This is a genomic window from Actinomadura atramentaria DSM 43919 (genome assembly GCF_000381885.1).
GTDB classification, from domain to species: domain Bacteria; phylum Actinomycetota; class Actinomycetes; order Streptosporangiales; family Streptosporangiaceae; genus Spirillospora; species Spirillospora atramentaria.
Genome location: NZ_KB907225.1, coordinates 56,249 through 145,836, shown reverse-complemented (window position 1 = coordinate 145,836; position 89,588 = coordinate 56,249). Strand labels below are relative to the sequence as shown.

The window sequence follows — 89,588 nt, the reverse complement described above, 5'->3', positions numbered from 1 at the left end:
CGTCGACCGCGAACTCCTTCGCCGGCGGAGCCGGCGGCGGCGGGCTGAAGGGACTGGTGGGCAGGTGGCGGCGCGCGGCGCCTCGTGAGGGTCTCATCACCTCCAGTATGCGCCCTTTTGCTTGTGGGGGGGCGACCCCCCACGCCCCCCGCGGCGCGAAGCGCCGCATCCTCGCTCCGCTGGCGCTCCGCTGCGGTGCGGCCCTTCGCGCTGCGCGCGCCCGGCCGCTCGCCTGGCGGCTCGCGGCCGTGCGCCCGCCGGTGACCCCCTTCGGTTGCTGCTCGTTCGCGGGGGCGCCCTCGCTCGCTTCGCTTCGCTTCGGGGCTCCCCCGCGACGGGTTTGGTCGTCCCCGAGGGTTCTTCGTTCCTCGTCTACGAGGGTTTTTCGGTCTTCGTCTACGAGGGATTTTCGTTCTTGTCTACGAGGGTTCTTCGTCCGCTGCGCCGCGCGGCTCGCCGCGTGTTCTCGTGCTGGTCTCGTCCGCCAGGGCTCTGGCTAACCCCGTCGCCGCATGGGTCAGGGCCGTGTCGAGCAGTTCCTCCAGCGTGGGGCCCTCTTCGTGGGAGAGCCACTGCTCGTACGACGTCAGGGCGGCGGACAGGAGGACGTTGGCCACCAGGCGGGGGAGCAGGGCGTCCCGCGGGTGGCCGGTCCGGTGGGACGTGAATTCCGCCACCACCGCCCGCCACGCCTCGTAGCGGAGGGTCGCGTCCGCCCGCAGGGTCGGGGCGGCGAGGATGAGCTGCATGCGGCGGCGGTACTCGGCGGTCGTCCGCGGGTCGAAGCGGTTGAGTTCCAGGACGGCGCGGTGGAGCACGGCCATCAGGGGCTCGGCCGGGTCGGCCTCGGCCAGGAGGCGGCGCAGGCCGGCCAACTGCTTCTCGAAATCGCCCCAGACCAGGTCGTTCTTGGACGGCACGTAGCGGAAGAACGTCCGGCGGCCGATGCCCGCCGCGGCGGCGATGTCGTCCACGGTCGTCTCGTCGAAGCCGCGCGCGGCGAACAGCTCGAACGCGAGCCGTTCCAGCTCGGGCCGCGACGTCGCGCGCGGCCTGCCCATCGCGCGCCGGGGCGTGGTTTCGGCGTCCGGACTCACGGGGCCAGCGTTTCACGCCCGCGCTCCGCCCGCCCGGCCCGGCGGACGGGCGGATCGGGGCGTCGTTTGACGCGGCCGCGGACGTCGGCTAAGCTACGGAGAGTTGCGGTTCCCATAAACATTGTGTGCGCCTGCCGTCAGTACGTCAGGCGTTTTTTTGTTGTCCTGGTTCATTCCGGGTGGGCCATCGCGGCGTCCTCGGTCCCGCACGGTGCGGGACGAGACCCGACCCACAGGGGGAATGAAACATGGCTACTGGCACCGTGAAGTGGTTCAACTCCGAAAAGGGCTTCGGCTTCATCGCCCAGGACGACGGCGGCGCCGACGTCTTCGCCCACTTCTCCAACATCGCCGCCCAGGGCTTCCGCGAGCTGCAGGAGGGCCAGAAGGTCTCCTTCGACGTGACCCAGGGCCAGAAGGGCCTCCAGGCCGAGAACATCGTCCCGGCCTGACCAGGACCCTCCCGCGCGGCGGCACGAGCGTTCGTGCCGCCGCGCGCGGTTTCCCGGCCCCGGGCCGCGGAACCGCCCGCCGCACCGCGGACCCTCGCTCCGCGCGGCTTCCCCGGCCGACCACGGCCGCTCCCCGGCACGGCACGCGGCGTCCCGCCGCCCGCCGGCCACCGGGCTCGTTCCTTGCGGATGTTCCGCCCTCCACGGGCGATCTTCCTGGCGACGCGCCCCTCTCAGGAAGGTCGACCATGACCCGTGACCCCCGTTCCACCCGACGCTCCACCGCGCGCGGCCGCGGCGGCCGGCCCCGCTCCGGCGGCACCGGACCGCGCCGCCCCGACACCGAGTTCACCGCGCCGACCGGCACGACGCCGGGCCTGCCCCCGGCCGCGTCCTTCGCGGAGCTGCCGCTGCCGAAGGCGCTGCTGACGGTCCTCGCCGAGCAGGGCGTGACCGAGCCGTTCCCGATCCAGTCCTCGACGCTGCCCGACGCCCTCGCGGGCCGGGACGTCCTCGCGCGGGGCCGCACCGGCTCCGGCAAGACGCTCGCGTTCGGGCTGGCCGTCCTCGCCCGCACGGCGGGCCGCCGCGCCGAGCCGCGCCGCCCGCTCGCGCTGGTGCTCGTCCCGACGCGCGAGCTGGCGCAGCAGGTGACGGACTCGCTCGCCCCGTACGCGGCGGGCGTCCGGCTGCGGCTGGCGACGGCCGTGGGCGGGCTGTCGCTGACCAAGCAGGCCGCCGCGCTGCGGCGCGGCGCCGAGGTCCTGGTCGCGACGCCGGGCCGCCTCGCGGACCTGGTCGACCGGGGCGACTGCGACCTGCGCGGCGTCGAGATCGCGGTGCTGGACGAGGCCGACCAGATGACCGACATGGGCTTCCTGCCGCAGGTCACCCGGCTGCTCGACCAGGTCGCGCCCGGCGGCCAGCGGATGCTGTTCTCCGCGACGCTCGACCGCAACATCGACAAGCTGGTGCGCCGGTTCCTCAGCGACCCGGTGAGCCACTCCGTCGACCCGTCGGCGGGCGCGGTGGTCACGATGGACCACCACCTCCTGCTGGTGGACGAGGCCGACAAGCAGGACACCCTCGCGCACATCGCCGCCCGCGACGGGCAGGTGATCATGTTCGTCGGGATGAAGCACGCCGCCGACCGGCTCGTCCGCCGGTTCGCGGCGCGCGGCGTCCAGGCGGTCGCGCTGCACGGCGGCAAGTCGCAGTCGCAGCGCAACCGGGCGCTGGACGGGTTCAAGTCCGGGACCGTTCCGGTGCTCGTCGCCACGAACGTCGCCGCGCGCGGCATCCACATCGACGACCTCGACCTCGTCGTGAACGTGGACCCGCCCGCCGACCACAAGGACTACCTGCACCGGGGCGGCCGGACGGCCCGCGCCGGGCGGACGGGCACGGTCGTCACGCTGGTGCTCCCCGAGCAGCGGCGCGAGACGACGCGGCTGATGGAGACGGCCGGCATCGCGCCGAGCGTCACCGCGGTGGTGCCGGGCGGCGACGACCTGGCCCGGATCACGGGCGCGCGCGTCCCGTCCGGCACGCCGGTCGCGGCCGTCGCCGCGCCCGCGGCCGCCCCCGCGCGCGAGCGCCGCGCGGCGGCCCCGCGCGGCGGCGCGGATCGCAGCACGGATCTGAACACGGGCCGCAGCACGGATCGCAACACGGGTCGCGGCGCGAGTCGCAGCACGGGCCGGAGCCGGGGCACGCGCGGCGGCGCGGGCCGGGCGCGCTCCGCCCGCCGCGGCGCGTCCCCGCTCAACAGCTGACGTCTGTTTCGACGGACCTCAGCCGCGGCGCGAGTGCGTTGACCGGCCGGTGAAGCGAGCCGAAGGCGAGCTTCCCGGCCGGATCGCCCTGTGTTGCGGCGCGCGGAGCGACCGGTTTCGGGAACGGCTCAGCGCACGCGTTCGACGTTCAGGCGGCCCGCGCGCAGGTCGTCCACCGCGACGGCGAAGTCGCCGTTCGGGAGCGGTGCGGTGAATTCCGTGCCGAGCACCGCGCGGGGCAGGAATTCGCGCAGCTCGTGCCGGAGCGCGCCGGGGTACTCGACCGGCTCGCCCCAGTCGTCGCCCGCGTCGTCCAGCCCGAACAGGATCCAGTGGTCGGTGGGGACGGGCCGGTCGAGGTCGGGCGGCGCACCGGTGTGGCAGTCGAGCGCGGGCAGGACGATGCGGTCCGGGTCGGTCGGCTCGTACCAGAGCAGCAGCGGCTTGGCGCGGCGCGCGTCGGCGTTGTCGAAGCAGCACACGGCCATGACGTGGCCCGGATACGCGTCGGCGTAGAACTCCAGCAGATCCGTGCGCAGCGGCGGGCGGCGGCGCGGCGGGACGCGGTGCAGCGCGGCGGGGATCAGCGTCGGGTCGTCGGCGAGCAGGACGGTGTAGACGTCGTGCTCGAAGACCTGGACGCGCGACGGCTCGTCGGAGCCCATCCAGTCGATGCCGCCCGCCGGGACCGGGCGCACCGCGTCCACCATGCGGGTCAGCACGTCGCCGTGCCGCCCCACGGGGACGAACTGCCCGGGCGTCAGCGCGCGGGCGGGCAGGTGCAGCAGCATCGCGTTCGGGCCGGTGTGCAGGTTGACGGCCGTGTTCTGGTAGCCGACGACCTCGATCAATCCGTGTACGGGGTGCCGCCGGCGTCCGCCGTACAGGATCGTCCCGCTGAACTCGGCCGCCGCCGTCGAAACGCACATGGCGGCGAATCTACGGGAATGTCACCGTCACCGTGACGGTGATCTGCACGGCCGCGGTGAACGGGTGCGCGCTCCCAGACGCGCGTCACCCTGCGGTCAGGTCGCGGACGACGTCGGCGAAGCCGCGCACCAGCGGGCCGTCCGCGCCGTCCGGCCACGCCAGCGCGACGCGCAGCGGCTCGGCGTCCACCAGCGGCGCCCAGACGAGGTCGGGACGGGTGTAGTACCGCGCCATGCTCGCGGGCGCGAAGCAGATCGCGACACCGTCCGCGACCTGCTCCAGCATCTCCTCGACGTTGTCGTTCGTCGGCCCCCAGCGGGGTTCGCGGCCGTCCGGCCGGGGGTTGACGGCCCACCAGTCCACCCACGCCCGGGGCGCGCGCTCGGTCCACAGCAGCGGCTCGTCGCCGACGTCGGCGAGCGCCACGCCCTCGCGGCCCGCGAGCCGGTGCCCGACGGGCAGGCCCACGACGCGCGGCTCGGTGTGGACGACCTCGGCGCGCAGGCCGGTGAGGTCGGCGGGCAGCCACACGAACGCGACGTCGATGCGCCCCTCGCGCAGCGCGTCCGCCTCGCCGCCCCAGTCGAACCGCTTGGGCCGCACCCGCACCGCCGGATGGCGCCGCGCGAACTCCGCGCGGGCGCGGGCCGTCAGCTCGCCCGCCCCGGTCGCCTCGAAGCCGAGCCGCAGGACGCCCGCCGCGCCGTGCCGGTGCCGGTCGGCGACCGCCGCGACCAGGTCGGCCTGGCGGACGGCGCGGCGCGCGGCGGCGACCACGTCGCGGCCCGCCGCCGTCGCGGTGACGCCGCCGGAGTGCCGGTCGAACAGGCGGACGCCGAGTTCGCCCTCCAGGTTCCTGAGCGCGTACGACAGGGCGGGCTGGCTGACGAACAGGCGCTCGGCGGCGCGGCCCAGGTTGCCGTCCTCGTCGATCGCGATGAGGTAGCGAAGCTGACGTAGCTCCATGCAGGGATGATAAGCGGCATTGATCGACATGACGGATCTCTGTCTTGGACGCCGCCCCCGCCGACCCGCGATAACCGAGGGCATGAACGAACGAGTCTGGTTGATCACGGGGGCTTCGTCGGGCTTCGGGCGCGCGCTGGCGCAGGCCGTGCTGGACCGGGGCGACACGGTCGTCGCGGCGGTCCGCGATCCGGCGGCGCTGGACGACATGCCGGGCGTGTCCACCGTCCGCCTCGACGTCACCGAACAGGCGCGGATCACCTCCGCCGTCGCCGAGACCCTGGACCGGCACGGCCGGATCGACGTGCTCGTGAACAACGCGGGTCGCGCCCTGTTCGGCGCGGTCGAGGAGACCACCGACGCCGAGCTGCGCGCGCTGATGGACCTGCACTTCTTCGGCCCGGCCGCGCTCGTCCGCGCGGTCCTGCCGCACATGCGCGAGCGCGGCTCGGGGACGATCGTGCAGATGAGCAGCATGGGCGGGCAGCTCTCCTTCGCGGGCGTCGGCCCGTACTCCGCGACGAAGGCCGCGCTGGAGGGCCTGTCGGAGGCGCTGGCCGAGGAGGTCGCCCCGCACGGGATCGGCGTGCTGATCGTCGAGCCGGGCGCGTTCCGCACCGGCCTGTTCGGCGACCGCCTCGCGCAGGCCGCCGAGACCGACCCGTACGCCGGCACCGTCGGGAAGGCGCGCGCGACCGCGCTGGCGGCCGACGGGCGCCAGCCCGGCGACCCCGCCAAGGCCGCCGCCGCGATCCTCGCGGCCCTCGACGGCGACACGCCGCTGCGGCTCCCGCTCGGCAACGACGCCGTGGACGCCCTGACCGCGCACGCCGACTCCGTCCGCCGCGAGCTGCTGGCCTGGGAGGACGTGGCGCGCGGGACGGACTTCGACTGACGCGTCCGGCTCAGCGCGCCTCGCTGGACCGCGCCCAGATGTTGACGCCCGCCTCGACGGCGTGCCGGTCGATCGCGGCCAGCTCGTCGCCGGTGAGCGGGGGCGCGGTCGCGGCGGCCAGGCTCTCCTCCAGCTGCGCGACGCTGCTCGCGCCGATCAGCACCGACGTGACCCGGCGGTCGCGCAGCGCCCACGCGATGGCGAGCTGCGCGAGGCTCTGGCCGCGCTCGCGGGCGATGCCGTCGAGGGCGCGGACGTGCGCCAGCGTCTCGTCCGTCAGCCAGTCGGGCGACAGCGACTTGCCCTGCGCGGCGCGCGATCCGGCGGGGACGCCGTCCAGGTACTTGTCGGTGAGCATCCCCTGCGCGAGCGGGGAGAAGGGGATGCAGCCGACGCCCGCGCGGTCCAGGACGTCCAGCAGGTCCTGCTCGATCCAGCGGTTCAGCATCGAGTACGACGGCTGGTGGATGAGCAGCGGCGTGCCCATCTCCCGCAGGATCGCGGCGGCGCGGACGGTGTTCTCCGGCGAGTACGACGAGATGCCCGCGTACAGCGCCTTGCCGGAGCGGACGGCGTGGTCGAGCGCGCCCATCGTCTCTTCGAGCGGGGTGTCGGGGTCGAAGCGGTGGCTGTAGAAGATGTCGACGTACTCGACGCCCATCCGCTGAAGGGAACGATCCAAACCGGAGAGCAGGTGCTTGCGCGAGCCCCACTCGCCGTACGGGCCGGGCCACATGTCGTACCCGGCCTTCGTGGACAGGACGATCTCGTCCCGGTACGCGGCGAAGTCCTCCCGGAAGATCCGGCCGAAGTTCTTCTCCGCCGAACCCGGCGGCGGCCCGTAGTTGTCGGCCAGGTCGAAGTGCGTGACGCCGAGGTCGAACGCGCGCCGCAGGATCGCCCGCTGCGTCTCCAGCGGCCGGTCGTCGCCGAAGTTGTGCCACAGCCCGAGCGAGATCGCGGGCAGCCGCAGCCCGCTGCGCCCGCACCGGTGGTAGGGCAGCCGGTCGTACCGGTCGTCGGCGGCGACGTGAACCATGATCGTCCCTTTCTTCGCGAAACCGCCTTTCACCGTACGCAACGCGCGCGGGTGCCGCGCCCCGTCAGCGGACGACGAGCGCGGGCGTGAACACCTCGCTCGGCGCGCGGACGCCCGTCCGCAGCTCGCTGATCAGCATCCGGACCGCCGCGACGGCCTGCTCCTCGCGGCGCGTGTCGATCGCGGTCAGCGGCGGGTCGGCGTGCCGGGCCACCGGCCCGTCCGCGGTGACGACGCGCAGGGCGCCGGGGACCGCGACGCCCCGCTCGCGCGCCGCCGCGAGGACGCCCGCCGCGAGCGAGTCCAGCGGGGCGTACACCCCGTCCACGTCGGGCCGCGCCGCGAGCAGGTCCCCGAACGCGCGCTGCCCGGCGCGGGTCCGCCCGCCCGGCGCGGCGAGGTCGGCGGTCGCGACGAGCGGTTCCAGCCCGGCGTCGCGGCACCAGTCCAGGTACGCGTCGCGGGTTCCGGCGGCGGTCTGCCGCCCGCTGCCGTCCACGAGCAGCGCGGGGACGCGCGCGCCCGCCGCGAGAAGGTGCGACATCGCCAGCGCGACGGCCGCGCGCCGGTCCAGCGACGCGGACGCGACGCCGGGGTCGGCCCCGCCGAGCACCACCGTCGGCAGGCCGCGCGCCCGCAGGTCGTCCAGCAGCCCGTCGCCGGGGTCGGGGTCGATGAGCAGCGCGCCGTCCACGGCCAGCGACCGCGCCCGGCCGCGCTGGTCGTCGGGCGGGACGAGCACGAGCGCGTACCCCTCGCGCAGCGACGCGCCCGCCGCCGCGAACGCCGTCCGGGTGTACCAGTCGAGGCGGCTGTCGAGGTCCCCGGCCTGGTCGGCGGGGAGCGAGGTGATGAGGCCGAGGCTCATCGTCCGGCCGGTGCGCAGCGCCCGCGCCTCCCGGTGGACCTGGTAGCCGAGGCGTTCGGCGGCGGCGATGATGCGGTCGCGGGTGGCCGCGTCGAGCCGCCCCTTGTTGTTGAGCGCGAGCGACACGCTCGCGGCGGAGACCCCGGCGGCGCGGGCGACGTCCCGCATCGTCGGCTTGCCGGTCATGGCTCCCTCACTGGCCGAGGCGGTCGGCGACGAGGCGTTCCAGCGCCCCGACGAGCGCGTACACCAGGATCGACGCGGCGGTCACCGCGACGATCGAGGCCCAGAGCCGATCGTAGTCGTACAGCGGGATCGCCCTGATCATGGCGGAGCCGAGCCCCTTCCCGGTGCCGAGCCACTCGGCGATGAGCGCGCCGACGAGCGCGCCCGGCACCGAGATCCGCGCCGCCGCGAACAGCGCGGGCACGGCCCACGGCAGCGCGACCCTGCGCAGCGCGGTCCCGCGCCCGCCGCCGTAGGCGCGGACCAGGTCGAGCGCCTGCGCGGGCGCGTCCCGCAGCGCGGCGGTGACGACGACGAACGCCGGGAAGAACACCACGAGCCCGCCCATGACGGCGACGGCCGCGGTGCCGCGCCCGACGACGAGCACGACCAGCGGCGTCATCGTGACGAGCGGGATCGACCGCAGCAGCGTCGCGACGGGCACGGCGGTGTGCGCGAACCCGCGCCACAGCAGCGACAGCGCGGCGGCGGCGAGCGCGGCGCACATCCCGGCGGCGAAGCCGGTCGCGGCGTCGGCGAGCGTCGTCCCGAGCCCGGACAGGACGGGGCCGCGATTCTCGGCGACCGACAGGTACGTCCACACGTCGAGCGGCGTCTTGCCGACGCGCGGCCCGATCTGCGGGAACGCCAGCAGGAACGCCGTCCACAGCACGACGACGAGCACCGCGGCGAGCAGCGTGGACCCGAGGAAGCGCAGCACGGCGGTCACGCGGCGGCCTCCCGCCGGCGCGGCCCGTACAGCAGGCGGTCGGTGGCGCGGCCGAGCAGCGCGGCCAGCAGGTACCCGGCGCCCGCCAGCGCGCCCGCCGCGAGCGCCATCCCCCAGGTGCGCGGGACGTCGTAGGCGGCCTGCGCGGCGGTGAGCGCGACGCCGACGCCGCTGTCCACGCCGCCCAGGTACTCGCCGAGGATCGCGCCGAGCACCGCCGCCGGGGCGGCGATCTTCAGCGCGCCGACGACGCCGGGCAGCGCCGCGATCGCCTGGACGCGGACGAGCCGCTGCCAGCGCCCGCCGCCGCACGCGGTGACGAGGTCGAGCCCGGCCCGGTCGGCGGACCGCAGCCCGGCGAGCGTCCCGACCATCGAGGTGAAGAACACCGACACGGCGGCCAGGAACACCGTCGGGGTGCGCCCGCCGAACACCACGAGCACGATCGGGCCGAGCGCCAGCAGCGGTGTGCAGTAGCTGAGCACGGCGAGCTGCGTGGCGAGCGGTTCGAGCCGGGGCAGCAGCGCGACGAGCAGCGCGAGCGCGACGGCCGTGCCGTTGCCCCACAGGAACCCCTTCGCCGCGCCCGCCGCCGTGACGCCGAGGTTCGGGCCGTACAGCGCCCAGCCGTCGTGCCGGACGGACGCCAGGACCGTCCAGGGGCTCGGCACCGTCCCGGTCGAGCGGAACACGGTCACGGCGGCGATCCACCACGCGGCGACGAGCGCGAGGACCCCGGCGGCGCCGCCGACGCGCCGGGCCGTCACGACTTCAACGCGGCGTCGGCCGCGTAGATCTCGCGGAGCGGGGACGGGTCGAACAGCTCCTCGACGCCGATGTCGGTGCCGCTGCGCCGCAGCGCCGCGACGGTGTCGTTCATCAGCGCGTCCGACAGGGTGAACAGGCCGTTCCGCTTGGTCTCGGCGGTCGCGACGAGCGGGACGGTCGCCTTGAGCAGCGCGGTCTGCTGCGCCTGGTCGAGGTGCTGGTCCGCGCCGTACTTGGCGACGGCGAGCCGCGCGCCGCCCGCCGGGTCCGCGAGGGCGTCCTTCCAGCCCTTGATCTCGGCGGTGAGGTACGCCTTGACGGCGTCGCGCTCCTTCTTCAGCGTGTCGCGGGCGACGACGAACGTCTGCGCGCACATCCGCAGCCCGTGGTCGGCGTACATGAACGAGTGCGTCTCGAAGCCCTTCATCCGCAGCGAGACCGGTTCGTTGGTGATGAACCCCGACCACGCGTCCACCTGCCCGGACGCCAGCGGCGTCGGGTCGAACTGCACCGGCACGATCGTCACCGACCCCGGGTCGACGCCGTTGGCCTTGAGCAGCGCCGTGACCACCGGCACGTTGTGGTCGGCGACGCCGACCTTCTTCCCGACGAGGTCCTTCGGCGCGTCCAGCGGCTCGGCGGCGGGCGAGACGATGCACATCGGGCTCGTCGCGAGCACCGCGCCGACGATCACCACCGGCACGCCCTTCCTGATCGCGGGCGCGGCGTTCTGCGGGGTGCTCGTCCCCACCCACGCCTTCCCGGTGTCCAGGGCGGCCTCGGCGCTGGTGCCCGCCGCGCCGCCCGCGACGAGCGTGACGCCGAGATCGCCGTAGTAGCCCTTCTCCAGCGCGAAGTACTCGCCGGCGAACTGGGCGTTCTTGATCCAGCCGAGCTGCATGGCCCGGCCGCGGCCGGAGCCGCCGGACCCGCCGCCGCAGGCGGACAGGAGCCCGGCCCCGGCGACGGCCGCGCCGCCGAGTCCGGCGAGACGGAGGAAGTCGCGGCGTGAGTGCATGACGATGGGTCCTTTCGGGGGGTCTAGCGGCTGAGGCGGTAGGACCAGCCGGAGTTCGGCAGGGCCGTGGACTCGGACACGTCCGCGGGCGCCGACGCGTCGGCCTTGCCCTGGGCGAGCAGGCCGTACGGGTCGAACTCGCGCTTGAACGCGGCCTCCTTCCCGCCCCACGGCTTCATCCCGCTCGCGCTGAGGACGGGGGTGTGGGTGTTGGCGATGGCGAGGCCCGCGTCCTGCAGGCGCGCGGTGGTCTCGGCGAGGTGCGCGCGCCCCTGGTAGGAGAAGACGGGGGAGCCCTGCGCGGACAGGCCGCCGTCGATCCGCTTCATCTCCAGGTGCAGCGGCCCGAGGTCGGCGAAGTCGTGGTGGACGCGCATGATCGACTCGTGGAGGCCGTCGTGCGGGTACAGCGCGAGCAGCCCGATGAGGGAACGGTCCACGCGCTGGTAGTGCATCATCGAGTGGCCCCACGTGAACTCGTACAGCGGAGCCCCGTACACGCCCTCGCCCTCGCGGCACCGGTAGCGGATCTCGCCGCCGTTCTCGTGGACCAGGTCCTCGACGTTCGGCAGCGACTGCGCCGCCGCCAGCAGCAGCACCATCGCGTGCCCGTCCGGGACGAACGGCGCGAGGTCGGGGAAGTACCTCGGCAGCGGGTGCGCGTGCGGCGACACGACCTTCTTCAGCACGCCGTCGCTGGTGCAGACGTCCACCGAGAACCGCGCGGCCCGCGCGAAGTCGGGGAACGACACGACCAGCTCCGTCCACTCCCACGCGGGCGCGACCGGCAGCTCGACCTCGGTGATGATCCCGTTCGCGCCGTAGGCGTGGTGGACGGTGTTGACGTCGCGGCCCGTCAGCTCGACCAGGCGCGGCTCCTCCTCGACCGTCATCACCTCCAGCGCGGTGATGTTGCCGGTGTCGCGCAGGATGCCCCACTGGCAGCTCCCGATCCCGGCGTGGCCGCCCGCGATGTAGCCGCCGACCGTCGCCTGCCGCGCCGTGGACGGGTGCATGCGCAGCTCCCAGCCGTCCGGGCGCGTCGCGGCGTCGATGTCGGCGACGACCGTGCCTGCGAGCGCGCGGACGCCCGTCGGGACGCCCGCGCCCGTCCAGCCGACGACCCCGGCCACCCCGGTGACGTCCACGACCGCGCCGCCGCTCAGCGGCACGCCCTGCCCGAACTGGCCGCTGCCCGCGCCGCGCACCGTGATCGGCACGCGGTGCCGCGCGCACGCCGCGACGGCGGCGCGCAGCTCGTCCTTGGTGCGCGGCGCGATGATCACGTCGGCGGTGCGGCCGTGCAGCAGGTCCCGCAGGACGGGGCTCTGCGCGAACCGGTCGCGGCTGCCCGCGCGCAGCCGCCGGGGGTCGCGCGAGTGCTCGATCCCGCCGAGGCGGTCGCAGAGGGCGTCGATGGCGTGCATGCTTCTCCCTGGTCAGGAACCGAGCGGCCCGGTCGCGACGCGGACGCCGCCGACGTGGACCGCGCTGATGTTGGCGGCGGACAGCGCGAGGACGGTGTGCGCGTACACGTCCTCGCCGACGGGGCCGGTGCTCGGCCGCTCCGGGTCGAGCACCGCGAAGTCGGCGTACTTGCCGGGTTCGAGGCTGCCGACGTCGGCCTGGACGCCCAGCACCTCGGCCGCCCCGAGTGTGTGGGCGCGCAGGACCTCCCGGGCGCTCATCGCCGCCGCGTCCCGGGCGGCGGCGCGCAGCAGGTACAGGCCGGTGCGCATGTTCTGGAAGGGGTCGGCGACGTCCGCGCTGGCCTGCCCGTCCAGGCCGAGGCCGACGCGCATCCCGGCCGCGCGGCACGCGGCGACGTCCGGCACGCCCGACCCGAGCCGCCCGTTGGACAGCGGGTTCCACGCCATCGCCGCGCCGAGCCGCCCGGCCGTCCGCACGATCTCGTCGGTCGTGTGGACGAAGTGCGCGAACACCGCGTCCGGGCCGACGCGGTCGCCGTCGAGCAGCAGCGGCCACTCGGCGCGCTGCCGGTCCGCGGCCGACGGGTCCTCCAGGTAGTGGGCGTGCTGCGCGAACCCGTACTCGCGCAGCAGCGCCGACTCCTTGCGCATCTCGGCCGGGTCCAGCACGCCCGTCGTGTTGACGGCGTACCCGAGGACGCGCGGGTCGTCGACGCCCTCGGTCAGCTCGCGGAAGCGCCGTATCCCCTCGGTCCGCTCGGCGGCGGTCGCCCAGCGGGTCGAGCTGAACGCGTACACGGTGCGCTGCGGCAGGTCGAACACCGCGCGCCACTGCCCGTCCGCGCCGCGCCCGAAGTCGTGCGTGTGGTTGCAGACGGTCGTGACGCCGTGCCGCAGCAGGTCCGCGCCGCCGTGCAGCGTCGCGGCGTACATGGTCTCCTCGGTCATCGCGGGGCCGCGCCGCTTGTGGAGGCGGTCGATCCACGCGTACGTCCCGCACCCGTCCGCGACCCCGCGATGCACCGACTGCCACAGATGCGAGTGCGCGGACACGAACCCGGGGACGACGATCCGCCCGCCGAGGTCGACGACCTCGCCGCCGCCGGGCGGTGGCGCGCCCGGCCCCGCCGCGACGACCCGCCCGTCGTCCCCGACCACGAGATGACCGTCGAACGGCTCGGCGCCGTCCTGGACGGGAACGAACAGCCCGCCCGCGAACACCACGGTCATGGGCAACCTCCTGAGCTGTGCTTAATCGATTAAGCAACCTGCTCGGAATCCTGCCCCTGCGACATTTCCGCGACGTAAAAACCATGTTGCTTCCCCGCCCGCGGGGGAAGCGCGCTAGCTCTCCAGGTGGGTCTTGAGGCGGTCCAGCGTCGTCGCGATGTTGCGTTTGTTCGCGCCGGGGCGGTTGACGACGCCCGTGATGAGCATCGCGAGCGGGATGAACCAGAGGGGGACGCGGAGCCAGACCCGTTCGGTGACGACGCAGCCGTCGCCGGCGGGTTCCACGTCGTAGCGCCAGTGGGAGATCGGCAGGCCGAACGCGGTGTCGACGTCGTAGCCGAAGCGGCGGCCGGGCTCGGCGTGGGTGACGGTGCAGACCGTCGACCAGCGGCGGCGGCCGTTGCGGTTGTGGCCGCGGAAACGCGCGCCGACGGCGGGTCCGGGAATGCCGCCGAGCCATTCGGCGCGGAACGCCTCCTCGGCGAAGGACGCCATGAGCGGCGGGTCGCTGACGACCGCGTAGGCGGCGGACGGGGCCGCGTCGATGGCGACGCGGCCCGTGGCGAGGGGTCGGCTCGGACGCATGGGCACCTCATCCCGGCTTGATGTGAGCACTGATTACATCAAGGCGGCGCGGAGCCGGTCAACGGCGCGTCAGCCGATTCGCACCGGTAGCGTCCGCGGGCCCCGCACCTGGCCGCCCGACCACGTCACCGCCGCCGGATCGGCCAGCTCGAACGACGGGACGCGCTCCAGCCAGACCTCCAGCGCGACGCGCATCTCCATCCGCGCCAGATGCGACCCCACGCAGCGGTGGATGCCCAGGCCGAACGCGGCGTGCCGGTTGACCTCGCGGTCGATGACGACCTCGTCCGCCCGGTCGAACTGCGCCGGGTCGCGGTTGGCGGCGGGGAACGACAGCAGCACCCAGTCGTCGGCGCGCAGGTCCACGCCGCGCCAGCGCGTGTCCTCGCGGACGAGCCGCGCCATCGTCACCGGCGCGTACGCCCGCAGGAACTCCTCGACGGCGGTGGGGATCAGGCTCGGTTCGGCGACGAGGCGTTCGCGGTCGCGCGGCGTCCCGGCCAAATGCCAGAGGGACGCGCCGATCGCGCTCCACGTCGTGTCGATGCCCGCGATCAGCAGCAGCGCCATCGTTCCGGAGACGTGCGCCGGGGCGAGTTTGCTGCCGTACAGTTCCGCGTTCAGCAGGTACGTCGTGAGGTCGTCGCGCGGATTCTCCAGATGGTCGTGGATCTGCTGGAGCAGGTAGTCGAACAGCTTGTCCATCTTCGCGAGGCGTTCGGCCGGGGGAAGATTGACGCCCTCCAGCACGGTTTCCACGAACTCTCGGAAACGCGGGCCGTCCTCCGGCGGGAACCCGAGCATGTCCGCGATGACCCGGACGGGAATGTGCTGGGCGTAGTCGCGCGCCGCATCGACGTCGCCGCGCCCCTCGAACTCGTCGATGAGCGTGTGGCAGTAGGCGCGCGTCGCGTCCTCGAGCCGCGCGACCGCCGACCGCGTGAAAGCGGGGAGCAGCAGCTTGCGCGCGTCGTGATGGAAAGGCGGATCGGACGAGATGGGCGGCGTCGGACCGATCGGCGCCAGATCCGGCGACGGCCGGAAGTTGCTCATGACGATCGCCCGCGACGTGAACGTGTCGGTGTCGTAGGCGACGGCCGCGACGTCCTCATAACGCGTCGGCAGCCAGGCCCCGCCGAACCGCTCGGTATGCGCGACGGGGCAGCGCTGCCGCAGCTCGTCCTGGATCGGATAAGGGTCCGCCGCCCACTCGGGATCGAGATGCGAGAAGTCGGTGGCCCAATCGCTGACCGGCCCGGTGACGACCTCGCTGTGCGCGCCGGGCGGGCGCTTTCGCCGATAGTCGTCCGCGAAACGCTCGTCGCCCACGTCAGCCCTCCGCCTCGAAAGCGATGGCCCGCTCGGGGCAGTTGGCCACGGCCCTCTTCGCGCCCTGCTCCGCCCCCGGCGGCACGACGCCGTCACCGAGGACCGTGCCATAACCCTCGTCGTCCTCACCGAACACGTCGGGCGCGAGCTCGTAGCAGCGGCCGTGTCCCTGGCAGAGCCCCGGATCAAGACGCACTCTCATGGCGTTCCCCCTCCGCGCCGCCCGCGCGGCGCATCCGATCACCGGTCGTGATCAAGATTCAAGGGCCGCACATTTCCCACGTCAAGACCGCACGAATGAGACCAGAAACCCACACGGGCCGAAACCCGAGCCACCCCACCTGATGGCCTAATTACGGACATGTACCAACCCGATTTACGGCCGCCAACGCACATCGGAAATCGCGACGGAGTCCCACACACTTGCTTAACCGTGGGCAGTCCGCATGCCACTAGTAGCGATGCATCAGTCAATCAACTCTGGAACTTGACTGCCGACGACAGAGAGTCACCGGGATATCCGCTCGTGCTCACGTGCTGTATCGCCTCGCGGACACTTGGCCAGATGCTCACAACCGCGCATCAAGCAACTGCGGAGCGTCACCGCTAGGCGCGTCGGCTACGTGCCCGTCCCGGCCCGTCGAGTGACGGAAGGTCTGTCGGCCGGCGTGCCCTCGTGCATAGCGATGGGTAGTACTACACGCTGTCTGTACAACTACTCATGGGCGACCTGTATAAGTATTATGTCGTTATTTTCGCCTTTGTACCGAATCTATGCGCGAATCCTAGTGCCTGGATTGGTTTGAAACCAGGGTGTTCCCGTTGATTTCTATCTATAACTAGCTACGGGCGATCTATTCACGTGAACGCTTGGTAAGCGTGCGTTTCCTGGCTGGTCGATGGCGCTTCAACGTGCTCCGGTACATGATTCATTCATGAACTCCTCACCGGAATTCTCGGTCTTCACCAGGCTCCTTGAACGATCTCGAACTCGAAATCTGAGGTCGGGGGAGGTGCTGTTTCGGGAAGGTGATCACGGAACGCTTGTTGGCATCGTCCTAAAAGGGCAGGTCAAGATCTGGCGAGCCACTATCAACGGGTCTCAGGACGTGCTGGCTTTCCGCAGTGAACGCGATCTAGTCGGCCGGACCGCTGTACTCGACGGAAAAGTTCGAACTGCGACGGTAGAGGCGCAGGTACGCAGCCGGGTCGCACTTGTTCCGGGGAGTGTTTACCTCGACGTACTGCAGGCGAGCAACCTGCGCGTCGGTGTGGAGCGAGACATCCGTAAACGCGTAGATGAGTCGCGCACCGTTCGTGGGTTAGATCCCTCCATCGCGCGTCTTGCCTACGCGTTCACCACTCTTCTTGACCGGCGGATCGCAGACACGCCGGGCAGTCCACGAACGGTGATCCTGCATTCCTCGCGCGCGGATCTCGCGCGTTATCTGGGGATAGGAAGAAACAGGATTTCGCGCCTACTTGTGGAAATGGGCAGTGTTGGTGTCCGCGCGTCGCATGCACAAATCGAGATACAAGATAGTTCGCGGCTTCGGGAGATGGCCCGAAGCGTGCGTGTTTCGGAACGGAGGCAGTAGATATGGAGAATGAGTGCGCGGAGCATGTGCCTGTCGATTACCTCGGCATTGTCGCGGTTGATGCGGAGCGCTTCAGCGAGCGGTCGGATATCGCCCAGGGTCAGGCCGCCGAGTTCCTCGTCGGAGCGCTGGCTACTTCGTTCCAAGGTGTGGGACTGGGCGACGTCTGGAAAAATCGCCTTTTCCCCGCCCACCGAGGTGACGGATACGCGTTCGGATTCGACTACCGCCGAATTCCCGAAGTTGTCGGCCGGTGGCTCGACGAGCTCCAAGAGGTCCTCATGGCGTCCGAGCCGTCGTCCGGAGGGCCTCTCCGGCTGCGGGTCAGTCTCAACGCCGGGCCGCTTCCGGCGATCGGCGGTCTGAGTGACGGGACCGGAACCGCACGTAACGAGACGCATCGACTGCTGAACGCCCGCGTGCTGAAGCAGGTTCTCGCCGGCCAGAGCTCAGAGGTGACCCGTGTAGCCGCGATCATGTCCGATCGGTGTTTCACCGACGTCGTCCGCAGTGGTCGGGCGTTGCATCCGGACCGTTTCGTCCATGTTACTGCAACGGTCGAGGACAAGCGGTTTGAACAATCTGCATGGATCTACGTTCCAGTGCCCTCAGGGAACCTCCTCGCCGCCGGGGTCGCTGCGCTGGCGGAGCGCAAGGCGGAGGTGGGGACGAGGGAGGAAGAGGCCTCGAACCGTCCGTGCGTCCATGTCGTGGGCAGGGGGACAGTCGGGAACGTCAACACGGGCGTCATCGGCGGGAACCAATCGGGATCCTTCCACTGCTGATTACACGGAAACTGAGTGATATAGGTCACTGACGTACTGCACCGAAGGGGCGGTCTCTCGGCCGCTCCGATCGGAAACTCGATCACATGCGGCGTCGGACGCCGAGCGGGGTTGACCACCGGCGATCGGCTTTGGTCTCCCATCCGGTGCCGCATCCAACAACGAGAGGATTTTGAGTCGTGATGGGCGATATGTCCTGGTCAGCTGGTGATTTTTACATCGAAAACTTCACTGGAAATTTGAATACAGGAAACGTCGGTCACGACCAAGAGATGTACTCCGCCCTAAGTCGGCGATCGGCTCAAGATCGGCGTCAGACGACGGACGAGTACGTTCGTTATCTATCGCCGGAGATTCTTCGAAATGCTTCTCAAACGTTCGTTCCCCCGGAAAATTTCAAGAAGATGACCCGGGTGGCCGAATCTGGTGTGGTGATGCTGGTCGATAGGAAAGGGGCGGGTGTCAGAACCGTCGCGCTCAAACTTCTTCATGACCACGTCGACGGTGGCGAAGTCCACCACCTACTGGGTGACTTCAATTTTCGGTCATGGCGGCCCAGCCGGCATGGAGTCCGGGGTTTTCTCGCAGAGGGAACGTTGGGCGGCATGGTTATGGAACCGCTTGCGTTGGATTTTTTGGCCGGGGAACTCAAGAAGGCTGGAGGGCTGCTTGTTGTCGTGCTCCCCCTGAAAGACGAACTTGCGGTCAAGCGCTCGAACTCATCAAAGTTCACGCCGATTCGCTGCATGCCACCCTCCGGAGTGTCGGTCCTCCGCGCGCACTGCGCAGTCCGTTTGGGGGATCGCGCCGAAGCAGATCGTTTCATTGACGAGCTTCCTGCAGGGTTCTTGGATAATTTGCTGGCTCCAGGGTCTACTCCCGGTGCTGCGCTGGAGGTTCTGGAGATCCTGGTGTCCTTTCGGGAGTCGGGAACTTTGTCCGCCGACCCGGCCAGTTATGTTCTTGGCGAACTGACTGCAATGGCCGAAGCGGATATTTCCGACCGATTTGATTCGGTTGTGCTTAATGCTCGCGAACTCGGATACATTGTAGCCGCAGCAGCATTTTCTGGTGAGGGCGAACATGTCATCAGTACTCTGGCGGAACGACTGTTTGATGAGATCAAAAAGTCGCGGAACTCTGTCTCAGGCAACATCGACGAGTCGATTCGCCTGGAGTTCTACGAACATTTCGGGCTTCGAAAAGAGGTCATTCATAGTCCGGGCCAGGCGCCTTCCACACGCGTGCTGTTCGCGCGCCCGATGTGGACATTGGCAATTTTGCGGTACGTCTGGCGCAAGGCTGGCATCGACCGGGCGATGGCGCGGTGGCTGCACGGCGTCGACGACGACTGGCTGGCGGAGCGAGCGGGCTGGGCGCTTGCTCAGTCGGCGGCATCGAAGCCGGGAACCGGGATGCTGCGCGATGTCAGGGCCTGCGCAGTGGTGGACGGGAGTACACCGTGCGCCGTTGCCTCAGCGGCACTGCGGACGCTGCTGCCGAATCCTGAGACGGCGCGCGACGCGATCGGACTGTTGAACCTCTGGGCCTCATCGAACCGCATCGCGTATCGCCACACAGTTGCGCTTGCCTGCGGTTCACAGACAGGTGCTGCGCCCGTGCGACTCGCGCTCCCCATCCTACGCCGACTGATAGTCGCGTCGGAGATTTACCCGAACATCGCGGTGGATCGTGCAGTTGATGAGGCAATGCTGGCCGTCTTCCTGCACGGTGACCGATCCGCGTATCTGGAACAGCTCGTTTCTTGGCCTCGGTCGGACGGTGCGGAGTCAATGTACATCGCTCGCATAGTCCCTCGTCTATTGCTGCAGGAATCATCATGGTTCGAATATTGCAGTAATGACTCGGACACGTTTGAAATTATCGCGGATGTCATCACGCTGGCCATCCGGGCACGTGAGAATGGTCGGCTGCTCGATGTTGTGCGACGTTGGCGTCGTTCGGCCATTGGCGATCAATCCCGGCTCGAGACCATCGATGCGCTACTTTTCGCAGTGGAGGAGGATCCGCACCCGAACATTCGACGATTCATGCGTTCACTCGGCTCACATGAGTAAGGAAAGTCATGAACTATATCGGCACGCGCAGCATGCTCTTCCAGCAGATAGGCGCGCGAATCGCTCAGACACACCCCGGCGTATGGATCGATGAGGGAGGTGGCGCGCGCCATCTGGAGCCGGATGAGGCGCGCGCGGAAGTCCGCGGAGACGGCCCGTCGGCACCGTTGCGCCATCTGGTCTGGCGCGCGGCCATCGGCGCTGCCCTATCCCGACAGCCGGACTGTGACCTGGCGAATTATTTCGTGCTATGGCTGGGTGAACCATGGATCCGCCGTGCCGTAGCGTTCATCGTCTCCCGGCTGCATGTTGAGGTCGAGGAGGCTGAGGCTGAAATGGTTGCATGCTTCGTCGATGAACTGTCGCGGAGTGATCCGACCGATCACGACGCGGGGGAGAAGCTTCTTCGCGCCGCCTCGCGCCGAACTTGGCGGGAGTTTCGCCGCGGAAACCGTGAGTTCGCCTTCCGTGACATGGCCGCGTTCGCGATGAAAGATCAGCTCGTGAATAACGACGATGGCTGGGAGCTGGAGATCAACCCGCCGCCCGCGTCGCGAGGGCTTCGTGCTCCGATACGCATCAAGAACCGCAAGCAGGCAGAAGGGGAACTCGTCGGGATGATCGCGCGGGACTTCGGACTCGAGGAGATCGTTTACCGGGCGCGACGGCTTTATGAGGGCCGCGCTGTCGGCAGGCTGTCTATTCGTCGTATCGGAGCCGCCCGATGACCAGCGCTCCACTCACGTTTGCCGAGGTCTTCGCCCTACCGCTGGCTGTGAGCATGCGGACGGCGGCCAGAGCGCTCGACATCCATGTACAAACCGCCTACCGAATGGTCCGCGAGGATCGTTTCCCCTGTGAAGTCATCCGAGCAGGCCGGAAGTACCGGGTTCCGACACTCGCGCTCATGAACGTTCTGGGGATCGAGGAATTCCCGATCGATCTTGATTACGTGCAATCTGGGATTCAGCTCGCTCTCGACGTCCAGCATGACTGATGGTACTGGCTTATGGCATGCGGACTGGACACAGAAATCCAGCTCGCCATCAAACATGAGGAGATCGTATGACCGTCGTTTCGCCATCCGCCGTGGTCGTGCCGCAGGGGAAGAACCGGTCGTGGACGTGTTTCGCAATCGGTCCGATCGGGGACCGTCTCGCCGCACCTGACACGCCCGAAAGGGAGAAGTATGAGGAAGCGCTCGAAATCTACGAAAGCGTCACGGCGGCAGCCTGTAAGAAGTACGATATTGCGCTGTGGCGCGCCGACGAGCTCCCCGGATCTGGCGAGATCACGGAGCAGATCTGCCGCCTTGTCCGGGATGCGGACATTGTTATCGCGGACCTCGGGGGCGGAAACGCCAACGTCATGTACGAACTGGGCATGCGGCACGCGACGGGTAAGCCGACGATCCAAATCGGAGACCACAAGAAGCTTCCGTTCGATGTCGCCAACATCAGGACGATCAGGTTTGAACGGACGCCGGCGGGTCTCGTCCGGGCCCGTAAAGAACTCGAAGCTGCGCTGGAAGCTGGTCTTAAAGACGGATTCGAGGTGCTGACCCCTGCACGGATCATGGAGAATGGTGGGGGGTCGGAGACCTTGGTGACAGGGGCGGCGACGCCGGACGATCCCGAGGAACCTGGCCTGGTCGAGGCAACGGCTTTCCTCGAGACGGAACTCGTGATGGTTTCGCAGGACTTCGACGATGTAACGAAGGCCATCATCGCGTTGGGCGACGTTACGGAGGAGTCGGTTCCTTCGATCGACCGGCTGAACCGGAGAGGAGCCCCTCCCAAGGACTACCTCGTTGCGTTCTCGGAGTTTTCGCGGGCGATCGATGGCCCTGTCGATGCTCTCGATACGGCGACCGCACGTCTCTCCGAGCGGATGAAGGACATCGACGGAAGCATTCGCAACATCCTCGCGTTCGTCGCGGAGTTGCCCGAGGACGACCGGCCGGACGGGGTCGATGATCTGCTCCGGCAGCTCGTCGGCTTGGACGCGTCATCCACATCCGGCATGGCGGGCGACCTCAGTACGATGAACGAGGTGATGGATGGGGTCAAGGGACTGAGCCGTCAGCTTCGGAAGCGTGCCGTGCGGATCTCGACCTCGCTGAAGCGGCTGGATGATGTTTTCCTTTGCGTCAACGAGTGGGCTGAGATGGCCCGCGCGCTTCAGTAATACGTCAGTCACGTCGGCAGGTGTCACCGGCCAGCCAGACAGGCCGGTGACACCCACCGCATCGACGGTTGCTGATCCTCGTGGAACGACCCCGTCTGAGACACTGCCCGGGTGCTGCTATCCTTGAGGAGCCGGACAGGCCGTCGGATCGGCCGCGAAGGCATGCGCCGTTAGCTCAATTGGCAGAGCAGCGGACTCTTAATCCGCGGGTTCGGGGTTCAAGTCCCTGACGGCGCACCCGACAGGGGAACGGGCGAACACGATCGTGTTCGCCCGTTCGCCGTTCGCAGAGCAGTTCGGTCGCCCGCTTATTCGGCCTGCAACAGCCCGACCGCGGGGCGCTGCCACGACCAACCGGAGACGGTCGGCTCAGCCTGATGGGGATGGTGTTCAGCCGGGGCGGGAAGACGTTCGCCTATGCCCGCCAGCGGGACGAGCGAACGCGCCTACGGCGTCGGCGCGTGTCCGTGGGAGGTCGGCGGGCGTGCTCGGGCTCAGTTGTCTTCGCCTGTGATTCGGCAGATCGTGAGTTCGTCGGTCGACTCGTATGTTCGGGTGCTGCCGTCCGCGAACTCGACTACTGCACCCGTGTCGGGTTGCGGGGAGATTCGTACGATTCTGACGACTTCGGCTCCGGACGTGGCCGCCGAGGCGAGGTCGCCTCGGAGGTCGACGAATATCTCCGCGCCGTTCGCTCCGAGAGCCGAGAGGTCGAGGGCCGGGTGTCGGCTGAGGGTGAGCCTGTCGGGGACGGGCTGGGAGCCGTCCTGGGCCCGGTTCGCTTCTTCGGCGGAGTCGTGCTGGGTCGAGGTCCACACGACCCGCATCCTGTTGGTGTCGATGAGGGCGAGCCGTCCGCCCGAGAGCTGCATCTCGGTGACGCCTTTTCCGGCCGTGCCGGTCGACCAGACCTCCTTGCGGTCGTCGAACACGCCCGTGTACGCCGCGAAGTTGCCGTCCTGGGTCAGTGTCGCGCTGGTCAGCTTCGCGTCGCCGACCGGCGGGGACCAGAGAACATTGCCGCTGAGGTCGTGTACGCGCAGTTTCCCGTCGGAGGTGAGGGTCAGGAACAATAACATTCCGTCGCCCTCGTTGAGGGAGGGTCCTCCCGCGACGAGACTGTCGCCCAACCGCATGACGCCCGGCTCCATATCGACCTCCGTGAATTCGGGAACGTTGAATCCGCGACAACGCGGGAAGGGTTTTGTGAACCATTCTCCGGCGTCTGGTGCGGTGCTCGTCGCCTCGGATGGAAGTGACACATGTAATCGTAAGGTACCGCGTGCGGCGGCGTACACCGCCTGCTTCTTGATTCCTGTCCTACCCCGGCCTTGCGGAACCCGGAGCCGACTGGTTGACGCGCAGCGTGAGGTGATGTACCAGGAATGGATCACCCCTATTCTTCGGCGATCTCGTCGTTCTGCGCGGCAGCCGTTGTTAACGGTTTGCGGGCCACGCCGGACCAGTACCGGGTCGGGAGGTCGCTCTCGCGGGCGGGCGCGGGCGCCTGCGGTGCGCTCTTCGGCACCTCGGCGGCGGCGCGGTCGGTCTTACAAAAGGCGATGCGGCTCGGACGCGATATTTGTGAGATGAGTTCGGGTTTTGTGGGCGGGGTTGTCAGGTTCGGGGGATCGCGGGATGTTCTGGTTACGGGGGCGTTAGGGTCGTCTCACCGTCGCTCCCCGGAGGTGGTCATGGTCGCCGAGCCGCCCGTCGGCGTCGATCTCCGCGTGCCCAACGCCGCGCGGATCTACGACTGCCTGCTCGGCGGCAAGGACAACTACGCGGTCGACCGGGCGGTCGTGGAGCAACTGCTGGCCGTCGTGCCGGAGGCGCGGACGGCGGCGCGGGAGAACCACGCGTTCGTGCGGCGGGCGGTGCGGCATCTCGCGCGGACGGGGATTCGGCAGTACATCGACGTCGGGACGAAGCTTCCCGCGGCGGGGAACGTGCATGAGACGGCCGCGGAGGTCGTCGCGGACCCGCGCGTGGTGTTCGCGGACGGCGATCCGGTGGTGCTCGCGCACGCCCGCGCGCTGCTGACGAACGTGCGGCGCGCGGCGGTCGTCGCGGTCGGGACGGAGCGACCGGACGCCGTGCTGGACGATCCGCGCGTCCAGGAGCTGCTTGACCTGCGCGAACCCGTCGCCGTCGTGCTGGACCGCCTGCTCGGCTTCATCGAGGACGACGACGTCGCGAGCGGCGCGGTGCGGCGGCTGCACGAGCGGCTCGCGCCCGGCAGCCACCTCGTCGTCACGCACATCACGCAGGACCCCGAACCGGAGGCGCAGGGCGACGTCACGCGCGTCTTCCAGCCGATGGCGCGCCGCTTCCGGGGCCGCTCGCGCGACGGCGTCGCCGCCCTGTTCGGCGACTTCGAGCTGCTGGAACCCGGCCTGACGTACACGCCGCTGTGGCGGCCGGACCCGGGCGGCGAGCCCGTCGCGCATCCGGAGCGGACGTTCACCGTCGCGGCCGTCGCGGTGCGGCGGTAGCGGAGCGTATTCCGCGTTATCGGACGGTGGCGCGGGCCTTTTTCGTTCCCGCCCATTTATGGTGACGGTTTTGTTCCCCTTTACACCGGACGGGGCCCGGCTTAGCGTGGGCGGCAGCCCGAAGCGAGACCGTTTCCGATCTTCGCCGACCCCCGGCGAAGTGGAGGTCCCAGAAATGAATAAGGCCACCGCCCGGAACGGGAGGGAGCCGTTCGGTCCCGCGGTCCGGCGGGTGCTGGCGCTGGCGCCCGAGGTCGGCGGCGGCGCGCTGTGCTCGCGCGACGGGGCGGCCGTCCGCGTCCGGGCCCGGACGCGCGACCTGCTCGACGGCGGCGCGGTGCGCTGGCTCCTGCCGATAGCCCCACGAAGCAGGACGAGGTTCGTCGCCTACCTGGCGGATCTGCGCGCGGACGCCCCGACGCACGGGACCGCCGCGCTGCGGGCGGTCGTCGCCGGTTCCGTCCGGCACGGCGGCCGGACGCTGACGGCGGGCGACTGGCTGTGGGAGCCCGCCGGAACGGCCCCCGCGACGGCGGGCCCAGATGGCGCGCTGCTGTTCACGGCCCTGCCCGAGCCGGCCGGCCCCCGCGCCCCCGATCCGCGCGACGACGGCCCGGCCCGCGTCGACGGCCGCTGGACGGCCCTGGCCAGCAGGTTCGACGGCCGGCTGACGTCCAGGACCCCGGGCGCGGACGAGGCCGTCCGGGACCTGGCGGACATCGCCGACCACCGCTTCCTGCCGTTCACCGGCCGGGCGCGGCTCGTCCTCTGGCAGCTCCTGGTCGAGCCGCACGCGCCGCTCCCCGACGCCGACTGGGCCGTCGTCACCGGCGGCGCGCTCGACTCCGCGGACGGGACGCTCACGGCGGGCGACTGGCTCTGGACGCCCGGCGGCGTCCCCCGCGACGCGAATCCCAGAGCGACCGGAGCGGGCGCGCTCCTGCTCGCCGGCCGGTTCGAGGACTGACCCGCCGTGCCGATTCCCGAAAAGGCCGCGACCATTCAGGAGACCGAACGCGTCCGCTTTCCCGGCGCGCGGCGATTTCTCCGCGAGTACGCCGCCGAGGCCCGTCCCGCGATTTTCGCCGGCCCGCCCGCCAGAACCGCCGCACTGGATCGTCTCGGCGGCCTGGACCTCCTGTTGGGCCGTGCCGATCCCGAGGGAAGCGACCCCGAGCACCTGAGAGCCACCCTGCGCGGCTATCTGGCGGGAGCGGGCGCGGGATTCCGCTGCCTGTGGCGGCCGATTCCGCCGGAGCTGCGGGGCGTCGCCGGGCCGCCGGTGCGTTTCCGGGGCGGCGAGCGCCGGTTCCGCGTGGGCCGGAAGGGCGAGGTGTCCGCACTGCATTTCGACGCGGAGTTGCGCGGCGTTCTGCTGCACCAGGCGTCCGGCACCGCGCGCGTCCGCTGGGTGCCGCCCGGAAGGTCGCCGGACGTCGATCCGTTCCTCAACGTCGGCCGCGCCGCGGGCCCGTTCCCGGACGAGTCCGCGGGCGAGCTGGGGCCCGGCGACACCGCGTTCGTGCCGACCGGCTGGTGGCACCGCGTCGAGCACTTCGGGGACGGCCTCGCGGTCCGCGTCCGGCTGCCGCGCAACGCGCTCAACCGGGCGCTCGGCGGCCGCGTCCACACGACGTGGCGGGCGGCGGGGATCGCCGCGTCCGCGCCGGGCCCGGCCGCGCTGACCGCCGTCGACCGCGCCGACCTGGCCCGCGTCCGCGCCGTCCTGGCCGCCCCCGGCGCGCCGGGCGACCGCCTCGCCGCGATGGACGCGCTGGTCCGCGAGCTGCACGCGCGCCGCTGCGGCGGCCCCGACCTGCCGCCCGACCCGGCCGAGGCCGAGGTCTGGCGCGCCCTGGCCGACTCGGGCGTCCTGTACGCGCCGATCCGGGGGAGGACCGGATGACCCTCGCCCACCGCCGCGCCCGGCCGCTCGACCCCGACGCCTGCCCGCCGGGCCGCGCCCGGCACGCGCAGGCCCACGGCGAGCCGGGCGCCGTCGGCCGCCGCGAGCGGGCCGCCGCGCGGGTCCACGGCGGGCTGCCGCCGCGCGCCGCCGGGCTGCTGATCCTCGCCAAGTCGCCGGTGCCCGGCCGGGTGAAGACGCGGCTCTGCCCGCCCTGCACGCCCGGCGAGGCGTGCTCGCTGGCCGAGGCGATGCTGGCGGACACGCTGCACGCGGCGCGCGCGGCCCGTCCGGCGTGGACGTGCCTGGTGCTGGACGGCGCGCCCGGCCCGTGGGTGCCGGACGGCGTCGAGGTCGTCCCGCAGCGCCCGGGGGACCTCGGCGCGCGGCTGGAGGGCGCGTTCGCCGACGCCGGGACGCCCGCGCTGCTCATCGCCTACGACACGCCGCAGGTGACGCCGGGGCTGCTGGCGTCGTCGCTGTCGGCGGTCGCGAGCGCCGACGCGGTCCTCGGCCCGGCCGACGACGGCGGCTACTGGGCGATCGGCCTGCGCCGGAACGTGGCGGGGATCTGCGCGGGCGTCCCGATGAGCCGGTCGTCCACGCTGCGCTCGCAGCGCCGCCGCCTGGCCGCGCTCGGGCTGTCGGTGGCGGACCTGCCGCCGCTGCGGGACGTGGACCGGATGGCCGACGCCCGCGCGGTCGCCCGCGCCGCACCCGGCACCCGGTTCGCCGCCGCGCTGACGGACGTCGAGCGGGCCATCACCGCCCGCCGGACGGGCCGCTGATCTACCCCCGGTTCACGCCCGTGGTTCAAGCCCGTGGTTCACGCCCGTGGTTCAAGCCCGTGGTTCAAGCCCGCCCGCGCGCCTTGCGCGTGTCGCGGTTGTTGGCCTTCTCGATGGCCTTGACGAGCTGCATCTTGGTCATCGACGACCGCCCCGGCACGTCCAGCCGCTTGGCGACCTCGTAGAGGTGCTGCTTGGGCGCCTCCATGTCGACGCCGCCCGCGCTCGTCCGGTGCGTGTTCCGGCCGCCCTTGGACTGCGGGTCGGACGGCCCCTTGCGCCCCCCGGCCTTCGGCTGCCAGTGGTCGCCGACCTTCTCGTGGGTGTGCTTCAGCGCGCCGTAGGCGACGCGGAAGGCGCGCTGGCCCGTCCCGTACTCCTTCGTCGCGGAGTCGTGCGCCTCGGCGAACGTCCGCTGGGCCTTGGCGTCGGACCGCTGGATCGTGCTCGGCAGCTCGCTCTTCCTGACCTTGCCGCCGCTTGTCATCATCGGCATCGGTGCGCTCCTTTCGGGTGCGTTTCCTCTGCTAACGGCCCGATACCCGGCGAAGCGCGTTCCTCACGCGAGACGGGTCACACCCTCCCGGGCGTCCCGCCGTTCGCGCTGCGGGACGACGGTGTACTTGGGGTCGGACGCCGACTGCATTCCGGCGTAGAACACCCCGAACCGCGTACAGGCCGAGGCCGCGAGCAGGGCCGTCCCGGCGGCGACGGCGGCCGTGCGGCTGCGCCCGCCGAGCGCCGCGCCGCCCACCGCGCCCGCGACGGACAGGATCTTCGCGGCGCGCATCAGCCGTCCGCCGCGTCCCGTCTTGTACGGTTCGGCGACCATGCCGAGGCGGCGCTCCATCCGCAGCACCGCCGCGTTCTCCAGCGCCGCCGCGAGCAGCGCGACGGTCCGGGCGGGCCCGGCCTCGGCGCGCGGCGCGGCGGCGAGCGCGAGCCCGGCCGCCGCCATCGAGGCCGATCCGGCGAAGACGAACGGCATCTCCCGGAACCCGTCGTGCCAGGCCGGGACGGCGGTGTTGGTCGCGAGCACCGCCGTGTACGTCGCGACGCCCGGCCCGAGCACCGCCGCGCTGCCCGCCGCGATCCGGCCGAGGCGGGGGAACAGCCCGGTGACGTCCAGCACCGCCGCCGCGCCCGCCGCCGGGCCGTACGCGGCGAGCAGCCACGAACCCATGCTCATCGGCGACGTCGGCCGCATGACGCGCAGCATGTTGTAGAAGCGCGACGGGCGGCCGAGGTCGTGGATCAGCGCCGCCGTGGACCCGGAGATCGCCAGCAGCGACGAGACCTTCAGCGCCCGCGCGGCGGCGGGCCGCCCGGTGAACTCCGCGCCCGCCGCCAGCACCGACCCGGCCCCGGCGAGACCGCCGAGGAAGAAGTAGCCCGCGATGTCGCGCGCCTCCCAGGTGGGCGGGTTCAGGACGGGTTTGCCGTAGTACGAGGTGAACTCGGCGTCGGGGACCATCGCCTGCTCGCCCCGGCGGCCCCGGCCCCGGCGACGCCGCCGCAGCCCCTCGCCGACGAGCGCGGCCCGGCCCTGCCGTTCGCCCCGGATGCCCTGCTTCGTCACGTCGGACGTGCTCACCGCCGCGCCCCCTTCCGGCCGTGGACCGCGAAGACGGCCGCGACGCCGCCGAGCAGCGCCGCCGCGGCGACGCCCGCGTGCCGCCACATCGACGGCAGGTCGCGCGTGGTGACGACCGGGTCCGGCGGCAGCCCGTACACCTCGGGCTCGTCGAGCAGCAGGAAGAACGCGCCGTCGCCGCCGACGCCGTCCGCCGGGTCCTCGCCGTACAGGCGCGCGTCCTCGACGCCGATGCCGTGCAGCTCCTCGACGCGGGCGGCGGCGCGCTCGCGCAGCTCGTCCAGCGGGCCGAACTGGATCGAGTCGGTCGGGCACGCCTTCGCGCAGGCGGGCTCCATGCCGTCGCCGATCCGGTCGTAGCACAGGGTGCATTTCCACACCCGGCCGTCTTCCTTGCGCTGGTCGATCACGCCGTACGGGCAGGCGGGGACGCAGTAGCCGCAGCCGTTGCAGACGTCCTCCTGCACGACGACCGTCCCGAACTCGGTGCGGAACAGCGCGCCCGTCGGGCAGACGTCCAGGCACGCGGCGTGCGTGCAGTGCTTGCACACGTCCGACGCCATGAGCCAGCGGAGGTCGCCGCGCTCGCCCGCCTCGGCGTTCCCGATGGACTTGCGCTGCTCGATGAACGCGACGTGCCGCCAGGTGTCGGCGCCGAGCCCCTGCGAGTTGTCGTACGACATGCCGGTGAACTCGAGGCCGTCCTCCGGGACGGCGTTCCACTCCTTGCACGCCACCTCGCACGCCTTGCACCCGATGCACACGGACGTGTCGGTGAAGAAGCCCATGCGCGGCGGCGCGTCGCGGTGCCCCGCGTCGCCGGCCGGGTCGGGTTCGGCGCCCGCCAGCAGGTTCCGGCCGATCAGCGACATCATCCGCGCACCTCCGTGCCGGTCGTCTCGGTGATGCCCGCGCGCTCGCGGTAGGCGGCGAGGAACGGGGGGACGGCGGGCCCGCGCGGTCGGCGGCCCGGCCGGATGTCGGCGCTCAACGCCTTCACCTCCTGGATGTGGACGTTCGGGTCGAGGGCCATCGAGGACAGGTCGTTCGCCGAATCGCCCGTCGTGTACCCGTTCGGCCCCCAGTGGTAGGGGACGCCGATCTGGTGGACGGTCCGCCCGCCGATGCGCAGCGGCGTGATCCGGTCGGTGACCAGCACCTTCGCCTCCACGACGCCGCGCGCCGTGACCAGGTGCGCCCAGCCGTTGTGCGTCAGGCCGCGCTCGGCGGCCAGCTCGGGCGACACCTCGCAGAAGAACGCGGGCTGGAGTTCCGCCAGATACGGGGACCAACGGGTCATCCCGCCCGCCGTGAAGTGCTCGGTGAGCCGGTACGTCGTGAGGACGTACGGGAACACGCCCGCGCCCGCCTCGCCGCCGCTCGGGTGGTACCGGTTGCCCTCGTGCGGAAGGAGCTGCCGCACGGGACTGCGCTGCTGATCCGGGTACAGCGGATTCGCGATCGGCGAGTCCTGCGGTTCGTAGTGCGTGGGCATCGGGCCGTCCACGAGTCCGGCCGGGGTGTAGAGCCAGCCCTTGCCGTCCGCCTGCATGATGAACGGATCGTTCCCGGCGATGGCCGCCACGCCCGTCGCGCCCTCCGGCGGGCGGTAGGACGGCGGCCGGTCCGGGACGAAGTCGGGCACGTCGTGGCCCGTCCACTTCCCGGCGTCGGCGTCCCACCAGACGAGCGCCTTGCGGTCGCTCCACGGGTTCCCGTCCGGGTCGGCGGACGCGCGGTTGTAGAGGACGCGGCGGTTCAGCGGCCACGCCCACGCCCACTCGTGCGCCGTCCAGTCCTGCTCGGTGTACGGCTTGCGGCGCGCGGCCTGGTTGACGCCGTCCGCGTAGACGCCGCAGTAGATCCAGCAGCCGCACGCGGTCGAGCCGTCGTCCTTCAGCTCGGTGTAGCCCGACAGCGGGCGGCCGCCGACGTGGTGGCCGTTGATCTCCGCCAGGACGGCCTCGGCGTTCGGCTCGGCGATCGTGCCCTCGGTCGGGTAGTGCCAGGTCAGGTCGCGGAGCGCCTGGTCGCGCGGGTCGCCGGAGTCCGCGACGCGATCGCGCAGCCGCTTGCCCAGGTGGTACATGAACCACAGGTCGCTGCGCGCGTCGCCGCGCGGCTCGACGGCCTGGAAATGCCACTGCAGCATCCGGTTCGTGTTGGTGAACGAGCCCGCCTTCTCGGTGTGCGCGGCGGCGGGGAAGAAGAACACCTCGGTCTTGACGTCCTCGGTGCGGAGTTCCCCCGTTTCGATCTCGGGGCCGTCCTTCCACCACGTCGCGGACTCGATGAGCGAGAAGTCCCGGACGACGAGCCAGTCGAGGTTCGCCATTCCGAGCCGCTGCAGCCGCCCGTTCGCCGACCCGACCGCCGGGTTCTCGCCCATCAGGAAGTAGCCCTTGCAGGTGCCTTCGAGTTGCGCGAGGACGGTCTCGTACGTGCTGTGCGAACCGGTCAGCCGGGGGAGGTGGCCGAAGCAGTAGTCGTTCTCCGCGGTGGCGTTCTCGCCGAAGTACGCCTTCAGCAGGCTCACGAGATAGGCGCGCATGTTCGACCAGTAGCCGCGGTCCGCCTTCGTCGCCTCGACGAACGCGTCCAGGTCCTCGTGCGCGTGCGCGTGCGGCATCGGAATGTAGCCGGGCAGCAGGTTGAACAGCGTCGGGATGTCGCTGGAGCCCTGGATCGAGGCGTGCCCCCGCAGCGCCTGGATTCCGCCGCCCGGACGGCCGATGTTGCCGAGCAGGAGTTGCAGGACCGACGCCGCGCGGATGTACTGCGCGCCGTTGCTGTGCTGCGTCCAGCCGACCGCGTAGACGAAGTTGCTCGTGCGGTCGCGGCCGGAGTTCTCCACGAGCGCCCGGCACACCTGCATGAAGGTGTCGCGCGGGATTCCGCACGTCTCCTCCACCATTTCCGGGGTGTAGCGGGCGTAGTGCCGTTTGAGGATCTGGTAGACGCAGCGCGGGTGTTCCAGCGTGGGGTCGCGGCGGATCTCGCCGGTGATGCCCGCGCCGCCGGAGCCGTGCGATTCCGATGTTCCGGCGGGGGCGGCGGGGCCGCCCTTCTTGACGCGCTCCTGGTACAGCTCGTCGCGTTCTCCGGACGCGGCCTGCACCTGGCCGCCCTCGTACTGCCACGTCGTGAGGTCGTAGTGGCGGTTCTCCTCGTCCAGGCCGGAGAAGACGCCGCCGAGATCCTCGGTGTCCCGGAAGTCCTCGCCCACGATCGTCGAGGCGTTGGTGTACTCCACGACGTACTCGCGGAAATCCGAACCGGTGCTCAGGACGTGGTTGATGATTCCGCCGAGGAAGGCCACGTCGGTGCCCGCCCGGATCGGGACGTGCAGATCGGCGACCGCGCTCGTCCGCGTGAACCGGGGATCGACGTGGATGACCTTCGCGCCGCGCGCCTTCGCCTCCATCACCCACTGGAAGCCCACCGGATGGCATTCCGCGAAATTCGAGCCCTCGATGACGATGCAGTCGGAGTTCTGGAGGTCCTGCATGAACGTCGTCGCGCCGCCGCGCCCGAACGACGTGCCGAGCCCCGCGACCGTCGAGGAATGGCAGACCCGCGCCTGGTTCTCCACCTGCACGATGCCGAGCGCGGTGAAGAGCTTCTTGATGAGGTAGTTCTCTTCATTGTCGAGGGTGGCGCCGCCGAGGCTGGCGATGCCGAGCGTCCGGTTCACGCGGATGCCGTCGACCTCGTCCTGCCAGCCCCCGCGGCGCGCGGAAAGAACGCGGTCCACGACCATGTCCAGCGCCGTGTCGAGGTCCAGCCGCTCCCATTCGGTGCCGTACGGGCGGCGGTAGAGCACCTCGTGGCGGCGCGCGCTGCCGGTCGTGAGCTGGAGGGACGCCGAGCCCTTCGGGCACAGCCGGCCTCGGCTCACCGGGGAATCGGGGTCGCCCTCGATCTGCACGACCTCGTCGTCCTTGACGTACACGTTCTGCGCGCAGCCGACCGCGCAATAGGGGCAGACGGATTTCACGACCTTGTCGGCGGTCTCGGTGCGCGGTTCGAGTTCGCGCGTCTTCCGCGACATCGCCGCGGCCCCCCGGCCGAGCGGATCGTCCCCGGTGAACTGCCGGTACACCGGCCATTCGCCGATCCATGTTCGGACACCCATCGTCAGCGGCCTTTCTCCTCGGCGGGCTCCGCCGCCTCCTGCGGCCAGTGCAGGTCGAAGGCGGGGCGGATGGAGCGGATGCGCGGCAGCTCGGTGAAGTTGTGGCGCGGCGGCGGGCACGACGTCGCCCATTCCAGCGAGCCGCCCGTGCCCCACGGGTCGTCCACGCCGACCGTCCCGGCGCGGCGGTGCGTCCGCAGGACGTTCCACAGGAACGCGAACGTGGACGCGCCGAGGACGAACGACCCGATGGACGAGACGAAGTTCAGCGTCGTGAACTGGTCGGCGTAGTCCGCGTACCGGCGCGGCATCCCCTGCGCGCCGAGCCAGTGCTGGACGAGGAACGTGGTGTGGAAACCCACGAACAGCGACCAGAAGTGAACGCGGCCCCAGCCGTTGTGCAGCTTCTTGCCGGTCATCTTCGGCCACCAGAAGTAGAAGCCGCCGAACATCGCGAACACGACCGTCCCGAACAGCACGTAGTGGAAGTGCGCGACGACGAAGTAGGAGTCGGTGACCGAGAAGTCCAGCGGGGGAGAGGCCAGGATGACGCCGGTCAGCCCGCCGAACAGGAACGTCACCAGGAACCCGACCGCGAACAGCATCGGCGGCTCGAAGGTGAGCTGGCCGCGCCACATCGTCCCGACCCAGTTGAAGAACTTGATGCCGGTCGGGATCGCGATGAGGAACGACATGAACGAGAAGAACGGCAGCACGACGCGGCCCGTCGCGAACATGTGGTGCGCCCACACCGTCATCGACAGGCCGGTGATCGAGATCGTCGCCAGGACCATCCCGATGTAGCCGAACAGCGGTTTGCGGGCGAACACCGGGAAGATCTCGGTGACGATCCCGAAGAACGGCAGCGCCACGATGTAGACCTCGGGATGCCCGAAGAACCAGAAGAGGTGCTGCCACATCAGCGCACCGCCGTGGTCGGCGTCGTAGATGTGCATTCCGAGGCGGCGGTCGCCTTCCAGCGCCAGCAGCGCCGCCGTCAGGACGGGGAAGGCGATCATCACCATCAGGCTCGTGAGCAGCACGTTCCAGACGAAGATCGGGAGCCGGAACATCGTCATGCCGGGCGCGCGCATCCCGATGATCGTCGTCGTGATGTTCACGGCCGTCAGCGTCGTGCTGACGCCCGACATCACCAGGCCCATCGCCCACAGGTCGCCGCCCTGGCCGGGGGAGCGGGTGACGTCCGACAGCGGCGTGTAGGCGAACCACCCGAACGCCGCCGGACCGCGCGGCGTGAAGAACCCGAGCAGGACGATCACCGCGCCGAACAGGTACAGGTAGTAGCTGATCGTGTTCAGGCGCGGGAACGCGACGTCGGGCGCGCCGATCTGCAAGGGCACCAGAACGTTCGCGAAACCCGAGAACAGCGGCGTCGCGAAAAGCAGCAGCATGATCGTGCCGTGCATGGTGAAGAGCTGGTTGTAGACGCTGTTCCCCATGATCTGCAGGCCGGGTTCCAGCAGTTCCGCGCGCATGAACATCGCCATGACCCCGGCGATGAGGAACATCGTGAACGACGTCCCGAGATAGAGGTAGCCGACGACCTTGTGGTCGGTCGTGGCGAGGACGTGCTCGAAGCGGGTGCCCTTGCGGTGGCGGCTCAGGGCCTCCCGCGCGCTGGTGTCCGGGCTCTCCTCGACCGCCGTCATGGCCTTCCGTCCTCCCGGTCCTCGTCGTACCGGCCCTGCCCGCCGCCGGAGACCTCGCCGTCGTAGTCGAGGTAGAACCGGTTCGCGCGGGTGCGGAGCTGCGCCTTGATCCGCCCCGGCGTCGGCAGCGGGATCAGGTGGTCCGGGTACGGCGCGACCAGCTCGCGCGGCTGGCGGACGCGCGTCAGCGCCGCCTCTTCGGGTGTTTCCGGGTCGTGGTGCTCCAGGTAGCCGCCGCGCGGGCTCAGCCAGACCGTCCCGCTCTCCACGCCTTCCTCGGCGGTGCGGACGTCGCGGCGCTGCAGGCTCAGGCACGCCCGCCGCGTCACCGCGAACGCGACGGCCGGGAACACGAAGAAACCGGCGCGGAAGAACCAGGTCGTGGCCTCCAGCGGGGCGCCGAACGTCACGGCGAGGACGTCGTTGCCGCCCGCGGCCCACAGGTTCCCGTACCAGGCGATGACGGCCGCCCCGATCGCCGTCCGCGTCGCGGCGTTGCGCGGGCGGTCCAGCAGGTGGTGGTAGCGCCGGTCGCCCGTCGCCCAGCGCTCGAAGAACGGGTACAGCGCGACGCACGTCAGGAAGACGCCGGGCAGCACGATCGTCGGCAGGAACACGTTCCACGAGATCGTGTGGCCCGCGACGGTCGTGCTGACGCGCGGCATGATCCGCAGTGCGCCCTCCAGGAACCCGACGTACCAGTCGGGCTGCGCGGACGTGGAGTCCTGCGCGGTGTCGTACGGCCCGTACAGCCACACCGGGTTGATCTGGAACGCCGTCGCGAGCACCGCCAGAATCCCGAACGTGTAGAGGAAATAAGCGGCGCTCTGCGCGGCGAAATGCGGGTAGGTCGGCTCGCCGGAGACCTTGCCCTCGACGCGTCCCTTCGCCGGGAACTGGGTGTGCGTCTGGTGCCAAAGGATCATCAGGTGCGCGGTGATCAGGCCGAGCAGCAGCGCGGGGACGAGCAGGATGTGCATCGTGAACAGGCGCGGGATGATCTGCTCGCCGGGGAACTCGCCGCCGAACACGAAGAAACTCACGTACGTGCCGACGATGGGAATGGCGAGCATGATGCCGTCCGCCGTGCGCAGGCCCGTCCCGGAGAGCAGGTCGTCGGGCAGCGAGTAACCCGCGAAACCCTCGGCGAGCGCCAGCGTGAAAAGGGTGACGCCGATCAGCCAGTTGATCTCGCGCGGCTTGCGGAACGCGCCTGTGAAGAAGATCCGCAGCAGGTGCGCGCAGATCGCCGCGACGAACAGCACCGCCGCCCAGTGGTGGAGCTGGCGCATCAGCAGGCCGCCGCGCACGTCGAACGTGATGTGCAGCGTGGACGCGTACGCCTCGCTCATCGTGATGCCGTTCAGCGCCCGGTACGAGCCGTCGTAGACGATCTCGTCGTTCGTCGGGTGGAAGAACAGCGTGAGGAACGTGCCGGTGAGCAGCAGGACGACGAACGAGTACAGCGCGATCTCGCCCAGCAGGAACGACCAGTGCTTCGGGAACGCCTTGCGGAGGTTGCGCGCCGCGAAACCGGCCACGCCGAGGCGGTCGTCGATCGCGCGGGCCGTCCCGGTCGCGAGCCGCGCGCCCCGTCCGCTCACCGGACCGCCACCCGGATCGCAGCGCACGGCGACGGCATGAGCGATCTCCTTCCGGGACTCCCCTGGGGACGCGGTGGTGTCTCACCGACCGCGCGGCGGCGAAACACGCCGGCCCGTCCCATCGGTGCGGTCGAGGGGTGAATGCCCAGCTCAGCGACCATCAACCGAGGTGGAGAACCAAAGATCGTCAAGGCTCGGACCGCGTCGCGCGCCCGCCCGGGCGCGCGGCGGTCCGTCAGTCGAGCAGCTTGGCCAGCCGCTTCGGGGCGATGAGGCGGTAGCTGTCCTCGATGAGTTCGGCCAGTTCGTCCCAGTCCTGGGGGACGTCGAGACGGGCGGCGACCCAGCCCTTGGCGCCGACGTAGGGCGGGACGTAGAAGCGCTCCGGGTCGCCCTCGACCAGCGCCTGCTGGACGCCGGGACCGGCCTTGACGGTCAGGGCCGCGCCGTCCCGCATCGTCATCGCGAACAGCTTGTCGCGCACGCGGAAGCTCGGCGCGGTGTGGCCGCCGAACGGTTTCTCGACGGCCTCCGGCAGCGCCAGGCAGATCTCCCGGAGGCGCTGCGCGATCTCTTCGGCGGCCTCGTCGCTGAGCCCGCCGCCTGCGGCTTCGTCCATGCGGGCGACTCTACGACGGCCCGCCGACAGAATGCGGACGGGCCGTCCGGCCCGGAGCGGGCCGGACGGCCGTTCCCCTGAGGAGGGGGGTCCGCGGCGGCGGTCCGCGCCCGCCGCCGTCGCCGGGACGGGCACCGCCGCGCGAGTACGCGCCGCCCTCAGGAGACCACGCCGCGCGCGACTTAGTCAACCATCCCTACTGGATTACTAGGTTAAGCGTTGACGCGAAATCCTACTTTTCCTACTATGTAGATAGGTAAAGGGCGTCCGCAACCGGAAGCCGGGACGGCGCAGCGAAGGAGACTCCCCGCCATGCCCAAGCAGATCCATCTCGCGGCCCACTTCCCCGGCGTCAACAACACGACCGTCTGGTCCGACCCCCGCTCCGGCAGCCAGATCGACTTCGCGTCGTTCGTCCACCTCGCGCGCACCGCCGAGCGCGCCAAGTTCGACTTCTTCTTCCTGGCCGAGGGCCTGCGCCTGCGCGAGCTGAAAGGCCGCATCCACGACCTCGACGTCGCCGGGCGGCCCGAGTCGCTGACCGTCCTCGCCGCGCTCGCCGCCGTCACGACCCGCCTCGGCCTCGCCGCGACGGTCAACTCCACGTTCAACGAGCCGTACGAGGTCGCGCGGCGGCTCGCGACGCTCGACCACCTCAGCGAGGGCCGCGCCGCGTGGAACGTCGTGACCAGCTACGACGCGTTCACCGGCGAGAACTTCCGGCGCGGCGGGTTCCTGGACGAGGCCGACCGCTACACCCGCGCCGCCGAGTTCCTGCACACCGCGCGCGAGCTGTGGGACTCCTGGTCGGCGGCGGACCTCGTCGCGGACCCGGCCGAGGGCCGCTTCGTCCGCGAGGACGCGGGAGCGTTCCGCCACGAAGGCCAACATTTCGCCATCCAAGGCCGGTTCACGACGCCGCGCGGCCCGCAGGGGCATCCCGTCATCATCCAGGCGGGCGACTCCGACGAGGGCCGCGAGTTCGCCGCCCGCGACGCCGACGTCATCTTCAGCCGCCACTCGACGCTGGAGGACGGCCGAGCGTTCTACAAGGACGTCAAGAGCCGCCTGGCCAAGTACGGCCGCCGCCCGGCCGATCTGAAGATCATGCCCGCCGTCACCTACGTCCTCGGCGACTCCGAGCGGGACGCCGCCGAGCGCGCCGCCGAGATCCGCCGCGCCCAGGTCTCCCCGCAGAACGCCCTCGCGTTCCTGGAGGCCGTCTGGGGCCGCGACCTGTCCGGCTACGACCCGGACGGCCCGCTGCCCGACGTCGAACCCGACCTGGCGGGCGGCGTCTCCAAGGGCCGCGCCCAGTTCCGCGGCGACCGCTCCGAGACCGTCCGCCGCTGGCGCGAGCTGGCCGAGGACCGCGGCCTCAGCATCCGCGAACTGGCGATCGAGGCGACGTCGCGGCAGACGTTCGTCGGCACGGCGCGGACCGTCGCGGACCGCATCGACGAGTTCGTGCAGACCGACGCCGCCGACGGCTTCGTCTTCGTCCCGCACCTGACCCCCGGCGGCCTGGACGACCTCGCCGAGCACGTCGTCCCGCTGCTCCAGGAGAAGGGCGTCTTCCGCGCCGACTACACCGGGCCGACCCTGCGCGACCACCTCGGCCTCGGCCCGGCCCGCACCCCCGAGGAGACCGCGTGACCCACCTGCACCTCGCCGCCGCGCTGGACGGCGCCGGCTGGCATCCCGCCGCGTGGCGCGAGCCGGGCGCCCGCCCCGCCGACCTGTTCGCCCCCGCGTACTGGACGGGGCTCGCCGCCGAGGCCGAGCGCGCCGCCCTGGACCTGGTGACGTTCGAGGACGCGCTCGCGCTCCAGTCGTCGGACGTCCTGGCCCCCGACCACCGCACCGACCAGGTCCGGGGACGGCTCGACGCGGTGCTGCTCGCGTCGCGCGTCGCGCCCGCGACGTCCCGGATCGGGCTCGTCCCGACCGTGAACACCACGCACACCGAGCCGTTCCACGTCGGGATCGGCATCGCGACGCTCGACCACGTCAGCGGCGGCCGCGCGGGCTGGCGGCCGCGGATCTCCGCGAGCGCCGCCGACGCCGCGCACTTCGGGCGGCGGGACGTCGTCGCGCTGACGCCCGAGGACCTGACCAGCCCGGCCGCGCGGTCGTTCGTCCGCGAGCTGTTCGACGAGGCCGCCGACGCCGTCGAGGTCGCCCGCCGCCTCTGGGACAGCTGGGAGGACGACGCCGAGATCCGCGACGTCGCCACCGGCCGCTTCCTGGACCGCGACAAACTCCACTACATCGACTTCGAGGGCGCGCACTTCAGCGTGCGCGGGCCGTCGATCACGCCGCGCCCGCCGCAGGGGCAGCCGCTCGTCGCGGCGCTCGCGCACAGCGCCGTCCCGTACGAGTTCGCGGCGCGCGCCGCCGACGTCGTGTTCGTCACGCCGCACTCGCGGGACGAGGCGGCGGCGATCGTCGCGGAGGTCCGCGCGGCCGAGGAGCGCGTCGGCCGGGACGGCGCGCCGCTGACCGTCCTCGCGGACCTCGTCGTGCTGCTGGACGACGCGCCGGGCGCGGCGGCGGACCGGCTCGCCCGCCTCGACGCCGTCGACCCGCTCGCCTCGGACGCCGGGACCGTCGCGGGCACCGCCGCCGAAGTCGCGGACGTCCTGCTGGACTGGCGCGGCGCGGGCCTCGCCGGATACCGGCTGCGGCCCGCCGTCCTCCCGCACGACCTCGAAGGCGTCACCCGCGCGCTCGTCCCCGAGCTGCGGCGGCGCGGCGCGTTCCGCGACGGGTACGCCGAGACCTCGCTGCGCGCCCGCTTCGGCCTGCCGCGCCCCGCCGACCGCTACGCCACCACCTCCGGGAGCTCCCGATGAGCACGACGCCGCTGTCCGTCCTCGACCTCGCGCCGATCCCGGCGGGCGGCACCGCCGCCGGGGCGCTGCGCGACACCCTCGACCTGGCCCGCCGCGCCGAGACCGCGGGCTACCACCGGTACTGGCTCGCCGAGCACCATCTCGCGCCGGGCGTCGCCAGCGCCGCGCCGCAGGTGCTGATCGCGGCCGTCGCCGCCGCGACGTCCCGGATTCGCGTCGGCTCCGGCGCGGTGCAGACCGGCCACTGGACGGCGCTGGCCGTCGCGGAGCAGTTCGCGACGCTCGGCGCGCTGCACCCCGGCCGGATCGACCTCGGCCTCGGCCGCTCCGGGCAGCGCCGCGCCGAGGCCGCCGAGCGCGCCGCCGCGCCCCCGCCGCGCCGCCCGGCGCGGGTCGTGGACGGGCTGCTGCTCCCGAGCGCGTTCGAGTTCGCGTCCCGCCTGGCCGCGTCGCCCCGGTTCGCGCTGATGACCGCCCTGCTCCAGCAGCCGGGCGCGGAGTCGCCCGGGTTCGCCGCGCAGGTGGACGACATCACAGCGCTGCTCGACGGCACGTACCGGTCGCCGGACGGCGAGGTCGCGCGGGCGCTGCCGGACGGCGACGAGACGACCCGGCCCGAGCTGTGGATACTCGGCAGCAGCGGCGGGGAGAGCGCGCGCGTCGCGGGCGAGCGCGGGCTGCCGTTCGCGGCGAACTACCACGTCAGCCCGGCGAACGTGCTGGACGCGGTGGACGCGTACCGGGCGGCGTTCCGGCCCGGGGCGCTGGCCGAGCCGTACGTCGTGGTGTCGGCGGACGTCGTCGTGGCCGACACCGACGAGGAGGCGCGCCGGCTGGCGTCGCCGTACGGGCTGTGGGTGCGCAGCATCCGCACGCACCTCGCGGCGATCCCGTTCCCGACGCCGCAGGACGCCGCCGCGCACGTCTGGAGCGACGAGGACCGCGCGCTGGTCGCGGACCGGGTGGACACCCAGTTCGCCGGGTCGCCGGAGACGGTCGTGGAGCGGCTGGAGACGCTGCGCCGCGTCACGGGCGCGGACGAGCTGCTGGTCACGACGATCACCCACGAGCACGAGGCGCGCGTCCGGTCCTACGACCTGCTCGCCAAGGCGTGGTCGGCCGCCTGACGCGCGACGCGGACGGGCCGGGGTTCCGCCCGGCCCGTCCGGCTCCCGTCAGCCCGCCGCGGGGGCGGGCTGCTCCGGCTCCTCGGGCTTGGCCGCCGTCTCGGCGGGGGCGCCCGGCTCGTCCGGCTCGTTCTTGGAGAACGCCGCCGCGTGGGTCCGCAGCGGGACCTCCTTGATCAGCGCCGACAGCACCAGCGCGATCAGCAGCACGCCCGCGCCGACCAGGAACGCGACCGTCAGCGCGCCGGTGAACCCGGCCTTGAACGGGTGGGCGAGCGCCGGGTCGAGGTGGTTGAGGAACGTCATGTTGTTGAGCACGTCGTCGCCGCCGGACGACGCGTCGTGGAGCGTCTTCATCTGCTCGGGGTGCGCCTTCGCGGCCGCCTGGAACGCGGCCGTCCCGCGCGCGTCCGCGAACGAGCCGGCGATCTTGTCGCTCACCGTCGAGTAGACGATCGACAGGAACACCGCGACGCCGAGCGTGCCGCCGAGCTGCCGGAAGAACGTCGTCGACGACGTCGCCACGCCGATGTCGCGCGGCGGGACCGCGTTCTGCATCGCCAGGACGATCGTCTGCATGTTCAGGCCGAGGCCCGCGCCGACGACGAACATGGCGGCGTCCACGTAGACCAGGCTCGTGTCGGCCGTCAGCCCGAAGAGCATCAGCATCCCGACGACGAGCAGCCCGGACCCGATCACCGGGAAGATCTTGTACCGGCCCGTCCGCGACGTGATCTGGCCGGACACCATCGACAGCGACATGATCCCGAGCATCAGCGGCAGCGTCAGCAGGCCCGCCTTGGTGGGGGAGTAGCCCTTGACGAGCTGGAGGTACAGCGGGATCAGCGTGATGCCGCCGAACATGCCGATGCCGATGATCGCGGACTGCGTCGTCCCCAGGGCGAACATCCGGTTGCGGAACAGGCGCGGCGGCAGGAGGGCCTCGTCGCCCGCGCGCAGCTCGGCCAGCACGAACGCGATGATCCCGACGACGCCGATCCCGTAGCACGACAGCGCCGCCGCCGACCCCCAGCCCCACTCCCGGCCGCGCTCGGCGACCAGCAGCAGCGGGACGAGCGCGATGATCAGCGACGCCGCGCCCGCGTAGTCGATCCGGTGCGGGCGCGGCTCGTGGTTCAGGTGCAGCACCCTGGCGACGACGACCAGCGCGAGCACGCCGATCGGGACGTTGATGAGGAAGATCCAGCGCCAGCCGTCCACGCCGAGGAGCTGGTCCTGCCCGGCGAGCGCGCCGCCGATGACCGGCCCGAGCACGCTGGACGTGCCGAACACGGCCATGAAGTAGCCCTGGTACTTGGCGCGCTCGCGCGGCGGGATGATGTCGCCGATGATCGCCAGCGCGAGCGACATCAGGCCGCCCGCGCCGATGCCCTGGAAGGCGCGGAACGCGGCGAGCATATACATCGACGTCGACAGCGTGCAGAGCGCCGAGCCGAAGATGAACACCGAGATCGCGAAGATGAAGAACGGCTTGCGGCCGTACTGGTCCGACAGCTTGCCGTACAGCGGCGTCGCGATGGTGGACGTGATCAGGAACGCGGTCGTGACCCAGGCCTGCGCGGTCAGGCCGTCGAGGCTCTCGCCGATGCGGTAGATCGCCGTGGACACGACCGTCTGGTCCAGGGCGGCGAGGAACATGCCGAGCAGCAGCCCGGACAGGATCACCATGATCTGGCGGTGGGTGTAGCCGGTGGGCTCCGCGGCCCGTGGCGCCCCGCCGGGCGCCGGTTCGGCCGGGTCGGCCGAACCGGCCGGCGGGGCGTCGGCGTTGGTGCTCATGTGGTCGGGTCCTCTCGTGTGCGATGCGGGGTCGGACCCCCGCATCCCCCCGCTGGGCAGGCGGGCAGGGGTGGGGCGGTGTTCGTGAGGGAGGGAGGGCCTGGGGGATCGTCCCGATTTGTCGGGTTTGGTGCGGTCCAACGGCCTGAATCCCGGTCTGGGGCGGGAGACGGGACAGCCTTTTCTAGCACATACCTGTATGACGCACGCAACTAAATAAGCCGCTTCGCGGCGATCCGTCCAGGGCCCCCACCGCCGCCCGCTTCGCCGGGCCGTTGACGGACGCGGCGGCGTCGGTCTCGTTGGCGACGCGCGGCCGCCTGCGCGCTCTGGCGATGCGTGCGATGACGGGCGCCGCTCACCGGCGCGATGCGCTCCGGGGCGGCGGCGGACGCGCCGCCGGACAGGGTCCCGCTTTCGCGGTACATGCGGAGAAAATTCCCGCTTTCGTGGCCGACTACGGCCGCCCAGGTCGCACTCCCCGGCGACGCGGAGGTCTCCGCGGGGAGAGCCAGGTATCGCCGACGGGAGCCCCCGGCGCGGTGCTTACGGGAGTTCGTCGCGGGTCGGCGTCCGGGCGTCCGTGTCCCCGGAATCGGGTGAATCCTCCGGTTCGTCCGCGCTCTTCGTTCCAGCCGGGTCCACCGGGTCGTCGGGGTGTTCCGCCAGGGCGGTGGCGACCTCGGGCGGCAGCTCGTCCGGCGGGTCGCGCAGGGCGGGCCAGGCGCGGTAGACGACGGCCGCGATCGGCACCGCGACGGCCGCGCCGGGGATGCCGCCCGCGATCCCGCCCACGCTGATCGCCAGGATGATCGCCAGCGGGTGCAGCCGCACGAGCCGCCCGACGAGCAGCGGCTGCAGCAGATGGCTCTCGATCTGGTGCTCGATGATCAGGATGCCGAGGAACACCAGCGCCGCGACCCCGCCCTTCGCGCCGAACGTCACCGCGACGGCGAGCGCGCCGCCGACCAGGATGCCGACGATCGGGATGAAGCTCCCCAGGAAGATCACGACCGCGAGCGGCGCGACCAGCGGCACCCCGAGGATCGCCAGCACGACGGCCAGCACGACCGCGTGGATCGCCGCGACCATCACCGTCCCGTGGACGTACTGCGACAGCGTCTCCCACGCGGCGCGGCCCGCGCGGTCCACCCGCGCGCGGTACCGGCCGGTGCCGCTGATCGTCCACGCCCAGATCCGGCTGCCGTCCTTGAGCAGGAAGAACGTCACGAACACCATGAAGACGAGCGCGGTCAGGATCTCGGCGGTGAGCGTCCCGGCCTCCAGCGCGGTGTCGGCGATCTTCCCGCGCCGCTGCTCCAGGTAGTCGATGCCCTTGTCCAGGCTGTCCTGCAACTGCGAGTGCTTGATGTGGAACGGCCCGGTCTCCAGCCAGTGCTGGATGGACTTGGCCGTCACCTGGATCTCCGACGCCAGCTTCGGGAACTCCGAGTTCGCCTGGATGCCCACGTACGTGCCGATACCGCCGAGCACGGCGAGCCCGAACAGCATCGTCACCCACGTCGCGGCGAGCGCGGGCAGCCCGAGGCGCTCCAGCCGGGCGGTGAGCGGACGCAGCAGCGCGCACAGGAACAGCGCCACCGCGCACGGGATGAAGACGAACTTCAGCGTCCCGACGATCCACACGAGCCCGTAGCCGACGACGCCGATCGCGATGGCCCGCCACGACCAGGCCGCGACCGCCGCGAGCAGCGGCGGCACCGGCGGCCCGCCCGCCGGAGCCCTCTTCGCACCCATCCGCACCCGCCCGTCGCCGGAGAATCCCCGTCCATCATCGGGCACGGGCGGCTCCCGCGGAAACCCGCTGGTCGGCGTCCCGGCCCCGTGGTATCCAGGGTCCACGAGAAGAGGGAGGCCGTCCATGAGCCTTGCGATCTGCGTGTTCTGCGCGTCCAGCAGCAGGATCGACCCGCGCCACGTCGAACTGGCCGAACAGGTCGGCCGGGAGATCGCCCGGCGCGGGCACAGCCTGGTCAGCGGCGGGGGGACGATGTCGTGCATGGGCGCGGTCGCCCGGGGCGCGCGCGACGGCGGGGCCGCCACGGTCGGCGTCATCCCCGAGGGGCTGCTGGAGCTGGAGGTCGCGGACCAGGCCAGCGCCGAGCTGATCGTCACGCCCGACATGCGGTCCCGCAAGGGCGAGATGGACCGCCGCAGCGACGCGTTCCTCGTCCTGCCCGGCGGGATCGGCACGCTGGAGGAGCTGTTCGAGATCTGGACGGCCCGCACCCTCGGCATGCACACCAAGCAGATCGCGATCCTCGACCCGCTCGGCGTCTACGACCCGCTGCGCGAGCTGATGAAGAACCTCGCCGACACCGGGTTCGCCCGCGCGAAGGTCTTCGACGCGATCGGCTGGACGCGCTCGATGGACGAGGCGTTCGACCACCTGGAGCGCAGCCCGGTCCGCATCGAGGCGACGGCCGAGGACTACGCGGAGGCCGAACCCTGAACCGTCAGGCGAAGCCCGGGGCAGGGCGCTCGCCTGGCGGCTCGCCCCCTGCCCCGTGCGGGCGGCGTTCCGGCTGACGGAGCTGGCCCGCCCCGCGCGAGCGCGGACGCGCGCTGGAACCGCGCCCTGGATCAGGCGAGGCCGCGGACGGAGAGGGCCGGGGGGCGGGTGCCGCGTACCGAGTCGACCATCGCCAGGACGTCGCGGACGTCGCGCGACGAGGGGTCGGGCACCCGGAGGTGGCGGACGCCCAGCCACGCGTAGACCGCGACCTCGGCGAGCAGTTCCGGGCCGTCCGGCGCGGGCGTCACGGCGACCGGCGCGCCCGCCGCGACCAGCTCCGCGACGCGCGCGGCGGGCGGGCGCTCCCCGGCGTCCACCGCGCCGGGCGGGAGCGGCGCACCGGCCGCGAGCAGCCGGTCGTCCTGCGTTTCCATGCCCCGATCGTGGCACAGGACCGCCGCGCGCGTGTGGCACGATCGGGGGCGGCAACGGGGTCGACAGATCGGAGCGTGCGGTGATCGTGCTCATCATCCTGGCCTGCGTCGCGGTCCTGGGCGCGGTCGTCGCCCTGGCGGCGGGCCGGGGCGGCGAGCTGGCCGCGCCGCAGCCCGACCACGCGCCGCTGCCCTACCCGGAGGACTACCCGGTCAGCGGCGCGGAGGTGGCGGGGACGCGGCCGCCGCGCTCGATGTGGGGCTACCACCCGGCCGCGACCGAGCAGTTGCTGCACCGGTACGCCCGCGCGCTGGACGAGCGCGACGCCCGGCTGGCGTCCCTCCAGAACCAGGTGACCGAGCTGCGCCTGGGCGCGGCCGAGGGGCCGCCGCCGCACGTGACGCCGGGCGACCACCGCGCCGCGGCCGAGGACGGCCCCGAGGACGGCCCGGCCGGAAGTGTCGGCGGCGTCGGGTAGAACGGGGCGGTGAGCATCGCCGTCGCCGGTCTGGACGGACTCGCCCGCTGCCCCTGGGGCCTGTCCGCGCCGGACTACATCGCCTATCACGACACCGAGTGGGGCCGTCCCGTCCGGGACGATCAGGGGCTGTACGAGCGGCTGTGCCTGGAGGCCTTCCAGTCGGGCCTGTCCTGGCTGACGATCCTGCGCAAGCGCGAGGGGTTCCGCGCCGCGTTCGCCGGTTTCGACCCGGTCCGCGTCGCCGCGTTCGGCCCGGACGACGAGGCACGCCTCATGGCGGACGCGGGCATCGTCCGCAACCGCGCGAAGATCAGCGCGGCCGTCGCGAACGCGCGCGCCGCGCTGGAGGTCCCCGGCGGGCTGGCCGCGTTCGTGTGGCGCTACGCCGATCCGGACGCGCCCGCACCCGAGTCCACCGCCGACGTCCCGGCGACGACGCCCGCGTCCACGGCCCTGGCCAAGGACCTCAAGCGGCACGGCTTCCGGTTCGTCGGCCCGACGACGGCGTACGCGCTGATGCAGGCGTGCGGCCTAGTCGACGACCATCTGACGGGCTGCCACCGGCGCGGCGCGTACGCCGGGCTGTGACCGGCCGTCACCCGTCGAGGTCGGCGGGGTCGGTGAGCGGGGCCGGGTAGCCCGCCGGGAGCGCGTCGAGCCGCCACGGCGTGTGGACGTCGCGGCGGTCGAGGTCCGCGAGTTCGGGCACGTACCGGCGGACGTACGCGCCGTCGCGGTCGAACCGCCTCGCCTGCCGCAGCGGGTTGAGGTACTGGTTGGGCCGCGAGGTGTTGCCCGTCCCGGCGACGAGCTGCCAGTTGCCGGGGTCGTCGGCGGCGTCGCCGTCCACGAGCCACCGGTCGAAGTGGGCGAGGCCCGCGCGCCAGTCGACGCGCAGGAACCGGGTGAGGTACGTCGCGGTGATCAGCCGGACGCGGTTGTGCATCCAGCCCTCGCGGCGCAGTTGGCGCATGCCCGCGTCCACGATGGGGACGCCGGTGCGGCCGTCGCGCCACGCGTCGAGGGCTGCCGCGTCGTCGCGCCAGGGCGGGCCGGGCCGCCGGTAGTCGGCGCGCGGCAGGTCGGGGAACGCGGCGAGGATCTGGTGGTAGAAGTCGCGCCAGGCGACCTGGCGGACGAACTCGTCCGCGCCGCCGTGCTCGCGGGCGGCGGTGACGACCTCCAGCGGCGACAGGCAGCCGAACCGCAGGTAGCCGCTGAGCCGGGACGTGGCGTCGGCGGCGGGCGCGTCGCGTTCGTCGCCGTAGCGGTCGAGGCCGCCGCCGAGGTAGGCGCGCAGCCGTGCGCGCGCCTCGGTCTCGCCGCCGCGCGGCAGGTCGGGGGAGGCGCCGCGGGCGAACTTCCGCGCGATCGTCGCGGGGTCGGCCCGCCTGCCGGGCACGTCCGCCGCCTTGAGCCGCACGGTCGGCGCGGGCTCGCGGAACGCCGTCTTCTCCCACGCGCGCCAGTACGGCGTGAAGACGCGGTAGTGGTCGCCGCCGGACGGTGTCACCTCGCCCGGCGGGACGACGGTCAGGCCGGGATGGAACGACACCTCGAAGCCGTCGCGCGCCGCCGCGTCCTCCAGCGCCGCGCGCCGCCGCCGGGCGGTGCGGCTCACGTCGTCGGCCAGGAACACCGCCTGCGCCCCGGTCGCCCGCGCGAGCCTCGCCGCCTCCGCCGCCGGGTCGCCGCGCCGCAGGACGAGCGCGTCGCCGAGGTCGGCCAGGCAGTCCAGCAGGAACCGCGTCCGGTTGGGGGAGCGGGCGAGCAGCGCGTCGTCGAACACGAACAGCGGGACGACCCGCTTCGCGGCGTCCCGCGCGGCGGCCAGCGCCGGGTTGTCGCGCACCCGCAGGTCGCGGGTGAACAGCATGATCGCGGTGTCGGTCACGCTCTGATCGTCGCCCGCGCGACCGGCGCCCAGTCCGGTATCTCGCCGGTTTTCCCCGCTCTTTGCCGTCGCCGGTGGCGGCGCGCGGCCCGGCGCGGTTAGGAACGGACCACCGGCCGCCGACCCGACGGGAGACCCATGCGCGCGAGGACCGACGACCGTCCGGCCGCGATCCCGGCGGTCCGCCGGGCCCGGCCCCGGCTGGCGGTGTCGAGCTGCCTGGTCGGGGAGCCCGTCCGGTACAACGCGGGGCACAGCAGGCACCGCTTCCTCGCGGACCGGCTCGACGCGTTCGTGGACTGGGTCCCGGTCTGCCCCGAGATGGAACTGGGCCTCGGCGCGCCCCGGACGCCGCTGCGGATCGTCTCCGGCGACGGCGGCGACCGCCTCGTCGCCCGCGACGGCACCGCCGACCACACCGGCCCGGCGGCGGCGCTGGCCGAGCGGCGCAGCGCCGACCTGCCCGACCTCGACGGCTGGGTGCTGAAGTCGCGGTCCCCGAGCTGCGGCCCGCGCGGTGTCCAGCGGCACCACCGCGGCGGGATGCCCGCCGACCGGCGCGGCGCGGGCGTGTTCGCGGCGCGGCTGGCCGAGCTGCGCCCGCTGCTGCCGATCGAGGAGGACGGCCGCCTCAACGACCCCGTCCTGCGCGACCACTTCCTGGCCCGGATCTTCGCGCACGCCCGGCTGCGCGCCCTGTTCGCGGACGGCTGGAGCCCGCGCGACCTGGTCGACTTCCACTCCGCGCACAAGCTCCAGATGCTCGCGCACGACCCCGAGGGCTACCGCCGCACCGGCCGGATCGTCGCGGGCGCGGGCTCCCGGCCGCCCGCCGGGCTGGAGCGCGACTACCGGGCCGCGTTCGCCGGGGCGTTCGCGGCGCGGCCGACGCGGGGCCGCCACGTCAACGCCCTCCAGCACGTGTTCGCGCCGATGAGCCGCCGCCTGGACGACGCCCGCCGCCGCGACGTCGCGGAGGTGATCGCCGCCTACGGGCGCGGCGACGTGCCGCTGCAGGTCCCGCTGACGCTGCTGCGCCACCACGCGCGCGGGGAGGACATCGCCTACCTCGACGCCCAGACCTACTTCGAGCCGTATCCGCGCGAACTCGCGTGAACCGGGCCGCCGCCCGTCCCCGCGTGACCCATTCCCCCGTAATCATTGGGGTTTCGCGTTGCTCGTGTAGATGATCACAGTGCAGGTGATCAGGGTGGAAACCATCACTGATGTGTGCAGTCTTCCTATCTGGCGGCTGATCGTTACCACTTCGCGCCCGGAAGACGAGATAATGGGCTTACTGAAGACGCGGATGCGACAGGCGGCCACGCGGCCTACGGTGCCCCGAGGCCCCAACGGCCCTAAGGACGGAAGGGGATGCACGCATGGCGGCGATGAAGCCGCGGACGGGAGACGGTCCGCTCGAAGTGACCAAGGAGGGCCGCGGAATCGTCATGCGGGTCCCGCTGGAGGGCGGCGGACGCCTGGTGGTCGAGCTGTCCGCCGACGAGGCCAAGGAACTGGGCGACGCCCTCGCGCAGGTCGTGGGCTGACGGCTCCGCCCACGACCCTCGCTGACGGCCCCGGCGGCCCGTTCCGGCCGGGGCCTTCGTCGTGCCGGGCGTCCGGCGCGGCCTTCCGCAACTGATCAGGGGGACACGTTCATGCCCATCCAGACGCGGGTCCAGGCGCTCGGCGGGGCGCTGTCGGCGGCCGACGCCGACGTGCTGGCCGTCCCGGTCCCGGCCGGGGCCGCCGCGCCGGACGCGGAGATCGCCGCGTTCCTGCCCGTCCCGCTCGGCGAGCTGCTGGAGCTGCACCGGGCCAAGGGCGAGGCCGGGGAGGTCAACGCGACCCCCGTCAAGACCGGCGACCGGGTGCGCGAGCTGCTGCTGTACGGGGTCGGCGCGGCGACGCCCGCCGACCTGCGCCGCGCGGGGGCGGCGGTGGCGCGCCGCGCGAAGGGGCGGGGCTCGCTCGCGGTGGGCGTCCCCTCGGGGGACCTCGCGGCGTTCGTGGAGGGCGCGCTGCTGGCGTCCTACGAGTTCTGGATCGGCCGGGCGCCGTCGCGGCGCGCCGTCGAGACCGTCTTCGTGCTGACCGAGGCGGGCCCCGAGGCCGCCGCCGACGCCGTCGCGCTCGGGACGGTCCGCGCGCGGGCGACCGCCGCCGCCCGCGACCTCGCGAACACGCCGTCGGGCGAGAAGGGGCCGTCCTGGCTGGCGGACCGCGCGGTCGAGACCGGCGAGCGGGCCGGGCTGACGGTCCGCGTCCGCGACGAGAAGGAGCTGGCCGAGGGCGGTTTCGGCGGGCTCGTCGCGGTCGGCGGGGGCTCGCCGCGCCCGCCGCGCCTGGTCGAGCTGGCGTACCGGCCGGACGGCGCGGACGGCGCGCCGCACGTCGTGCTCGTCGGCAAGGGCATCACGTTCGACAGCGGGGGGCTGTCGCTCAAGCCCGGCCCGGCGATGACCACGATGAAGACGGACATGGCGGGCAGCGCCGTCGTGCTCGGCGTGCTGGGCGCACTGCGCGACCTGGGCGTCCGCGTGCGGGTGACGGGACTGCTGGCGGTCGCGGAGAACATGCCGTCCGGGTCCGCGATGCGCCCCGGCGACGTGATCACGCACTTCGGCGGGACGACGTCGGAGGTGCTGAACACCGACGCCGAGGGCCGTCTCGTCCTGGCCGACGCGCTCGCCTACGCCGACGCCGAGCTGGACCCGGACGTCCTGATCGACGTCGCGACGCTCACCGGCGCGGCGAAGGTCGCGCTCGGCCTGCGGCACGGCGCGCTGTTCGCGTCCGACGACGCGCTGGCCGCCGCGCTCACGGCCGCGGGCGAGGCGGCGGGCGAGCCGCTGTGGCGGCTGCCGCTCACCGAGGAGTACCGGCCCGCGATCGAGTCCGACGTCGCCGACATCGTCAACACCGGGCGGCCCGGCTACGGCGCGGGCGCGATCACGGCGGCGCTGTTCCTGCGCGAGTTCACCGGCGACCGCGCGTGGGCGCACCTGGACGTCGCCGGACCGGCCCGCGCGTCCGGCGACGACGGCGAGAACACCAAGGGCGCGACCGGCTACGCGACCCGGCTCCTGCTGTCCTACCTGGGCGGACTCGGCTGACCTCGGCGGAAAACCCGGTGCGGGGCCCGCACCGGGTTTCCTAGTCTGGGCGCCCATGACCCGGATCGAGCAGGTGGACCCCGCCGACGACCGGCGGTACGCCGAGTTCCACGACGCCTACGAGGCGTCCCACGACCTCGACTGCCTCATCCCGTGGACGGCGCGCGAGAAGCGCGTCCTCCTCGAACCCGACCCGTACGAGCGCTGCGCCGCGCTGCTCGCCCGCGACGACGCCGGGCGCGTCGTCGGCGGCGGGTCGGCGACGCTCCCGCGGCGCGACAACCTCACGTTCGCGTATCTGCAGGTCTGGACGCTCCCGGACCGCCGCCGCGAGGGCCACGCCACCGCCGTCCTCGCCGCGCTGGAGGACGCCGCCCGCGCCGCCGGGCGGACGAAGGCGCTCATCGGGGCCGCGTCCCCGGTGGGCGCGGAGCGACCGGCCGCGCCCGCGTTCGCGGCGGCGCGCGGCTACGAGTTCGACCTGCGCGACGCCGTCCGCGAGCTGCCGCTGCCCGCCGACCCGCCGGACGCCCCGGTCGACCCGGCGTACCGGCTGGCGAGCTGGCCCGGCGTCATCCCCGACGCGTACGTCGCGGAGTGGGCGCGGCTCCGGCACATCCTCACCGAGGAGGCCCCGAGCGGGGACGCCGGGATCGAGAACGAGCACTGGGACGCCGAGCGCGTCCGCCACCAGGAGCGGCTGCGCGAGCGCCAGGGCCGCGACGCGTGGGTGACCGTCGCCGTCGCGCCGGACGGGACGCTCGCCGGGCACACCGAGCTGTCCCTGCCGCGCGGCTCGGACGAGGCGCACCAGTGGGACACGCTCGTCCTGCCCGAGCACCGCGGCCACGGCCTCGGCCTGGCGATGAAGGCCGCGAACCTGCGCGCCGCCGCGCCGCTGCTCGCGGGCCGCCGCCGGATCACCACCTGGAACGCGGCGAGCAACGCCCCGATGATCGCGGTGAACGAGGCGCTCGGCTTCCGGCTGATCGCCTGGGAGGACGAGTACGTCAAGCGGCTCTGACCCGGGCCCCGGAGAAATTCTCGACCAGGGACCAATCCGGGGGCGGCCCGGCTCCGAATACCCCGCGTGACAGACGACGATCAGCGCGGGCCGTCGCGGACCGCCGGGCTCGCGGCGGGCCTGCTCGCCGGGGCGGTCGGGCTCGGCGCGGCCGAACTGGCGGCGGCGTTCGTCCGGCCGCAGGCCGCGCCGCTCATCGCGCTCGGCGGCGCGGGCGTCGACCGGACGCCCGAATGGCTCAAGCACTGGGCGATCCGGTCGTTCGGGACGCACGACAAGCAGGTCCTGCTCGGCTCGATGCTGGCCGTCGCGGCGGTCGCCGCCGCGCTGCTCGGCCTGCTGGCCCGCACCCGGCCGCGCGCGGCCGGGGCGGCGCTGGCCGCGCTGACGGCGGCCGGGGTCGCGGCGGCGCTCACCCGCCCGGACGCCGGGCCGGTGGACGCCGTCCCCGTCCTGCTCGGGGCCGCGGCGGCCGTCGCGGCCCTGCGCGCGCTGCTCCCGGCCGCGGCGAGGGGAGGGCGCGGCGACCGGCGGGCGTTCCTGCTGCTCGGGGGCGGGGCCGCCGCGCTCGCGGCCGGGAGCACCCTGCTCGGGCGGGCGCTGGCGGGCCGCCGGGACGTCGGGCGGGCGCGCGCCGCGACCCGGCTGCCGCCGCCCGCCCGGCCCGCCGCGCCGCTGCCGCGCGGCGCGGACCTCCGCGTGCCCGGGCTGACGCCGTTCACGACGCCGAACCGGGACTTCTACCGCGTCGACACCGCGCTCGTCGTTCCGCAGGTCGATCCGGAGGACTGGACGCTGCGCGTCCACGGGCTCGTGGACCGGCCGCTGGAGATCACGTTCGCGGAGCTGCTGCGCCGCCCGCTGGTCGAGGCCGACGTCACGCTGACGTGCGTCTCCAACGAGGTCGGCGGCGAGTACGCCGGGAACGCGCGCTGGCTCGGCGCGTCCCTGGCCGGCGTGCTGCGCGAGGCGGGCGTGCGGGCGGGCGCGGACCAGGTGTTCAGCCGGTCCGCGGACGGCTTCACCGTCAGCACTCCGCTCGCCGCCGTGCTCGACGGGCGGGACGCGCTGCTGGCCGTCGCGATGAACGGCGCGCCGCTGCCCGTCCCGCACGGCTTCCCGGCGCGGCTCGTCGTGCCCGGCCTGTACGGCTACGTCTCGGCGACCAAGTGGGTCGTGGACCTCAAGGTGTCCCGCTTCGCCGACGACCGCGCCTACTGGACGGCGCGCGGCTGGGCCGACCACGGCGAGGTCCGCACGATGGCGCGCATCGACCTGCCGCGCCCGTTCGCGCGCGTCGCGGCGGGGCGCGTCGCCGTCGCGGGCGTCGCCTGGGCGCAGCACCGGGGCGTGGAAGCCGTGCAGGTTCGCGTGGACGGCGGGCCGTGGCGGACCGCGCACCTCGCGCCCGTCCCCAACACCGACACCTGGCGGCAGTGGGTCCTGGAGTGCGACCTCGCGCCGGGCCGCCGCCGGATCGAGGCCCGCGCCGTGGACGGCACGGGGGCCGTCCAGACCGGCCGCCGCGCCGACCCGTTCCCCGCCGGGGCGACGGGCTGGCACTCGACCGTCGTCACCGTCCGCTGAAACCCACCAATCAAGGAGAACACCCATGAAGGTTCGCGTCCTGGCCTCCGCCGTCCTCGCGCTCGGCCTGGCGGCCGGCCTCACGGCCTGCGGCGACGACGACGGCGGCAAAAAGGCGGCGTCCGGCCCGATGTCCGACCACCCGATGAGCGGCGAGCCCATGAAGGACGGCGGCATGACGCACCCGTTCGGCCCCGCCTGCGCCGCCGTGCCCGCCAGCGGCATGGGCAGCTTCGACGGGATGGCCGCCGACCCGGTCGCCACGGCCGCGTCCCACAACCCGGCGCTGTCCACGCTCGTGTCCGCCGTCAAGAAGGCCGGGCTCGTCGACACCCTCAACTCCGCGGACGGCATCACGGTCTTCGCGCCCACCAACGACGCGTTCGCCAAGATCCCGAAGATGAAGCTGGAGGAGACCCTGGCGGACAAGAAGAAGCTGACCGCGCTGCTCACCTACCACGTCGTCAAGGGCCGCCAGGACCCGAAGGCGCTGGAGCACGGGACGCTCACCTCGCTCCAGGGCGGTACCGTCACGACGACGGGGATGGGGACGTCCTACAAGGTCGACGGCGCGGCGAACGTCGTCTGCGGGAACGTCGCGACGAAGAACGCGACGGTCTACATCATCGACTCGGTCCTCATGCCGAAGTGACGCCCGTCCCCCGACGGAGAGAGAACGTGGAGAACGCACCGTCCCCGCGCCGCCCCGGCGGCGCGGGGACCGCCCCGGCCGACCCGGACGCGCTGCTCGCCCGCGTCGCGCGCGGCGACGACGCGGCGTTCGCGCTGCTGTACGACGCCGTGTCCGCGCCGGTGTACGGGCTCGTCCTGCGCGTCGTCCGCGACCCCGCGCAGGCCGAGGAGGTCGCGCAGGAGGTCATGGTCGAGGTGTGGCGCACCGCCGCCCGGCACGACGCCGGGCGCGGCGGCGCGCTGACCTGGATCATGACGCTCGCGCACCGCCGCGCCGTGGACCGCGTCCGGTCCGCGCAGGCCGCCGCCGACCGGGAGACCCGCGCGCACCGCCCGGCCGCGCCCGCGTTCGACGAGGTCGGCGAGGAGGTCGAGGGACGCCTGGAACGCGAGCGGGTCCGCCGCTGCCTGGGCGGCCTCACCGAGCTCCAGCGCGAGTCCGTCACCCTCGCCTACTACGGCGGGCACACCTACCGGGAGGTCGCCGAACTGCTCGGCGCGCCGCTCGGCACCGTCAAGACGAGAATGCGCGACGGCCTCGTCCGGATGCGCGACTGCCTGGGAGCGTGGCGATGACCGACGCCGTCCACGGCCTCGCCGGACCGTACGTGCTGGACGCGCTCGGCCCGGCCGAGCGCCGCGACTTCGAACGCCACCTCGCGGGCTGCGCGGTGTGCTCCGGCGAGGTGGCCGAGCTGCGGGCGACCGCCGCGCGGCTCGGCGCGGCGGCGGCCCGGCCCGCGCCGCCCGGCCTGCGCGCCCGCGTCCTGGCCGAGGCCGCGCGGACCCGGCAGCTCCCGCCGCCGCTGCCCGCCGCGCGCGTCCGGCGGCTGCGCCGGGCGGTGCCCGCGCTGGCCGCCGCCGCGTGTCTGGCGCTCGCCGCCGGGCTCGGGACGGGCTGGTACCGCGCGGAACGACGCGCCGACCACGCCGAGGCCGCCAAGCAGGACATGGCGCACATGATGGGCGAGATGATGTCCGCGCCGGACGCGCGGACGCTCGCCGGATCGGTCAGCACCGGCGGCCACGGCATGGTCGTCGTCTCCCGGCAGCGCGACAGCGCGGTCGTGATGCTGAGCGGGCTCGCCGCCGCCCCCGCCGGACGCACCTACGCGCTCTGGCTCACCGGGGACGGCGCGCCGCGCCCCGCCGGGCGGATGCGCACGACGGACGCGCCCGCGATGATCCACGGCATCGGCCGGGCGACCGGCGTCGGCCTCACCGTCGAGCCCATGAGCGGCGCTCCCGCGCGGCCCACCGGCGACCAGATCTTCGCCGCCCGCTGGACCCGCTGACCGCTACTTGGTGCGGCGGTCCACGACCGGGACGGGGTGCCGCCGCCGGATCTGCTTCACCAGCGCCGGGAGCGTCGTGTCCCAGCGCGGCCCGACCGGCACGCACCAGCGGACGGCCTCCGCCCCGCCCGGCGGCAGCCGGTCGGCGGGGACGTCCGCGAGCGTCAGCACCACCAGCCGGTTGCGCGCGGACGTGCGGACCAGTTCCGTCATCTCCTCCGTGGGCAGGAACACCACGAAGTCGCGCTCGCCGCGCCGGGTGCCCTCGACGCCCCGCCGCAGCGCCCCGACCGCCGCGATCCGCGGCCACTCCAGCGCGGGGCCGCGCCCGGCGGGCAGCGGCCACGGCGCGGGCCGCCGCACGCCCGTCTCGTCCACGACGAGCACCGGGCGGCGCGCCAGCATCCGGCCGAGCGCGACGGTCAGCCCGGTGCCGAACAGGACGATGCCGACGCCGCCGAGGACCGCGAAGACCGTCCCGCCGAGGCCGAAGCCGCGCAGCACGCCGCCGGACACGAACGCCGCCGACGCCAGGACGAGGATCAGGCACGACACGGCCTGCGCCGCCGCCCGCAGCGTCGGCCGCTGGCGGACGAGGAACGGCTCGGCGGGGGCGTCCGTCACGCCCGCTTCACCGCGCACAGCAGCCCGTCGCCGACCGGCAGCAGCAGCGGCACCAGCCGGTCGTCGTCGCGGACCAGCCGCCCGACCTCGCGGATCGCCTCGGTCTCGGCGTCGCGCCGCGACGGGTCGGCCACGCGGTGGTGCCACAGCGCGTTGTCGAACGCGACGACGCCGCCGGGCCGCAGCAGCCGCAGCGCCGCCGCCAGGTACTCGGGGTACTCCTGTTTGGCCGCGTCGCAGAAGACCATGTCGTACGCGCCGTCGGTGAGGCGCGGCAGGACCTCCAGCGCGCGCCCGACGATCATCCGGGTGCGGGACGCGCCCAGCCCGGCCTCGCGGTAGGCGATCTTGGCGAGCCGCTGGTGCTCGTGGTCGACGTCCACGCTGGTCAGCACGGCGTCGCGGGCCATCCCGCGGAGCAGCCAGATGCCCGACACCCCGCAGCCGGAGCCGACCTCGACGACGGTCCGCGCGCCGATCATGGCGGTGATGAACCGCAGCGCCGCGCCGCCCGCCGGGCCGATCGGGGTCGCGCCGACCTCCTCGCCCCGGCGGCGGGCCGCGCGCAGCGGCTCGTCCTCGACGAGGAAGTCCTCCACGTACGCCAGGCTTGCGCTGATCGCGTCGATTGCTGCCTCCGGAAAGGCCACTGGTGGGAACGACCGTTGTCGGAGAGACCATATCGCTGAGGGGGAACCAAACCACGGTGCCGCGCGTTGTAACGGACGATGACGTCGCAGGACGCCCCCACCGGGCATCCCGCGGCGAGCACGGCAGTACGCCCCAGCCCAGGCGCGACCGTGTCGTTCCACAGCGACAGTGTTGGTCATCAGAGAGGAACAACCCGGCACCATGGGAGTGGCAGCACTGACATTCAAGGGCGCCGTGGGCGTCGCCCGGCCGAGCGGCGCCGTCCGCGACGCCGCGCGCGAGAACGCCCCCGACGCCGCGTGGGCGCCGCCGTCGTGGGACGAGGTCGTCCGCGAGCACTCGGCCCGCGTCTACCGGCTCGCCTACCGCCTCACCGGCAACCAGCACGACGCCGAGGACCTCACGCAGGAGGTCTTCGTCCGCGTGTTCCGGTCCCTGTCGAACTACACGCCCGGCACGTTCGAGGGCTGGCTGCACCGCATCACCACGAACCTGTTCCTCGACGGCGCGCGGCGCAGGCAGCGCATCCGCTTCGAGGGCCTGGCCGACGACGCCGCCGAGCGGCTGCAGGGCCGCGAGCCGACGCCCGCGCAGGCGTTCGACGACACCAACTTCGACGCCGACGTGCAGGCCGCGCTCGACGCGCTCGCGCCCGAGTACCGCGCCGCCGTCGTCCTGTGCGACATCGAGGGCTTCTCCTACGAGGAGATCTCGGCGACGCTCGGCGTCAAGCTCGGCACCGTCCGCAGCCGCATCCACCGGGGGCGGGCGCAGCTCCGCGCCGCGCTGGAGCACCGCAAGCCCCGGCGGGGCGGCGTCGCCGCGGGCTGACGCGGCGCGACCACGATCCGACTGTCCGTCCCCGCACGACCGACGAGGAGCCACGTGAGCTGTCTGGGGGAGCGTCTGACCGCCCTGGTCGACGGTGAACTGGACCACGAGGAGCGCGAGCGCGCCCTCGTGCATCTCGCCCGCTGCGCGGACTGCCGCGCCGAGGCCGATGCGCTGCGGGGCCTGAAGAACCGGTTGCGGGGCCTCGGCGGTCCCGCCGGGGACCTGCCGTCCGGGGACTTCCTGGCCCGGCTGCGGGGGATGGCGCCGGCCAGCGTCCCGCCGCCCGTGGACCCGGTCCGGCCGCCCGCGCAGGCGGCCCGGCCCCGCGACACCCGGCCCGCCCCGCGCGCTTCCACACGGGCCTCAGCACGGGCCTCCGCACGGGCCTCCGCACGGGCCGCCGCCGGCACCCGGCCGCCGGTCCGGGGCACGCGCCCCGCCCCCCGGCCCGGCGCGGGCCCGCTCGGGACGCGGCCGCGCCGCACCGTCGTCGCCGTCGGCGCGGCGACCCTGTTCCTCGGCCTCGGCGGCGGCGCGTACGTCGCCGGGGGCCGCCAGGACACGCCCTCGGTCCGTCCCTCCTTCGACCGGTTCGCGGTCGAGCACTCGCTGGTGTCCGGCGAGGCGCCGCTGACCGACCCCCTCACCGACCCCCGGACGATGCAGACGGCCGTTCCCCTCCCCACGGGGCCGTGAGCGGGCGGCCGGCGTCCCGGTCCGACCCGCCTCCCGCGCCGCCGCGTCCGCCGCTCGCCCGGCTGCGCGCGCCCTACGGGCGCGGCTGCGCCCTCGCGGCGGCCGGGCTGGCCGCCGCGCTCGCGCTGGGCGGCGGGGCGTTCGGCGACCCGCGCGCCGAGCGGCCGCCCGCCGACGACGCGGGCGCGATCCGGCTGCTGCGCGCCGCCGCCGACGCGGCCCGGCGCGTCCCCTACCAGGGGAAACGCTTCCTCACCGTGTGGGGGGCGACCGCGACGACGGCGGCCGCCGCCGTCGCGCACATCCCCGGCCGGGGCACGCTGTACGGGGCGATGCTGCGCCCGGACGGCCCGGCCGCCGCCGATCCGCCGACCGGCCGCGTCCTGGCCGCGCTGCTCCGCAACTACACGGTGCTGCGCGGCGCGGATACCGGTGTCCTCGGCCGCGCCGCGCACCTGGTGGAGGCCCACCGGCACGGCGGCGGCGTCGCCGGGCGGTTCTGGCTGGACGCCGCGACCGGGCTGCTGCTGCGCCGCGAGCTGCTGGACGCGCGAGGCCGCCAGGTCGCCGAATCGGGGTTCACCGAACTCGTCGTCGGGCCCGCCGCCGCGCCGCCGCGCGGCGTCCCTGACGCCTCCGCGCTCTGGCCGACCGCGCTCGACCGCGCCGCCCGCACCGCGCTGCGCGGCGACGGCTGGCCGGTGCCCGAGGAACTGCCCGGCCGGCTGCGGCTGTTCGACGCGCGCCGCGCGCCGGACGGCACGGTCCACCTCGGTTTCTCCGACGGCCTGGCGGCCGTCTCGGTCTTCGTCCAGCGCGGCCGGACGGACCGTTCCGCGCTGCCTGGCTGGCGGCCCGCGCGACACGGCATACTCGTCCGTGATGACGATCTTCTCCGTCATTGGGCGATCACGTCCAGTAATGGGTATGTCGTCACTGTCGTGACCGAGGCGCCGGCGTCCACCGCCGTCGCGGTCGCGGCGCGGCTGCGGCCCCGCCGGGACGCCGTCACGGCGCGGTTGGGCCGTGGGGTGCGCAGGCTAGGCTCTTGGCTCAATCCGTTCGACTGACGGGTTTTACGCTCGTCACACGTCACCGTCGGCACGATGGGGACAGACGATGAAAAACCGTGCTCGGTAGGAGAGATGGGGATGACGGAAGATAACCGCCCCGGGCCGCCGTCGGAGGACGAGGGGTCCGTCCCCGGGCGCGAGCCCTCGTGGCGCGACGAGTCCGCGGCTCCCCGCGCGACGATGGTCGACCGGCTTCCCGACGTCGGGCGGGCCGAGGACGACGCGGAGGACGCCGATGACGGGCCGGACGTCGAGCCCGGCGACCGCCGCGTCGCGGGCAGCGGGTTCGCCGCGCCGGACGCGGCGGACGACGCCGAGGTCGGGCCGGGCGACGACGCGCCCCGCGACGACGTGCCCCGTGCTGATGGGCCCAGTGCTGACGTGCCCCGTGCCGATGCTCCCGTCGCGTATGCCGCGGAACAGCAGCAGCAACCGCCGCAGCAGCAGTGGGGCTCGCCCGCGGGCCCGCCGCCCGTGGACCCGAACGATCCGGCGCGGCGGCCCGGCTTCGTGCCGCACGACGCGCCGTACGGCTGGACGGGGCCCGGCGGTCAGCAGCCGCCCGGCTCCGGCGGACCAGGCGTCCCGCCCGGGTCTCAGCACGGGCCGCACCAGGGGCCGCACGGCCCCGCCGGTCCGCCGCCCGGCGGCCCCCGGCCGATGGCGGGCTACGGCCAGCCGCCCGGCACCGGGCCGAACTGGGCCCCGGTGCCGCCGCCCCCGCCGTCCGCGCGGCGCGGGCCGGGCCTCGGCCTGCTGGCGATCCTCGTCGCGGTCGTCGCGCTGGTGTCGGCCGGGGTCGGCGCGGGCGTCGCGGTCCTGACGTCCGACGACGACCAGGGCACCGTCAGCCTCGGCGGCGGCTCGGGCAGCTCGGGCTCCGGCGCGGTCAGCCGCCCGCCGGACTCGGTGGCGGGCATCGCCAGCCGCGTGCTGCCGAGCGTCGTGATGATCCGGGTGAAGAGCGCCACCGAAGAGGGCGCGGGCACCGGTTTCATCGTCAACGACGGCTACATCGTCACCAACAACCACGTCGCGGCGGGCGCGGGCCAGGGCGGGCAGATCCAGATCGTCTTCAACGACAAGAAGACGCTCCCGGCGACCGTCAAGGGCACCGACCCCAGCTCGGACGTCGCCGTCCTCAAGCCGGAGGGCCAGCACTCGCTGCCGCCGCTCCAGCTCGGCGACTCCGACAAGATCGCCGTCGGCGACCCGGTCATCGCGATCGGTTCCCCGCTCGGCCTCCAGGGCTCGGTGACGACGGGCATCGTCAGCTCGCTGAACCGCGCCGTCCCGACGCAGAGCGAGAACGGCGGCGACGCCACCTACCTCAACGCGATCCAGACGGACGCGGCGATCAACCCCGGCAACTCCGGCGGCCCGCTCGTCGACTCCCAGGGCCGCGTGATCGGGATGAACACCGCCATCGCGACGCTGAACAACGGCCAGTCGCTCCAGGGCGAGCAGCAGAGCGGCAGCATCGGGCTCGGCTTCGCGATCCCGATCAACCAGGCCAAGCGCGTCGCCGAGGAGATCATCAACACCGGCACCGTCCACAAGGCGATGATGGGCGTCCTGCCGGACCCCCGCTCGCAGGGCGGCGCGAAGATCATGGAGCAGCCCGTCCAGGGCCAGCAGCCGGTGACGCGCGGCGGCCCCGCCGAGAAGGCGGGCCTCAAGCCCGGCGACCTGATCACCAAGGTGGACAGCACCCCGATCGAGGACGCGTCGGACCTGATCGCGCTGATCCGCAGCAAGGCCCCCGGCGACAAGGTCAAGGTGACCTACATCCGGGGCGGGCAGGAGCACACGGCCGAGCTGACCCTGGCGGCGGGGCAGTAGGGGCCGGGTTCGTCCGGACGAGGGCGCGGGGACACGGTCCCCGCGCCCTCGCGCGTCAGCGGTGCCCGTGGCCGTGGCCCGGGCGCTCGTGCCGCCACGGCCCGGTGATCGCCAGGACGTGGCCCGGGCTCTGGATGTTGGCGAACAGGATGCGCCCGTCGTCGCTGAACGTCGGCCCGGTGAACTCGCTGTTGTTCAGGTCGTTGCGCGCCACCGGGTACGCCTGCCCGGCGTCGGTCACGCCGAACAGGTGGCTGAGGCCGTCGCCGTCCTCGGCGAGGATCAGGCCGCCGTGCGGCGAGACGGTGATGTTGTCGGGGCCGTCGAAGTGGGTGTCGGCGTCCGGGTCGGGGTTGACGCCGAAGATCGTCTCCAGCGTGACCGTCTCGGTGCGCGGGTCGTAGAACCACACCTGGCCGTCGTGCTCGTGGACGCTGCCGTCGTCGCCCCGGGCGAAGCTCGCCACGAAGTACGCGCCGCCGTCGCCCCAGTACGCGCCCTCCAGCTTGTGGCTGCGGGTGACCTGGTCGTCGGTGAACTGCTTGCGGACGGAGGTCGTGCGCGCGTCGCGGTCGGGGACGTCCACCCAGCTCACGCGGTACCGGGTGCCCGGCTTCGTCGCCTCCGACAGGTCCCGGACGTGCCGGCCGCGGTCGCTGCACCGCATCGCCCGCAGCCGCCCGGCCGTGTCGCCGCCGCGCCCCAGCGCGAGCTCGCGCAGCGCGCCCTTGCCGCCGTGGTGCCCGTGCGGCGGGGTCCACCGGTAGTAGAGGCCGTTCGGGCCGCCCGCGTCCTCGGTGAGGTAGATGTCGCCGCGCCGCGGATCGACGGCGACGGCCTCGTGGGAGTACCGGCCGAGGAACTTCAGCGGGACGGGCTCGCGGTTGGCGGCCCGGTCGAACGGGTCCACCTCGAACACGTACCCGTGGTCCTTCAGGAACCGGCCGCCCGCCCGCTGCTCGGTCTCCTCGCAGGTCAGCCAGGTGTCCCAGGGCGTCCGGCCGCCCGCGCAGTTGTTGTGCGTCCCGGCGAGGCTGACGTACTCGCGGACGCGCTCGCCGCGCGCCGACACGTCGATGGTGGTCGTGCCGCCCCGCGCGCCGGGGTCGTAGGTGAGGCCGTCCAGGGCGGGGACGGGGTAGTCCTCGCCGCCGTCGATCTCGTGGTTGTTGACCAGCGCGCGGGACCGCCCGCGCGCGAAGAACGCCGTGCCGTCGGCGTCGCTGGGCGTCGGCTCCCCGGTCTCCAGCCTCGTCACGCCCGCCTGGGCGACGACGGAGTAGGAGAACCCGCGGGGCAGCGCCAGCAGCCCCTTCGGGTCGGCGACCACGGGGCCGTACCCGGCCGCGCGCCGGGTCACGTGCGCCATGGCCGGGTCGGCGACGGCCGTCAGGCTGCCCGCGACGACGATGCCGATCCCTCCGGCGACGCCGCCGCGCAGCATGTCACGACGGGAAAAGGAAGATGCCAAGTCGATCACCCTTGCGGTGTTGCTCCGAGAACGCTCCGCCGCGGCCGGGCGGCCGCGGCGCGCCTCATTGAACGGGCCGCGGGAACCGCCCGCCGGGTCCGGATGGAACGTTCCGGGAAACGCGCGGCGAACTCTTCGCGAAGCGCCCGCCGGGCGGCCCGCGCGGGGTGGAGGCGGGTACGCCGCCGCCGGTGCGGCGGATACGCTGTGATGACCGGTTTCGCGTGGGCCGGGCGACGCAAGTGGAGGTCGGGTGTTCGACGTCGGACTCGGTGAGATGGTGGTGCTCGTCGTCCTCGCCCTGGTGATCTTCGGGGACAAGCTGCCGAGCGCCGCCCAGCAGCTCGGCCGGACGCTGCGGCAGTTCCGGTCGATGGCCGACAACGCCAAGTCCGAGCTGCAGAAGGGCCTCGGCCCGGAGTTCAAGGACTTCGACATCGCGGACCTGCATCCGAAGACGTTCGTCCGCAAGCACCTGTTCGAGGACGACCCGCTGGACTTCCTGCGCGACGCCGACCCCACGACGGACGACCTGCCGTACGCGGTGCCCGCGACGGGCCTGCCGGGCGGCGAGCGGCCCCCGTTCGACGACGAGGCGACCTGACCGGGAGCGGCGCCCGCGCGCGGCGGGCCGGTCAGGCGGTGTAGCGGCCCGCCGCCAGGTCCTCCAGGAGCGTCGGGCCGGTCGGCTCCCAGTCCAGGAGCTCGCGCGTCAGGGCGCTGCTCGCCGGGATGTCCGCGCCGACGAGCTGCGCGAGGAACCCGAAGTGCCCGGGCGCGTCCTCCGGCGCGATCGACGCGGCGGGCACGCCGAGCCGGGTTCCGATGGCCTCCGCGACGGCCCGCAGCGGCACGCCCTCGTCGGCCACCGCGTGCAGCACCGAGGCCGCCGGGGCGTCCTCCAGCGCGAGCCGGAACAGCCGCGCCGCGTCGTCCCGGTGGACGGCGGGCCAGCGGTTGCCGCCGTCGCCCAGGTATCCCGCGACGCCCGAGGCGCGGGCGGCGCCGACGAGCACCGCGACGAAGCCGCGGTCGCCCGCGCCGTGGACCGTCGGCGGCAGCCGCACGACGGACGGGCGGACGCCCCGGTCGGCCAGGCCCAGCGCGTGGACCGCCGTGCCGAGCCGCCCGTTCGGCCCCTCGTGCGCGCGGGCGACGGCGGCGGCGTCGCGCGCGTCCCGCTCGGTCAGGACGCGGCCGGGCGCGACCCCGGCCGTCCCGGACGCCAGGACGAGCGGCCGCCCCGACCCCGCCAGCGCCTCGCCCAGCACCTCGACGGCCCGCCGGTCCGCCGCGGCGGCGGCCGGGGGATCGCCCTGCTCGAACGCCACGTCGTGCTTGTAGGCCAGGTGGATCACGCCCTCGGCCGCGGCGGCGGCGTCCCGCAGCACGTCGAGGTCGTCCAGCGAGCCGCGCACGGCCTCGGCCCCGGCGGCGGCGACGGCGGCGGCGGACGCGTCCGACCGCGCCAGCGCGGTGACGCGGTGCCCCGCGCCGATCAGCTCGGGGACGACGGCGGAACCGATCCAGCCGGACGCCCCGGTGACGAGAACCCGCATGGGAACCCCCTTCGATGACAGTCACTGACGTCATCCACGCTACCACCGCGATGTCAGTGACTGTCGTCGACTACGATGCCGGACATGGGTCGATGGACGCCGGACACGCGCGCCCGCCTGGAGCAGGCGGCGCTGGAGCTGTTCGGCGAGAGCGGGTTCGAGCGGACGACGGTCGCGGAGATCGCGGGCCGCGCCGGGCTCACCGAGCGCACGTTCTTCCGGCACTTCGCCGACAAGCGCGAGGTGCTGTTCGGCGGGACGGGACCGCTGCGGGACCTGCTCGTCGGCGCGGTCGCGGCGGCCCCGCCGGGCGCGGCGCCGATCGACGCGGCGCTGGCCGCGATCACGGCCGCCGCCGCGCTGATCCAGGACCGCGCGGCGCAGGCCCGGAGCCGCCAGGCCGTCATCGACGCGCACCCCGAGCTGCGCGAACGCGAACTGATCAAGCTGGCGGCCCTGGCGGCGGACGTCGCCGCCGCCCTGCGCGCCCGCGGCGCGGGCGACCTGGCGGCGGCGCTGGCCGCCGAGACCGGCGTCGCGGTGTTCAAGGTCGCGTACGGCCGCTGGATCGACGGCCCGGCCGACACCCCGCTACCCGACGTCGTCCGCGACACCGCCACCGAGCTGAGAACGGTCACCGCAGGCCGCTGAACGCGAAAGCGCCGCGTCCCCGGAGGGGGACGCGGCGCTTTCGCGGGTTTCGCGGGTCAGCGGCCCTTCGGGGAGATCCCCAGGGACATGCCCGCCAGGCCGCGCGAGCGACCGCCGATCTTGTCGGCGATCGTCCGCAGCTCCTTGGCGGCCTCGGCGTCCGGGTCGGCCAGCACCAGCGGCACGCCGTTGTCGCCGCCCTCGCGCAGCCGCGGGTCGATCGGGACCTGCCCGAGCAGCGGGACGCGCGTGCCGAGCGTCGTGGCGAGCGCGTCCGCGACGGTCTGCCCGCCGCCCGAGCCGAAGATCTCCTGCCGCTCCCCGCAGTGCGGGCAGCTCAGGTACGACATGTTCTCGATCACGCCGACGACCTGCTGGTGCGTCTGCGCGGCGATGGCCCCGGCCCGCTCGGCCACCTCGGCGGCGGCCTGCTGCGGCGTCGTCACCACCAGGATCTCGGCGGACGGCAGGAGCTGCGCCACCGAGATCGCGATGTCGCCGGTGCCGGGCGGCAGGTCCATCAGCAGGATGTCCAGGTCCCCCCAGTACACGTCCGCGAGGAACTGCTGCAGCGCGCGGTGCAGCATCGGCCCGCGCCACACGACCGGCTGGTTCCCGGCGGTGAACATCCCGACCGAGATGACCTTCACGTCGTGCGCGGTCGGCGGCATGATCATGTCGGCGACCTTGGTCGGCGCGTGCTCGACGCCGAGCATCCGGGGCACCGAGTGGCCGTAGATGTCGGCGTCCACGACGCCCACCTTGCGGCCCTGCGCGGCCAGCGCCGCCGCCAGGTTCACCGTCACCGAGGACTTGCCGACGCCGCCCTTGCCGCTGGCCACGGCGTACACCTTGGTCAGCGAGTTCGGCTTGGCGAACGGGATCTCCTTGGCGGGCTCGCCGCCGCGCAGCTTGGTCTGCAGCGCCTTGCGCTGCTCCTCGCTCATCACGTCCAGCTCGACCTCCACCGAGGCGACGCCGTCGAGGCGGGCCACGGCCTCGGTGACGTTGCGCCGCAGCGTGTCCTTCATGGGACAGCCCGCGACGGTCAGGTAAAGCCCGACGCGAACCACGCCGTCCGGCGCGATCTCGACGTTCTTGACCATGTCGAGCTCGGTGATGGGCTTGCGGATCTCAGGATCGTTCACGGTCGCGAGCGCCGCGGTCACCTGCTCGGTCGTCAGCTGGGAGGCCATGCACCCATGGTATGGACTGCCGGGCAGTGCTGCTGCACCCGGCCCGTCCCGAACGTCAGGTCAGGTCGGAGCGCTGGTCCCGCGCGTCCAGCTCCTTGATCATCGCCTGGAGTTCGGAGCGGACGAAATCCCTGGTGGCGACCTCGTTCAGGGCCAGCCGCAGCCCGGCGATCTCCCGCGTCAGGTACTCGGTGTCGGCGATGCTGCGGTCGTTGCGGGCCCGGTCCTGCTCGTACTGGACGCGGTCCCGGTCGTCCTGCCGGTTCTGCGCCAGCAGGATCAGCGGGGCCGAGTAGGACGCCTGGAGCGACAGCATCAGCGTCAGGAAGATGAACGGGTACGGGTCGAACCGCAGCGAAGCCGGCCCGAGCAGGTTCCAGCCGAGCCACACGACGATGAACACCGTCATGTAGACCAGGAACCGGGCCGTCCCGAGGAACCGCGCGATCCGCTCGGACACCTTCCCGAACGACTCCGGGTCGTAGTGCGGCCGGGGGACGAGCGTGCGGCGGATCTCGCGCGGCTGGTCGAGCCGTGGCGTCGTCAAGGGTTCCCCTCCCCGGCGCGGCGCAGCGCCTCCTCCTCCGGGTCCGCGACGTCCGGCGCGGCGTCCATGACGGCCTCCCGCCAGTTGTCGGGCAGCAGCCGGTCGAGCACGTCGTCGATCGTCACCGAGCCGAGCAGGTGCCCGTCGTCGTCCACGACGGGCCCGCCGACCAGGTTGTAGGTGGCCAGGTACATCGCGACGTCCTGCAGCGGCTGGCGGGGCCGCAGCGGTTCGAGCTGGGTGTCGGCGATGCCGCTGACCAGCGTCGGCGGCGGCTCGCGCAGCAGCCGCTGGAAGTGGACGGTCCCCAGGTAGCGGCCGGTGGGCGTCTCGGTCGGCGGGCGGCACACGTACACCTGCGCGGCCAGCGCCGGGTTCAGGTCCGGGTTGCGGATGCTCGCCAGCGCCTCGGCGACCGACGCGTCCGGCGCGACGACGACCGGGTCGGTGGTCATCAGCCCGCCCGCGGTGTCCTCCTCGTAGGACAGCAGGCGGCGCAGCGGCGCGGCCTCGTGCGGCTCCATCAGCAGCAGCAGCCGCTCGCGCTGCTCGGCGGGCAGGTCGCGCAGCAGGTCGGTGGCGTCGTCGGGGCCCATCGCCTCCAGCACGTCGGCGGCCCGCTCGACGCCGAGCTTGCCGAGGATCTCGATCTGGTCGTCCTCGGGCAGCTCCTCCAGGACGTCCGCCAGCCGCTCGTCGTCCAGCGCGGCGGCGACCTCGGCGCGGCGCTTCTCGGGCAGCTCGTGGACGACGTTGGCGAGGTCGGCGGGCTTCATCCGCTCGAACGCGGCGAGCAGCCCGGCCGCGCCCTGCCCGTACTCGACGATCGAGAAGCCCTCGACGGCTTCCCAGTCCACGACGAGGCTGCCGCCCCGGCGGCGCAGGCCCCGGCCCGGCCGCGTCCGCTGGACGGCGACCTTGGAGACGATCCAGTCGCGGGTCCGGGTGGACTCCATCGCGACGTCCACCACCGACACCCGCCCGGCGTCCTCCCGTAGGCGGACGGTCCGGTCCAGCATCTCCGCCAGCACCAGCGTCTCGGACTCGCGCTTGTGGAAGCGGCGCATGTTCAGCCGCCCGTCGAACACGATCGCGTCCGGCTCGATCACGGTCACCCGCGTGATCGGCAGGAACACCGGGCGGCGCGGCGAGACCTCCACCACCAGCCCGAGGACGCGCGGCGGCCGGCGGCCCAGCCGCAGCGCCACCACGACGTCGCGGACCCGGCCGACCTGGTCGCCGGCCGGGTCGAACACCGCGATCCCGGCCAGCCGGGCGATGAACACCCGAGTCGAAGATCCGCTCATGCGCAGGAGATTACCCACCATGATCGGCCTCATCCGGCGTGGCGTGTCACAGCGGGGCCGCGCGGCCCGTCCTTGGGGGTGACGGCATTCCCTGACTCAGGAAGGCACGACGATGGCCAGGATCTCGCTCGAACCGCGCCGCACCCCGCTGAACCGGCTGATGCAGTGGGTCGTCCGCCGCCGCTACAAGGCCGACCTCCAGCCGGTGCTGGCGATGGGCCACCACCGGGGCGTGTCGGTGGCGTACTCGGTGCTGGAACTCCAGGTGGAGCGGTGGAAGGCGCTGCCGCGCCGGTTGGGCGATCTCGCGGTGATGGCGTCGGCCGTCCGGATCGGCTGCTCGTGGTGCGTGGACTACGGCACCTGGTCGTCGTGGTCGCACGGGATGGACCGCGCGAAGATCGAGGCGGTGCCGGACTGGCGGTCCAGCGACCTGTTCGCCGAGGACGAGCGCCTCGTCATGGAGTACGCCGAGGCGATGAGCGCCGACCCGCCCGCCGTCACCGACGAGCTGACCGGGGCGCTGCGCCGCCACCTGGACGAGCGGCAGCTCGTCGAACTGACGATGATGGTCGCCGTGGAGAACCTGCGCTCGCGCTTCAACGCCGCCGCCGGGCTGACCGGACAGGGCTTCAAGGACCGCTGCGACGTCCCGGAGAACGCGTCGTGACCCGCCCCGAGGACGTGTTCGAGCAGCATCGCGGACGCCTCTTCGCGGTGGCGTACCGGATGCTCGGGACCGTCGCGGACGCCGAGGACGCCGTGCAGGACGCCTGGCTGCGCTGGTCGGCCCGCGACCGGTCCGACGTCCTCGATCCCGAGGCGTACCTCGTCCGGATCACCGGGAACGTCGCGCTGGACCGGCTGCGGGCCGCCAAGGCGCGGCGCGAGTCGTACGTGGGGCCGTGGCTGCCCGAGCCCGTCCTGACCTCGCCGGACGTCGCCGAGAACGCCGAGCTGGCCGAGTCGGTGTCGATGGCGCTGCTCGTCGTCCTGGAGACGCTGAGCCCGCTGGAACGGGCCGTGTTCGTGCTGCGGGAGGTGTTCGGGTACCCGTACGCGGAGGTCGCGGCGGCGCTGGAGCGGACGGAGGCGTCCGTGCGGCAGCTCGCGACGCGCGCCCGCAAGCACGTCGAGGCGCGGCGGCCCCGGTTCGAGGCCGACACCGCGCGCCGCCGGGCCGTCACCGACCGGTTCTTCGCGGCGGTGATCGGCGGCGACGTCAACGAGCTGATGGCGCTGCTGTCCCCGGACGTCGTGCTGTGGAGCGACGGCGGCGGGCGGGTCAAGGCGGCGCTGCGCGTCCTGCACGGCCCCGACAAGGTCGCGCGCTGGCTGCTCGGCGTGACGCGGCTGACGATCGACGACATCGGGATGGACGACGTCACCGTCCGCGCCGACATGATCAACGCCTCGCCCGGCCTGCTGCTGGACGCGCCGGACCGCTGCGTCAGCGCGGTCACGATGGACTTGGACGACGCCGGGCGGATCAGCGCGATCCAGGTCGTGCTGAACCCCGACAAACTCGGCGCGGTCGAGGCCGGGCGGGTCCTGGAACTGTGAACGAGCGCCCGGCGGAACGCGGGGGCGTCCGCCGGGTCTGGTCCACGCGGTTCGGCGGGACGCGGGGCGTCGGTCGGGGCTGGGTCCGCGTGGCCGGTCAGCGGTCAGCGGTCGGCGCGGCGGCCCTTCGCCCCGGCCAGGCGCGGCGGCGGCCCGGCGGTCGCCGCCGGGGTCGGCACCGGCCGGACGGCCGCGTAGTCGTCGGCGTGCTCGCCGGGCCCGGTCACGTCGCCCTCGGGCGTGAGGCGGACCACGTACGACTCGGCGGCCCACCGGTCGAGCTGCCCGTCGTGGGAGGCCGCGTTCAGCCGGTCCTTGGCGAGCAGCGGCGCGACCTCGTCCCACAGCTCCGTGCCCGGCTCCACGCGCGCGCACCGCGCCGTGAACGCCACCAGCCGCCCGCCCTTGTCCTTGCTGCGCAGCACCACCCGGACCGTCGCGGCCTCCGGCAGCCCCGGCAGCGGCTGCTCGCCGTCGCCGCCGGTCAGCACGTACGCCGACCCGTCGTGCCACAGATGCCAGGCGGCGCGCGGCTGCGGCAGCCCCGGCAGCTCCAACCAGAGCAGCCCGGACTTCTTCGCCGCCTCCGCCACGAGCGCGATGCTGTCCTCACCCATGCGCCAAAGCGTCTCACACGCGTCGTTAGCATCTGCCGCATGAGATCTCGGCGCACGGTGCTCGCGGTTCCCGGCAGCAATCCACGGTTCATCGAGAAGGCGCAGGGCCTCGACGCCGACGAGATCTTCCTGGACCTGGAGGACGCCGTCGCGCCGTCCGCCAAGGCCGACGCGCGGCGGCTCGTCGTGGACGCGCTCAACGACGGGGACTGGACGGGCAAGGTCCGCGCCGTCCGCGTCAACGACCTCGCGACGCCGTGGGCGTACCGGGACGTCATCGACGTCGTGGAGGGCGCGGGCCGCAACCTGGACTGCCTGATCCTGCCCAAGGCGCAGGACGCCTCGCACGTCCAATGGCTCGACCGGCTCGTCACGCAGATCGAGCTGGCCACCGGTCTCCCGCCGGGGCGGATCGGGATCGAGGCGCAGATCGAGGACGCGCGGGGGATGACCGGGATCGACGCCATCGCCGCGTCCTCGCCCCGGCTGGAGAGCCTGGTGTTCGGGCCCGGCGACCTGATGGCGTCGATCAACATGCGGACGCTGACCGTGGGGGAGCAGCCGCCCGGCTACACCGAGGGCGACGCCTACCACTACATCCTCATGCGAATCCTGTTCGCGGCGCGCGCCCACGACCTCCAGGCGATCGACGGGCCGTACTTCAACGTGCGCGACGTGGACGCGTTCCGGCGCGTCGCGGCCCGCTCGGCGGCGCTCGGCTTCGACGGCAAGTGGGTGCTGCACCCCGCGCAGGTCGAGGCCGGGAACGAGGTGTTCTCGCCCGCCCAGGAGGACTACGACCGCGCGGAACTGATCCTGGACGCGTACGCGCACGCCACCGAGGTCGAGGGGCGCGGCGCGGCGACGCTGGGGGACGAGATGATCGACGAGGCGTCGCGGAAGATGGCCCTGGTCGTCGCGGCCAAGGGACGCGCGGCGGGGCTGCGCCGGACGACGGCGTTCGAGCCGCCCGCGCCCTGACCCGCCCGGCGGCCCGCGCTGCGCGGCGCGGCCGGCCGTGACCGGTTCGTGCCCGGCGGCGCGCGCCCGCCGTCCCCGCCGACCCGTACGCTGCGTGACGAACGGCACGACGGCGCAGGGAGAGAGACGCGGTGACCCCACCTTCGGACGGCGGCTGGACCCCGCCGGACACGCCCCGGTCCGACGCGGACGGCCCCGGCGGCCCGCCGGACGCGGTCCCGCAGCCCCCCGGCCGGCAGCACACCGGCCCGCAGCACACGCCGGAGGCCGCGCAGCAGGACGCACAGCCCGCAGCCCCGCAGCACGCGCCGCCACACGAGCCTCCCCCCGCGTACGGGCCGCCCCCCGCGCCGCCGTACGGCCCGCCCGCCGCGCAGCAGGACATGCCGCCCGCCGAGTACGGCCCGCCCACAGCGCCGCAGGACACGGAGCCTGCCGCGCCGTCGTACGGCTCGCCCACCGCGTCACAGGACGCGCCGCCCCCCGCGCCGCCGTACGGCTCGTCCACGGCGCCGCAGGAGACGGCGCCCGGCGTGCCGCCGTACGGGCCGTCCGCGCCCGTCCCGCCGCCGTACGGTCAGCCCTACGGCGCGGCTCCCGGTTCCGGGCCGTATCCCGTCCCGGGCGGAGAGTACGGCCCGCCGCAGGGCCGCGACCCCCGGTACCCCGGCGTCACCGCCTGGCCGCCGCCCGGCGTCGGCGGCTACGCGCACGGCCCGCGCGCGCCGTGGCTGGTCGCGCCCGAGCCCGGCACGCCGTTCCACCGGATGGCGCGCACCGCCGCGCACCGCTGGTGGCGGCCGCTCGTCGCGACGCTCGCGGGCGCGGGCGTCTACCTCGTCGTCGGCTTCGTCGTCCTCTTCGTGTTCATGCTCGGCTGGGCGATCGTGACGAACGCGGACCCCGAGACGATCAGCGACGGCGACGACCTGTTCGGCGACCCCACGGCGGACGTCGCGTTCAACCTGCTCGTCATCGCCCTGCTGCTGCCCGTCATGGTGCTCGCGGCCGTCGTCCAGCGGCGGCGGCCCGGCACGCTGTTCTCGGTGCTGGGCCGCGTCCGCTGGCGGTGGCTGGCCGCCTGCGCGGGCGCGGCGGCGCTGTTCTGCGTCGTGTCGTTCGCGCTGTCGCTGGCGGCGCAGGCCGTCGCGCCCGACGACGGCGAGGCGGACGGCTCCTGGGTCGGCTGGGGCGCGTTCGTCGGCCCGGCGATCGTGATCGTGCTGCTGGTGCCGTTCCAGTCGACGGCCGAAGAGGTGACGTTCCGCGGCTGGATCTTGCAGGCGGTCGGCGCGTGGACGCTGGAGACCCGGACGGGCCGCGTCGCCCGCGCGTTCAGCCGCGTCCTCCGCACGCCGTGGCCCGGCATCGCCATCGGGTCCGCGCTGTTCGCGAGCGCGCACGGCTACACCGGCTGGGGCGTCCTCGACATCTTCGCGTTCGGCGCGGTCGCGGCGTGGCTCGCCGTCCGCACCGGCGGCCTGGAGGCGGGCATCGCGATGCACGTCCTCAACAACCTGATGGCGTTCCTGCTGCCCGCCGCGTTCGGCGAGCTGAGCCTGGACCAGGGCGGCGTGCCGTTCGCCTACGTCGCCGCCGACATCGCCGCGATGCTGATCTACGCGGGCCTCGTGCTGCTGTTGGCCCGCCGGATGAACGTCGCGCGCGTCACGCCGGGCGAGCCGGAACGCCCGCCGATCGAGATCACCTGGCAGAACGCGCAGGACGTCGCAGAGGGTCGCTGAACGCCGGGCCGCGCACCAGCAGGCCGTCCAGGGCCAGGGGACGGGCGTTGCCGGGATTTTCCCGTTCCCGGACACGCGTGAGTGTTGACGTTCCGGCATCGCGAACGCACTGTAAGTAGTTATGAAGGCCGAGGCGAGCTGCCCGCGCTGCCCACGGACGCTCCGTCCGCCGGACGCCCGCACGCCGGACTGGACCTGCGCGGCGCACGGGACGGTGCTTCCCTGGCGTCCCGCCGCCGAACCGGGGCCGGCCGCGCTCGCGGCCGTCCTCGCCGACGCGCGCGTCCCCGTCTGGGTGCCGTGGCCGCTGCCGGCCGGATGGCTCGTCACGGGCTTCGCGGCGGCGGGCGACGAGCGCACCGGCGTCCGCGCCGCCGCCGTCGCGCTGTCCGCGCCGGGCCTGCTCGGCGGCCGCGCCGACCTGGTGCTCGTCGCCGAGGAACCCGGCGTGGGCGCGGGCGCGCGGCTCGCGGGCCTGCGCGGGCCCGACCCCGGCGCGGGCTTCCACGCCGCCGCGCCGCACGTCAAGCTCGACGTCGCCGGGCCGCGCGCGTGCGCCGTCCCGCTGTGGGCGGTGGCCGCCGCGCCGGACCGCGCCGCGTACGTCGGGGAGGCCCTGGGCGACTGGCTGTGGGCGGTGCTGTGGCCCGCCGACGCCGGGATGCTGCTGCTGGAGGCGACCGGCCTGCTCGACCTGCGCGCCCCCGGCATCGCCGTCGACCTGCCCTACGGCCCGCTCGGCCCCCGCCTGACCCCCTGAACTGCTATCAAGGGTTGATGGCGTCCCCCACGCCCGCGCGGCGCATCGACCTGCACAGCCACAGCGACGTCTCCGACGGCACCCGGCCGCCCGCCGAGGTGGTGGCGCGGGCGGCGGCGGCCGGGCTGGACGTCCTCGCCCTCACCGACCACGACACCACCGCCGGATGGGACGCCGCGCTCGCCGCGCTGCCGCCCGGCCTGACGCTCGTGCGCGGCGCGGAGCTGTCCTGCCAGCGCGACGGCCAGGCCGTCCACCTGCTGGCGTACCTGTTCGACCCGGCCGAGCCCGTCCTGGCCGCCGAGCTGGCGCGCATCCGCGACGACCGCGTCCTGCGGGCGCGCGCGATGGTGGAGAGGGCCGCCGCGCTCGGCGCGGACATCACCTGGGAGTCGGTGCGCGCGCAGGCGCGCGGCGAGTCGGTGGGCCGCCCGCACGTCGCCCGCGCGCTCGTCGCGGCGGGCGCGGTCGCCAGCGTCGAGGACGCGTTCACGCCCGCGTGGATCGGCGAGGGCGGGCGCGCGCACGTGGACCGGTACGCGCTCGACCCGGCCCGCGCCGTCCGGCTCGTCCGCGCGGCGGGCGGCGCGGCCGTCCTCGCGCACCCCCGCGCGCGCCGCTACCGCCGCGACTTCCGGGACGGCCTCATCGAGGAACTGGCCGCCGCCGGGCTGTCCGGCGTCGAGGCCGACCACCCCGACCACGGCCCCGACGACCGCGCGCGGCTCCGCGACGTCGCCGCCGCGCTCGGCCTCCCGGTGACGGGTTCCAGCGACGACCACGGCGCGATGACCGGCGACCGGCTCGGCGCGGAGACCACCGATCCGCAGGTCTACGCCGCGCTCGTCGCCGCGACGTCCGGCGCGGTGCCGCCCGTCGCCCGCTGACCGCCGCCGCGCGTGCGGCGGGCCGCTCGCGGGGCGCGGTAGGGTGCGGGCGTGGACGCGCGCATCGATCAGGTCGTGACGTCGGGGAAGACCACCCTGGACGACACCGAGTACGACGTCGAGAACAACACCTACCTCGTCGGCGACGACGACGAGGTCATCGTGATCGACCCGGGCTTCGACGCCGAGGCCGTGCTTAAGCAGGTCGGCGAACGCGAGGTCATGGCCGTCATCCTCACCGACGGCAACGAGCACCACCTCGCCACCGCCCTCGAGGTCGCCGCCGCCGGGGAGGAGGACGAGGACGACTGGGCCCCGATCGCCCTGCACCGCGCCGACCGGCTGCTGTGGCGGGACTACTTCGGCCGCCTCGCCAAGGAAGAGGAGAACGAGGACGACGCCAAGGCGCTCCGCTCCCTCGAACCGGACATCTGGCTGGAGGACGGCGGCGTCTTCGAGATCGCCGACGTCCAGCTCGAGGTCACGCACACGCCCGGCCACACGCCCGGCAGCATCAGCGTGATCAGCGAGCAGCTCGCCGTGCTGTTCTCCGGCGACACGCTGCACCGGGGCCGTCCCGGCTCGATCGGCGGCGCGTTCGAGGACCTGCGCAAGCAGCTCAACTCGATCGGCGCGCTGCTCACCCCGCTCCCCAAGGACCTGCGGGTCCTGCCCGGCCAGGGCGAGGAGACGACGGTGGGCGAGGAGGACGCCCGCTGGGACACCTGGGGCGCCCTCACCGACGAGGACGACTGACGCGGTGCCCCGCCGGCCCGCCGGAGGCCCGGACCGGCCCGAGCAGCTCGGGCTGGAGGGGATGCCCCGGCGGCTGTACGCCTGCACGCCGTCGCGGCTGAACACCTGGCTGGACTGCCCGCGCCGGTACCGCATGGCCTACCTCGACCGGCCCGCGCCGCCGCGCGGTCCGCGCTGGGCGCACAACAGCTTCGGCGTCAGCGTCCACAACGCGCTCGCGGGCTGGTGGAAGCTGCCCGCCGCCGACCGCACGCCCGCCGCCGCCGGGACGCTGCTGGCGCGCGGCTGGATTCCGGACGGGTTCCGCGACGCCGCGCAGTCCGCCCGGCACCGGGACCGCGCGCGGGAGATGGTGGAGCGGTACACCGCGCGGCTCGACCCGGCCGACGAGCCGCTGGGCGTGGAGCGCACGGTCGCGACCCGCACCGACCGCATCGCGGTGTCGGGCCGCATCGACCGGCTGGACGCGCGCGGCGGCGCGCTGGCCGTCGTGGACTACAAGACGGGCCGCCGCCCGCTCACCGCCGACGACGCCCGCACGTCCCTGGCGCTCGCGCTGTACGCGGTCGCGGCCGGGCGGATGCTGCGCCGCCCGTGCCGGACGGTGGAGCTGCACCACCTCCCGTCCGGCGACGTCCTGACGTGGGAGCACACCGACGAGTCGCTGGACCGCCACCTGCGGCGGGCCGAGTCGATCGCGGCGGAGGCCGAGTCCGCCGACGAGGCGTACCGCGCCCGGGTGCCCCGCCCCCGCGCGTCCGCCGACGACCGGGCCCGCGAACCCGACCACGCCCCGCACGACGCGGTCTTCCCCCCGCGCCCCGGCCCGATGTGCGCCTGGTGCGACTTCGCCCGCCTCTGCCCCGAGGGCCGCGCCGCCGCCCCACCGAGAGACCCGTGGTCGGCCCTCCCCGACGAACCCTGATCGACCCGGCGGACCCACGCCGTCCCCCGCACCGGGTGCGTCTGCGTGCCGGGTGCGTCCGCGTGCCGGGTGCGTCCGCGTGCCGGGTGCGTCCGCGTGCCGGGTACGTCCGCGTGCCGGGTACGTCCGCGTGCCGGGTTGCGCCGCGCAGCGGCGCAACCCGGCACGCGGACGGTGATCCCTGCGGTGCGCGCGGGCGACCTTTGCAGGTTTGTGTGGGTTTGGTGGCTTGCGCGTGGCGCAGCCGCGCGGTCAGGCCGAGATCGCGGTGGGGTGGGGCCAGCGGCGGGGGTCGCGGAGGCCGTAGAGGCCGTGGCTCAGGTCGTAGCCCTCGGCGGCGAGGGCGCGGCGGGAGCGCTCCAGCATGTCGCGGGTGGGCTTGGCGAACGCGTAGTCGTGGATGCGCTCCGGGACGGTGCTGAGCGCCGTCCGGAACGAGCGCAGCGCGGCGGTCACGGCGGGCTGCGGGACCTCCGGGAGCGTCCCGTACATGCGGCGCGCCCAGTCCGGCAGCGCGTAGTAGCAGAGCGCGCCGAACGGGAAGTAGCCCGGTTTCCCGGCGTTGAGGAACTTCAGGTTCTCCGGGAGCGTCGGCCAGAGCAGGAACCGCGCGGTCTTGGCGGCCTCCTCGGTGACGCGCAGGTGCGGGCGCATCGAGGCGAAGTAGTCCTCCATCTCCGCGACGCTGCCCGGCACGTCCTCGGCGTGCAGCCCCACGTAGGTGGCGGTGTGCCGCTGCTCGTCGAGGTACCGGTCGGCCATCGCGGGCGTGATCGGCAGCCCGGACCGCCGCGCGACCTCCAGGTACGAGTAGACCTCGGCGCAGTGGACCCACAGCAGCAGTTCGGGCTGGTCCAGGCGCTCCTTGCGGCCGGTGTCGTGGTTGAGGATGCGCAGGCTGCGGTGGATGCCGCGGACCCTGGCGGCGAGGGCGTCGATCTCCTCGGGCGTCCCGAAGGTCGCGACGCCGACGAAGTCGGCGGTGCGCTGGAGCCGCCCGAGCGGGTCCTCCTGGAAGTTGCTGTTCTGCCACACGCCCCACATCGCCATCGGGTGCAGCGCCTGGAGCATGAGGCTCCGGACGCCGCCGACCCACATGGACCGGTCGATGTGGACGCGCCAGGTGACGCTCTCGGGGGGCTGGACGGTCGCGGGCATGAGCACGCCTCCGCATCAGGGGTGAGACAAACCGATGTAAGTGTGTCATTACCTCCGCGCGCGCGACACCCCGACCCCCACCCAACGCCCGCCGCGCCCCGCGCAGGCCCGCCGCGCGTTCGTCCGGACACGCCGTGCGCCGACGCGCCGTGCGCCGACGCGCCGTGCGCCGACGCGCCGTGCGCCGACGCGCCGTGCGCGTGGCCTGCGCACGCGGAGCGTGCGCAGGCCACGCGCGGGGCGCGGTATCCCAGTGACCGCGCGCGCCAGGCCCAGCGCGCCGTGCGGGTCAGCGGGGGCGGCGTTCCGTCTGGTTCCAGAAGGCCGTCAGCGCGCTCGCCGTCGTCTCCGGGGCGTCGACGGCGGGGGAGTGGGCCGCGCTCGGGATGACGACGCGCGCCGCGTCCAGCCGCTCCGCCATCGCGGCCTGCGTGCGCGGCGCCCACACGTCGTCGTCCTCGCCGTACAGGACGAGCATGTCCAGGTTCATGCCGCGCGCGTGCTTGGCCAGCTCCTCGACGCGGTCGGGCGCGGTGAGGATGCCCTCGGCCATCGCCGACAGCCCCGTCGTGCAGTTGGCGAGCGTCCGCTCCCGCAGGAACGCGACGATGTCGGCCGGGACGCCGCGCTCCACGGCCTCCGGCTCGATCGCCAGCGTCCAGATCTGCTCCATGCCGAGCTGCGGCAGTGCGTCCCGCAGCGCGGCCGCGCGCTCGGCGTACGGGCCGGTCACCGCCGCCGGGCCGGACGACATCAGCGTCAGCGACGCGGGCAGCACCGCGCCCGACAGCACCGCCTCCCGCACGATGAGCCCGCCGAACGAGTGCCCCACCAGGTGGACGGGCTCGGGCCCGAGCACCTCGCCGACCGCCGCGACGTCCGCGCCCAGCTCGGCGCGCGCGTAGACGGCCGGGTCGTCGGAGCCCGGCGACTGGTACTGCCCCCGCATGTCCATCGCGACGACGCGGCGGCCGGACGCCGCGAGCGTCTGCAGCACCGCGATGAAGTCCTCTTTGCTGCCGGTGAAACCGGGCACGAGCAGCGCCGGGCCGCGTTCGACGACACCCGACCCGGGCAGGGCCTCCAGCACCGCGAAGGTGCCGCGCGGGGTCGCGACGGACGTCCGGCGGACGCCGGCGGGCAGGGTCAGGAACGGGGGCGTGCTCACAGAGCGCCACCATACTAAACCTGTCGGGGAGAACACCGGTCAAGCCGCTTCGGTGGTAGCGTCGCGGCGTGGGTGCGGGACCGGCGATCTCGGCGCACCGCCGCGACGCGGCGGGCGTCGCCGGGCTGCGCGACGCGGCGGCGTCCGGGGCCGAGTACGTCGAGATCGACGTCCGGCGCGCGGGTGACGGCACGCTCGTCGTCCACCACGACGCGACCGTGGGCGGCCTGCCCGTCCGGCGGCTGAGCGTCGCGCGCATCCGGGAGGCCGCCGCGCAGCCCGTCCCGGACGTCGCGGAGGCCATGTCGATCATCGCGCCGCACGCGTTCGGCCACCTCGACCTCAAGGAACCGGGCGTCGAGCACGAGACCGTCGCGCTCGCGCTGGAGATCTTCGGGCCGGGCCGCTTCGTCGTCACCACCCGCGACGCGGCCGTGCTCGCCCGCGTCAAACGGGACTTCCCCGGCGCGCGGACGGCGCTGTCGGTGGGCCGCGGGCTGCTGGAGCGCGGCGCGGCGGGCGACCTCGCGCCGCTGCGCGCGATCCGCGCGTCCGGCGCGGACATGGTGGCGCTCAACCACCGCCTCGCCCGCGTCGGCGTGCTGCGGCAGTGCGCGCGGGCGGGCTACCCGGTCATGGTGTGGACGGTCAACGCGGACCGGCTGATGCGCCGCTTCCTGCGCGACCCGCGCGTCGCGGTGCTGGTCACCGACCGCCCGACCGCGGCGCGCGCCCTGCGCTGAGACGCGAAATCCCCGGGAGACGGGGTCTCCCGGGGCGGCGTGGCTGTGTTTCCAAGTCCCGGCCTACGGCCCTCGCCTGGCGGCTCGGGCCTGTGCGAGCGCGGCATCGCTTCGCGATCTGGCCTGTGAAGCTCGCCTCCGGCTCGCTTCACCGGCCAGGTAACGCACTCGCGCTGTGGCTGAGGCACTTGGGACAGACGCTAGGAGTTGTACGGGTCGGCGGTCCGGCCGGCGCGGGTGCGGCGGCGGGTCCGGGTGCGCGGACGCTCGGAGACGACGGTGTCGCCGGACGCCTCCGCCGGGGCGGCGGTCTCGGGCGCGGGCTGCTCGGCGGCGGCCTCGCCCTGGGCGGGCGTGCCCGTGGTGGACATGCCCGTGGTGGACGTGCCCGTGGTTGGCGTGCCCGTGGTTGGCGTGCCCGTGCTCGGCTGAGCGGCGGTGGACTTGGCGGCCGACCGGGAGCGCCGCGTCCGCTTGCGCGGCGCGGGGGCCTCGGCCGCCTCGGCCGCCGGAGCGGCTTCGGCCGGAGCCTCGGCGACCGGAGCCGCCTCGACCGCCGCGGTCGCGTCGGCCGCGACGGGCCGTCCGCCGCGCGTGCGGCTGCGGCTGCGCTTGCGCTTCGGCCGCGCCGGACGCTCCTCCTCGTCCCGGTCGCGCCGCGCGGTGCTGCGGTTGCGCCCGGTCTCGCCGATGTCCTCCAGCTCCTCGGCGGCCAGCCCGGCGCGCTCGCCGCGCTGCTCCTTGGGGAGCGTCCCGGTGATGCCCGCCGGGATGCCGAGCGTCGCGTAGAAGTGCTCGGAGGTGGAGTAGGTCTCCTCCGGGTCGGCGAACGGCAGCCCGAGCGTCCCGTTGATCAGCTTCCAGCGGGGCAGGTCGGACCAGTCGACCAGCGTGACGGCCACGCCCTCCTTGCCCGCGCGGCCCGTCCGGCCGATGCGGTGGACGTAGGTGTCGGCGCTGTCGGGGCACTCGTAGTTGACGACGTGCGTGACGTCGTCCACGTCGAGGCCGCGGGCGGCGACGTCCGTCGCGACCAGCACGTCGATCTTGCCGTTGCGGAACGCGCGCAGCGCCCGCTCGCGCTGGCTCTGCCCGAGGTCGCCGTGGACGGCGGCCGCGTCGAACCCGCGCTGCACCAGCTCGCCCGCGACGCGGTCGCAGGTGCGCTTGGTCTGGCAGAACACCATCGTCAGCCCGCGGCCGTCGGCCTGCAGCAGGCGCGCCAGCATCTCGGGCTTGTCCATCTGGTGGGCCTGCCACACGTGCTGGACGACCTGCGGGGTCGCGTCCGACTCGCTGTGCGCCTCGGCGCGGACGTTGGTCGGGCGGGTGAGGTAGCGCCGCGACAGCGACACGATCTCGCCCGGCATCGTCGCGGAGAACAGCATGGTCTGCCGCTTCGCGGGGATGCGCTCGATGATGCGCTCGATGTCGGGCAGGAACCCGAGGTCGAGCATGCGGTCGGCCTCGTCCAGGACGAGGACGCCGATCTCGGAGAGGTCCAGGTGCTTCTGCTTGACGAGGTCGAGCAGGCGGCCGGGCGTGCCGACGACGACGTCGACGCCCTCGCGCAGCGCCGCGACCTGCGGCTCGTAGGCGCGCCCGCCGTAGACGGCGAGGACGCGGGTGCCGATCTTGCCGCCCGCGACGAGCAGGTCGTCGGTCACCTGGCCGGCCAGCTCGCGGGTCGGGGCGACGACGAGGGCCTGGGGGCGCTTGCCGCCGTGGGTGATGCGCTGCAGCAGCGAGATGCCGAACGCGAGGGTCTTGCCGGTGCCCGTGCGGGCCTGGCCGATGATGTCGTGTCCGCCGATGGCGATCGGGAGCGCGAGTTCCTGGATCGGGAACGCGTCCACGATGCCTTCGGCTTCCAGGGCGTCTGCTATCTCGGGTCGGACCCCGAGTTCACGAAAGGTAGTCAGGGCTTTCAGCCTCCATAGTGCGGGGTCCTCGCTCCGTGCGCGGCGCCGCGGTAGCTCCCTGGCCGCGCCGGGGCCGGCGGGCCGGAGGGGTCCGTCACGTTCCGCGGGGGCCGTCCCGGTCGGGTGCCGGGCCGCCGTCCGCGTCCGGTGTCCGCGCGCTCATGCGGGAGGGACCAGCCGTCGATCATTTCTCGGGCGACCGCAGTCAGGGGTTGAAAGCAGTCACTCGCTGTGGGTGCGTGCGGTCACACTCCGCGACGCAGTGTACCGACCGAGGTTCAGGTCCACCAACGGTCGATCACCAGTGTTAACGGTTCCCGCTTCCGCGCTATTCCATGCCCGGTCGGGAGGGCCGATCTGACAAGCGATTTTACCGTTTCGTCCCTAAGTTGGCCAGTATCGGCCAGCGGTTGGATTCCGGCGTCGCGTGATCTTCCCGGAGTCCCCGCGCCCGCAGCGCGGAACCGTACGATCTTGGCGTTCCAGTCGCCGGGCGAAGGGCCGACGCATGGCATCCGAGGACGGGCCCGGCGCGCCGGGCTGGCGCGTCGAGGGGTTCACCGAGGTCCGCGAGCTGGGCGCGGGCGCGCAGGGGCGCGTCGTCCTCGCCCGGCACACGACGGCCGGGACGCCCGTCGCGATCAAGTACCTGGTCCGGCGGCCCGGCGACGACGCCGCCGTCGAGCGGCTGCGCGCCGAGGCCGTGATGCTGGGCCGCGTCGAGGACCCGCACGTCGTCCGGCTGTACCGGTTCGTCACCGGGCCGGACGGCGCCGCGCTGATCATGGAGGCGGTGGACGGCGTGACGCTGCGCGCCGTCCTGGACCGGCACGGGGAACTCGCGCCGGAGGCCGCGCTGACCGTGCTGTCCGGGTCGCTGTCCGGGCTGGCCGCCGCGCACGCCGCCGGGGTCGTCCACCGCGACTACAAGCCCGCCAACGTCATGGTCCGCGCGGACGGGCTGAGCAAGCTCATCGACTTCGGCGTCGCCGCGCTCGCCGGGGACGGCGCGCGCTCGGGCACGCCCGCGTACATGGCGCCCGAGCAGTGGGACGGCGCGCCCGCCTCGCCCGCGACCGACGTGTACGCCGCGACCTGCGTGTTCTTCGAGTGCGTGGTGGGGCGGCGGCCGTTCTCGGGCGGCGCGGCCGAGCTGGGCGCGGCGCACCGGAGCGCGCCGCCGCCGCTGGACGCGCTGCCCGGACCGCTGCGGCCGCTCGTCGCACGCGGCATGGCCAAGGACCCGGCGGCGCGGCCCGCGGGGGCGGCGGCGTTCCTCGCCGAGCTGGAACGGGCCGCCGCCGACGCGTACGGCGCGGACTGGGAGACGCGCGGGCTGCGGCTCGTCGCCGGGGCCACGGCGGCGCTCGCGGCGGCGTTCCCGCTGCTCGCGGCGGGCCTCGTCCCGGCCGGGGGAGCGGCGGCGGGCGCGGCGGGCGGCCTCGCGGGCGGCGCGGCGGGCGGTGCGGCCGGGGGAGCGGCAGCGGGCGGCGCGGGTGGTGCGGCGCTGACGGGGGCGGCCGGGAGCGGCGCGGCGGGCGCGGGAGCCGGGGGTGCCGCCGCGGGCGGTGCGGGCGGTGCGGGTTCGGCGGCGGGCGGGCTGCTCGCCGCGACGGGCGCGAAGGTCGCCGTCGCGGGCGTGGTCGCCGCCGCCGTCGCGGCCGGCGGCACCGGCGCGTACGTCGCCGCCCGCCACGACGGGCCGCAGCAGCCCCCGCCCGTCCACGTGGCCGTCGTCCCCGCGTCCTACACGCGCGACCTCACCGGCCCGACCCTCACCGTCCGCGTGAACTACCCGACGATCGGCGGCCTGCGCGACCCCCGCGTCGAGGCGGCGGTCAACCGGGTCCTGCGCGCGCCCGCCGACGCGTGGGTCACGGCCGTCCACGACGACATCGGCTCGTTCGAGGGCACCGGATCGGCGACGCAGTATAAGCCCGTCGCCCGCTACCAGATGGGATTGACGGGGCCGCGGTACGCGTCCGTCCGCTACTCGTTCGAGGACACGCAGCGCAACAGCGGCCGGGCCGTCACCGCCGTCGCGGATCTGCGCACCGGGAAAGCCGTGACCAATCGGGATCTGCTGCTGCCCGCCCTGTTCGCGGACGCGGGCGCGCGCCGCCTCACCGAAGTCCTGGACCGCCACGCGCGCAACGGGAACCTGTGCCAGGAAGCGGGCCACGAACCGTCCGGGCTGCCCGGGGAGCAGCCGCATCTCGTCGGGCAGCAGGTGAAGGACGGATCGGTGACGGTCTTCCTCGCCAAGCGCGGGGCCGAGTTCGCGCTGCCACTGATGGCGCTCGGTTATGACATGTCGTGCCAGCGCGGCGCGGACCCGGTCGTGGTCCCGTACGCCGACCTCGGCGGCCTGTTCCAGCCGGGACCGCTGAAGGAACTGGCGCGGACGCCGTCCTAGGACAGGGCGCAGCCCCCGCCGCGGGGGTCGGCGGGGGCTGCGGTCCGGAAGCCGTGCGGCCGTGCGGCCGGGCGCGCTAGTAGGAGCGGCCCCAGTGCCCCCCGCGCGCCGTGGTGAGGGCGGCGACCCCGAGCGCGGCGATCACCACCGCGAAGACGAACGCGAGCACGGAGCCCGCGCCGAGCGCGTTGGCGACGACGCCGCCGAGGATCGAGCCGACGATGCCGACGAGGATCGTCAGCAGGATGCCGATGGGGTTGCGGCCCGGGACGACGAGTCGGGCCAGGGCACCGATGACGGCACCCACGATGATGAACCAGAGGACCGTCAGAACCATTGTCGATCACCATTCCGTTCCAGGTCGTGCCGTTCGGCGGCGCGACCGCTCGGTCGGTGGTCGATATGCCCGTCAGGAGGGCGCTAAACGTCGGCTCGACGGCGCGGGGTCAGCCGCCGAAGCCGACCCGGCGGCTCTCGTCCTCCCCGAACTCCAGGTAGCCCAGGTGCCGCGCGGGGACGACGACCCGGCCGCCCTTGCGGTCCGTCAGGACCAGGACGCCGTTCTCCTCCGCCAGCGCCTCGCGCAGCGCGCGCTCGACGTCGGCGGCGCCCTCCCTGGTGTCCACGACGAGTTCCCGCGCGGCGAACTGCACACCGATCCGCACCTGCACGGCGTCCCCTTCCAGCCCCGGCCCGTCCCGTACGGACGGGCCGCCTGGGACCGATGGTGGCACGCGGAACGGCCGGCGCGCGCGCCGCGCGGTTCGCCGAAAGTGAAACTCTAGGGGGTGCGGGGGAAGCCGGAGATGCCGCGCCAGGCGAGCCGCGCGATGATCGCCTCGGCCGTCTCCTTGGGGATCGCGCGGTGCTGGCCGAGCCAGAACCGGGCGCTGACCTCGGCCATCCCGACCAGGCCCATGCCGAGCAGGTGCGCCTCGTCCTCGGGGCAGCCGGTGTCCTCGACGATCACCTGGGCGATCATCTCGGCGCACTGCTGGTTGGCGCGGTCGACGCGGGCGCGGACGGGGGCGACGTTGCGCAGGTCCGACTCGAAGACCAGCCGGTACGCCTCGCCCTCGCCCGCGACGAAGTCGTAGAACGCCTGCATGCTGGCCTGCACGCGCAGCTTGTTGTCGGTGGTGGAGCCGAGCGCGTCGCGGACGGCCTTCACCAGCGCCTCGGCGTGCTCGTCCAGCAGCGCGAGGTACAGCTCCAGCTTGCCCGGGAAGTGCTGGTAGAGCACCGGCTTGCTCACCCCGGCCCGTTCGGCGATCTCGTCCATCGCCGCCGCGTGGTAGCCCTGGGCGACGAACACCTCCTGCGCCGCGCCGAGCAACTGCCTGCGGCGCGCCAGCCGCGGCAGCCTCGTGCCACGGGGGCGGGCGTCCGGGGTAGCGGCCACCTCACACTCCGATCAAACCGAATCAGTGCGGCGGAAAGGGGTGACCGCCGCGGGAACCGTTCCCTTATCTTACGCGCCGGTAACCTCCCGGTCACCAGTCCACGCCCAGGTCATGGTGTCAGGCCGGAACGTCCCGCGCGGGTGAAACCGCAGGAGAAGCCCGCAGAACGGGCGCCGCCCGGGTCAGCGGTACTCGTCCTCGTCGCCGGGGACTTCGCGCTCCTGCTCGGCCACGTCGGCCTCGTCGGCCTCGGCGGGCAGGCCGTCCGGGCGCGGGCCGACGTCGCGGGCGTCGGCGCGCTGCTCGGCCGCGTCCGCCTCGTCGGCCTCGGCGGGGACGCCGCCGGGCCAGTCCGGCTCCGCGCCCGCCAGGTCGGCGCGCTGCTCGGCCGCGTCGGCCTCGTCCGCCCCGCCGTCCACCGGGCCGGTCGTGTTCTCGGTCATGCGCCGTGCTCCCCTCCGCCGTGGTCACTGCGGGTTCTCGCGTACCCCGGCGGGGGCGGGTCGATGCCCGCGCGCATCAGGGGACCGGCGGACGGGCGTCGGCCAGCAGCGGCGCGAGCAGGTCGCCGTCCTTCTCGACGCGGGCCAGCACGTCGGCGGGCGTGAACGCCAGATCGGCCGGATCGGCGCAACCCTCGACCTCCGCCCACGTCACCGGTGTGGACGCCGACGGCTGCGGGGCCGCGCGCAGCGAGTACGCGGCGACGGTCGTCTTGGCGACGTTGTTCTGGCTCCAGTCCACGAAGACCTTGCCGCCGCGCAGCTTCTTCTCCATCTTCGCGACGACGAGGTCGCCGTGTTCGCCCGCGAGCCGTCGCGCCGCCGCCTTGGCGTAGTCGGACGTCCGCCCGGTCGGCTTGACCGGCGCGTACAGGTGCAGGCCCTTCTTGCCGCTGGTCTTGGCGACGCATTCCAGGCCGTCCTCGGCGAGCAGGTCGCGCAGCAGCAGGCCGACGCGGCACGCGTCCACCAGGTTCGCCGGAGGGCCCGGGTCGAGGTCGAAGACCATGAGGTCGGGTTCGCGGCGCGCGCCGCGCGGCCCGACCCGCCACTGCGGGACGTGCAGTTCGAGCGCGGCGAGGTTCGCGCACCACACGAGCGTCGGCAGGTCGTCCACGACGACGTAGTCCACCGACTCGCGGCCGCGCGTGCTGCCGGGCGTCGCGATCGTGACGGTGCGGACCCAGTCGGGCGTGTGCGACGGCGCGTTCTTCTCGAAGAACGCCTGGCCGTCCACCCCGTCCGGGTAGCGCTTGCGGGTCGCCGGGCGGGCGCGCAGGTGCGGGAGCGCGACCGGCGCGATCCGCGCGTAGTAGTCGATCACCTCGCCCTTGGTGAAGCCGGGGTACAGCTCCTTGTCGAGGTTGGACAGGGACAGCTCGCGTCCCTCGACGGTCACACCGGTACGGCTACTGCTGCTCATCGGTCACCTCGCGGGGGTCCTTGTCGTCGCGCAGGCCCCGCCACGCCGGGTGGCGGAGGCGGCCCTCGTCGGTGAGGGCGCCGTAGGCCACGTCCCCCACCAGGCGGGGTTCGACCCATCGGGCGTCGCGGACGACGTCGCGGGGGAGCGGTTCGGCGTACGGGCTGGCGTCGCGGAGCAGGGGCGCGAGCAGGGCGTCCAGCTCGTCCAGGGCGCGGTCGGTGAAGCCCGTCCCGACGTGCCCGAGGTAGCGCAGCCGCCCGGCCGCGTCGTACTCCCCGAGCAGCAGCGACCCGACGCCGCCCGCGCGGCGGCCCTTGCCGGGCTTGTAGCCGCAGACGACCGCCTCGCGGGTGAGGAAGTTCTTCACCTTCCGCCAGTGCGGGACGCGGCTGCCGGGGCGGTAGGGGGAGTCGAGCCGTTTGGCCAGCAGGCCCTCCAGCCGCTGTTCGAGGGTGTAGGCGAGGAGTTCCTTGACCTGGGCGGCGTCCGCGCCGTTCAGGTAGGGCGGGACCTCGACGGGGCCGCCCGCCGCGATGCCGAGGCCGTCGAGCAGGGCGCGGCGCTCGGCGTACGGGAGGTCCACGACGTCGCGGCCGTCCAGCGACAGCAGGTCGAACACGATGTAGCGGACGGGCACCTCGCGGACGAGCCGCGCGTGCGGCCGCTCGACGTGCATCCGCCGCTGGAGCCGTCCGAAGCTCGGCAGCCCGCCGTCGAACGCGACGATCTCGCCGTCCAGCACGGCGGTCCGGCCGGGCAGCAGGTCCGCGAGCCCGGACAGCTCGGGGTAGCGGTCGGCGACGTCCGTGCCGCGCCGCCCGGCCGCGCGGACGCCGCCGCCGACTTGGGCGACGACGCGCACGCCGTCCCATTTCAGCTCCAGGCCCCAGCGCTCGGCGTCGGCGGGGAGGTCCCCGCTGACGGCCGTCATCGGCTCGATCGGCCACGGCAGGCTCATGCCGGGTTCCCTACCCGGCCGCCGGGGTGCCGGAAGACCGAAACGAAGCTGGCGGACGCGCTAGTAAGAACTGTCTTCCGGGTAAGGGTCGGTCATGCGCAGCATCTGGAAGGGCGCGATCTCGTTCGGCCTGGTCACGATCCCGGTGAAGCTCTATTCGGCGACCGAGCAGCGCGACGTCGCCTTCCACCAGGTCCACCGCACCGACGGCGGCCGGATCCGGTACAAGCGCGTCTGCTCGATCGACGGCGAGGAAGTGCCCTACGCCGACATCGCCAAGGGCCTCGAACTTCCGGACGGCGAGACCGTCATCCTCACCGACGAGGACTTCGCCGACCTGCCGCTGGACACCAGCCGCCAGATCGACGTGCTCCAGTTCGTGGAGTCCGACGAGGTCGACCCGATCTACTTCGCCAAGTCGTACTACCTCGAACCGGAGAAGCAGGGCGCGAAACCGTACGTCCTGCTGCGCGACGCGCTCGCGGACACCGGGCAGGTCGCGATCGTCAAGGTCGCGCTGCGGCAGCGGGAGTCGCTGGCGACGCTGCGGGTCCGCGACGAGGTGTTCGTCCTGGAGACGATGCTGTGGCCCGACGAGGTCCGCGCGCCCGACTTCGCGTTCCTCAACGAGGACGTCGAGGTCCGCAAGCAGGAGCTCACGATGGCGACCTCGCTGATCGAGTCGATGGCGGGCGACTTCGACCCGTCCGAGTACCACGACGCGTACCGGGAGGCGCTGCAGGCCGTCATCGACGCCAAGATCGAGGGCCGCGAGGTGACGCGGCCCGCGCCCGCCGCGCCGGAGGCCCCGGCCGCCGACCTGCTGGGCGCGCTGCGCGCCAGCGTCGAGGCGGCCAAGAAGAGCCGCGCGGACAAGGAAGGCGGCAAGGCGTCGGGGAAGGCGGCCGAGAAGTCCGCCGCCAAGCGCCCGGCGACGCGGAGTCCGGCTCCGCGCAAGAAGGCCGGTACGTCGAAGGAGAAGCCCGCGTCCAAGACGCGGAGCCGGAAATCCGCCTGACGACCCGCCGCGCGCGGGCGGCGGGTTGGGGCCCGCGGCGGCGCGGGCCCTCCGCACCGCGCCGCCGCGGGGTCAGGGGGCCCGGTGGGCGGCGAGGCTCGCGTCCAGCACCCGGGCGGCGCGGGACGGCTCGCGGCAGGGGCCGATGCGCTCGCCCCAGCCGAAGCGGAAGCACCAGTCGCGGGCGTCGCCGGAGCCGTCCGGGACGGCGATCACGGTCTCGCTGAAACCCGGCGGGGCCGGGGCGAGGACGTCGGCGGTGGGCCGCCGGTCGCCGTGCGCGGTGACGTGGACGGTCCAGCCCCGGGAGCGCAGCTCGTCGGCCAGCCGGTCCAGGTACGCGAGCGCCGCCGTGGCGTCGCCGCTCACCTGTGCGGACATGGGTTCCCTCCAAGGGAGAGGCGCGGAATCCCCCTCATGGTGCGGCGGCGGGCGCCGAGATCACAAGCACTTTGCGTAATCTGTCGGTCACGGTGCGGAAAGCGGCGGTGCGGGGGCGTCGGCGCGGTCGTTCCGGCCGTGCCGACGCCCCGCGCGGTCACGTTCCGGCGGGCTCCAGGGCGCGCGCGGGCGCGTCGTCCTCGCGGACGCCGTAGCGGCGGTACAGCCGGGCCAGCGGGCCGGGCGCCCACCAGCCCGCGCGGCCGAGCAGCCGCATCGTCGCGGGGACGAGCAGCATCCGCACGACGGTCGCGTCCAGCGCGATGGCGACGACCATCCCCACGCCGGTCATCTTGATGAACGCCACTCCCGACGTCGCGAACGCGCCCATGACCACGATGAACAGCGCGGCCGCGCCGGTGATGATGCGGCCCGTCCGCTGGAGGCCGGACGCGACGGACCCCGCGACCTCGCCCGTCGCGTCGTACCGCTCGCGGACGCGGGAGAGCAGGAACACCTCGTAGTCCATCGTCAGCCCGAACAGCATCGCGATCATGAGGATGGGCATCGACGGGTCGAGCGCGCCGGTCGCGGTGAAGCCGAGCAGGCCGGACAGGTGGCCCTCCTGGAAGATCAGCGTCAGGACGCCGAACGTCGCCGAGAGGGACAGCGCCGTCGTCACCATCGCCTTCACCGGCAGCAGCACCGACCCGAACGCCAGGAACA

The 89,588-nt window shown here is 73.4% G+C and carries 88 protein-coding genes and 1 tRNA gene (1 of these 89 cut by a window edge); 45 read left to right on the top strand and 44 right to left on the bottom strand.

Going from position 1 to position 89,588, the window contains the following annotated elements; all coding sequences use genetic code 11:
• Positions 1-419: 419 nt before the first annotated feature.
• Complete coding sequence (mftR, locus tag G339_RS35835; protein ID WP_240489938.1) at positions 420-1,097, bottom strand: mycofactocin system transcriptional regulator; 678 nt, start codon at positions 1,095-1,097, stop codon at positions 420-422.
• 248 nt (positions 1,098-1,345) lie between these two features.
• On the opposite strand from mftR, the gene G339_RS0130110 reads away from it, so the two are divergent.
• Complete coding sequence (locus G339_RS0130110) at positions 1,346-1,549, top strand: cold-shock protein (protein ID WP_019634786.1); 204 nt, start codon at positions 1,346-1,348, stop codon at positions 1,547-1,549.
• A 248-nt stretch (positions 1,550-1,797) separates the two neighbouring features.
• Positions 1,798-3,324 (top strand): DEAD/DEAH box helicase, encoded by a 1,527-nt coding sequence (locus G339_RS0130105; RefSeq protein ID WP_019634785.1) that lies wholly within the window; start codon positions 1,798-1,800, stop codon positions 3,322-3,324.
• 128 nt (positions 3,325-3,452) lie between these two features.
• Here G339_RS0130105 and G339_RS0130100 read toward each other — a convergent pair whose 3' ends face one another.
• Positions 3,453-4,253 carry a hypothetical protein gene (locus G339_RS0130100; RefSeq protein WP_019634784.1) on the bottom strand — a complete coding sequence of 267 codons (801 nt, stop codon included), beginning with the start codon at positions 4,251-4,253 and terminating at the stop codon, positions 3,453-3,455.
• A gap of 85 nt (positions 4,254-4,338) precedes the next feature.
• Complete coding sequence (locus tag G339_RS0130095; protein WP_019634783.1) at positions 4,339-5,220, bottom strand: LysR family transcriptional regulator; 882 nt, start codon at positions 5,218-5,220, stop codon at positions 4,339-4,341.
• 82 nt (positions 5,221-5,302) lie between these two features.
• Here G339_RS0130095 and G339_RS0130090 point away from each other — a divergent pair, with 82 nt between their 5' ends.
• Positions 5,303-6,115: an SDR family NAD(P)-dependent oxidoreductase gene (locus G339_RS0130090; protein WP_051108003.1), complete on the top strand. Its 813-nt coding sequence runs from the start codon at positions 5,303-5,305 to the stop codon at positions 6,113-6,115.
• 10 nt (positions 6,116-6,125) lie between these two features.
• On the opposite strand, the gene mgrA is transcribed toward G339_RS0130090, so the two are convergent.
• The 10 genes from mgrA to G339_RS0130040 form a co-directional block, all read right to left on the bottom strand.
• The gene (mgrA, locus tag G339_RS0130085; RefSeq protein WP_019634781.1) at positions 6,126-7,154 is read right to left on the bottom strand and encodes an L-glyceraldehyde 3-phosphate reductase; all 1,029 of its coding nucleotides are present in this window, start codon (positions 7,152-7,154) and stop codon (positions 6,126-6,128) included.
• Positions 7,155-7,218: 64 nt separating this feature from the next.
• Positions 7,219-8,208 carry a LacI family DNA-binding transcriptional regulator gene (locus G339_RS35830; protein WP_019634780.1) on the bottom strand — a complete coding sequence of 330 codons (990 nt, stop codon included), beginning with the start codon at positions 8,206-8,208 and terminating at the stop codon, positions 7,219-7,221.
• A 7-nt stretch (positions 8,209-8,215) separates the two neighbouring features.
• On the bottom strand, positions 8,216-8,977 hold the full coding sequence (locus G339_RS0130075) for an ABC transporter permease (RefSeq protein WP_019634779.1): 762 nt from the start codon (positions 8,975-8,977) through the stop codon (positions 8,216-8,218).
• Entirely contained in the window at positions 8,974-9,744 is a 771-nt protein-coding gene (locus tag G339_RS0130070; RefSeq protein WP_019634778.1) for an ABC transporter permease, read from the bottom strand. The genes G339_RS0130075 and G339_RS0130070 overlap by 4 nt, the downstream gene beginning before the upstream one ends.
• Complete coding sequence (locus G339_RS0130065) at positions 9,741-10,763, bottom strand: ABC transporter substrate-binding protein (RefSeq protein WP_019634777.1); 1,023 nt, start codon at positions 10,761-10,763, stop codon at positions 9,741-9,743. Before G339_RS0130065 ends, G339_RS0130070 begins: the two co-directional genes overlap by 4 nt.
• A gap of 23 nt (positions 10,764-10,786) precedes the next feature.
• A complete protein-coding gene (locus tag G339_RS35825; protein ID WP_019634776.1) occupies positions 10,787-12,190 on the bottom strand; it encodes an FAD-binding oxidoreductase in 1,404 nt (467 codons plus the stop codon).
• Positions 12,191-12,202: 12 nt separating this feature from the next.
• On the bottom strand, positions 12,203-13,423 hold the full coding sequence (locus tag G339_RS35820) for an amidohydrolase family protein (RefSeq protein ID WP_019634775.1): 1,221 nt from the start codon (positions 13,421-13,423) through the stop codon (positions 12,203-12,205).
• 114 nt (positions 13,424-13,537) lie between these two features.
• Complete coding sequence (locus G339_RS0130050) at positions 13,538-14,008, bottom strand: SRPBCC family protein (RefSeq protein ID WP_019634774.1); 471 nt, start codon at positions 14,006-14,008, stop codon at positions 13,538-13,540.
• A 69-nt stretch (positions 14,009-14,077) separates the two neighbouring features.
• Entirely contained in the window at positions 14,078-15,337 is a 1,260-nt protein-coding gene (locus G339_RS0130045; RefSeq protein WP_019634773.1) for a cytochrome P450, read from the bottom strand.
• Position 15,338: 1 nt separating this feature from the next.
• The gene (locus G339_RS0130040) at positions 15,339-15,539 is read right to left on the bottom strand and encodes a ferredoxin (protein WP_019634772.1); all 201 of its coding nucleotides are present in this window, start codon (positions 15,537-15,539) and stop codon (positions 15,339-15,341) included.
• Positions 15,540-16,272: 733 nt separating this feature from the next.
• Between G339_RS0130040 and G339_RS38280 the strand changes: the two genes are divergently transcribed.
• From G339_RS38280 to G339_RS0130015, 7 genes are all read left to right on the top strand, one after another.
• Positions 16,273-16,935: a Crp/Fnr family transcriptional regulator gene (locus G339_RS38280; RefSeq protein WP_169514802.1), complete on the top strand. Its 663-nt coding sequence runs from the start codon at positions 16,273-16,275 to the stop codon at positions 16,933-16,935.
• Between the two features lie 2 nt (positions 16,936-16,937).
• Positions 16,938-17,720: a hypothetical protein gene (locus G339_RS35815; RefSeq protein ID WP_019634771.1), complete on the top strand. Its 783-nt coding sequence runs from the start codon at positions 16,938-16,940 to the stop codon at positions 17,718-17,720.
• A gap of 179 nt (positions 17,721-17,899) precedes the next feature.
• Positions 17,900-19,798: a hypothetical protein gene (locus G339_RS39195; protein WP_157408093.1), complete on the top strand. Its 1,899-nt coding sequence runs from the start codon at positions 17,900-17,902 to the stop codon at positions 19,796-19,798.
• Between the two features lie 8 nt (positions 19,799-19,806).
• Complete coding sequence (locus tag G339_RS0130030; RefSeq protein ID WP_019634770.1) at positions 19,807-20,526, top strand: hypothetical protein; 720 nt, start codon at positions 19,807-19,809, stop codon at positions 20,524-20,526.
• Positions 20,523-20,795, top strand: coding sequence for a helix-turn-helix domain-containing protein (locus G339_RS0130025; protein ID WP_019634769.1), 273 nt, complete (start codon positions 20,523-20,525; stop codon positions 20,793-20,795). Before G339_RS0130030 ends, G339_RS0130025 begins: the two co-directional genes overlap by 4 nt.
• Positions 20,796-20,863: 68 nt before the next feature.
• Positions 20,864-21,985, top strand: a complete 1,122-nt coding sequence (locus G339_RS0130020) for a hypothetical protein (RefSeq protein WP_019634768.1) — start codon at positions 20,864-20,866, stop codon at positions 21,983-21,985.
• Positions 21,986-22,149: 164 nt separating this feature from the next.
• Positions 22,150-22,222 (top strand) — tRNA-Lys (locus G339_RS0130015).
• 257 nt (positions 22,223-22,479) lie between these two features.
• Here G339_RS0130015 and G339_RS0130010 read toward each other — a convergent pair.
• Positions 22,480-23,136, bottom strand: coding sequence for a hypothetical protein (locus tag G339_RS0130010; protein WP_019634767.1), 657 nt, complete (start codon positions 23,134-23,136; stop codon positions 22,480-22,482).
• A 543-nt stretch (positions 23,137-23,679) separates the two neighbouring features.
• Here G339_RS0130010 and G339_RS0130005 point away from each other — a divergent pair.
• The 4 genes from G339_RS0130005 (at position 23,680) to G339_RS35810 (ending at position 27,174) form a co-directional block, all read left to right on the top strand.
• Positions 23,680-24,480 (top strand): SAM-dependent methyltransferase, encoded by an 801-nt coding sequence (locus G339_RS0130005; RefSeq protein WP_019634766.1) that lies wholly within the window; start codon positions 23,680-23,682, stop codon positions 24,478-24,480.
• 175 nt (positions 24,481-24,655) lie between these two features.
• Entirely contained in the window at positions 24,656-25,447 is a 792-nt protein-coding gene (locus G339_RS0130000) for a hypothetical protein (protein ID WP_019634765.1), read from the top strand.
• A gap of 6 nt (positions 25,448-25,453) precedes the next feature.
• Positions 25,454-26,386: a cupin domain-containing protein gene (locus G339_RS0129995; protein ID WP_019634764.1), complete on the top strand. Its 933-nt coding sequence runs from the start codon at positions 25,454-25,456 to the stop codon at positions 26,384-26,386.
• Positions 26,383-27,174 carry a TIGR04282 family arsenosugar biosynthesis glycosyltransferase gene (locus tag G339_RS35810; RefSeq protein WP_019634763.1) on the top strand — a complete coding sequence of 264 codons (792 nt, stop codon included), beginning with the start codon at positions 26,383-26,385 and terminating at the stop codon, positions 27,172-27,174. Before G339_RS0129995 ends, G339_RS35810 begins: the two co-directional genes overlap by 4 nt.
• Before the next feature lie 64 nt (positions 27,175-27,238).
• Here G339_RS35810 and G339_RS0129985 read toward each other — a convergent pair whose 3' ends face one another.
• The 7 genes from G339_RS0129985 to G339_RS0129955 all read right to left on the bottom strand — a co-directional run bounded on the left by G339_RS0129985 (position 27,239) and on the right by G339_RS0129955 (position 36,796).
• Positions 27,239-27,670, bottom strand: coding sequence for a ChaB family protein (locus tag G339_RS0129985; protein ID WP_019634762.1), 432 nt, complete (start codon positions 27,668-27,670; stop codon positions 27,239-27,241).
• Between the two features lie 63 nt (positions 27,671-27,733).
• A complete protein-coding gene (gene nrfD / locus G339_RS0129980; RefSeq protein ID WP_019634761.1) occupies positions 27,734-28,768 on the bottom strand; it encodes an NrfD/PsrC family molybdoenzyme membrane anchor subunit in 1,035 nt (344 codons plus the stop codon).
• Positions 28,765-29,556 carry a 4Fe-4S dicluster domain-containing protein gene (locus tag G339_RS0129975; protein WP_240489941.1) on the bottom strand — a complete coding sequence of 264 codons (792 nt, stop codon included), beginning with the start codon at positions 29,554-29,556 and terminating at the stop codon, positions 28,765-28,767. Before G339_RS0129975 ends, nrfD begins: the two co-directional genes overlap by 4 nt.
• A gap of 83 nt (positions 29,557-29,639) precedes the next feature.
• The gene (gene fdh, locus G339_RS0129970; RefSeq protein WP_026341908.1) at positions 29,640-32,903 is read right to left on the bottom strand and encodes a formate dehydrogenase; all 3,264 of its coding nucleotides are present in this window, start codon (positions 32,901-32,903) and stop codon (positions 29,640-29,642) included.
• A gap of 2 nt (positions 32,904-32,905) precedes the next feature.
• On the bottom strand, positions 32,906-34,573 hold the full coding sequence (ctaD, locus tag G339_RS0129965) for an aa3-type cytochrome oxidase subunit I (RefSeq protein WP_019634758.1): 1,668 nt from the start codon (positions 34,571-34,573) through the stop codon (positions 32,906-32,908).
• Complete coding sequence (qcrB, locus tag G339_RS35805) at positions 34,570-36,177, bottom strand: cytochrome bc1 complex cytochrome b subunit (protein WP_019634757.1); 1,608 nt, start codon at positions 36,175-36,177, stop codon at positions 34,570-34,572. Before qcrB ends, ctaD begins: the two co-directional genes overlap by 4 nt.
• 235 nt (positions 36,178-36,412) lie before the next feature.
• Positions 36,413-36,796: an MmcQ/YjbR family DNA-binding protein gene (locus tag G339_RS0129955; protein WP_019634756.1), complete on the bottom strand. Its 384-nt coding sequence runs from the start codon at positions 36,794-36,796 to the stop codon at positions 36,413-36,415.
• A gap of 312 nt (positions 36,797-37,108) precedes the next feature.
• Here G339_RS0129955 and G339_RS0129950 point away from each other — a divergent pair, with 312 nt between their 5' ends.
• The 3 genes from G339_RS0129950 to G339_RS0129940 are packed head-to-tail and all read left to right on the top strand — an operon-like array spanning position 37,109 to position 40,778.
• Complete coding sequence (locus G339_RS0129950) at positions 37,109-38,452, top strand: NtaA/DmoA family FMN-dependent monooxygenase (protein ID WP_019634755.1); 1,344 nt, start codon at positions 37,109-37,111, stop codon at positions 38,450-38,452.
• A complete protein-coding gene (locus G339_RS0129945; protein WP_019634754.1) occupies positions 38,449-39,651 on the top strand; it encodes an LLM class flavin-dependent oxidoreductase in 1,203 nt (400 codons plus the stop codon). The genes G339_RS0129950 and G339_RS0129945 overlap by 4 nt, the downstream gene beginning before the upstream one ends.
• The gene (locus G339_RS0129940; protein ID WP_019634753.1) at positions 39,648-40,778 is read left to right on the top strand and encodes an LLM class flavin-dependent oxidoreductase; all 1,131 of its coding nucleotides are present in this window, start codon (positions 39,648-39,650) and stop codon (positions 40,776-40,778) included. Before G339_RS0129945 ends, G339_RS0129940 begins: the two co-directional genes overlap by 4 nt.
• A 48-nt stretch (positions 40,779-40,826) precedes the next feature.
• Here G339_RS0129940 and G339_RS0129935 read toward each other — a convergent pair whose 3' ends face one another.
• On the bottom strand, positions 40,827-42,578 hold the full coding sequence (locus G339_RS0129935; protein WP_019634752.1) for an MDR family MFS transporter: 1,752 nt from the start codon (positions 42,576-42,578) through the stop codon (positions 40,827-40,829).
• A gap of 546 nt (positions 42,579-43,124) precedes the next feature.
• Positions 43,125-44,381 (bottom strand): AI-2E family transporter, encoded by a 1,257-nt coding sequence (locus G339_RS35795; RefSeq protein ID WP_169514801.1) that lies wholly within the window; start codon positions 44,379-44,381, stop codon positions 43,125-43,127.
• A gap of 79 nt (positions 44,382-44,460) precedes the next feature.
• Between G339_RS35795 and G339_RS0129925 the strand changes: the two genes are divergently transcribed.
• Entirely contained in the window at positions 44,461-45,051 is a 591-nt protein-coding gene (locus G339_RS0129925) for an LOG family protein (protein WP_033324760.1), read from the top strand.
• Positions 45,052-45,182: 131 nt separating this feature from the next.
• Here the strand turns inward: G339_RS0129925 and G339_RS0129920 are convergent, their stop codons facing one another.
• Positions 45,183-45,488, bottom strand: coding sequence for a hypothetical protein (locus tag G339_RS0129920; protein WP_019634748.1), 306 nt, complete (start codon positions 45,486-45,488; stop codon positions 45,183-45,185).
• A gap of 80 nt (positions 45,489-45,568) precedes the next feature.
• Here G339_RS0129920 and G339_RS35790 point away from each other — a divergent pair, with 80 nt between their 5' ends.
• Both G339_RS35790 and G339_RS0129910 read left to right on the top strand, forming a co-directional pair.
• The gene (locus tag G339_RS35790; protein ID WP_019634747.1) at positions 45,569-45,967 is read left to right on the top strand and encodes a hypothetical protein; all 399 of its coding nucleotides are present in this window, start codon (positions 45,569-45,571) and stop codon (positions 45,965-45,967) included.
• A gap of 9 nt (positions 45,968-45,976) precedes the next feature.
• Positions 45,977-46,558, top strand: coding sequence for a DNA-3-methyladenine glycosylase I (locus G339_RS0129910; RefSeq protein WP_019634746.1), 582 nt, complete (start codon positions 45,977-45,979; stop codon positions 46,556-46,558).
• A 7-nt stretch (positions 46,559-46,565) separates the two neighbouring features.
• Here G339_RS0129910 and G339_RS0129905 read toward each other — a convergent pair whose 3' ends face one another.
• Complete coding sequence (locus G339_RS0129905; RefSeq protein ID WP_019634745.1) at positions 46,566-47,864, bottom strand: cryptochrome/photolyase family protein; 1,299 nt, start codon at positions 47,862-47,864, stop codon at positions 46,566-46,568.
• Between the two features lie 138 nt (positions 47,865-48,002).
• Between G339_RS0129905 and G339_RS0129900 the strand changes: the two genes are divergently transcribed.
• The 8 genes from G339_RS0129900 to G339_RS0129865 all read left to right on the top strand — a co-directional run bounded on the left by G339_RS0129900 (position 48,003) and on the right by G339_RS0129865 (position 55,582).
• Complete coding sequence (locus G339_RS0129900; protein WP_019634744.1) at positions 48,003-48,980, top strand: YbgA family protein; 978 nt, start codon at positions 48,003-48,005, stop codon at positions 48,978-48,980.
• Between the two features lie 266 nt (positions 48,981-49,246).
• Entirely contained in the window at positions 49,247-49,414 is a 168-nt protein-coding gene (locus G339_RS38275) for a DUF3117 domain-containing protein (RefSeq protein ID WP_019634743.1), read from the top strand.
• Positions 49,415-49,525: 111 nt separating this feature from the next.
• The gene (locus tag G339_RS0129890) at positions 49,526-50,983 is read left to right on the top strand and encodes a leucyl aminopeptidase (RefSeq protein WP_019634742.1); all 1,458 of its coding nucleotides are present in this window, start codon (positions 49,526-49,528) and stop codon (positions 50,981-50,983) included.
• 55 nt (positions 50,984-51,038) lie between these two features.
• Entirely contained in the window at positions 51,039-52,007 is a 969-nt protein-coding gene (locus G339_RS37225) for a GNAT family N-acetyltransferase (RefSeq protein WP_051108002.1), read from the top strand.
• A 66-nt stretch (positions 52,008-52,073) separates the two neighbouring features.
• Positions 52,074-53,594, top strand: a complete 1,521-nt coding sequence (locus tag G339_RS0129880; RefSeq protein ID WP_019634740.1) for a molybdopterin-dependent oxidoreductase — start codon at positions 52,074-52,076, stop codon at positions 53,592-53,594.
• A 25-nt stretch (positions 53,595-53,619) separates the two neighbouring features.
• The gene (locus G339_RS0129875) at positions 53,620-54,246 is read left to right on the top strand and encodes a fasciclin domain-containing protein (protein ID WP_019634739.1); all 627 of its coding nucleotides are present in this window, start codon (positions 53,620-53,622) and stop codon (positions 54,244-54,246) included.
• 26 nt (positions 54,247-54,272) lie between these two features.
• On the top strand, positions 54,273-54,863 hold the full coding sequence (gene sigK, locus G339_RS0129870) for an ECF RNA polymerase sigma factor SigK (RefSeq protein ID WP_019634738.1): 591 nt from the start codon (positions 54,273-54,275) through the stop codon (positions 54,861-54,863).
• Positions 54,860-55,582 carry an anti-sigma factor gene (locus tag G339_RS0129865; RefSeq protein ID WP_033324785.1) on the top strand — a complete coding sequence of 241 codons (723 nt, stop codon included), beginning with the start codon at positions 54,860-54,862 and terminating at the stop codon, positions 55,580-55,582. The genes sigK and G339_RS0129865 overlap by 4 nt, the downstream gene beginning before the upstream one ends.
• A 3-nt stretch (positions 55,583-55,585) precedes the next feature.
• Here G339_RS0129865 and G339_RS0129860 read toward each other — a convergent pair whose 3' ends face one another.
• Both G339_RS0129860 and G339_RS0129855 read right to left on the bottom strand, forming a co-directional pair.
• Entirely contained in the window at positions 55,586-56,206 is a 621-nt protein-coding gene (locus G339_RS0129860) for a hypothetical protein (RefSeq protein WP_019634736.1), read from the bottom strand.
• Complete coding sequence (locus G339_RS0129855; protein WP_019634735.1) at positions 56,203-56,805, bottom strand: O-methyltransferase; 603 nt, start codon at positions 56,803-56,805, stop codon at positions 56,203-56,205. Before G339_RS0129855 ends, G339_RS0129860 begins: the two co-directional genes overlap by 4 nt.
• 253 nt (positions 56,806-57,058) lie before the next feature.
• Here G339_RS0129855 and sigE point away from each other — a divergent pair, with 253 nt between their 5' ends.
• The 4 genes from sigE to G339_RS0129835 all read left to right on the top strand — a co-directional run bounded on the left by sigE (position 57,059) and on the right by G339_RS0129835 (position 61,302).
• Positions 57,059-57,688, top strand: coding sequence for an RNA polymerase sigma factor SigE (gene sigE / locus G339_RS0129850; RefSeq protein WP_157408090.1), 630 nt, complete (start codon positions 57,059-57,061; stop codon positions 57,686-57,688).
• Between the two features lie 54 nt (positions 57,689-57,742).
• A complete protein-coding gene (locus tag G339_RS35780; RefSeq protein WP_051108001.1) occupies positions 57,743-58,387 on the top strand; it encodes an anti-sigma factor family protein in 645 nt (214 codons plus the stop codon).
• The gene (locus tag G339_RS0129840; RefSeq protein WP_019634733.1) at positions 58,384-59,457 is read left to right on the top strand and encodes a sigma-E factor regulatory protein RseB domain-containing protein; all 1,074 of its coding nucleotides are present in this window, start codon (positions 58,384-58,386) and stop codon (positions 59,455-59,457) included. Before G339_RS35780 ends, G339_RS0129840 begins: the two co-directional genes overlap by 4 nt.
• 81 nt (positions 59,458-59,538) lie before the next feature.
• Positions 59,539-61,302 (top strand): S1C family serine protease, encoded by a 1,764-nt coding sequence (locus tag G339_RS0129835; protein WP_019634732.1) that lies wholly within the window; start codon positions 59,539-59,541, stop codon positions 61,300-61,302.
• A gap of 55 nt (positions 61,303-61,357) precedes the next feature.
• Here G339_RS0129835 and G339_RS0129830 read toward each other — a convergent pair whose 3' ends face one another.
• A complete protein-coding gene (locus G339_RS0129830; RefSeq protein WP_019634731.1) occupies positions 61,358-62,746 on the bottom strand; it encodes an alkaline phosphatase PhoX in 1,389 nt (462 codons plus the stop codon).
• Between the two features lie 280 nt (positions 62,747-63,026).
• Here G339_RS0129830 and G339_RS0129825 point away from each other — a divergent pair, with 280 nt between their 5' ends.
• The gene (locus tag G339_RS0129825) at positions 63,027-63,377 is read left to right on the top strand and encodes a sec-independent translocase (RefSeq protein WP_019634730.1); all 351 of its coding nucleotides are present in this window, start codon (positions 63,027-63,029) and stop codon (positions 63,375-63,377) included.
• A 31-nt stretch (positions 63,378-63,408) separates the two neighbouring features.
• Here G339_RS0129825 and G339_RS0129820 read toward each other — a convergent pair whose 3' ends face one another.
• Positions 63,409-64,332, bottom strand: a complete 924-nt coding sequence (locus G339_RS0129820) for an SDR family oxidoreductase (RefSeq protein WP_019634729.1) — start codon at positions 64,330-64,332, stop codon at positions 63,409-63,411.
• A gap of 84 nt (positions 64,333-64,416) precedes the next feature.
• On the opposite strand from G339_RS0129820, the gene G339_RS0129815 reads away from it, so the two are divergent.
• Complete coding sequence (locus G339_RS0129815) at positions 64,417-64,983, top strand: helix-turn-helix domain-containing protein (RefSeq protein ID WP_026341904.1); 567 nt, start codon at positions 64,417-64,419, stop codon at positions 64,981-64,983.
• Between the two features lie 56 nt (positions 64,984-65,039).
• Here G339_RS0129815 and G339_RS0129810 read toward each other — a convergent pair whose 3' ends face one another.
• From G339_RS0129810 to G339_RS0129800, 3 genes are read right to left on the bottom strand one after another with little or no spacing between them, the layout of a single operon-like run.
• On the bottom strand, positions 65,040-66,179 hold the full coding sequence (locus G339_RS0129810) for an Mrp/NBP35 family ATP-binding protein (protein WP_019634727.1): 1,140 nt from the start codon (positions 66,177-66,179) through the stop codon (positions 65,040-65,042).
• A gap of 55 nt (positions 66,180-66,234) precedes the next feature.
• Positions 66,235-66,726, bottom strand: a complete 492-nt coding sequence (locus G339_RS0129805) for a DUF1003 domain-containing protein (RefSeq protein ID WP_019634726.1) — start codon at positions 66,724-66,726, stop codon at positions 66,235-66,237.
• Positions 66,723-68,033 (bottom strand): magnesium transporter MgtE N-terminal domain-containing protein, encoded by a 1,311-nt coding sequence (locus G339_RS0129800; RefSeq protein ID WP_033324755.1) that lies wholly within the window; start codon positions 68,031-68,033, stop codon positions 66,723-66,725. The genes G339_RS0129805 and G339_RS0129800 overlap by 4 nt, the downstream gene beginning before the upstream one ends.
• 112 nt (positions 68,034-68,145) lie before the next feature.
• Here G339_RS0129800 and G339_RS0129795 point away from each other — a divergent pair, with 112 nt between their 5' ends.
• Complete coding sequence (locus G339_RS0129795; protein ID WP_019634724.1) at positions 68,146-68,703, top strand: carboxymuconolactone decarboxylase family protein; 558 nt, start codon at positions 68,146-68,148, stop codon at positions 68,701-68,703.
• The gene (locus tag G339_RS0129790; protein WP_019634723.1) at positions 68,700-69,596 is read left to right on the top strand and encodes an RNA polymerase sigma-70 factor; all 897 of its coding nucleotides are present in this window, start codon (positions 68,700-68,702) and stop codon (positions 69,594-69,596) included. Before G339_RS0129795 ends, G339_RS0129790 begins: the two co-directional genes overlap by 4 nt.
• A 104-nt stretch (positions 69,597-69,700) precedes the next feature.
• Here the strand turns inward: G339_RS0129790 and G339_RS0129785 are convergent, their stop codons facing one another.
• Positions 69,701-70,213, bottom strand: coding sequence for a hypothetical protein (locus G339_RS0129785; RefSeq protein ID WP_019634722.1), 513 nt, complete (start codon positions 70,211-70,213; stop codon positions 69,701-69,703).
• Between the two features lie 39 nt (positions 70,214-70,252).
• On the opposite strand from G339_RS0129785, the gene G339_RS0129780 reads away from it, so the two are divergent.
• The 6 genes from G339_RS0129780 (at position 70,253) to G339_RS0129755 (ending at position 76,267) form a co-directional block, all read left to right on the top strand.
• Positions 70,253-71,194, top strand: a complete 942-nt coding sequence (locus G339_RS0129780; protein WP_026341902.1) for an HpcH/HpaI aldolase/citrate lyase family protein — start codon at positions 70,253-70,255, stop codon at positions 71,192-71,194.
• Positions 71,195-71,325: 131 nt separating this feature from the next.
• The gene (locus G339_RS37220) at positions 71,326-72,939 is read left to right on the top strand and encodes a CPBP family glutamic-type intramembrane protease (protein WP_019634720.1); all 1,614 of its coding nucleotides are present in this window, start codon (positions 71,326-71,328) and stop codon (positions 72,937-72,939) included.
• A 121-nt stretch (positions 72,940-73,060) separates the two neighbouring features.
• Positions 73,061-73,699, top strand: a complete 639-nt coding sequence (locus tag G339_RS0129770; RefSeq protein WP_019634719.1) for a DUF6758 family protein — start codon at positions 73,061-73,063, stop codon at positions 73,697-73,699.
• A 17-nt stretch (positions 73,700-73,716) separates the two neighbouring features.
• The gene (locus G339_RS0129765) at positions 73,717-74,586 is read left to right on the top strand and encodes a PHP domain-containing protein (protein ID WP_019634718.1); all 870 of its coding nucleotides are present in this window, start codon (positions 73,717-73,719) and stop codon (positions 74,584-74,586) included.
• A gap of 51 nt (positions 74,587-74,637) precedes the next feature.
• The gene (locus tag G339_RS0129760; RefSeq protein ID WP_019634717.1) at positions 74,638-75,342 is read left to right on the top strand and encodes an MBL fold metallo-hydrolase; all 705 of its coding nucleotides are present in this window, start codon (positions 74,638-74,640) and stop codon (positions 75,340-75,342) included.
• A 4-nt stretch (positions 75,343-75,346) separates the two neighbouring features.
• Complete coding sequence (locus G339_RS0129755) at positions 75,347-76,267, top strand: RecB family exonuclease (protein WP_019634716.1); 921 nt, start codon at positions 75,347-75,349, stop codon at positions 76,265-76,267.
• Between the two features lie 252 nt (positions 76,268-76,519).
• On the opposite strand, the gene G339_RS0129750 is transcribed toward G339_RS0129755, so the two are convergent.
• Together G339_RS0129750 and G339_RS0129745 are read right to left on the bottom strand one after the other, a co-directional pair.
• On the bottom strand, positions 76,520-77,425 hold the full coding sequence (locus G339_RS0129750; protein ID WP_019634715.1) for an oxygenase MpaB family protein: 906 nt from the start codon (positions 77,423-77,425) through the stop codon (positions 76,520-76,522).
• Positions 77,426-77,714: 289 nt separating this feature from the next.
• Positions 77,715-78,593, bottom strand: a complete 879-nt coding sequence (locus tag G339_RS0129745) for an alpha/beta fold hydrolase (RefSeq protein ID WP_019634714.1) — start codon at positions 78,591-78,593, stop codon at positions 77,715-77,717.
• Positions 78,594-78,661: 68 nt separating this feature from the next.
• Here G339_RS0129745 and G339_RS0129740 point away from each other — a divergent pair, with 68 nt between their 5' ends.
• Positions 78,662-79,336, top strand: coding sequence for a glycerophosphodiester phosphodiesterase (locus G339_RS0129740; protein ID WP_019634713.1), 675 nt, complete (start codon positions 78,662-78,664; stop codon positions 79,334-79,336).
• A gap of 200 nt (positions 79,337-79,536) precedes the next feature.
• On the opposite strand, the gene G339_RS35770 is transcribed toward G339_RS0129740, so the two are convergent.
• The gene (locus G339_RS35770) at positions 79,537-81,192 is read right to left on the bottom strand and encodes a DEAD/DEAH box helicase (RefSeq protein ID WP_019634712.1); all 1,656 of its coding nucleotides are present in this window, start codon (positions 81,190-81,192) and stop codon (positions 79,537-79,539) included.
• Positions 81,193-81,766: 574 nt separating this feature from the next.
• On the opposite strand from G339_RS35770, the gene G339_RS35765 reads away from it, so the two are divergent.
• Positions 81,767-83,674: a serine/threonine-protein kinase gene (locus G339_RS35765; protein WP_051108000.1), complete on the top strand. Its 1,908-nt coding sequence runs from the start codon at positions 81,767-81,769 to the stop codon at positions 83,672-83,674.
• Between the two features lie 76 nt (positions 83,675-83,750).
• Here the strand turns inward: G339_RS35765 and G339_RS0129725 are convergent, their stop codons facing one another.
• The 6 genes from G339_RS0129725 to ligD (G339_RS0129700) form a co-directional block, all read right to left on the bottom strand.
• Entirely contained in the window at positions 83,751-84,011 is a 261-nt protein-coding gene (locus G339_RS0129725) for a GlsB/YeaQ/YmgE family stress response membrane protein (protein WP_019634711.1), read from the bottom strand.
• A 109-nt stretch (positions 84,012-84,120) separates the two neighbouring features.
• The gene (locus tag G339_RS0129720; protein WP_019634710.1) at positions 84,121-84,345 is read right to left on the bottom strand and encodes a DUF3107 domain-containing protein; all 225 of its coding nucleotides are present in this window, start codon (positions 84,343-84,345) and stop codon (positions 84,121-84,123) included.
• A gap of 110 nt (positions 84,346-84,455) precedes the next feature.
• Positions 84,456-85,076: a TetR/AcrR family transcriptional regulator gene (locus tag G339_RS0129715; protein WP_026341900.1), complete on the bottom strand. Its 621-nt coding sequence runs from the start codon at positions 85,074-85,076 to the stop codon at positions 84,456-84,458.
• Positions 85,077-85,259: 183 nt separating this feature from the next.
• Positions 85,260-85,520 carry a hypothetical protein gene (locus G339_RS0129710; RefSeq protein WP_019634708.1) on the bottom strand — a complete coding sequence of 87 codons (261 nt, stop codon included), beginning with the start codon at positions 85,518-85,520 and terminating at the stop codon, positions 85,260-85,262.
• Positions 85,521-85,596: 76 nt separating this feature from the next.
• Positions 85,597-86,502 (bottom strand): non-homologous end-joining DNA ligase, encoded by a 906-nt coding sequence (ligD, locus tag G339_RS0129705; RefSeq protein WP_026341898.1) that lies wholly within the window; start codon positions 86,500-86,502, stop codon positions 85,597-85,599.
• Positions 86,489-87,463, bottom strand: a complete 975-nt coding sequence (ligD, locus tag G339_RS0129700) for a non-homologous end-joining DNA ligase (RefSeq protein ID WP_019634706.1) — start codon at positions 87,461-87,463, stop codon at positions 86,489-86,491. Before ligD (G339_RS0129700) ends, ligD (G339_RS0129705) begins: the two co-directional genes overlap by 14 nt.
• 94 nt (positions 87,464-87,557) lie before the next feature.
• Here ligD (G339_RS0129700) and ku point away from each other — a divergent pair, with 94 nt between their 5' ends.
• Positions 87,558-88,481, top strand: a complete 924-nt coding sequence (ku, locus tag G339_RS0129695) for a non-homologous end joining protein Ku (RefSeq protein WP_019634705.1) — start codon at positions 87,558-87,560, stop codon at positions 88,479-88,481.
• 72 nt (positions 88,482-88,553) lie between these two features.
• Here the strand turns inward: ku and G339_RS0129690 are convergent, their stop codons facing one another.
• Positions 88,554-88,862, bottom strand: coding sequence for a hypothetical protein (locus G339_RS0129690; RefSeq protein WP_019634704.1), 309 nt, complete (start codon positions 88,860-88,862; stop codon positions 88,554-88,556).
• A gap of 157 nt (positions 88,863-89,019) precedes the next feature.
• Positions 89,020-89,588, bottom strand: the end of a protein-coding gene (locus G339_RS0129685; RefSeq protein WP_026341897.1) for an MMPL family transporter. The gene runs 1,594 nt beyond the window's last position; only the last 569 of its 2,163 coding nucleotides appear in the window; its start codon lies beyond the right edge, outside the window — the gene reads right to left on this strand; its stop codon occupies positions 89,020-89,022.

Coding starts and splice junctions, on each gene's coding strand:
- G339_RS0130110 (WP_019634786.1), top strand. CDS start 1,346: ATGGCTACTGGCACCGTGAAGTGGTTCAACTCCGAAAAGGGCTTCGGC.
- G339_RS0130105 (WP_019634785.1), top strand. CDS start 1,798: ATGACCCGTGACCCCCGTTCCACCCGACGCTCCACCGCGCGCGGCCGC.
- G339_RS0130100 (WP_019634784.1), bottom strand. CDS start 4,253: ATGTGCGTTTCGACGGCGGCGGCCGAGTTCAGCGGGACGATCCTGTAC.
- G339_RS0130095 (WP_019634783.1), bottom strand. CDS start 5,220: ATGGAGCTACGTCAGCTTCGCTACCTCATCGCGATCGACGAGGACGGC.
- G339_RS0130090 (WP_051108003.1), top strand. CDS start 5,303: ATGAACGAACGAGTCTGGTTGATCACGGGGGCTTCGTCGGGCTTCGGG.
- mgrA (WP_019634781.1), bottom strand. CDS start 7,154: ATGGTTCACGTCGCCGCCGACGACCGGTACGACCGGCTGCCCTACCAC.
- G339_RS35830 (WP_019634780.1), bottom strand. CDS start 8,208: ATGACCGGCAAGCCGACGATGCGGGACGTCGCCCGCGCCGCCGGGGTC.
- G339_RS0130065 (WP_019634777.1), bottom strand. CDS start 10,763: ATGCACTCACGCCGCGACTTCCTCCGTCTCGCCGGACTCGGCGGCGCG.
- G339_RS35825 (WP_019634776.1), bottom strand. CDS start 12,190: ATGCACGCCATCGACGCCCTCTGCGACCGCCTCGGCGGGATCGAGCAC.
- G339_RS35820 (WP_019634775.1), bottom strand. CDS start 13,423: ATGACCGTGGTGTTCGCGGGCGGGCTGTTCGTTCCCGTCCAGGACGGC.
- G339_RS0130050 (WP_019634774.1), bottom strand. CDS start 14,008: ATGCGTCCGAGCCGACCCCTCGCCACGGGCCGCGTCGCCATCGACGCG.
- G339_RS0130040 (WP_019634772.1), bottom strand. CDS start 15,539: ATGAGAGTGCGTCTTGATCCGGGGCTCTGCCAGGGACACGGCCGCTGC.
- G339_RS38280 (WP_169514802.1), top strand. CDS start 16,273: ATGAACTCCTCACCGGAATTCTCGGTCTTCACCAGGCTCCTTGAACGA.
- G339_RS35815 (WP_019634771.1), top strand. CDS start 16,938: ATGGAGAATGAGTGCGCGGAGCATGTGCCTGTCGATTACCTCGGCATT.
- G339_RS0130030 (WP_019634770.1), top strand. CDS start 19,807: ATGAACTATATCGGCACGCGCAGCATGCTCTTCCAGCAGATAGGCGCG.
- G339_RS0130025 (WP_019634769.1), top strand. CDS start 20,523: ATGACCAGCGCTCCACTCACGTTTGCCGAGGTCTTCGCCCTACCGCTG.
- G339_RS0130020 (WP_019634768.1), top strand. CDS start 20,864: ATGACCGTCGTTTCGCCATCCGCCGTGGTCGTGCCGCAGGGGAAGAAC.
- G339_RS0130010 (WP_019634767.1), bottom strand. CDS start 23,136: ATGGAGCCGGGCGTCATGCGGTTGGGCGACAGTCTCGTCGCGGGAGGA.
- G339_RS0130005 (WP_019634766.1), top strand. CDS start 23,680: ATGGTCGCCGAGCCGCCCGTCGGCGTCGATCTCCGCGTGCCCAACGCC.
- G339_RS0130000 (WP_019634765.1), top strand. CDS start 24,656: ATGAATAAGGCCACCGCCCGGAACGGGAGGGAGCCGTTCGGTCCCGCG.
- G339_RS35810 (WP_019634763.1), top strand. CDS start 26,383: ATGACCCTCGCCCACCGCCGCGCCCGGCCGCTCGACCCCGACGCCTGC.
- G339_RS0129985 (WP_019634762.1), bottom strand. CDS start 27,670: ATGCCGATGATGACAAGCGGCGGCAAGGTCAGGAAGAGCGAGCTGCCG.
- G339_RS0129975 (WP_240489941.1), bottom strand. CDS start 29,556: ATGGGCTTCTTCACCGACACGTCCGTGTGCATCGGGTGCAAGGCGTGC.
- fdh (WP_026341908.1), bottom strand. CDS start 32,903: ATGGGTGTCCGAACATGGATCGGCGAATGGCCGGTGTACCGGCAGTTC.
- ctaD (WP_019634758.1), bottom strand. CDS start 34,573: ATGACGGCGGTCGAGGAGAGCCCGGACACCAGCGCGCGGGAGGCCCTG.
- G339_RS0129955 (WP_019634756.1), bottom strand. CDS start 36,796: ATGGACGAAGCCGCAGGCGGCGGGCTCAGCGACGAGGCCGCCGAAGAG.
- G339_RS0129950 (WP_019634755.1), top strand. CDS start 37,109: ATGCCCAAGCAGATCCATCTCGCGGCCCACTTCCCCGGCGTCAACAAC.
- G339_RS0129940 (WP_019634753.1), top strand. CDS start 39,648: ATGAGCACGACGCCGCTGTCCGTCCTCGACCTCGCGCCGATCCCGGCG.
- G339_RS0129935 (WP_019634752.1), bottom strand. CDS start 42,578: ATGAGCACCAACGCCGACGCCCCGCCGGCCGGTTCGGCCGACCCGGCC.
- G339_RS0129925 (WP_033324760.1), top strand. CDS start 44,461: ATGAGCCTTGCGATCTGCGTGTTCTGCGCGTCCAGCAGCAGGATCGAC.
- G339_RS0129920 (WP_019634748.1), bottom strand. CDS start 45,488: ATGGAAACGCAGGACGACCGGCTGCTCGCGGCCGGTGCGCCGCTCCCG.
- G339_RS0129900 (WP_019634744.1), top strand. CDS start 48,003: ATGCGCGCGAGGACCGACGACCGTCCGGCCGCGATCCCGGCGGTCCGC.
- G339_RS38275 (WP_019634743.1), top strand. CDS start 49,247: ATGGCGGCGATGAAGCCGCGGACGGGAGACGGTCCGCTCGAAGTGACC.
- G339_RS0129890 (WP_019634742.1), top strand. CDS start 49,526: ATGCCCATCCAGACGCGGGTCCAGGCGCTCGGCGGGGCGCTGTCGGCG.
- G339_RS37225 (WP_051108002.1), top strand. CDS start 51,039: ATGACCCGGATCGAGCAGGTGGACCCCGCCGACGACCGGCGGTACGCC.
- G339_RS0129875 (WP_019634739.1), top strand. CDS start 53,620: ATGAAGGTTCGCGTCCTGGCCTCCGCCGTCCTCGCGCTCGGCCTGGCG.
- G339_RS0129865 (WP_033324785.1), top strand. CDS start 54,860: ATGACCGACGCCGTCCACGGCCTCGCCGGACCGTACGTGCTGGACGCG.
- sigE (WP_157408090.1), top strand. CDS start 57,059: ATGGGAGTGGCAGCACTGACATTCAAGGGCGCCGTGGGCGTCGCCCGG.
- G339_RS0129835 (WP_019634732.1), top strand. CDS start 59,539: ATGACGGAAGATAACCGCCCCGGGCCGCCGTCGGAGGACGAGGGGTCC.
- G339_RS0129830 (WP_019634731.1), bottom strand. CDS start 62,746: ATGCTGCGCGGCGGCGTCGCCGGAGGGATCGGCATCGTCGTCGCGGGC.
- G339_RS0129820 (WP_019634729.1), bottom strand. CDS start 64,332: ATGCGGGTTCTCGTCACCGGGGCGTCCGGCTGGATCGGTTCCGCCGTC.
- G339_RS0129815 (WP_026341904.1), top strand. CDS start 64,417: ATGGGTCGATGGACGCCGGACACGCGCGCCCGCCTGGAGCAGGCGGCG.
- G339_RS0129810 (WP_019634727.1), bottom strand. CDS start 66,179: ATGGCCTCCCAGCTGACGACCGAGCAGGTGACCGCGGCGCTCGCGACC.
- G339_RS0129800 (WP_033324755.1), bottom strand. CDS start 68,033: ATGAGCGGATCTTCGACTCGGGTGTTCATCGCCCGGCTGGCCGGGATC.
- G339_RS0129795 (WP_019634724.1), top strand. CDS start 68,146: ATGGCCAGGATCTCGCTCGAACCGCGCCGCACCCCGCTGAACCGGCTG.
- G339_RS0129785 (WP_019634722.1), bottom strand. CDS start 70,213: ATGGGTGAGGACAGCATCGCGCTCGTGGCGGAGGCGGCGAAGAAGTCC.
- G339_RS0129780 (WP_026341902.1), top strand. CDS start 70,253: ATGAGATCTCGGCGCACGGTGCTCGCGGTTCCCGGCAGCAATCCACGG.
- G339_RS0129770 (WP_019634719.1), top strand. CDS start 73,061: ATGAAGGCCGAGGCGAGCTGCCCGCGCTGCCCACGGACGCTCCGTCCG.
- G339_RS0129765 (WP_019634718.1), top strand. CDS start 73,717: ATGGCGTCCCCCACGCCCGCGCGGCGCATCGACCTGCACAGCCACAGC.
- G339_RS0129750 (WP_019634715.1), bottom strand. CDS start 77,425: ATGCCCGCGACCGTCCAGCCCCCCGAGAGCGTCACCTGGCGCGTCCAC.
- G339_RS35765 (WP_051108000.1), top strand. CDS start 81,767: ATGGCATCCGAGGACGGGCCCGGCGCGCCGGGCTGGCGCGTCGAGGGG.
- G339_RS0129725 (WP_019634711.1), bottom strand. CDS start 84,011: ATGGTTCTGACGGTCCTCTGGTTCATCATCGTGGGTGCCGTCATCGGT.
- G339_RS0129710 (WP_019634708.1), bottom strand. CDS start 85,520: ATGACCGAGAACACGACCGGCCCGGTGGACGGCGGGGCGGACGAGGCC.
- ligD (WP_026341898.1), bottom strand. CDS start 86,502: ATGAGCAGCAGTAGCCGTACCGGTGTGACCGTCGAGGGACGCGAGCTG.
- ligD (WP_019634706.1), bottom strand. CDS start 87,463: ATGAGCCTGCCGTGGCCGATCGAGCCGATGACGGCCGTCAGCGGGGAC.
- ku (WP_019634705.1), top strand. CDS start 87,558: ATGCGCAGCATCTGGAAGGGCGCGATCTCGTTCGGCCTGGTCACGATC.
- G339_RS0129690 (WP_019634704.1), bottom strand. CDS start 88,862: ATGTCCGCACAGGTGAGCGGCGACGCCACGGCGGCGCTCGCGTACCTG.